89 protein-coding genes (2 of these 89 cut by a window edge) are annotated in these 115,343 nt (G+C 63.2%); 35 read left to right on the plus strand and 54 right to left on the minus strand.

Translation table 11 applies throughout. The features are described 5' to 3' along the window. Window positions 1–275: the start of a PepSY-associated TM helix domain-containing protein gene (locus BLT98_RS08595; protein WP_092606483.1), read on the minus strand. Its footprint begins 379 nt before the window's first position; the window shows 275 of its 654 coding nt (coding positions 1–275); the start codon lies at window positions 273–275; its stop codon lies beyond the left edge, outside the window. Between the two features lie 280 nt (window positions 276–555). Between BLT98_RS08595 and BLT98_RS08600 the strand changes: the two genes are divergently transcribed. Next, window positions 556–1,053, plus strand: coding sequence for a pyridoxamine 5'-phosphate oxidase family protein (locus tag BLT98_RS08600; RefSeq protein WP_092607082.1), 498 nt, complete (start codon window positions 556–558; stop codon window positions 1,051–1,053). Window positions 1,054–1,187: 134 nt separating this feature from the next. Here BLT98_RS08600 and BLT98_RS08605 read toward each other — a convergent pair whose 3' ends face one another. The 13 genes from BLT98_RS08605 to BLT98_RS08665 form a co-directional block, all read right to left on the minus strand. Further along, window positions 1,188–1,451 (minus strand): hypothetical protein, encoded by a 264-nt coding sequence (locus BLT98_RS08605; protein WP_034783412.1) that lies wholly within the window; start codon window positions 1,449–1,451, stop codon window positions 1,188–1,190. Between the two features lie 206 nt (window positions 1,452–1,657). After that, complete coding sequence (locus BLT98_RS08610) at window positions 1,658–2,020, minus strand: KGG domain-containing protein (RefSeq protein WP_092606486.1); 363 nt, start codon at window positions 2,018–2,020, stop codon at window positions 1,658–1,660. Window positions 2,021–2,213: 193 nt separating this feature from the next. After that, window positions 2,214–2,888 (minus strand): ligase-associated DNA damage response endonuclease PdeM, encoded by a 675-nt coding sequence (gene pdeM / locus BLT98_RS08615; protein WP_092606488.1) that lies wholly within the window; start codon window positions 2,886–2,888, stop codon window positions 2,214–2,216. After that, complete coding sequence (locus BLT98_RS08620) at window positions 2,885–5,344, minus strand: ligase-associated DNA damage response DEXH box helicase (RefSeq protein ID WP_092606490.1); 2,460 nt, start codon at window positions 5,342–5,344, stop codon at window positions 2,885–2,887. The genes pdeM and BLT98_RS08620 overlap by 4 nt, the downstream gene beginning before the upstream one ends. Before the next feature lie 7 nt (window positions 5,345–5,351). Then, window positions 5,352–6,995, minus strand: a complete 1,644-nt coding sequence (locus BLT98_RS08625; protein ID WP_092606492.1) for an ATP-dependent DNA ligase — start codon at window positions 6,993–6,995, stop codon at window positions 5,352–5,354. Beyond that, entirely contained in the window at window positions 6,988–8,028 is a 1,041-nt protein-coding gene (locus BLT98_RS08630) for a ligase-associated DNA damage response exonuclease (RefSeq protein WP_092606494.1), read from the minus strand. The genes BLT98_RS08625 and BLT98_RS08630 overlap by 8 nt, the downstream gene beginning before the upstream one ends. Before the next feature lie 89 nt (window positions 8,029–8,117). Continuing rightward, a complete protein-coding gene (locus BLT98_RS08635) occupies window positions 8,118–9,815 on the minus strand; it encodes a RecQ family ATP-dependent DNA helicase (protein ID WP_092607085.1) in 1,698 nt (565 codons plus the stop codon). A gap of 115 nt (window positions 9,816–9,930) precedes the next feature. Then, window positions 9,931–10,329, minus strand: a complete 399-nt coding sequence (locus BLT98_RS08640; protein WP_034783403.1) for an MAPEG family protein — start codon at window positions 10,327–10,329, stop codon at window positions 9,931–9,933. A 48-nt stretch (window positions 10,330–10,377) separates the two neighbouring features. Next, window positions 10,378–13,761, minus strand: coding sequence for a hybrid sensor histidine kinase/response regulator (locus tag BLT98_RS08645; protein WP_092606496.1), 3,384 nt, complete (start codon window positions 13,759–13,761; stop codon window positions 10,378–10,380). Next, entirely contained in the window at window positions 13,758–14,882 is a 1,125-nt protein-coding gene (locus BLT98_RS08650) for a hybrid sensor histidine kinase/response regulator (RefSeq protein WP_070281153.1), read from the minus strand. Before BLT98_RS08650 ends, BLT98_RS08645 begins: the two co-directional genes overlap by 4 nt. A gap of 108 nt (window positions 14,883–14,990) precedes the next feature. Then, window positions 14,991–15,599 (minus strand): chemotaxis protein CheB, encoded by a 609-nt coding sequence (locus BLT98_RS08655; RefSeq protein WP_092606498.1) that lies wholly within the window; start codon window positions 15,597–15,599, stop codon window positions 14,991–14,993. 1 nt (window position 15,600) lies between these two features. Beyond that, window positions 15,601–16,425, minus strand: coding sequence for a CheR family methyltransferase (locus BLT98_RS08660; RefSeq protein ID WP_200880276.1), 825 nt, complete (start codon window positions 16,423–16,425; stop codon window positions 15,601–15,603). A gap of 139 nt (window positions 16,426–16,564) precedes the next feature. Beyond that, window positions 16,565–17,557, minus strand: coding sequence for an aldo/keto reductase (locus BLT98_RS08665; protein ID WP_244517426.1), 993 nt, complete (start codon window positions 17,555–17,557; stop codon window positions 16,565–16,567). A gap of 88 nt (window positions 17,558–17,645) precedes the next feature. Between BLT98_RS08665 and BLT98_RS08670 the strand changes: the two genes are divergently transcribed. Continuing rightward, on the plus strand, window positions 17,646–18,536 hold the full coding sequence (locus BLT98_RS08670) for a LysR family transcriptional regulator (protein WP_244517427.1): 891 nt from the start codon (window positions 17,646–17,648) through the stop codon (window positions 18,534–18,536). A 128-nt stretch (window positions 18,537–18,664) separates the two neighbouring features. Beyond that, window positions 18,665–19,114, plus strand: a complete 450-nt coding sequence (locus BLT98_RS08675; protein ID WP_170846345.1) for a GAF domain-containing protein — start codon at window positions 18,665–18,667, stop codon at window positions 19,112–19,114. Between the two features lie 4 nt (window positions 19,115–19,118). On the opposite strand, the gene BLT98_RS08680 is transcribed toward BLT98_RS08675, so the two are convergent. Further along, complete coding sequence (locus BLT98_RS08680) at window positions 19,119–19,724, minus strand: O-methyltransferase (protein WP_092606504.1); 606 nt, start codon at window positions 19,722–19,724, stop codon at window positions 19,119–19,121. 38 nt (window positions 19,725–19,762) lie between these two features. Next, window positions 19,763–20,653, minus strand: coding sequence for a DMT family transporter (locus BLT98_RS08685; RefSeq protein ID WP_092606507.1), 891 nt, complete (start codon window positions 20,651–20,653; stop codon window positions 19,763–19,765). A 101-nt stretch (window positions 20,654–20,754) separates the two neighbouring features. Between BLT98_RS08685 and BLT98_RS08690 the strand changes: the two genes are divergently transcribed. Beyond that, window positions 20,755–21,534, plus strand: coding sequence for an AraC family transcriptional regulator (locus BLT98_RS08690; RefSeq protein WP_034783391.1), 780 nt, complete (start codon window positions 20,755–20,757; stop codon window positions 21,532–21,534). An 80-nt stretch (window positions 21,535–21,614) separates the two neighbouring features. Continuing rightward, window positions 21,615–24,077: a tetratricopeptide repeat protein gene (locus BLT98_RS08695; protein ID WP_092606510.1), complete on the plus strand. Its 2,463-nt coding sequence runs from the start codon at window positions 21,615–21,617 to the stop codon at window positions 24,075–24,077. A gap of 138 nt (window positions 24,078–24,215) precedes the next feature. Here BLT98_RS08695 and BLT98_RS08700 read toward each other — a convergent pair whose 3' ends face one another. The 4 genes from BLT98_RS08700 to BLT98_RS08715 form a co-directional block, all read right to left on the minus strand. Next, window positions 24,216–24,860 carry an FABP family protein gene (locus tag BLT98_RS08700; protein ID WP_070260323.1) on the minus strand — a complete coding sequence of 215 codons (645 nt, stop codon included), beginning with the start codon at window positions 24,858–24,860 and terminating at the stop codon, window positions 24,216–24,218. A gap of 78 nt (window positions 24,861–24,938) precedes the next feature. Further along, window positions 24,939–25,463, minus strand: a complete 525-nt coding sequence (locus BLT98_RS08705) for a hypothetical protein (protein WP_092606513.1) — start codon at window positions 25,461–25,463, stop codon at window positions 24,939–24,941. Between the two features lie 2 nt (window positions 25,464–25,465). Then, window positions 25,466–26,269 carry a type I methionyl aminopeptidase gene (gene map, locus BLT98_RS08710; RefSeq protein WP_052140206.1) on the minus strand — a complete coding sequence of 268 codons (804 nt, stop codon included), beginning with the start codon at window positions 26,267–26,269 and terminating at the stop codon, window positions 25,466–25,468. A gap of 14 nt (window positions 26,270–26,283) precedes the next feature. Further along, complete coding sequence (locus BLT98_RS08715; protein WP_034783384.1) at window positions 26,284–26,880, minus strand: TetR/AcrR family transcriptional regulator; 597 nt, start codon at window positions 26,878–26,880, stop codon at window positions 26,284–26,286. A gap of 122 nt (window positions 26,881–27,002) precedes the next feature. Here BLT98_RS08715 and BLT98_RS08720 point away from each other — a divergent pair, with 122 nt between their 5' ends. Next, window positions 27,003–28,517 (plus strand): AMP nucleosidase, encoded by a 1,515-nt coding sequence (locus tag BLT98_RS08720; RefSeq protein ID WP_034750639.1) that lies wholly within the window; start codon window positions 27,003–27,005, stop codon window positions 28,515–28,517. A 433-nt stretch (window positions 28,518–28,950) separates the two neighbouring features. Continuing rightward, on the plus strand, window positions 28,951–31,473 hold the full coding sequence (locus tag BLT98_RS08725; protein ID WP_070260328.1) for a TonB-dependent receptor: 2,523 nt from the start codon (window positions 28,951–28,953) through the stop codon (window positions 31,471–31,473). Window positions 31,474–31,609: 136 nt separating this feature from the next. Here the strand turns inward: BLT98_RS08725 and BLT98_RS08730 are convergent, their stop codons facing one another. Then, window positions 31,610–32,080, minus strand: a complete 471-nt coding sequence (locus BLT98_RS08730) for a cyanophycin metabolism-associated DUF1854 family protein (RefSeq protein ID WP_070260331.1) — start codon at window positions 32,078–32,080, stop codon at window positions 31,610–31,612. A gap of 2 nt (window positions 32,081–32,082) precedes the next feature. Continuing rightward, entirely contained in the window at window positions 32,083–34,353 is a 2,271-nt protein-coding gene (locus BLT98_RS08735; RefSeq protein ID WP_081345909.1) for a cyanophycin metabolism-associated ABC transporter, read from the minus strand. A 467-nt stretch (window positions 34,354–34,820) separates the two neighbouring features. Here BLT98_RS08735 and cphA (BLT98_RS08740) point away from each other — a divergent pair, with 467 nt between their 5' ends. The 11 genes from cphA (BLT98_RS08740) to BLT98_RS08790 all read left to right on the plus strand — a co-directional run bounded on the left by cphA (BLT98_RS08740) (window position 34,821) and on the right by BLT98_RS08790 (window position 55,922). Next, window positions 34,821–36,998, plus strand: coding sequence for a cyanophycin synthetase (gene cphA / locus BLT98_RS08740; protein ID WP_092606516.1), 2,178 nt, complete (start codon window positions 34,821–34,823; stop codon window positions 36,996–36,998). Window positions 36,999–37,075: 77 nt separating this feature from the next. Continuing rightward, complete coding sequence (gene cphA / locus BLT98_RS08745; RefSeq protein WP_070260335.1) at window positions 37,076–39,646, plus strand: cyanophycin synthetase; 2,571 nt, start codon at window positions 37,076–37,078, stop codon at window positions 39,644–39,646. 173 nt (window positions 39,647–39,819) lie between these two features. Then, window positions 39,820–42,987, plus strand: a complete 3,168-nt coding sequence (locus tag BLT98_RS08750; protein ID WP_092606519.1) for an EAL domain-containing protein — start codon at window positions 39,820–39,822, stop codon at window positions 42,985–42,987. Between the two features lie 226 nt (window positions 42,988–43,213). Then, window positions 43,214–45,877, plus strand: coding sequence for a TonB-dependent receptor (locus BLT98_RS08755; protein WP_244517428.1), 2,664 nt, complete (start codon window positions 43,214–43,216; stop codon window positions 45,875–45,877). Between the two features lie 330 nt (window positions 45,878–46,207). Continuing rightward, on the plus strand, window positions 46,208–46,492 hold the full coding sequence (locus BLT98_RS08760) for a hypothetical protein (RefSeq protein WP_070281185.1): 285 nt from the start codon (window positions 46,208–46,210) through the stop codon (window positions 46,490–46,492). 44 nt (window positions 46,493–46,536) lie between these two features. Beyond that, a complete protein-coding gene (locus BLT98_RS08765) occupies window positions 46,537–47,424 on the plus strand; it encodes a MurR/RpiR family transcriptional regulator (RefSeq protein WP_092606522.1) in 888 nt (295 codons plus the stop codon). An 80-nt stretch (window positions 47,425–47,504) separates the two neighbouring features. Next, the gene (locus tag BLT98_RS08770; protein WP_092606525.1) at window positions 47,505–48,827 is read left to right on the plus strand and encodes an aspartate aminotransferase family protein; all 1,323 of its coding nucleotides are present in this window, start codon (window positions 47,505–47,507) and stop codon (window positions 48,825–48,827) included. Window positions 48,828–49,026: 199 nt separating this feature from the next. Next, window positions 49,027–51,246 carry a serine/threonine-protein kinase gene (locus BLT98_RS08775; protein WP_092606528.1) on the plus strand — a complete coding sequence of 740 codons (2,220 nt, stop codon included), beginning with the start codon at window positions 49,027–49,029 and terminating at the stop codon, window positions 51,244–51,246. A gap of 29 nt (window positions 51,247–51,275) precedes the next feature. Further along, complete coding sequence (locus tag BLT98_RS08780; RefSeq protein WP_128142291.1) at window positions 51,276–51,800, plus strand: hypothetical protein; 525 nt, start codon at window positions 51,276–51,278, stop codon at window positions 51,798–51,800. A 397-nt stretch (window positions 51,801–52,197) separates the two neighbouring features. After that, the gene (mutS, locus tag BLT98_RS08785) at window positions 52,198–54,888 is read left to right on the plus strand and encodes a DNA mismatch repair protein MutS (protein ID WP_092606535.1); all 2,691 of its coding nucleotides are present in this window, start codon (window positions 52,198–52,200) and stop codon (window positions 54,886–54,888) included. Next, on the plus strand, window positions 54,885–55,922 hold the full coding sequence (locus BLT98_RS08790; protein ID WP_092606538.1) for a hypothetical protein: 1,038 nt from the start codon (window positions 54,885–54,887) through the stop codon (window positions 55,920–55,922). Before mutS ends, BLT98_RS08790 begins: the two co-directional genes overlap by 4 nt. Window positions 55,923–55,975: 53 nt before the next feature. On the opposite strand, the gene BLT98_RS08795 is transcribed toward BLT98_RS08790, so the two are convergent. Further along, window positions 55,976–56,521 carry an FKBP-type peptidyl-prolyl cis-trans isomerase gene (locus BLT98_RS08795; protein WP_092606541.1) on the minus strand — a complete coding sequence of 182 codons (546 nt, stop codon included), beginning with the start codon at window positions 56,519–56,521 and terminating at the stop codon, window positions 55,976–55,978. A gap of 93 nt (window positions 56,522–56,614) precedes the next feature. Between BLT98_RS08795 and BLT98_RS08800 the strand changes: the two genes are divergently transcribed. Together BLT98_RS08800 and BLT98_RS08805 are read left to right on the plus strand one after the other, a co-directional pair. Next, window positions 56,615–57,736 carry a cupin domain-containing protein gene (locus BLT98_RS08800; RefSeq protein ID WP_034783359.1) on the plus strand — a complete coding sequence of 374 codons (1,122 nt, stop codon included), beginning with the start codon at window positions 56,615–56,617 and terminating at the stop codon, window positions 57,734–57,736. Window positions 57,737–58,090: 354 nt separating this feature from the next. After that, window positions 58,091–58,345, plus strand: a complete 255-nt coding sequence (locus tag BLT98_RS08805; RefSeq protein ID WP_034783358.1) for a hypothetical protein — start codon at window positions 58,091–58,093, stop codon at window positions 58,343–58,345. Window positions 58,346–58,625: 280 nt separating this feature from the next. On the opposite strand, the gene bamC is transcribed toward BLT98_RS08805, so the two are convergent. The 8 genes from bamC to BLT98_RS08845 form a co-directional block, all read right to left on the minus strand. Beyond that, the gene (gene bamC, locus BLT98_RS08810; protein WP_070281198.1) at window positions 58,626–59,819 is read right to left on the minus strand and encodes an outer membrane protein assembly factor BamC; all 1,194 of its coding nucleotides are present in this window, start codon (window positions 59,817–59,819) and stop codon (window positions 58,626–58,628) included. Window positions 59,820–59,899: 80 nt separating this feature from the next. Next, window positions 59,900–60,778 carry a 4-hydroxy-tetrahydrodipicolinate synthase gene (dapA, locus tag BLT98_RS08815; RefSeq protein ID WP_034783351.1) on the minus strand — a complete coding sequence of 293 codons (879 nt, stop codon included), beginning with the start codon at window positions 60,776–60,778 and terminating at the stop codon, window positions 59,900–59,902. An 84-nt stretch (window positions 60,779–60,862) separates the two neighbouring features. Then, the gene (locus tag BLT98_RS08820) at window positions 60,863–61,435 is read right to left on the minus strand and encodes a class I SAM-dependent methyltransferase (protein ID WP_092607097.1); all 573 of its coding nucleotides are present in this window, start codon (window positions 61,433–61,435) and stop codon (window positions 60,863–60,865) included. Window positions 61,436–61,477: 42 nt separating this feature from the next. Further along, entirely contained in the window at window positions 61,478–62,155 is a 678-nt protein-coding gene (locus tag BLT98_RS08825; RefSeq protein WP_092606544.1) for a site-2 protease family protein, read from the minus strand. Between the two features lie 196 nt (window positions 62,156–62,351). Beyond that, window positions 62,352–62,975, minus strand: a complete 624-nt coding sequence (locus BLT98_RS08830) for an L-threonylcarbamoyladenylate synthase (protein ID WP_092606547.1) — start codon at window positions 62,973–62,975, stop codon at window positions 62,352–62,354. Window positions 62,976–63,013: 38 nt separating this feature from the next. Beyond that, window positions 63,014–63,898 (minus strand): protease HtpX, encoded by an 885-nt coding sequence (gene htpX, locus BLT98_RS08835; RefSeq protein ID WP_092606550.1) that lies wholly within the window; start codon window positions 63,896–63,898, stop codon window positions 63,014–63,016. A gap of 201 nt (window positions 63,899–64,099) precedes the next feature. Further along, the gene (locus BLT98_RS08840; protein WP_092606553.1) at window positions 64,100–64,933 is read right to left on the minus strand and encodes a 3',5'-nucleoside bisphosphate phosphatase; all 834 of its coding nucleotides are present in this window, start codon (window positions 64,931–64,933) and stop codon (window positions 64,100–64,102) included. Window positions 64,934–65,023: 90 nt separating this feature from the next. Then, window positions 65,024–65,899, minus strand: coding sequence for an alpha/beta fold hydrolase (locus BLT98_RS08845; RefSeq protein WP_092606556.1), 876 nt, complete (start codon window positions 65,897–65,899; stop codon window positions 65,024–65,026). Window positions 65,900–66,105: 206 nt separating this feature from the next. Here BLT98_RS08845 and BLT98_RS08850 point away from each other — a divergent pair, with 206 nt between their 5' ends. The 5 genes from BLT98_RS08850 to BLT98_RS08870 all read left to right on the plus strand — a co-directional run bounded on the left by BLT98_RS08850 (window position 66,106) and on the right by BLT98_RS08870 (window position 71,732). Continuing rightward, window positions 66,106–66,630, plus strand: a complete 525-nt coding sequence (locus tag BLT98_RS08850) for a gamma carbonic anhydrase family protein (RefSeq protein ID WP_092606559.1) — start codon at window positions 66,106–66,108, stop codon at window positions 66,628–66,630. A gap of 4 nt (window positions 66,631–66,634) precedes the next feature. Further along, window positions 66,635–67,615, plus strand: coding sequence for an Hsp33 family molecular chaperone HslO (gene hslO, locus BLT98_RS08855; RefSeq protein WP_070260365.1), 981 nt, complete (start codon window positions 66,635–66,637; stop codon window positions 67,613–67,615). A 138-nt stretch (window positions 67,616–67,753) separates the two neighbouring features. Continuing rightward, complete coding sequence (locus tag BLT98_RS08860) at window positions 67,754–70,168, plus strand: TonB-dependent receptor (protein WP_244517429.1); 2,415 nt, start codon at window positions 67,754–67,756, stop codon at window positions 70,166–70,168. Beyond that, complete coding sequence (locus BLT98_RS08865) at window positions 70,168–71,298, plus strand: glycerophosphodiester phosphodiesterase (RefSeq protein WP_092606562.1); 1,131 nt, start codon at window positions 70,168–70,170, stop codon at window positions 71,296–71,298. The genes BLT98_RS08860 and BLT98_RS08865 overlap by 1 nt, the downstream gene beginning before the upstream one ends. A gap of 152 nt (window positions 71,299–71,450) precedes the next feature. Further along, window positions 71,451–71,732 (plus strand): hypothetical protein, encoded by a 282-nt coding sequence (locus BLT98_RS08870; RefSeq protein WP_092606565.1) that lies wholly within the window; start codon window positions 71,451–71,453, stop codon window positions 71,730–71,732. Between the two features lie 339 nt (window positions 71,733–72,071). Here the strand turns inward: BLT98_RS08870 and ftsB are convergent, their stop codons facing one another. The 3 genes from ftsB to BLT98_RS08885 form a co-directional block, all read right to left on the minus strand. Further along, the gene (gene ftsB, locus BLT98_RS08875) at window positions 72,072–72,395 is read right to left on the minus strand and encodes a cell division protein FtsB (protein ID WP_010400534.1); all 324 of its coding nucleotides are present in this window, start codon (window positions 72,393–72,395) and stop codon (window positions 72,072–72,074) included. A gap of 62 nt (window positions 72,396–72,457) precedes the next feature. Further along, window positions 72,458–73,741, minus strand: a complete 1,284-nt coding sequence (gene eno, locus BLT98_RS08880) for a phosphopyruvate hydratase (protein WP_034750709.1) — start codon at window positions 73,739–73,741, stop codon at window positions 72,458–72,460. A 141-nt stretch (window positions 73,742–73,882) separates the two neighbouring features. Next, window positions 73,883–75,535: a CTP synthase gene (locus BLT98_RS08885; protein WP_092606568.1), complete on the minus strand. Its 1,653-nt coding sequence runs from the start codon at window positions 75,533–75,535 to the stop codon at window positions 73,883–73,885. 246 nt (window positions 75,536–75,781) lie between these two features. Between BLT98_RS08885 and BLT98_RS08890 the strand changes: the two genes are divergently transcribed. After that, entirely contained in the window at window positions 75,782–76,189 is a 408-nt protein-coding gene (locus tag BLT98_RS08890; protein ID WP_035821190.1) for a PRC-barrel domain-containing protein, read from the plus strand. Between the two features lie 68 nt (window positions 76,190–76,257). On the opposite strand, the gene BLT98_RS08895 is transcribed toward BLT98_RS08890, so the two are convergent. From BLT98_RS08895 to BLT98_RS08915, 5 genes are all read right to left on the minus strand, one after another. After that, on the minus strand, window positions 76,258–78,516 hold the full coding sequence (locus BLT98_RS08895; RefSeq protein WP_092606571.1) for a TonB-dependent receptor domain-containing protein: 2,259 nt from the start codon (window positions 78,514–78,516) through the stop codon (window positions 76,258–76,260). A gap of 51 nt (window positions 78,517–78,567) precedes the next feature. After that, window positions 78,568–79,341, minus strand: a complete 774-nt coding sequence (locus BLT98_RS08900) for an energy transducer TonB family protein (protein ID WP_092606574.1) — start codon at window positions 79,339–79,341, stop codon at window positions 78,568–78,570. After that, on the minus strand, window positions 79,338–79,763 hold the full coding sequence (gene exbD / locus BLT98_RS08905; protein WP_052140202.1) for a TonB system transport protein ExbD: 426 nt from the start codon (window positions 79,761–79,763) through the stop codon (window positions 79,338–79,340). Before exbD ends, BLT98_RS08900 begins: the two co-directional genes overlap by 4 nt. A gap of 3 nt (window positions 79,764–79,766) precedes the next feature. Next, window positions 79,767–80,516 (minus strand): tonB-system energizer ExbB, encoded by a 750-nt coding sequence (exbB, locus tag BLT98_RS08910; RefSeq protein WP_240317637.1) that lies wholly within the window; start codon window positions 80,514–80,516, stop codon window positions 79,767–79,769. Between the two features lie 154 nt (window positions 80,517–80,670). After that, window positions 80,671–81,588 (minus strand): ChaN family lipoprotein, encoded by a 918-nt coding sequence (locus BLT98_RS08915; RefSeq protein ID WP_034783320.1) that lies wholly within the window; start codon window positions 81,586–81,588, stop codon window positions 80,671–80,673. A 282-nt stretch (window positions 81,589–81,870) separates the two neighbouring features. Between BLT98_RS08915 and BLT98_RS08920 the strand changes: the two genes are divergently transcribed. Further along, on the plus strand, window positions 81,871–83,187 hold the full coding sequence (locus BLT98_RS08920; RefSeq protein ID WP_225317474.1) for an FAD-binding oxidoreductase: 1,317 nt from the start codon (window positions 81,871–81,873) through the stop codon (window positions 83,185–83,187). Here the strand turns inward: BLT98_RS08920 and BLT98_RS08925 are convergent, their stop codons facing one another. Continuing rightward, window positions 83,188–83,661 carry a GNAT family N-acetyltransferase gene (locus BLT98_RS08925; RefSeq protein ID WP_244517430.1) on the minus strand — a complete coding sequence of 158 codons (474 nt, stop codon included), beginning with the start codon at window positions 83,659–83,661 and terminating at the stop codon, window positions 83,188–83,190. A 39-nt stretch (window positions 83,662–83,700) separates the two neighbouring features. Then, window positions 83,701–86,847, minus strand: a complete 3,147-nt coding sequence (locus BLT98_RS08930) for an error-prone DNA polymerase (protein WP_092606580.1) — start codon at window positions 86,845–86,847, stop codon at window positions 83,701–83,703. 96 nt (window positions 86,848–86,943) lie between these two features. Here BLT98_RS08930 and BLT98_RS08935 point away from each other — a divergent pair, with 96 nt between their 5' ends. The 4 genes from BLT98_RS08935 (at window position 86,944) to BLT98_RS08950 (ending at window position 93,649) form a co-directional block, all read left to right on the plus strand. Next, window positions 86,944–87,729 (plus strand): PhzF family phenazine biosynthesis protein, encoded by a 786-nt coding sequence (locus tag BLT98_RS08935; protein ID WP_092606583.1) that lies wholly within the window; start codon window positions 86,944–86,946, stop codon window positions 87,727–87,729. Window positions 87,730–87,906: 177 nt separating this feature from the next. Further along, entirely contained in the window at window positions 87,907–90,309 is a 2,403-nt protein-coding gene (locus BLT98_RS08940; protein WP_092606586.1) for a TonB-dependent receptor plug domain-containing protein, read from the plus strand. 455 nt (window positions 90,310–90,764) lie between these two features. After that, complete coding sequence (locus BLT98_RS08945) at window positions 90,765–92,963, plus strand: OsmC domain/YcaO domain-containing protein (protein ID WP_092606588.1); 2,199 nt, start codon at window positions 90,765–90,767, stop codon at window positions 92,961–92,963. Between the two features lie 86 nt (window positions 92,964–93,049). After that, window positions 93,050–93,649: a 2-hydroxychromene-2-carboxylate isomerase gene (locus BLT98_RS08950; protein ID WP_092606591.1), complete on the plus strand. Its 600-nt coding sequence runs from the start codon at window positions 93,050–93,052 to the stop codon at window positions 93,647–93,649. On the opposite strand, the gene coaD is transcribed toward BLT98_RS08950, so the two are convergent. From coaD to BLT98_RS08975, 5 genes are all read right to left on the minus strand, one after another. After that, window positions 93,646–94,800, minus strand: coding sequence for a pantetheine-phosphate adenylyltransferase (coaD, locus tag BLT98_RS08955; RefSeq protein ID WP_092607105.1), 1,155 nt, complete (start codon window positions 94,798–94,800; stop codon window positions 93,646–93,648). The two genes, BLT98_RS08950 and coaD, sit on opposite strands and share 4 nt — an antisense overlap. Before the next feature lie 94 nt (window positions 94,801–94,894). After that, window positions 94,895–96,229 (minus strand): ATP-binding protein, encoded by a 1,335-nt coding sequence (locus BLT98_RS08960; protein ID WP_046685864.1) that lies wholly within the window; start codon window positions 96,227–96,229, stop codon window positions 94,895–94,897. A 2-nt stretch (window positions 96,230–96,231) separates the two neighbouring features. Next, window positions 96,232–96,891: a response regulator gene (locus BLT98_RS08965; protein ID WP_034783312.1), complete on the minus strand. Its 660-nt coding sequence runs from the start codon at window positions 96,889–96,891 to the stop codon at window positions 96,232–96,234. A 29-nt stretch (window positions 96,892–96,920) separates the two neighbouring features. Beyond that, on the minus strand, window positions 96,921–98,435 hold the full coding sequence (locus tag BLT98_RS08970) for a Do family serine endopeptidase (RefSeq protein WP_092607108.1): 1,515 nt from the start codon (window positions 98,433–98,435) through the stop codon (window positions 96,921–96,923). 259 nt (window positions 98,436–98,694) lie between these two features. Continuing rightward, a complete protein-coding gene (locus BLT98_RS08975) occupies window positions 98,695–99,156 on the minus strand; it encodes an Hsp20 family protein (protein ID WP_092606594.1) in 462 nt (153 codons plus the stop codon). Window positions 99,157–99,378: 222 nt separating this feature from the next. On the opposite strand from BLT98_RS08975, the gene BLT98_RS08980 reads away from it, so the two are divergent. Then, window positions 99,379–99,729 (plus strand): hypothetical protein, encoded by a 351-nt coding sequence (locus BLT98_RS08980; RefSeq protein ID WP_034783462.1) that lies wholly within the window; start codon window positions 99,379–99,381, stop codon window positions 99,727–99,729. A 198-nt stretch (window positions 99,730–99,927) separates the two neighbouring features. On the opposite strand, the gene BLT98_RS08985 is transcribed toward BLT98_RS08980, so the two are convergent. The 4 genes from BLT98_RS08985 to imuA form a co-directional block, all read right to left on the minus strand. After that, window positions 99,928–100,686 (minus strand): alpha/beta hydrolase family protein, encoded by a 759-nt coding sequence (locus BLT98_RS08985; protein WP_092606597.1) that lies wholly within the window; start codon window positions 100,684–100,686, stop codon window positions 99,928–99,930. A gap of 70 nt (window positions 100,687–100,756) precedes the next feature. Next, window positions 100,757–101,461: a glutathione S-transferase N-terminal domain-containing protein gene (locus BLT98_RS08990; protein ID WP_092606600.1), complete on the minus strand. Its 705-nt coding sequence runs from the start codon at window positions 101,459–101,461 to the stop codon at window positions 100,757–100,759. Window positions 101,462–101,542: 81 nt separating this feature from the next. Further along, on the minus strand, window positions 101,543–103,030 hold the full coding sequence (locus BLT98_RS08995) for a Y-family DNA polymerase (RefSeq protein ID WP_092606603.1): 1,488 nt from the start codon (window positions 103,028–103,030) through the stop codon (window positions 101,543–101,545). Then, the gene (imuA, locus tag BLT98_RS09000) at window positions 102,960–103,670 is read right to left on the minus strand and encodes a translesion DNA synthesis-associated protein ImuA (protein WP_092606606.1); all 711 of its coding nucleotides are present in this window, start codon (window positions 103,668–103,670) and stop codon (window positions 102,960–102,962) included. Before imuA ends, BLT98_RS08995 begins: the two co-directional genes overlap by 71 nt. Window positions 103,671–103,875: 205 nt before the next feature. Here imuA and BLT98_RS09005 point away from each other — a divergent pair, with 205 nt between their 5' ends. Continuing rightward, entirely contained in the window at window positions 103,876–105,141 is a 1,266-nt protein-coding gene (locus tag BLT98_RS09005) for a putative Na+/H+ antiporter (protein ID WP_092606610.1), read from the plus strand. 61 nt (window positions 105,142–105,202) lie between these two features. Here BLT98_RS09005 and BLT98_RS09010 read toward each other — a convergent pair whose 3' ends face one another. From BLT98_RS09010 to BLT98_RS09020, 3 genes are all read right to left on the minus strand, one after another. After that, window positions 105,203–107,236, minus strand: a complete 2,034-nt coding sequence (locus tag BLT98_RS09010; RefSeq protein ID WP_092606613.1) for a GNAT family N-acetyltransferase — start codon at window positions 107,234–107,236, stop codon at window positions 105,203–105,205. A gap of 83 nt (window positions 107,237–107,319) precedes the next feature. Continuing rightward, window positions 107,320–108,534 (minus strand): MFS transporter, encoded by a 1,215-nt coding sequence (locus BLT98_RS09015; protein ID WP_034783299.1) that lies wholly within the window; start codon window positions 108,532–108,534, stop codon window positions 107,320–107,322. A 308-nt stretch (window positions 108,535–108,842) separates the two neighbouring features. Beyond that, entirely contained in the window at window positions 108,843–110,042 is a 1,200-nt protein-coding gene (locus BLT98_RS09020) for an extracellular catalytic domain type 1 short-chain-length polyhydroxyalkanoate depolymerase (protein WP_092607111.1), read from the minus strand. Window positions 110,043–110,279: 237 nt separating this feature from the next. On the opposite strand from BLT98_RS09020, the gene BLT98_RS09025 reads away from it, so the two are divergent. After that, window positions 110,280–110,894, plus strand: a complete 615-nt coding sequence (locus BLT98_RS09025; protein WP_092606616.1) for a PRC-barrel domain-containing protein — start codon at window positions 110,280–110,282, stop codon at window positions 110,892–110,894. A gap of 116 nt (window positions 110,895–111,010) precedes the next feature. Here BLT98_RS09025 and hrpA read toward each other — a convergent pair whose 3' ends face one another. After that, window positions 111,011–115,234 carry an ATP-dependent RNA helicase HrpA gene (gene hrpA / locus BLT98_RS09030; protein WP_092606619.1) on the minus strand — a complete coding sequence of 1,408 codons (4,224 nt, stop codon included), beginning with the start codon at window positions 115,232–115,234 and terminating at the stop codon, window positions 111,011–111,013. A 56-nt stretch (window positions 115,235–115,290) separates the two neighbouring features. Here hrpA and argA point away from each other — a divergent pair, with 56 nt between their 5' ends. Further along, on the plus strand, window positions 115,291–115,343 hold the 5' end (the start) of the coding sequence (gene argA, locus BLT98_RS09035) for an amino-acid N-acetyltransferase (RefSeq protein ID WP_046685875.1). The gene runs 1,258 nt beyond the window's last position; only the first 53 of its 1,311 coding nucleotides appear in the window; it begins with the start codon at window positions 115,291–115,293; its stop codon lies off the right edge, out of view.

Consider the following 115,343-nt stretch of genomic DNA (forward strand, 5'->3'; position numbering starts at 1 on the left):
GCGGCCGGCATGGGCGCATTGGCGCCATCGTGCTTGGCGGCATACGCGGCCAGTTCCGTGACGAGGGGTGCCGGCAACGCCGCCTTCTGGCGCGTGATCGCCGGCTTGGATTCGATCTGGCCTGCGTGGTTCAGGGTGATGCCGGTGATGGCGAACAAAAACATGCCCAGCAGGCAAAGCGCTGAGCTGATCCAGTGCCATTGATGCAAGTTCTTCAGCCAGACGGCGCTGCTGGCGTTGTTCTTGGCCTTGTCCGCGGCGCCCGCATTACCCATAGCCCGCTCCCGGCAAGGAGCGGGCCAGGTGGCGCGACAAGTCAGTGTGCTTCATTCCCATCCTTCAATCAAAGTTCATGCCGACATTTTCAAACAAATGATAATGATTATCATTTATTAAGTCAATACATGGGGCGCCCCGCCGGGCCAGCGTTTTGTAACAGCTTTGAAACATGCACAACACGACAGGGCCATGCGCGCCGCTACGTAAGCTGCCGTACAGAGCCGCGAGCCATGCCCGCCTATGCTGTTGTTCAGGACAATCAAACAGGAGCACAACATGCAAGCGTATTCCAGCGAACAACTGGCCAGCATCGCGGCCAAGATCAAGGATGTCAAATTCGGCATGCTGACCACCAGCGACGACATGCGCACCCTCACCAGCCGGCCGCTGACGCAGCAGCAGGTCGACAAGGAAGGGCACATCTGGTTCTTTGTCTCGGACGAGGCCGCCTACACGCGCGACTTGTTGAACAATCCACAAGTCAATGTCAGCTTTGTCGACACGGGCGACAGCCTGTATGTATCCGTTTGCGGCCATGCGCAGCTGCTGAAGGACCGCGCCAAGGCGGAGGAATTGTGGAACCCGCTGGTCAAAGCCTGGTTCCCGGGCGGACTCGACGATCCGAAGCTGTCGCTGATCAAGGTGACGATCCAGTCGGCAGAATACTGGGATAGCAGCGCCAGCAAGATGATGCAATTCTATGAAATGGCCAAGGCCGCCATAACGGGCGAGCCGCCGAAGGACTTGGGCGAACACGGCAGGGTCGATCTGTAGCCGACTCGCCAATGTTACCCGCGCCGGCAAGCAGCCGGCGTTACTCCCCCGTATGGTGAAATGGCCAGCCGGCGTGCGCGAACACGTCCAACGGCTGGCCCTGCGGGGATTACCAGACAGTCAAGAAGGGAAGCTCAGACGCCGGTACTGCCCGTGGTGTCCGGCCCATCGTCGGCACTCTGCCTGCTCTGCCCGGCGGAACCGGACTGGTGATGGGGCAAGCGGTCGGCGCGCCGCACTTCGCCGATGGAAAACAGATCGTCGCCGATATCGAGGCCTTGCTCGCTATCGACCAGCACAAAGTTTTCAGCCGAGTCGGCCGTGCTTTGCTTGCTGCCCGCCGTGGATGGCGTGCCGCCCTGGCTATTGCCCGGTTGCGGCGTATTCGAGTTGCCCATTATCTTCTCCCTGATCATCGATGCGGTTGACTGCGAGGTGATTGCCAGGTGATCGCACATTGCCGGCGCAGCTCATTCATCATAGTCCATGCCTGCTGCATTGCATCAAAATTTTGCGGCTGCCGGACAGATGCGGCCATGGCCAGCGGCGTGCCTGCCTGCCGCTGGCCATGATCACTTGCTACTGCTCATGACTACTACTTGCACTACTGCTTGTTGCGCGACCCCGAGCTCGATCCCGAACTGCCGCTTTGCTTGTTGCCGCTGTCGCGGTTGCCTTCCTGGTTCATGCTGGCATTGTCGCGCGAGCCGCTGGAGCTGGTTGCGCTTTGCCGGCTGGCATCGTTCTTGTGACTTTGGCTGCCTGCGCGGCGGGCCTCTTCCGAGGTGAATTCATGCGCCGTGCCTTTTTCATGCGCGGCACGCCCCCCTTCGCTGGCGATTTCGCGCTGCTGGGCGGGGTCCATGGAAGCGAAGCCCCGTTTGCTGGTATCGCTTTGCTTGTTGCCGCCGCTGCTACTGCTACTGGTTTTACTACCTTGCTGTTTATTGTCGCTCGATGTGGCCATGATGATCTCCTTGATCGATGGAATCAGAAACAGTGCAAACCATGCAATTCTTCCCCCTCGCATGGCAAGGGAACAGTCATCTTAGTGCGCACATGGGGCACAAGAAATAGGAGGATGGCAAGAGCGTATGTAGGATGTGTCCCGCCTACGGTAACGCAGTTACTTTCAGTTTTCCACCAAAAGTACCAGACACTCAGCAGTTAGCGGGTAGTGCGAAAATCGCCGCGTCGGCCGTCACGTAGACGCGCTCGCCAGCGGCTGGCCGCACCGCATGGCCGCCCGTGAATGCCCCAAACGAGGGCAGGATGGCGCGATGCTGGCCCAGCAGGAAACACGGCAGGCGCAAGCCGCCCCTTTCAGCGCGCAAGTGAAACACGGGATGCACGTGGCCGGCCAGCACATAACCGGGCGCGGCGGTGTCCGGGTGATGGCAGAACGACAGATTGCCCACCTGATGCGGCTCATCGACCATGCTGATCCCCAGCGCGGCGGCCGGGTCGCCCGCATGCGCATCGTGGTTGCCGCGCACCACCGTCAATCGCACGTCCGGATGGCGCGCGCGCCAGGCCTGCATGGGGGCCACGGTGGCGGCCCCATGCGCGGCGCGCGCGTGCAAAAAATCGCCGAGAAAGACGATTTCCTCGCAAGCGTAACTGGCCAGCAGGGCGTCGAGGGCCAGCAGGTTTTGCGTGGTGGTGCCGCGCGGCACGGGCACGCCCAGCGCGCGAAACGCGGCCGCCTTGCCGAAATGGATGTCGGCGATGACCAGCATCCTGCGCGCGGGCCAATACACGGCCTTGTGCGCCAGCAACCACAGTATCTCGCCGGCCAGTTCCACCACGCAGTGCGCTTGCTGCGGGCCGCTCATGCGGCCGCCTTTTCCAGCGCGCTGACCAGGCGCGCCACCCGGTCCGACAGCTTTTCCGTCGTCAACTGTTCGCGGAAGCGCTCGACCATCAAGCCGAACGCAAAGGGCGATGCCCGCTCCAGCGTTTGCAGGGAAATCTGCCGGCCATGCAGCTCGCGCAAGGTGGCGCGCAAGCGCGTCAATTCCAGTTCCTGTTCCAGCACTTCGCGCTGCGCCTGCGTGAGCAGCAAATTGGCCGCGTCGTGTTTGCGGAACACTTCAAAGAAGAGCGAGGAAGACGCCTGCAGCTGGCGCGCGCTTTTCGGCTGGCCCGGATAGCCCTGGAACACGAGGCCGGCGATGCGGGCGATTTCGCGGAAGCGCCGCTGCGACAATTCCGTCGCGTTCAGGCTGGCCAGCACGTCTTCCAGCAGATTTTCCGTGCTGAACAGGGCAATATCGGCGCCGCTGGCGGCCGCCAACAGCGGCGCATAATCGATGTCGTCCGCGCCCAGCAATTCAAAGCCATAATCGTTGACGGCGATCGACAAGGTCGCCGGCTGCACGCGCGCGATGCGGTACGCCAGCAGCGACGCCAGGCCCAGGTGCACCGAGCGGCCCGCAAACGGATACACGAACAGGTGATGGCCTTCGCGGCTGGACAAGGTTTCAAGCAAGAGGCTGGCGCGCGTGGGCAGGCTCGACCATGCCTGCTGGATGGCCAGCAGCGGCGCCAGCGCGCGCATTTCCGGCCCGCTGGCCTTCCCTTCTTGCGCCAGCTGCAACTGGTCCAGCACGGCATGCGCGAGTTCCGACGACAGCGGCATCTTGCCGCCCTGCCAGCGCGGCACAGCGCCGCGGCTGCCTGTTGCGCGCCGCACGTAGGCCGTCATCTCGTGCACGCGCACGAATTCCAGGATGCGCCCGCCAAACAAAAAATGGTCGCCCTGCTTCAGGCGCGCGATGAACGATTCCTCGATGCTGCCGATGCGCGCGCCACCGAGAAACTTGACCTGGATCGCCGCCTCCGACACGATGGTGCCGATGCTCATGCGGTGGCGCCGCGCCAGGGCCACGTCCGGCACGCGGTACACGCCCTCATCGTCCGGCAGCACTCGCCGGTATTCCGGATACACGGTCAGGCTTTGCCCGCCGCGCGCAACGAAGTCGAGCGCCCATTGCCACTCGTCCAGGGTCAGGTGGCGATACGACCAGGCGGCGCGCACTTCCTCATACAATTGGGCCGACTGGAAGCCGCCACCCAGGGCGATCGTCACCAGGTGCTGCACCAGCACGTCGAGCGGCTTGTCCGGCACAGGGCGCGCTTCCAGGTGGCCCTGCGCCAGGGCAGCGCGGGCCGCCGCCGCTTCCAGCAATTCCAGGCTGTTGGTGGGCACCAAGGTGACGCGCGAGATGCGCCCCGGCGCGTGGCCGCTGCGCCCGGCCCGCTGTACCAGTCGCGCGATGCCCTTCGCGCTGCCCACCTGCAAGACCCGCTCGACGGGCAGGAAGTCGACGCCCAGGTCCAGGCTGGACGTGCACACGACGGCTTTCAGTTCGCCCGTTTTCAGGTGCTGTTCGACCCACTCGCGCACTTCACGGTCCAGCGAACCGTGGTGCAGGGCGATCACTCCCGCCCAGTCGGGCCGCGCATCGAGCAAATGCTGGTACCACAGCTCGGCCTGCGAACGCGTGTTGGTGAATACCAGGGTGGTGGCGCTGCCCTCGATCTCGGCGATCAGGGGCTGCAGCATCTGGATGCCCAGGTGGCCGCCCCAGGGAAAGCGCGTGGGGTTGACGGGGATCAGGCTGTCGACGAGGATGCGCTTTTTGACTTTACCTTCCACCAGCACGCCGGCGTTTTCCTCGCCCAGCAAGACGTCCTGCGCCTGCTGCAAGTTGCCCAGGGTAGCCGACAAGCCCCACGTCATCAGGTTTTCCTGCCAGCGGCGCAAACGGGCCAGGGCCAGCTGCACCTGCACGCCGCGCTTGCTGCCCATCAATTCGTGCCACTCGTCGACGATCACGGTTTCCAGCAGGCTGAAACGTTCCCGGGCGTCCGCCTGGCTCAGCATCAGGGACAGGCTTTCCGGCGTCGTGACGAGCACCTCGGGCCAGGCCTTCGCCTGCCGTGCCCGCTGCGCGGCGCTCGTGTCGCCCGTGCGCGCCTCGATGCGCCAGCCGGGAGCGAGCTCCGCACCCGAGGCTTGCAGCGCGCGCACGGTGTCGGCGGCCAGTGCCCGCATGGGCGTGATCCACAGCACGCGCAAGCCCTGCTTTCTCCCCTTGCGCGCCAGCCGCCCGGCGCGCAGCAAGGCGCCGAACCACACGGCATACGTCTTGCCGGAACCCGTGCTCGCATGCAGCAGGCCGGAGCGCCCCTGCGCGCCAGCACGCCAGACGGCGCGCTGGAACGGAAACACCGTCCAGCCGCGCGTGACAAACCACGCATCGATGCGCTGCGCCGGCGTGCTCATCGCTTGCTCATGTGGTCTGGGCCAGCATGGCCTTCAGGGTGGCCAGCGTGTCCGCGTCGGCGATGGCCTTGTCTTCGCGCCGGCGCACGATGCGGGGAAAGCGCACGGCGATGCCCGCCTTGTGGCGGCTCGACGCAGCGATGCCTTCGAAACCGATCTCGAACACCATCGTCGGCCGCACGCTGCGCACGGGGCCGAATTTTTCTATCGTCGTCTTGCGGATGGCGGCATCGACCTGGCCGATCTCCGCATCCGTGAGGCCGGAATACGCCTTGGCGAACGGCACCAGCTTGCGTTCTTCACCGCCCGCCTCATCCGTGTCACTGTCCCAGACGGCAAAGGTATAGTCCGTGTATAGCGACGCGCGCCGGCCATGGCCCGCCTGGGCGTAGATCAGCACGGCGTCGATGGCATACGGGTCGATCTTCCACTTCCACCAGGTGCCCACATCCTTCGTGCGGCCCACGCCATACGCGGCCGACACGGCCTTGAGCATCAAGCCTTCCACGCCGCGCGCCCGCGACTCAGCGCGGATGGCCGCCAGCGCCTCCCAGCTTGTGGCCTCGATGCGCGGCGACAGGCGCAGCGCGGAAGAGTGCACGCCGGCCACCACGGTTTCCAGCAGCGCGCGGCGCTCCAGCTGGGGTAGCTGGCGGACATCGACGCCATCGATTTCCAGCACATCGTAGGCCACCAGCACGGCGGGCAGCTCGGCCAGCAGCTTGGGCGACACAGTCTTGCGGCCCATGCGTTGTTGCAAGTCGGCAAATGGCGCAGGCACGTCGCCCGGCTGCCAGATGAGGATTTCGCCATCGAGCACGGTCCCCTCGGGCAAGGCCAGCTGCGCCAGTTCGGGAAAGCGCTCCGTGATCAATTCCTCGCCGCGCGACCACAGCCAGTTCACGCCCTCGCGGCGCAGCAACTGGGCGCGCATGCCGTCGTATTTCCATTCGGCCAGCCAGTCGCCGATGTCGCCCAGCGTCTCCGGCCCCGCCTGCAAGGGGTGCGCGAGGAAGAACGGGTAAGGCTGGCCGCCGCGCAGCGCATGTTCGCCCTCCGACTGCGCGGCGATCAGTTTGAGAAAGCCCGCGCCCGTGGGGCTGACCTTGCCATCGGTCCAGCCCATCAGGCGCTGGGCGATCAGCTTGCTGTCGACGGCCGCGATGGATGCCAGCGCGCGCGTCACCAGCAATTTTGACACGCCCACGCGAAAGCCGCCGCCGATCAGTTTGATCAGCAGGAAGCGTTCGCGCGTTTCCAGCTCGTCCCAGTAGGCCAGCAAGTCGGCGCGGATGGTGTCGGGCGCCGCGCCGCGCAACGGTGCGATGCGCTGCTCGACCCACTCGGCCAGGCCGATGTCGCTGCGCCTGGCGGGCGCGGGCAGGATCAGGGCGATGGTTTCGGCCAGGTCGCCCACGGCGTGATAGGCCTCGTCGAACAGCCAGGCATCGAGGCCCGCCCGCTCGGTCGCGTACTCGCGCAACAACCTGGTGGGCACGGCCTGGCGCGGCTTGCCGCCAGCCAGGAAATACACGGCCCAGGCCGCATTGTCGGGCGAGGCGCCGCGAAAATAGGCTTGCAGCGCCGCCAGCTTGCGGCTGGTGGAGGTGGTTTCGTCGAGTTCCGCGTACAGCCGGGCAAAGTCACGCATGGGTGACGTCCTCCGCTGCCGTGGACGCACCGGGCGCATTGTCATCGGCCTCGTCGTCGCCATATTCCGTCTCGAAGCCGCCCGCCTGCCAGCCGTTCTGCTGTAGCCAACGCACCATCACGGGAATCGAGCCATGCGTGACGATGATGCGTTCAGCCTGCGTGGCCTGGATGGCTTGCATCAGGCCGGGCCAGTCGGCATGGTCGGACAGGACAAAACCCCGGTCCACGCCGCGCCGCCGGCGCGCGCCGCGCAGCAGCATCCAGCCGCTGGCAAACGCATCGCTGTAGTCGCCGAAACGCTTCATCCACGGCGAGCCGGCGGCCGACGGCGGCGCGATCACCAGCGCCGTCTTCAGGGCCGCCTTGTCCGTGACCTCATCGACCATGACGGTGGCGGGCAAGGCCACGCCGCACTCGCGGTAAACCTGCGTCAATGCCTGCGCCGCGCCATGGCAGATGATGGGACCGATGGTCGCGTCCAGTCCCGCCAGGATGCGCTGCGCCTTGCCGAAGGCATAGCAGAACAGCACGCTGGTGCGTCCCTCGGCCGCATTCCTGCGCCACCACTGGTTGATATCGTCATAAATCTCTTGCGGCGCCTGCCAGCGGTAGATGGGCAGGCCGAAGGTCGATTCCGTGATGAATGTATCGCAGCGCACGGGCTCGAACGGTGCGCAGGTGGGGTCGGGCTGCAGCTTGTAGTCGCCGGACGCCACCCACACTTCACCGCCGTACTGCATGCGCACCTGGGCCGAGCCCAGCACGTGGCCGGCCGGATGCAGCGACACTTGCACGCCGTGGTGTTCGATCGTGTCGCCATACGCGAGTGCCTGGATGGAAACGGCGCCCATGCGCGCGCGCAGCACCTGCTCGCCGGGAGCGGCGCACAGGTAATGCCGGTGTCCGACTCTCGCATGGTCGGCGTGCGCATGCGTGATGATGGCGCGCTCGACGGGGCGCCACGGGTCGATGTAGAACTGACCCGGCACACAATACAAGCCTTCCTTGCGCACCACCACCATGTCTGCCATGCCCTGCTCCCTGCGTTAAAAAAGCGCGTTGGAATGGGCTGATTCTAGCGCGCTTGCGCCAGATCACTGTTCGGCAGCGCACCATGGCTTCATGCGGGGACAACGAATTCCGCCATGAAGGTACGCGTGGTGTTTTCTGGAAAGGCAATGGTGACCTGGTCGCCCGCCACGGACAGCACGGTGCCGATCTGGTAGCGGGGCACGCGCACGCGGCTGCCGACGGCGATCTGGGGCGCCGGTGCCGGCGTAGGTACCTGGACAGGCGCCGGCGGCAACTCGTCCAGGGTGATGGGCGCGGCCAGCGCGGGCGGCGACTGGCAATTATCGCAAGTGCAGCAGCGCTCGAAATCGCCGGCATCGCCAAAGTAATCGAGCAGCAGTTTCCAGCGGCACAGGCCACTTTGCGCATACGCCACCATCTGCTCGAGCGCCTGTTTGTCGCGCTCCTGCTTGTCGACATAGACTTGCGCCAGCTGCGCAAACGAGGGCGTGGCGGCCGAGGGGGCTTTCAAGCGGTAGCCCAGCTTGCGGTCCTGGCGCAGCAGCTTGCCGTCTTTCAACAGTTTCAGGCACACCTTCAAGTGGCCATCAGAAAACTCGGGCAGGCTGGACGCCAGCGCAGCGAAAGCAAACGTGGCTGGCAGCTCTTGCGCCACCGCCACGATGGCCGCCAATTCCCCTTCCGTTGGGTAATGCTTCGCCAGAAAGAATTGCTGCACCCGCTTGTCTTCCTGGAAAAACAGCAAGGTGCAATCGGCGGGCAAGCCGTCGCGCCCAGCCCGGCCCGACTCCTGGTAGTACGCTTCCAGGTTGGCCGGCACCTGCAAGTGGATGACGAAGCGCGTGTCGGGCTTGTCGATGCCCATGCCAAAGGCGTTGGTGGCCACCATGATGCGGCGTTCGCCATTCATGAACAAATCCTGGTTGTGCTTGCGCTCGCGCGCCGCCAGCTTGCCGTGGTAGCACGTAACGCTCTCGCCCAGTTCCGCCAGCCGCGCCGCCAGGTCCTCGACGGCCTTGACGGTGGCCGCATACACGATGCCCACGCCCGCCGTCTCGCGCAGCAGGCGCAAGACTTCGTCCTGTTTCTCTCCCGCATTTGTGACCTGGATCACGCGGTAGCGCAAATTGGCGCGGTAGATGCCGGTATTGATGACTTGCAACTTGCGCGCTTCCAGTTGCGCGTCGATATCGTCTACCACTTCGCCGGTGGCCGTGGCCGTCAGCGCCAGCACGGGCGGACGGCCCAGCGCGCGCAGGGCGGCCGCGATTTCCAGGTAGGCGGGACGGAAATCATGGCCCCACTGGGAAATGCAATGGGCTTCATCGATGACGACCAGGCTGGGCGGCGAGGCTCCCAGCAGGGACAGGAAGGCGGCACTGGTCAGGCGTTCCGGTGTGCAAAAGATGATGATCCTGCCGCCCTGGCCGATGCGGGCGATGGCCTCGTCCTCTTCCGCGCGCGACAGGCTGCTGTTGAGCTGCACGGCCGTGATGCCCAGTTCTTGCAGCTTTTCCAGCTGGTCTTTCATCAGCGAAATCAGCGGCGACACGACCAGGGTCGCACCGGGCAACAGGGCGGCGGGCAGCTGGTAGCACAGGGACTTGCCGCTGCCGGTGGGCATGATGGCCAGGGTGTCGCGCCCGGCCAGCACGCTGTCGATGACTTCCTGCTGGCCCGTGCGCAGCCGCGCCACGCCAAAGACCGAGCGCAGCAGGCGCTGGATATGCTTGCCGGGCTTGCCGGGCTTGCCGGGCTGGCCCGATTGGTTCGCTGCACTGCTCATCATTGTCGTCCCGAAAGTAACACTGCATGCCGGCGCCCCAGCGCCCAGGTGCAGCTACTTTACGGCCGGGCCTGATGCACCGCCATAGGACGGGCGCCACAGCCGGCGTAGGAATTCAGGAAGCAAACAGGATGGCCCAGAACAGCATCAGCAGACCGGCAATCGACACGCACCAGACGAGCGTGCGCACGACAGGCACGCCAAACGCGTACAGGGGCAAATACAGCACGCGCGCGGCCAGGTACAGGGCGGCGCCGTACAGGGTCAGCGCGCTTTCCTGCGCCGTCACGTGGGCGATCAGCACGGCGGCGGCGAACAGGGGCAGGGTTTCGAACAGGTTCGCCTGGGCCCGCCGCAAGCGGCCCGTGATCTTGCCCACGGGCGGCCCGTCGCCATCGCGCGCGCTCACGTTATAGGCCGTGCCTGTCTCGCGCGTGCGAAACAGCGCGGGCAGCAGGATTTGCAGCAGCGCCAGCACCAAAGTACAGGCCAGCATCGTCAATTCAGGGGTCATCTTTTACCTCTGCGGGTGAGACGGGCAAGCCGTGCCGGCGCATGCCTGTCAGGGTTGGTCGAGTGCCGCTTGCAACTCCATCAAATCATAAGGCTTGCGCAAGACGCTGGCGGAAAAGCCCAGCTCATCCATCGATTCCTTGCCATAGCCCGTGGAAAAGATGATGCGCATGTCCGGTTTATCGCGCAGCACCATGCGTGCCAATGCGATGCCGGACATGCCGGGCAGGCTGACATCCGTAAACAGGATATCGAAGTCTTGCTCGTTGAGCAGATCCCACGCCGCCTCGCCATCGGACACGCCGCTGACCGTGTGGCCCAGCATACCCACCAGTTCGCACACCATCAGCTGCGAATCGAGATTGTCTTCCACCACGAGTATTTTCATCGATGTCGGCATGTCACCCTGCGGTGTTGGCGCATGGCCCGTCAAGTCCAGCCCCGGCGTGCCGCTTCCCCGCACGCTGGCCGAGGTGCCGCCGGCCACCGGCGCGCCGGACCGTTCAAACTGGCGCGCGCGCATTTGCTGCTGACGGTTGGCCAGCACATGGCGCAGCTTGCGTGCCAGCTCTTCGCGCCGGTACGGTTTGCTGAGCAATTCCACCCCCGCGTCGAGACGCCCTTCGTGCACGATGACATCCTGCGCGTAGCCCGAGGTAAACAGCACGGCGATATCGGGCTGCAACTCGCGCGCCTGGCGCGCCATCTCCGTGCTGCTGACGGGACCGGGCATGATCACGTCCGTAAACAGCAAGTCGATCTGCGCGCCGCTGTGCAGCACGGCCAGCGCGCTTTCGCCATCCTCGGCCTTGAGCACCTTGTAGCCGAGCGCTCCGAGCATGTCGACCACGGTGGTGCGCACGCCCACGTCGTCTTCCACCACCAGCACCGTTTCCGTGCCGCCCGTGACGACGCCGCTCAGCTCCAGTTCCTCGTCCGCTTCCGCCATCAGCGAGCGGGGCAAATAGATTTTGACTCCCGTACCCACGCCAGGTTCACTGTAGATGCGGATATGGCCGCGGCTTTGCGTGACAAAACCATACGCCATCGACAGGCCCAGGCCCGTGCCCGCGCCTTCCGGCTTGGTCGTGAAGAACGGCTCGAACGCGCGCTGCAGCACGGGGCCGCTCATGCCGCGGCCCGTATCGGTCACCGACAGCATCACGTACTGGCCTGCCGGCACGTCGACCAGGTTGTGCACATACTGTTCGTCAAGCACGACGTTGCCCAGCTCGATGGTCAGCTTGCCCACGCCATCCATGGCGTCGCGCGCATTGATGGCCAGGTTGAGGATGACGTTCTCGATCTGGCTGCGGTCGATCAGGGTATTCCACAGTCCGCCGCCGCCCACGAGCACGATGTCGATCGCTTCGCCCAGGGCGCGCCGCAGCAGCGCATCCATGTTGCGCACCACGCGCGCCAGATCGGCCACCACGGGTTGCAAGGGCTGGCGCCGCGCAAATGCCAGCAAATGCGACGACAGCTTGGCGCCCCGCTCGACGGCGGCAATCGCCGTGTCCAGGCGCTGGCGCATCAAGCCATCCGTGCCCGCCAGGTGATGCAGCAAATGCAAATTGCCGGAAATGATTTGCAGCACATTGTTGAAATCGTGCGCGATCCCCCCCGTCAGCTGGCCCACGGCTTCCATCTTTTGTGCCTGGCGCAAGGCGTCTTCGGCCTTGGTGCGCTCACCCACTTCCTGTTCGACCCGGTGTTCCAGCGTTTCGTTCAATTCATGCAGCGCTTTTTCCACGCGGCGCCGGTCCGTGATATCCGTCTTGACGGCGATCAGGGAACGCGTATGACCCTGCTCATCGACCAGGCGGCTGACATTGCTCGACACCCACACTTGCGAGCCATCGGGCTTCAGGTAGCGCTTTTCCAGCGAGAACGACTCGCCCGTTTCCACCAGGCGCTGGAACAGCACGCCGTTGCCAGGCACGTCTGCCGGATGCATGATGTCGTTCATGTTCAAGCTCAGCAGTTCTTCGGCGGAACGCCCCAGCATACGGCACAGGGCGCCGTTGACGCGCTGGAAGCGGCCATCGAGGCCCAGCTCGGACAAGCCCACCGAGGCCTGGCCGAAAATGGCCGCCATGCGCTCCTGGCTGGCGTTCAGTTCATCTTCGATGTGGCGCCGCTCCGTCACGTCGAACGACACGCCCACGTAGCGGCGCTGGCCCGGCACGCGGCCGGCCACCACCTCGCCCTGGCGCGCGATCCAGCGCAGCGCGCCATCGGCGGGACGGCGGATCCGGTATTCCACATATTCGAGGGGATTGGGCGCCAGATCCAGCTTGCTGGGTCCGACTTTTTGCTGGTCGCGCGCATCGACCAGACTCACCAGCAGGCGTTCCGTCACCACTTCCTCGTCGGCAATGCCCCACAGGCGGCGGAAGGTAGGCGATACCACCATCGCGCCCGTATCGGGGAACCATTCGAAGGTGCCGATGCCGCCCGCCTGCTGGGCCAGGCGCAGCCGCTCCTCGCCTTCCATGCGCTCGGTGACGTCGATGCCTTCGACGAGGATGCCCGTGACCACACCCTCGTCATCCTTGATGGGCTGGTAGACGAAGTCGATATGGCGCTGGCCCGTCAGCCCGTCAGCCGTCTGCAAATCCACCTTCACCTGGCGCCCTTCGAAGGGCACGCCCGTGCGGTAGACCTGGTCGAGCAGTTCGATGAAACCTTGCGCCTTGACTTCGGGCAAGGCCATTTCGACTGTCTTGCCGAGCAAATCGCGGTGCCCCACCAGGCGCAGATAATGTTCGTTCGCCAGCTCGAACACGTGCTGCGGCCCGCGCAGCATGGCCATGAAGCTGGGCGCCTGCTGGAACAGGGCGCGCAGCAGCGCGCGCTCCTCGCCCAGGCGGCGGTTGGCCTCGCGCACGGCCTCGCCCTCGGCCTGCAAGGTGGTGTTGAGTTCGCCCAGCTCGGCCGTGGCCAGCTTCAGCTGGCGCCCCTCCTCCATGCGCGCCGTCAATTCCAGCGCCGTGCACAGTACGCCATCCACCTGGCCGTCGGCGCCATGCACGGGCGTGTAATACAGGTCGAAACAGACATCCGTGCGCTGCCCGTCACGCAACAGCGGCAGGCAGCACTCGCGGTGCACCTGCGTCTCGCCGCGCAGCCCCGCTTCGAGGATGCGCGCGTTCCAGTCCCATATCTCGGGCCAGACGGCCGGCACCGTGCCGCCCAGCGCAGCCGGATGGCGCTCCCCGGCGATCTGGATGTAGTCGTCGTTGTAAATCATCACGTGCTGCGGCCCCCACATCAGCACCATCGCCATCGGCGAATGGAGCACGATGTCGACGCTGGTGCGCAAATTCGCGGGCCAGCCATCGAGGGCGCCCAGGCTGGTGGCGGACCAGTCGCGCTGGCGCAGCAGCTCGCCCATGCTGCCGCCGCCGCGCGGCCAGGCTGGCGCGCTCATGTGGACAGTCCCGCTTGCACGCGCACCTGGCACTGGCGCGGGATGCGCACCGTCGCCACCGTGCCCTGCGTCGCCGTCGAACTGAGCTCGACCGTGCCACCGTGGGCCTTGACGAACATATTCACCGTGTACAGGCCCAGCCCCAGACCCTGCCCCGTCCTGCGCTTCTCGCCCGCCTGCTGGAACGGTTCGAACAGGGTCGGCAGCAAGGCGGCCGGGATGACACCACGATTGGCGATGCGCAATTCAATGCTGTCGGCATCGCGTCCATCCAGGGCCAGTTGCACCGGCGTGCCCGCCTCGCCATGCGTGATGGCATTGCATAACAGATTCGAGATAACTTGCGACAACAAGCCCGCATCACATTGCCCGTGCAGCTCGCCCACGCTGCTGATCTCGACCAGCGGGGCCTGGCCCGCCGTCTCGAACTCGTCGACGATGGCGCGCGCCAGCGCCAGGTAGTCGTGCGTGCTGCTGCGCAACTCCATCGTGCCCGAGCGGATGCGCGCCAGGTCCAGCAACTGGTCGACCATGCGGCCCATGCGCTTGGCGCTGCTTTCGATGCGCTGCGCCGTGACGACCACTTTCGGGTGGTCGCTCATCATCGGCAACAGCATGGCGCCGTTCATCACCACCGACAGGGGCGTGCGCAAGTCGTGGCCCAGCACGGCCGTGAACAGTTCATTGAGGTGCAGCGCATGCTTGAGCTCGTCGAGCTGGGCCGACAACTCGCGTTTCTGCTGGTACAACTGGACCAGCACGGCCACCTTGCTTTGCAAGGCTTTCACGTCGATGGGCTTGTACAGGAAATCGACGGCGCCCGCCTCGTAGCCGCGGAAGCTGTAGCTCGGTTCGCGCGACGCGGCCGTGAGGAAAATCAGGGGAATGCTGCGCGTGCGCTCGCTGCCGCGTATCAGTTCGGCCAGCTCGAAACCATCCATCTGCGGCATTTGCACGTCGATCAGGGCCAGCGCCACTTCATGCGTCAACAGCAATTCCAGCGCTTGCGCGCCCGAGCTGGCCTTCAGGATGATAATACCGGGCCGTGCCAGCACGGCTTCGGCGGCGACCAGGTTTTGCGCGATGTCATCAACGACGAGGATATGGATAGGAGCGGTCACGGATCGGTCTTCAGGCATCGTCACGGCAAAATGCCATAATGTTTTGATATGGAAATTAATATTGTTTCAGTCTTTGCATATATATTACACGCACTGTCATGCCGCCATTCACTTGTCCTCCCCGTTATCCAGCAGAGCCAGGCTGGCGGCCATCTGCGGCAAATCGAGCACACGGTCGGCGCCGGCCCGCTTGAGCGCGGCGGCCGGCATGATGCCATAGCTGGCCCGCTGCGGGTCTTGCACCCAGGCACTGCCGCCCAGCTGCCGCACGCGCGCCAGGCCCGCCGCGCCATCAGCTGAGGCACCCGTCAGGATGATGGCCAGCATGGCGCGCCGGTAGGCGTACGCGGCTGTTTCCAGCAGAACATCGATGGACGGGCGCGAAAAATACACGGGTGCTTCCTGCGACAGGGAAAAGCTGCCATCGGGTTCGACTTGCAGGTGGTAATCGGGTGGGGCGAAATACACGACCCCCGTCTCCAGAGGTTCCTTGTCCTGCGCCTCGCGCAAGGGCAAGTGGCAACGTTCCGCATACAGATGCGGCAACTGGCTCGAGCGGCCCGGCGCCAGGTGCAGCACCACCACCACGCTTGCGCGGCAGGTGGCGGGCAAGGCGCGCAGCACGATGCCCAGCGCTTCCACGCCGCCGGCCGAGGCGCCGATGGCGATCAGGCGCAGGCCGGCGGGCGGTGGCGCAACGTCGCTGGTCGGCAACATGTCAGGCACGCTGGAAGATGCGTTCAGCCGGGCTCAGCTCGTTGAAGCTGGCCGCATGGCGGCTGAAGTGCAGGCTTTCCTTCATGCCCAGGCCCAGGAAGCCCCGGTTCACCAGCGCTTCGTGGAATAGGCCCAGGCTGCGGTCTTGCAAGTCTTTATTGAAGTAAATCATGACGTTACGGCAGGAAACCATGTGCACCTCCGAAAACACGCTGTCCGTCGCCAGGCTGTGGTCGGCGAAAACGAACTGGCGCCGCAAGCGCCGCTCAAAGATGGCGCCCTTGTAGGCGGCCGTGTAATAGTCGGACAGCGAGCGCTTGCCGCCCGCCAGCTGGTAATTCTCGCTGAACTGGGCGATGCGCTCGATCGGATAGATGCCCGCTTCGGCCGCAGCCAGCGCTTCGACATTGATATCGGTCGCGTAAATCATGCTGCGCTCAAGCAAGCCCTCTTCTTCCAGCAAGATGGCCAGCGACCACACCTCTTCCCCGCTGCTGCAGCCGGCCACCCAGATCTTGATGGAGGGATAGGTGTGCAGGATGGGCACGACTTTTTCGCGCAAGGCGCGGAAATATGCGGGATCGCGGAACATCTCGCTCACTTGCACCGTGAAAAACTGCAGCATCTGCGCGAACATGGCCGGCTCGTGCAAGATGCGGTCCTGCAATTGCGACAGGCTGGCGCAGCCGAAGCGCTCCATGGCCTGGCGCATGCGTCGGCGCAGCGATGCGACGGAATAGTCGCGGAAATCGTGTTGATACCGCAGCAGTATTCCCTCAAGCAATAACTTCAGTTCTATATCAAAAATATCGTCATCTAACAACATCCACCTCATCGGATACCTGACCGTTGAACGCCGTGCAACGTGCACTGCGCAGCCACTGCCAAATGCTAGCAGATCGCCGGCAATTATCCCGCAGGGAAAATATCAGTTAGGTACGCTGGCGTACACTGCGCCATCTTTTTCAGGCATCTACGCCCTTCATCCCTTCCTCGGTGTAGCGCGCGCCCGCTGCCATGCCCAAGGGAAAGGCGGCGTTCATCGCCGCCAGTTCGGCCCCGTCCAGATGCACGGCCAGCGCGCCGAGGTTGTCGTGCAGGTAGGCGATGCGCTTGGTGCCGGGAATGGGAATGATGTCGTCGCCTTGCGCCAGCAGCCAGGCCAGCGCCAGCTGGGCCGGCGTGCAGCCTTTTGCGCGCGCGATGCCCTTGACTTGCGCGACGATGGCCTGGTTGCGCGCCAGGTTTCCGGCCGCGAAACGGGGATTGAACTGGCGAAAGTCGCCCGCGTCGAGGCTGGCCGCATCGGCAATGGCACCCGTCAGGAAACCGCGCCCCAGCGGGCTGTAGGCAAAGAAACTGGCGCCCACTTCGCGGCAGGCGGCCAGCACGCCCTGCTCCGGTTCGCGCGTCCACAGCGAATATTCGCTCTGCACGGCCGCCACGGGGCAGAGCGCCGCCGCGCGCAACAGGGTGGCGGCACTTACTTCGCACAGGCCCACGGCGCGAATCTTGCCCTCTTGCAGCAGCTGCGCCAGCGCCCCCATCGATTCCTCCAGTGGCGTCTCCAGGTTCAGGCGGTGCAGGTAGAACAGGTCGATGCTCTCCACGCCCAGGCGCGCCAGCGACGCTACACATGCCTGGCGGATGTAGGCGGGGGAATTGTCGACGCGGCGCGCATAACTGCCCGCCTCGCGCGCCAGGCCGCACTTGGTGGCGACCAGGGCCTGTCCGCGATGGGCTGCCAGAAAGCGCCCCAGCAATTGCTCGTTGTGGCCGAAACCGTAGGCGTCGGCCGTGTCGAACAGGGTCACGCCCGCCGCCAGCGCCGCTTCCAGGGTGGCCAGCGATTGCGCCTCGTCCGTCGCGCCATAGAATTCCGACATGCCCATGCAGCCCAGGCCCAATGCCGAGCTGGTCAAGCCGCTATGGCCAATGTGTCGTTGTTGCAGTTGCATGTAGATCTCCCTTACGTTGACTCAATGCAGCCAGTCTAGGCCGCACCGGCTGGCGGGGGAATGCGCGATTTCGTGATACCTTTCTGGTATGAGAGCCCTCGATACCCATGCCTTGACCCTGTTTTGCGCCGTCGCCCGCTGCCTGAACTTCCGCCAGGCGGCGGAACAGTTGCACATGACCCAGCCGCCCTTGTCGCGCGCCATCAAGGGGCTGGAAGAGCGGCTGGGCGCGCGCCTGTTCGAGCGCGACACGCAGGGCGTGGCCTTGACGCAGGCGGGCCGCACCCTGCTGCCGCAGGCGCTGCACATTCTCGATTTGCTGGAGACGGCGCAAGCATCGCTGCAGCGTGACAGCGCGCCCGCGCGCCTGCGCCTGGGCCTGACGAGTGCCGTGGCGGCCGGCCTGTTCCGCCCGCTGCTGGCGGCGCTGGAGGCGCAACTGGGCAATATACGCCTGGAACTGACGGCCGCACCGTCGCCGCGCCTGGTCGCGGCCGTGCGCAAGGGCCAGCTGGACGCGGCCCTGCTTGCCTTGCCCAGCGCCACGTTCGAGCTGGCCGTGCAGCCGCTGGCGCGCCAGCCCATGATGCTGGCCCTGCCCGCCGGGCACCAGCTGACGAAAAAGCGCAAGCTCAGCCTGGCCGACATCGCGGCAGAATCGATTTACTGGTTCGAACGGGCGCGCCAGCCCGCCTTCTTCGACCATTGCCAGGTAGTTTTCCGCCGGCATGGTTTCGCGCCGATATTCCTGCGCGAAGCGCCCGACCACCATGTGCTGCTCGGCGATGTGGCGGCCGGCAAGGGCATGGCCCTGCTGGCCGATTCCTTCCGCGCGCTGCGCCTGGCCGGCGTGGTCTACCGGCCATTGCTGGAAGGCGAGGAATTGGCTGCCGGCATCGGCCTGGCCTGGCGGGAAGAGCACGGCCATGCGGCCCTGCCCCTGCTGCGCCAACTGGTACAAGAGCATCTGAAAAAATGAGGGCCGGGCACGGATGCGCCAGACGCGCTACCATGGCGCCTTCCCCATTTTCGAGCGCCACCACGACCATGACGTTTACCATCAGCGACGCCGCCTACGGCACCGATACTCCCGCAGCCAAGCAAGCCATGTATGCGGACCTGCGCTCCCAGCTGCAAGGCTTGCTGTCGGGCGAGAGCGATTTCATCGCCAATACGGCCAACTTCAGTTCGCTGGTCTTCAATACGATGCCGGGCCTCAACTGGGCCGGCTTTTACTTCCTGAAAGGCGAGGAACTGGTGCTGGGACCGTTCCAGGGCAAGCCGGCCTGCATCCGCATCAAGAAGGGCCGCGGCGTGTGCGGCACCACTGTGGTCGAAGGCAAGTCCATCGTCGTGCAGGATGTGCACGCGTTTCCCGGCCACATCGCCTGCGACGTCAATTCCCGTTCTGAACTGGTGGTGCCCGTGTTTGCGCAGGGTCAAATCATCGGCGTGTTCGACCTCGACAGCCCCTTGCCCGGCCGCTTCGACGATGTCGACGCGCAGGGCGTCGAATCGCTGGTGCGCGTGCTGGAAGCGGCTATCGTCGCCGAATAATTAACTAGTTGCCCGCCTTGACGGCGATGAATTCGCCCTTGCCGACCGTCGCCAGGCACGTCGTGTAGCGGCTGTCGGCGCGGATGGCCTCGATAAAACCGGCCATGTCCGCGTAGTGCGAACTGGCGTTGTCGACCACCAGCACGCCGCCTGCCGCCAGCACGCGGTCCAGCTGCGGCCACCAGGACTCATATTGCTGGCGCGCGGAATCGAGGAAGATGAAATCGTAGGCGCCGTCCGCCGCATCGCGCAGCACGTCGCCCGCGTCCGCCAGCAATTGCCCGATCACGCCCTGCAATTGTGCGCGCACAAAGTTGGCATGCGCCATGTCGAACTTGTCCTGCGCCTTTTCCACCGTCACCACGCTGCCGCCCAGCGCCTGTACCGCGCGCGCCAGCCACAGGGTGGAATAACCGTTCGAGGTGCCGATTTCCAGCACCCGCCGCGCACCGCGCGCGTGCACCATCACGGCCAGCAATTCGCCCGTGTCGCGCGTGATGTTGAGCATGCGGCTGGCCCGCTCCACATGCGCCGCGTCATTGGCGTTGCCGAATGCTTCCAGTTCGCTTAATAGGGTATCGAGGGTATCGAGGGTATCGATGCTGTGCATGCCGCCTCCTTGTGCAAAGCATCAGCATAGCAAGAAAACTAGGCTTTGGCACGGCGCAGGGGGCGCTTCAGATATTGCACCATCACCACGCCCAGCAGGGTCACGCCGCCGCCGATCACATCGTAGCTGTGCAAGGTTTCACCGAGGAACAGCATGGCGATAATGACCGTAAACACGGGCAGCAGATTCATCAGCGTCGTGGCGCGGCTCGGTCCCAGCTTGGCCAGGCCGTGCATCCACAAGAACGGCGCGATGATGGACGCGGGGATGCCGGCAAACAGCACCAGCGGCAAGCCGGCGCCGGTCACGGGCGGCGCGGACTGGCTCAGGTAATACACGAACAGCACGGGCACGGCGCACCACACCTGGATCAGCAGCGAGTGCCAGTTATTCAGGGGAATCTTCCAGCGCTTGAGCAGCACGCCATAGCCCGCATACGACAGACACGCCAGCAGCATCAGGGCGTCGCCCACGGCCGCGCCATGGGAGATCAGGGCGGCCGGATCGCCATGGCTGAGCAGATAGCCGAGTCCCAGCAGCGACACGAGGCCGCCAAACACGCCGCCCACGGTGGGCGCCTCCTTCAACAACAGCACGGACAGGCCCACGGCCAGCAGCGGCATCAGGGAAGCGAGGATGCCCATATTCGTCGCCGTCGTCGTTTGCGCGGCAATGTAGGCGAGGCACTGGTACATGACCATGCCCAGCATCCCCAGCACAAACAGTTTTCCCAGATACGGTTTTACGATGGCCCGCTGCTTCCACACGGCGCGGCTGAAGACCAGCGCCAGCAGCACACCGGCCAGCAGCCAGCGGTAGAACGAGATGGCGGCCGGATCGATCACGCCCACGGCCATCTTGCTGACGATGGTATTGATGGCCCAGATCAGCACGGCGATCACGGGAAACAGGTAATGCCTGGTTTGCATGCAAAGAACTCCAATATTCAAGACCGCCATTTTCGCATGGTCTGATTCCATGGATATAATGAATACCGGACAAATGATGCGAAGAACAGGACAAAGACACCATGGCCAGCAACCAGCATTTCCCCGCCGTTTCCGACGCCCTTCCCTATCCCGTGTATTTCCGTCTCGACGACTATCACGCGCACCAGCAATTCGATTACCAGAGCCATCCGTGGGGCCAACTCACGTATTGCTCCACGGGCGTGATGGAAATCATGGTGGCGGGCCAGCGCTATCTGTCGCCGCCCCAGTACGCCGTGTGGATACCGCCCGAGACCTTGCACGACGGCTATATCCGCCAGGATGTCGTGTTTCACTCGGCCTATATCGATGCCAGCCTGTGCGCGCAGTTGCCGGCGCAGCCGTGCGCGCTGGTATTGAGTCCCTTGCTCAAAGCCATACTCGGCGACTTTGCCGAACGCGGCGTCACCACGCCCGCCACCCTGGCCGACCAGCGCCTGGCGCAAGTGCTGGTCGACCAGTTGCAGCTGGCGCCGTGCAGCCGCAACTACCTGCCGGGTAGCGACGAGCCCGTCATCGCGGCGCTGCTGGCGGCCCTGCAGGCGGAGCCGGGCAGTAACCGCTCACTGGCAGAGTGGGCCGCGCAACTGCATGTCACGGAGCGCACTCTGGCGCGCCGCTGCCAGCGCGAACTGGGCATGCCGTTCGGCGAATGGCGCCAGCGCCAGCGTTTCCTGGCCGCCCTGCCCCTGCTGGAACAGGGAGACACCGTGCAAGCGATCGCGCTGGAACTGGGCTACAGCACGGCTTCCGCTTTCATCGCCATGTTCCGGCGCCAGAGCGGCGGCACGCCCGACCAGTTCCGCCGCGGCCTGCGCTGAAAAAGCGGACCAGGGCTGTCGGCTTTGTCATATGGGGATGCTAAAATTCAAACATCTTTCCAGAGAGCAAAAGGACGCGCATGAACCCCAGCACCGACACGGCCACCGATACCCAAGGCAGCGAGGACATGCCCCAGGCATCAGCAACGGCCGTAACGGCGCCAGCGCCCATCAAGCTCGACAAGGAAGAGATACCCACCGTCCTGGGCAAGCTGCGCACCCTGGTGCAGGACAAGACGCGTTTCGAGCCGCACGACATTACGCCGCTGGGCGAAGAAGACGTGCTGCAGGCTTTTTCCCTGCAAGCCAATTACGCACTGGAAGCGCGCTTCGAGCAGCGCGTCATCAATGGCTATTTCGCGCCAGCGGGCAATGACTGCCACTGTGGCTCCCACGAGGTGGGAGCACTCGCTCACGCGCAGGAAAAGGAACGGCTGCGCCGCGCGGCGGGCAAGCTCGATAATGCCTTGCGCCAGGCGGGCCAGGCCTACAACGGCGTCGAAGCGGGCGTCTACCTGCCGCACGCCGTCAAGTACTGGCACCTGGACACTTGCAGCAACTGTTCCGGCAAAGGCCGCATCGGCTGCCACACCTGCCACGGCGCGACGACGGAAACCTGCTGGAGCTGCCACGGCGGGCGCACCGTCAGCTGCGACGCCTATGGCTGCTACGGCAGCGGCAAGGTGTCGTGCTCGTATTGCAGCGGCAGCGGCACGGTGTCCGAGCAGGTCACCGACTACATCACGGTGCAAGTGCCCACTACCACCTACAGCAACGGCAGCTCGCACACCAGCTACCACAGCGAAACGCGGCCCCAGTACCGCACCGAATACCGCTCTTGCTACCATTGCAGCTACGGCAAGGTCAGTTGCAGCACCTGCCACGGATCCGGCAACATCAATTGCGGCACCTGCCGCGCCAGCGGCAGCGTTACCTGCCGCACCTGCAGCGGCGTGGGCGACTTGCGCTGCAACCCCTGCGACGGCTCCGGCAAGGTGGGCAAGGCGGCCTGGGTCGACGTGCACGTGGCGCCCGGCTACAGCGTCAGCCTGCCCAAGCAGGCGCCCGACGACGCGCGCCGCATCCGCGACAAGGAAAGCGTGCACTCACTGGCCGCCATCGCCAGCAGCCTGGCCCTGGCGAAAGTGAGCATTTACAATGAAGACCAGCCGCAGGAAGTCGACGCCCTGTATGCGGCCAAGCTGCGCATCGTGCGCCTGGATGCATCGTGCAACGCAGAAAAGCACCACCTGGTGGCGTATGGCACGGACTTGCGCTGGCTGACCCTGGACGACATCGTGGAAAAGCTGCTGCGCGGCGACCTCAAGGCGCTCAGCGATGCGCTGGCCGGCAGCGCCGACGACGGCCTGTTCTCGGCCCACGTGCAGGGTTTATTGACGCCGCTGCGCGACGTGGCCGCATCGGAACTGAACGCGGACGTGATCGAATCGGTCCTCAGCGGCGACGCGGACCACGCGCACGTCGATGTCGTCTCCGCCGACTATGCGCAGAATGTGCGCACTTGCGTGCTCGGCGCCCTGCGCCAGGTCTACACGCGGCTGGCCAAGCAATTCTGGTGGAAAAGCGCGCTGGCCGCCCTGGCCGCCGCCATCGCCACCTGGTTCTTCGCCGGTCGCGGTGCGGCCGCCGTCGCCGGCTTGCTCGTCACGGGCGCCGGCTACTGGCTGTTCAACCGCAAGGTGAAGGCCGTGCTCAGCGAGGCGCTGGGCGGCGAGCAGCAAGCCGAGCGCGCCATGGGCATCGCCGGCAAGGGCCGCCGCAACCAGCTGGCGCAAGTGCTGATCCTCGTTCCCGCCAGCCTGGCCGTGCTGGCCGCCAGCTATGGCTTGCCTGTGCGCGTGCGCCCGGTTTCCGCGCCGCCACAGGCGGCCATGGCGTCCGTGCCTGTCGCGCCCCATGCGCCGGCCGCCGTGCCGCCGGACGCCAGTAGCGCCAAAGCCGTCAAGCTGTACGAAAATGGCGACAAGGCGCAGGCGCTGGCCATGCTGGAAAGCCTGGTCGGCAAGGGCGACGCCGGCGCGTATGGCCTGTATGGCTGGATGCTGCTGATGGGCGAAGGCAAGCCCGGCCCCGTCACGGCACCGACGGCGCAGCAGCGCGAAGCGCGCCAGCTGGCCGCCAAGCCCCTGATCGGCAAGGGCCTCGTGAAGAACGACAGCTATGCGCTGACGGCGAAAGGCGTGATGCTGGCCGAAGGCTGGCAGGAACCGCGCAACATGGCGCGCGGACTCGACCTGCTGAAACAGGCCGCGAACAAGGGCAATGCGCAAGCCATGCACTTATTGGGGCTGTACCATGTGCGCGGCTACCAGATCCCCGTCAACCACAAGGAAGCGCGCAAATGGTTCACCTTGGCAGCCGACAAGGGCAGCGCGGGCGACATCTACAACCTGGGACTGATGGACTGGGAAGGCGCGGGCTTGAAACGCCCCGACCGCGCCAGCGCCATGCAGCGCTGGAAGATCGCCGCCGCCATGGGCGAGGAGCGCGCGATCAAGGCTGTGGCCCAGGGACAGCCTTAAGGAGCACCTGAGAAAAAGCCCATGGCGTTGTTGCGTTGCCTGGCCGTACGTTCGTACTGCTTGCGGCAACGCGCCTAGCCCTGAGCATTTTTCAGGCGCTCCAGCAGAGCGGCGGAAAAAGTCGCCGCTTTTTGATTTTTACACCGCCGCCAGCGCCTGCAGGGCCATCGGGTTCGGCGTCGGCTCGCCGACTTTGGTCAGCAGGTTGCGGTCCGTATGGTGGAACGGTTCATCCTTGCCACGGATCAGCATGACCGTGTCTTCGTCGTAGCCCCAGGTGCCGTCGGCGTGGATATCGACCTTGATGCGGTATTCGACGGTGGTGAACGCATGTTCGAGGAAAGGGTTCGAGCAGATGCCGTACGCCGTCGAATCGCGCTTGGCCACCAGTTCGAAACTGGTGGCGTCCGCCGTCGTCGTGCCGGACGCCATGGCGATCTGGCCGCGCGGGATGGCCAGGGTCTGGATCACGGCGCCCGTGGCCGGCTCCCACAGCCAGTAGCCCACCTGTTCATGATACGTTTTGACCTGATCCGGCTTGGTGATGTGGATGTAGTAGCGCAAGCCGTAGAACAGTTGCGGGCCGTTGGTGACGGGGTCGATCGGTTGCAGTTCGATGCGCTCGACGAAAGCCTGCTTGCGCGGGCCGTCGGCCTTCGGCTTGACGTCCAGACCGCGCGTGCCTGTCCAGATGCCGGCCATGCCGGTCAATGGGCCCAGGTTGTTCAGAGTGTGCACGTCGGCGGACGGCTCGGTATAGATATCTTCGGGAAAATCGCTCATGCGGAAATCTTCAAAATGGGGCAACAGTGCTTGCCGCCATTGTAAGATGCGCGCCGCCCGGCGGCAAAGCGCCAGCCGTCAGGGAAACTGCGTAGTGTGGCGCTCGATAAACAGCAGGGCTGCGGCAGCCAGCGCGGGGCGCTGCGTTTCAAACACGGCTGCATCGCGCGTTTGCAGCAGGTTGGCGGCCACCTCGGGCAGGCCCAATGCACCGGCGATGATCGCCGCCACCGCGTCGATATTCGCGTACAGGGCGCTGTCGAAGCCTTCCCAGTCCACATAGGCCAGCCACTCGGCCAGCGTGAGCACGCATGCCACTTCCGGCGCCAGGGCCGCGATACGTTCGGCACGCAGCACGCTGTCGCTGCGGACGCCTTCGTGCTGCAGCACGGCCAGCGCCACGTGCTGCAGCGCGTCTTCCGGATCGCGCCGGTACTTGTTCAGCAGACGCTGCGTCAGCGTGTAGCGTTCCACGTCGATGCCGCGCAGGGCGGCCGCCACGTCGCCATCATGCAGCGCCAGGTGGCGCGCCGCGCAAGCGACATCCACGCCGGCTTTCGCGGCGATGATATCGGTGAGCTGCTGCCGGCGCGCGTCATCCATGCTTACACCAGCGGCGCGGTCGAACCGGTCAGGGTGAAGATTTCAAAGCCCGTTTCCGTCACGGCCAGCGAGTGTTCGAACTGCGCCGACAGCGAACGGTCTTTCGTCACCGTCGTCCATTTGTCCGGCAAGACCTTGACCTGGTAGCTGCCCACGTTGAGCATCGGTTCAATGGTAAAGATCATGCCCGGTTCCAGCACGATGCCCGTGCCGGCGCGGCCATAGTGCAGCACTTGCGGCGTGTCGTGGAAGACCTGGCCCACGCCATGGCCGCAGAAATCGCGCACGGAAGAAAAGCCCTGCGCCTTGGCCACCGCTTCAATGGCGGCGCCCACGTCGCCCAAGGTAGCCCCGGGACGCACGGTGTGGATGCCGGCCATCATGGCTTCATACGCCGTGTTGACGAGGCGGTTGGCCAGGATGGAGACGGCGCCCACCTTGAAGGTGCGGCTGGTGTCGCCAAACCAGCCGTTGAACTTCGGCGTCACGTCGATATTGAGGATGTCGCCCACTTTCAGGATCTTGGTTTCGGACGGGATGCCGTGCGTGACCACGTGATTGACGGAGATGCAGCTGGCGTGCTTGTAGCCGTGGTAGTCGATGGTGCCGGGGATGGCGCCGGCGGCGCGCATGAACTCTTCGCACAGGGCGTCGAGTTTGGCCGTCGACACGCCAGGCTTGACGAAAGGCGCGATGTAGTCGAGCGTGTCGGCGGCGATGCGGCCGGCCGCGCGCATGCCGATGAAACCTTCTTCGTCGTGCAGGGGGATTTTCTTGCCGTGTTCAAGCTGGGTGGAATAGCGCATGGTTTTCTTCTTGGTTAGTGTGTGGTGTGGGCGGCCCAGCCGCGCACGGCATCGTGCGAGGCGCGCAGCATGGCGTCGACGCTGGCAGGTATCGGCCGCTCCTGGGTCAGGTAAGGCTTGACGACGGCCACGGGGGCGTCGATCAGGACAAATTTGAGCAGCATGTGATCGAGGTCCAGTTCCGTGGTGGCGGGCATGGCTTCGGCGCAGCGGACAAAGCAGGCGTCGAGCGCGGCCTGCTCTTCTTCGACGGCGGCCAGCAACTCCTCGCTGAGGCCACTGCTGAAATCGGGGCTGTCCGCGCATTGCAGCAGGAAGCGCGCATACACGGGCTTGCGCCGGCACCAGTCCAGCAAGCCGTGCACGCCGGCCCAGGTGTCGCCACCGAGCCAGCGGCTGGCCACTTCCTCGCGGAAGTCGCTCTTCACGCGCAGCCAGGCGCGCGCCAGGATGGCGTTGCGCGAATCGAAGCGGTGATACACGGAGCCGATGGGCGCACCGGCCTTGACGGCGATGGCGGCCATCGAGACGGCACCCACGCCGCACTGGGCGGCGACGGCAATCGCGCTGTCGATGAAGTTGTTTTCGTTGAATTTGGCTAGTCTGACCATTCAAATAGAATACAGATTCTATTTGAATCCGTCAAGCGCTCCCGTTCGGCGAAGACGGGACAAACAAGAGTTGCCTCGCTGCCTTACAATGGTATGCACGAACCGCCACAAGGAGAATCCGCTTGCTTACGCCCCCCTTCATCGCCTCCTCCCGCTTCGACGATCCACGCCTGGCGCTGGAACAAGTGCAAGCCATCTACCGCAGCAGCATCGAACACTTGCGCGATGCGCTGCAGCGTTTTGTCGCCGGCGAAGACATGCACGAAAGAGTCCGCGCCTGCTACCCCTTCGTGCGCATCCAGACGGACACCGTGGCGCGCGCCGACTCGCCGCTGGCCTACGGTTTTGTCGCCGGCCCCGGCGTATTTGAAACCACCCTGACGCGCCCCGACCTGTTCGGCGATTATTACCTCGACCAATTCACCCTGCTGCTGAAAAACCATAACAGCGGCCAGAAGGTGCACCTGGAAGTGGGCGTGAGCGCCCAGCCCATTCCCGTGCACTTCTCGTTCGCCGAGCATGACCATATCGAAGGCAATATGGACGCGGGCCGCCGCCTGGCCATGCGCGACCTGTTCGACCTGCCCGACCTGTCGGCCATGGACGACGGCATCGCCAACGGCACGCACGAACCGGCGCATGGCGAAGCGCAGCCGCTGTCGCTGTTCACGGGGCCGCGCGTGGATTACTCGCTGCAGCGCCTGCGCCACTACAGCGGCACGTCGCCGCAGCATTTCCAGAACTTCGTCCTGTTTACCAATTACCAGTTCTACATCGATGAATTCATCCGCCTGGGCCACGCCATGATGGACCGTGCACCCGATGCGGCCGCGCCATCGGACGACGATGGCTATATCGCCTTTGTCGAACCGGGCAACGTCGTCACGCGCCGGGTCGGCCAGACGGTCGAAAGCGAGGATGCGCTGGGCGCCGCGCCGCCGCGCCTGCCGCAGATGCCCGCCTACCACCTGCTGCGCGCGGACGGCAGCGGCATCACCATGGTCAATATCGGTGTCGGTCCCGCCAATGCCAAGACCATCACCGACCATATCGCCGTGCTGCGCCCGCACGCCTGGCTGATGCTCGGTCATTGCGCGGGCTTGCGCACCACGCAAAGCCTGGGCGACTACGTGCTGGCGCATGCGTATGTGCGCGAAGACCATGTGCTCGACGAAGACTTGCCGCTGTGGGTGCCGATCCCGCCGCTGGCGGAAATCCAGCAGGCGCTGCAGACGGCCGTGGCGGAAATCACCCAGCTGACGGGGCACGATCTGAAACACATCATGCGCACGGGGACCGTGGCCAGCACGGACAACCGCAACTGGGAACTGCTGCCGCAGCGCACGCCGGAGCGCCGTTTCAGCCAGAGCCGCGCCATCGCGCTGGACATGGAAAGCGCGACGATCGCCGCCAACGGCTTCCGCTTCCGCGTCCCCTACGGCACCCTGCTGTGCGTGAGCGACAAGCCGCTGCACGGCGAAATCAAGCTGCCCGGCATGGCCAATCACTTCTACCGCGAGCGGGTCGACCAGCATCTGCGCATCGGCATCCGCGCTGTGGAACTGCTGCGCCGCCAGGGCGTGGACCGGTTGCACAGCCGGAAATTGCGCAGTTTTGCCGAGGTCGCGTTCCAGTAACACCCGCCATGCGCCACGTCAGCCGCCCTCGCCGGGCGGCTTTTTTTTGCCACGCCCCCAGTCACGGCAATGCCGGCCCCCTGCCTTATACGACGAAAATATCGTCACAAAAAAACAACAGCTGTCTAGACAGGCAGCAGGCAAACACCGAACTTTCAACGATCATTTTTACTAATGGCAAATTTAATTTATTTAACAATTAGAATTTAATACTTTCCTGCTCATCACAAATTAAATTCATGTCTCGTCATTCTGGTGTGCGCCATGCGCATGCACAAATACCCGGCAGTTCTTGACAGTCAAGATCAAAAAATGGTCTGATGAATTGCAAATTTAAAATACTAAATTTGTAAACATGGTAACTTTGAAAATAATTTCAAATAGCTAAATAAAACCCTAAGGAAACTAAAGTTTCCTAGTTGGAGGACAGACAATGATTGAAAAGAAATTAAGCAAATCCTTGCGCATGATGTTTGCCGGCACTTTGGTCATGAGCGCAGGTTTCATGCACCAGGCCGCCCAAGCGCAGGAAGCCAAGGCTGACGAGAAATTGCAGCGCGTGGTCGTCACCGGTTCCGCCATCAAGCGCGTGGACGCGGAAACCGCCGCGCCAGTGGAAATTTACAGCAAGAAAGATATCGAGCGCACGGGCGCCACCAGCGTCGCCGAGCTGGTACGCAACCTGGCCTCCATCGACATCAATGACCAGGGCGAACTGAGCGCCAGCTCGCCTTCCGGCTCCGGCACTACCAACATCAAGATGCGCGGCTTGAGCGAGCGCAACGTGCTGATCCTGTTGAACGGCCGCCGCCTGCCGACCAATGCGCTGGCTGACGGTTCGGGCGCGGGCGCCGCAGTTGACGTCAACGCCATCCCGCTGAGCGCGCTGGAACGCATTGAAATCCTGAAAGACGGCGGTTCGGCCATTTATGGCGCCGATGCGGTGGCCGGCGTGATGAACTTCATCACCAAAAAGAACTACCAGGGCCTGGAAGCGAAAACCAGCTACGGCCAAAGCTCGCGTTCTGACGCCAAGGAAAAGACGGCTAACCTCGTCTACGGTTTTGGCGACTATGACACCCAGGGCTTCAACGTGCTGGCCACGGTCGACGTGTTCAAGCGCGATCCGATCTACCGCAAGGACCGCGACCTGACCCGTTCGGCGGACTTCCGCCGTTTTGGCGGCCCCGATGGCCGCAGCGGCTTCCATCCTAGCGGCAATATCGCCGGCGGCGGCACCCTGGTGCCATGCCCACCGGGTGATCTGAGCGCCGGCTCCTGCCGTTTCGACGTCAACAAGACGTTGCTGACCTCGACCAATGGCGCCGACCGCGCCAGCGGCATGCTGATCGGCAGCCTGAAAATCAGCGACAGCATCCGCGCGTTTGCGGAATTTACGTATTCCGAAAGCAAGGATGACTTCGAATCCCAGGCCGCACCTGGCAATTTCCAGGTCAACGGCAAGACTGTTGCCGGCCGCTTCATGCAAATGGGTCCGCGCAAGACCAACCGCAAGGGCACAATGACCCAGTTCTCGACGGGCCTGGAAGGCACGACGCGCGGCATCGACTGGGATGTAGCCATCGGCAAGGGCGTGAGCAAGGCTACCAACCGCGATTCGAACTACGCGCACTACGATCTGTTCAACGAAGCGATCGAGAATGGCTCGATCGACCCGACCCGCACCGACAACGCGCAGGCAGCCGTCGACAAGATCCGCCTGACGCCTACGCGCGCCGGCAAGTCGGAACTGACCTTCTTCAATGCCAAGGCTTCCGCGCCGATCATGGACCTGGCAGGCGGCGCGATGGCTTACGCCGTCGGCGTGTCGTACAACAAGGAAACGCTGAGCGACCAGCCCGACCAGAACCAGATCGATGGCGTGGTCTTCGGCAGCATCCAGCAGGCTGCCGTCAAGGCGGACCGCAATTCCAAGGGCATCTTCGGCGAACTGTCGATTCCATTCCTGAAAAACGTCGAAGCACAGGTCGCCGTGCGCTATGACGACATCTCGAATGTCGGCAGCAAAACCAGCCCTAAACTGGCCTTGCGCTATCAGCCGCTGAACAACCTGATGTTCCGCGGCTCGTATGCGGGCAGCTACCTGGCGCCATCGCTGAAACAGATGTTCGGCGGCGTCGATGCTGGCGCCTACACGACGAACGACAAGGAAGTCTGCAATGCCTTCCCTTCGATCTCGGGTAACTGTACCAACTTCTCCTACTACCAGGTCTCCGGCTCCAACAAGGACTTGAAACCGGAAACGGGCAAGACCTACAACCTGGGCATGGTGTTCTCGCCAGTGAACTCGCTGACGGTCAGCATCGATTACTTCAAGATCGACAAAAAGAACGAAATCGGCACCCTGTCGGAACTGAAGGCCATCGAGCGCGGCAACGTCGAAATCAAGAATGGCGACGCCCGCATCCTGCTGAACAACCAGAACCTGGCCACCACCGAAGTGCGCGGTTTCGATACGGACCTGCGCTACACCTCGCCGCAAACGATGTTCGGCAAATTCACGATCCGCAATGCGTCCACCATCTACACCCGCATGGAAACGCAGGATACGGAAACCGATCCGGTGCAAAGCACGCTGAAGACGTTCATGAATCCGAAGTACCGCAACACGTTCACGGCCAGCCTGGAAAAGGACAATATGTCCGGCTCCCTGGTCATCCGCACGACAGGCGACATGATCGACTCGGACTTGCGCCGCGACGAAATCAAGCCTGGCACCCGCACGATTCCTTCGCACACCGAAGTGGATCTGACGGGCCAGTACGTGGCGATGAAAAACCTGACCTTCACGGCCGGCGTCAAGAACCTGTTCGACAAGATGCCGCCGTTTAGCATCATGGGCGCAGGCAACCAGTACGGCACCCTGGGCTTTGCCCAGCTGTACAACGTGCGTGGCCGTTACTTCTACATCGGCGCAGGCTACAAGTTCATGTAATGTAGCGCAATCCCCGGCGGCCTGAAACGGGCTGCCGGCACGCCCCCCGAAAGCCGCATTCTTATGCGGCTTTTTTCATGTCCGGCAGGCGAAAAAAAAGCCGCTGCAGGCAGCGGCTTTCGGACAGCTCTGGCGCCTACAGGAAGCGGTCGAGTATCTTCCGTGTCGTCTTGTCGATATTAAACATGTCGCGAATCAAAAAGTGGATGCCGTGGTTATCTGCGATCAGCAGCGAAGTGGCGCCGATGCGGCGGATGTCTTCCTCGCCCTTCAGCACGAATTGCGTCTCGCCCCGGTCCGTATCGACATGCCAGGTGCACGGCGTGGCGAAGCTGCTGACGCTTTTCACGCGCGCGATCTCGGGCATGAATTCGCGCCCTTCCAGCTCTTCCTGCAGCAGGCTGCGCGCCGGCTCCGGCAAGGCGTCGATGCGGTCGATCCACGCCACTTCCTTGCCATTGCCCAGCACCAGCGAAATGCCTTCGTCGGGCGACTGGATGGGGAAGGCGCGCACGGGCGCCACACCCTCAAAGACCTGGCCGTCCGCGTCCGTCATCACCAGCTTGCCGAAGGTGTCGCGGCTTAATGTAAAAGTTGTACTGGCCATGCTTATTCCTTGTCATCCAGGGCGAGTTCGTTGTTGCGCGCCTGTGCTTCATAGAGGCGGAAATAGGCGCCCTCTTTCGCCATCAGTTCATCGTGACTGCCCACTTCGACGACCTGGCCGCGATCCAGCACCACCAGGCGGTCGGCCCGGTGCAGGGTCGACAGCCTGTGCGCGATGGCGATCGTCGTGCGGCCCTGCACCAGGTTGTCCAGCGCCTTCTGGATCTCTTTTTCCGTTTCCGAGTCGACCGACGATGTTGCTTCATCCATGATCAGGATGCGCGGGTCGATCAGCAGGGCGCGGGCGATCGAGATGCGCTGGCGTTCGCCGCCGGACAAGCCCTGGCCACGCTCGCCCACCATCGAATCGTAGCCTTGCGGCAAGCGCAGGATGAATTCGTGCGCATGCGCGGCGCGCGCGGCGGCGATGATCTCCTGGCGCGTCGCGTGCGGCTTGCCATAGGCGATATTTTCCGCGATGGTGCCGAAGAACAGGAACGGCTCCTGCAGCACCAGGCCGATGTTGCGGCGGTAGTCGGACACGGCAAACGAGCGGATGTCGACGCCATCGAGCAGGATCGCGCCTTCCGACACGTCATAGAAACGGCAAATCAGGTTGACCAGCGTGCTCTTGCCGGAACCACTGTGGCCCACCAGGCCGATCATCTCTCCCGCCTTGATGTTCAGGGTGATGCCGCGGTTGACGGCCCGGTTGCCATAACGGAAACCGACTTCGCGCAAATCGATGCGTCCTTCGATCTTGTCCAGTTTGACGGGCTGCGCCGGTTCCGGCACGCTCGACACGTGGTCGAGGATGTCGAAGATGCGCTTGGCGGCCGATGCCGATTTCTGCGTCACGGAGACGATGCGGCTCATGGAATCGAGTCGGCCATAGAAACGCGTGCTGTAGGCGATGAAGGCGGTCAGCACGCCGACGGTGATTTCGCCGCGCGACAATTGCCAGATGCCGAAGCACCAGATGACCAGCAAGCCCATCTCCGTCAGGAAGGAAACCGTAGGCGAGAACAGCGACCAAACCTTGTTCAGCTTGTCGTTGACGGCAAGGTTGTGCGCGTTGGCGTCGCGGAAGCGGGCCGCTTCGCGTTTTTCCTGCGCAAACGCCTTCACGACGCGGATACCGGGGATGGTATCGGCCAGCACGTTGGTCACTTCGCTCCACACGCGGTCGATCTTTTCAAAGCCCGTGCGCAAACGGTCGCGCACCAGGTGGATCATCCAGGCGATGAACGGCAATGGCGCCAGGGTCATGATGGCCAGCCACGGATTCATCGACCACAGGATCACGCCCGTCATGATGATCATCAGCACGTCGGAAGCGAAATCGAGCAAATGCAGCGACAGGAAGACGCAGATGCGGTCGCTGCCGCTGCCGATGCGCGCCATCAGGTCGCCCGTGCGCTTGCCGCCGAAAAATTCCAGCGACAGCTTCATCAGGTGTTCATAGGTGGCCGAGCGCAAGTCGGCGCCCATGCGTTCGGACACCAGGGCCAGCACATAGGTCTTGCCCCAGCCCAGCAGCCAGGCCAGCAGGGCCGAACCGAGCAATCCGCTCATGTAGTACACCACCAGCCAGGGATCGATATGCTTGCCGTTCTGATACGGGATCAGCACATTGTCCATCAGCGGCGCCGTCAGATAGGGCGGAATCATGTGCGCGGCCGTACTCAGCAGCATCAGCATGAAGCCCAGGGCCAGCTGGCCACGGTAGGGGTGGGCGAAGCGCCACAGGCGGAACAGGGTCCAGGTCGATGGCGGCGTGTGCAGTACCTTGGCGCAGATCGGGCATTCTTCCTGCTCCGGTTCCAAGGGCGCCTTGCAGCTGGGGCACACTTCCTGCTCCGCTTCCAGCACGGGCTGGCCCGTCAGGTGGCTGTCGAGGCGCTCGACGAACTGTTCCAGCACGCGGATCGCATGCAGGTTCTGGCCCAAAGTGAAGCGCCACGACGCCAGGCGACCGTGGTCGTCGAACAGTTCCAGGTGGCCGACACCGGCGTGGTCATGGTGTGTCAGGCGCAGTCCGGGGCGGAAAGACCAGCTTTTCCAGACGGTATCGCCCGGGGAACGGGCCAGTAAACGCTTCTCTGTGACAACAATTATGCCTTTTGTGAAACGTAATCGCGCATCGAGGTCAACCTCAACGCTACTTAAAACGTTCTCCCCTGGAGAAAGGTTGCTTTCCACTTCCGCCAGCCAGTGTTCCGGCAGCGAAGTGAGGGGAATAGTTGTTGCAGGAACACTCAGTTCAGTTGTCATCGTAAAGCATACTCCGGCTCGAGGCCAAGCCCTTCAGGGCGGGATTTGGGGGATGGGGCAGACGCCCGATCAATGTTTGTGTACTGCGCGATGGCGAGGCAGATGCACCAGTGGCAATTTCCTGTATTGTATCGAATGGATGCCTGCCGGTAAGGAATGATGGCAAAACGGAGCAAAAAAATGAGCGGCCATCGACCAGCGGCAAGTATACAACAGCCCGCTGTTGCGCAAATGCTCCAGCTTAGCCCAGAGTCGGTATCTTTATAACAAGTATGGCAACAATTAGTAACAATTAGAATGACAACACCAGCAGAATACGAGAAGCAAACGCGACAAGAGGCCGCTAAAAGTGGCACACTGCGCATACCCGGGATAAAGAACCAAGCACGAGCCTGAAAAGACTCTGTAGAGCCAACATAAAGTATCTGGCGCCCAGACGCCTGGCTTGTTATCAAGAAACCACTTACATGATCAAGAAGAAGAACATCGAATTTGCCCGCGTCACCCACTTGCGCGGCCCCAACATCTGGACTTACCGCCCGGTGATTGAAGCCTGGGTCGACATCGGCGAACTGGAAGACTATCCATCGAATACCCTGCCCGGCCTGTACGAGCGCCTGGTGGCGTGGCTGCCCGGCATGATCGAGCACCGCTGCGGCGTGGGCGAACGGGGCGGCTTTTTCGAGCGCCTGCGCGAAGGCACGTGGTCGGCCCACATCCTCGAACACGTCGTATTGGAACTGCAAAACCTGGCAGGCATGCGCACGGGCTTCGGCCAGACGCGCTCGACCAGCCAGCGCGGCGTCTACAAGATGGCCTTCCGCACACGCGAAGAGCATGTGGGCCGCGCCGCCCTGGCCGCCGCGCGCGAACTGCTGATGGCTGCCATCAACGATGAAGCCTACGACCTGGAAGCGGCCCTGGCGCCCCTGCGCGACATGGTCGACGCGCGCTGCCTGGGCCCGAGCACGGCCAGCATCGTCGATGCGGCCACCGAACGCGGCATCCCTTCGCTGCGCCTGAACGACGGCAACCTGGTGCAACTGGGCCACGGCGCCGCGCAGCGCCGCATCTGGACGGCCGAAACGGACCGCACCAGCGCGATCGCCGAAGGCATCGCCAGCGACAAGGACCTCACCAAATTCCTGCTCAAATCGTGCGGCGTGCGCGTCCCCGAAGGCAGCCTGGTACGCAGCGCCGAAGCGGCCTGGGAAGAAGCGCAGGACATCGGCGTGCCCGTCGTCGTTAAACCGTATGACGGCAACCATGGCCGCGGCGTATCGCTGAACCTGATGACGGAAGCGGACGTGAAGGCAGCCTACGAACTGGCCGCGCGCAAGGGCGACAGCTCGGCCGTGCTGGTGGAAAGCTTCATCACGGGCGACGAACACCGTCTGCTCGTGGTCGGCAACAAGCTGATCGCGGCCGCCAAGGGCGAATCCCTGTGGGTCGACGGCGACGGCGTCTCCACCGTGCTGGAACTGGTCAACACGCAGATCAATACCGACCCGCGCCGCGGCGAAGGCGAAGATTTCCCGCTGGGTACCGTCAAGCCGCATGAATCGGGCGAAATCGTGCTGGAACTGCAGCGCCAGGGCATGACCGCCCTGTCCGTGCCGCAGGCGGGCCAGAAAGTGCTGATCCAGCCGAACGGCAACGTGGCCATCGACGTCACGGACGACGTGCATCCGTCCGTCGTGCATGCGGCCCTGCTGGCCGCGCGCGTGGTTGGCCTGGATATCGCCGGCATCGACCTGGTCACCACCGACATCACGCGTCCGCTGGAAGAGCAGCGCGGCGCCATCATCGAAGTCAATGCCAGCCCTGGCCTGCTGGCGCACATCAAGCCGGGCGTGGGCCAGCCCCGCCCTGTCGGCGCGGCCATCGTCGACCACCTGTTCGCGCCCGAGGAAACGGGCCGCATTCCGCTGATCGGCGTGACGGGCACGCGCGGCGCCAGCCTGATCGTGCGCATGCTGTGCAAGCTGCTCAACCTGTCGGGCCTGCACACGGGCGCCGTCTGCAGCGAAGGAATGTATCTGGACCAGCGCAGAGTCGTCAGCAGCGATTGCGTGAACTGGGACGCAGGCCAGCGCCTGCTGCTCAACCGCACCGTGCAGACGGCCCTGTTCGAGAGCAATCCGCGCATGATCCTGGCCGAAGGCCTGGCTTACGACAAGTGCCAGATCGGCGTCGTCACGGACATGGGCAGCCTCGATAGCGTCAAGGATTTCGACGTGCTGGACGAAGCGGGCCTGTACAAGGCCGTGCGCAGCCAGGTCGATGTGGTGGTGCCGACGGGCGTGGCCGTGCTCAATGCCGCCAACGCGCACGTGCTGGAACTGGCCGAGCTGTGCGACGGCACGGTGACCCTGTATGCGCAGGATGGCAGCCTGGCCGCCATCGCGGCGCAACTGGCCGCCGGCCAGCGCGCCGTATTCGTGCGCGGCAACCACATCGTGCTGGCCGAAGGCGGCATCGAAACGGTCTTGCTGTGCCTGGACCTGCTGAAACCGGCCACGGCCGGCAATGTCGACAGCGTGCTGGCCGTCGCGGCGGCCGCCTGGGCCCTGAACCTGCCCGTCGATCTGATTTGCGCCGGACTGCGCACCTTCGACGCGGCCCCCGGCTGCATCGGCAACTGACAGCACAGGCAAAGCAGCACTCAAGCCCGGCCATGAAGGCCGGGCCCACAAGAACACAACAGGATTACGGTTTAATTATGGAAGTATCTCGCGTACGGGCCTTGCGGGGCCCTAACCTCTGGAGCCACGACACCGCCGTGGAAGCCATTGTTTCCTGCACCACGCAGGAACTCGACATCGCCCAGCTGCCCGGCTTCGAAGCCCGCCTGCGCGCGCGCTTTCCGCAACTGAGCCCGCTGCAACCGCTGGGCAATTACAACGCCGCGCCGATGGCGCAGGTGCTGGAACTGGCGGCGCTGGGCCTGCAGGCGCAAGCCGGCTGCCCCGTCACCTTCAGCCGCACCACGCCGACCCTGGAAACGGGCATCTTCCAGGTCGTCGTCGAATACTCGGAAGAAGCCGTCGGCCGCCTGGCGCTGGAACTGGCGCAGCAGCTGTGCCAGGCCGCGCTCGACGATGCGCCGTTCGACCTGGCCGGCGCGCTGCACCAGTTGCAGGAACTCGATGAAGACGTGCGCCTGGGCCCATCGACGGGCGCCATCGTCAACGCCGCCGTGGCCCGCAACATCCCGTTCCGCCGCCTGACCGAAGGCAGCCTGGTGACGTTCGGCTGGGGCAGCAAGCAACGCAAGATCCAGGCCGCCGAAATGGACGGCACCAGCGCGATTGCCGAAGCCATCGCGCAGGACAAGGAACTGACGAAAAAACTGCTGGATTCTGCCGGCGTGCCGGTGCCGCACGGGCGTGTCGCCGTCGACGCGGACGATGCCTGGGCCGCCGCCTGCGAGATCGGCCTGCCTGTCGTCGTCAAGCCGAAGGACGGCAACCAGGGCAAGGGCGTGACCGTCAATGTCACCACGCGCGAACAACTGACGGCCGGCTTCCTCGCGGCGCAGGAATTCCGCGACGATATCCTCGTCGAGCGCTATCTGCCGGGCCACGATTTCCGTTTGCTCGTCATCGGCAACAAGATGGTGGCAGCCGCCCGCCGCGACCCGCCGCAAGTGGTGGGCGACGGCCAGCACACGGTGCGCGAACTGGTCGACCAGGTCAACCTGGATCCGCGCCGCGGCAGCGGCCACGCCACCTCGCTGACGAAAATCCGCTTCGACGACATCGCCCTGGCCAGCCTGGCCAAGCAGGGCTATGTGGCCGAATCCGTGCCGCCCGTGGGCCAGCGCGTGATCTTGCGCAATAACGCCAACCTGTCGACGGGCGGCTCGGCCACCGATGTCACCGTCGACGTGCATCCGGAAGTGGCGGCGCGCGCCGTCGCGGCCGCGCACATGGTGGGCCTGGACATCTGCGGCGTGGACGTCGTCTCCGAAAGCATCTTGAAACCGCTGGAAGAGCAGAACGCCGGCATCGTGGAAGTGAACGCCGCACCGGGCCTGCGCATGCACCTGGCGCCGTCGTTCGGCAAGCCGCGTCCCGTGGGCGAAGCCATCATCGCCGCCATGTTCGCCGAAGGCGACGATGGCCGCATCCCCGTCGTCGCCGTCACGGGCACCAACGGCAAGACCACCACCGTGCGCCTGATCGCCCACCTGCTGACGGCTTCCGGCCTGCGCACGGGCATGACCAACACGGATGGCGTGTATATCGAAGGACGCCAGATCGACAGCGGCGACTGCAGCGGACCGCGCAGCGCGCGCAACGTGCTGCTGCACCCGGACGTGGATGCGGCCGTGTTCGAAACGGCTCGCGGCGGCATGCTGCGCGAAGGCCTGGCCTTCGACCGCTGCCAGGTCGCCGTGGTGACCAACATCGGCGCCGGCGACCACCTGGGCCTGAACTACATCACCACCGTGGAAGACCTGGCGGTCCTGAAGCGCGTGATCGTGCAGAACGTGGCCGACAGCGGCGTGGCAGTCTTGAACGCCACCGACCCCGCCGTGGCGCGCATGGCCAAGAATTGCAGCGGCACGGTGACCTTCTTCGCCGCCGACAAGACGCATCCGGTGATGGCCACGCACCGCGCACAGGGCAACCGCGTGGTGTACGTGGAAGACGGCAAGCTGGTCGCGGCGCAGGGCAAGGAACGCCACGAAATCGCCCTGTCGCAGGTGCCGATCACGCGCAACGGCGCCATCGGCTTCCAGGTCGACAACGTCATGGCGTCGCTGGCCGCCGCCTGGGCCGTGGGCCTGGACTGGAAAACCATCGCGCTGGGCCTGAAAACCTTTGCCAATGAAGCCGACAATGCGCCGGGCCGCTTCAACGTCTTCGATTATCGTGGAGCCACGCTGATCGCCGACTACGGCCACAATCCGGACGCCATCCTGGCGCTGGTGCAAGCCGTGGAAAGCATGCCGGCCAAGCGCCGCTCGGTGGTCATCAGCGGCGCCGGCGACCGCCGCGACGAAGACATCCGCCAGCAGACGGAAATCCTCGGCGCCGCCTTCGACGATGTGCTGCTGTACCAGGATCAATGCCAGCGCGGCCGCGCCGACGGCGAAGTCGTGGCGCTGCTGCGCCAGGGTTTGAACGGCGCCAAGCGCACCAGCCATATCGATGAAATCAACGGCGAATTCGTCGCCATCGACAAGGCCCTGGCGCGCTTGAACGAAGGCGATCTGTGCCTGATCCTGATCGACCAGGTGGAAGAAGCGCTGGCGCACATCGCCAAGCGCGTCGCCGAAGCATAAGCGCAGTATCATCGCGCACAAGGGCGGCCTGCGGGCCGCCCTTTTTTATGCGCGCGCGCCGCCTCCCTGCGCGCACCCGCATGGTGCAAAAGCCCCCTTGCAAGCTTGTAAATTCAGGCATGGAAATTGCTCATAAGAAAACATAAATGGGCTGACAAGAAGGTGGGGCACGCATGGTGGGCAGAATCTCGCGCATGATCGGGAAATTGACGGTGGGGCGCAAACTGGCGCTGATCTATTTGCTCGACCTGTCCGCCGTCATCTTCATTTCCGGCATCCTCATCAACGAAAAATACATCGCCATCGATTTCTCGCGCAAGGAGATGGCGGGCAACGACTACATCGCCGCGATCCGCGATGCGCTGCTGCCCCTGGCACGCGCGCAAGACGATGCAGCCGGATCGGCAGCTGCCATCGAACTGGCCGAGCGCCAGTTCGGCAGCGATATGCGCAGCGCGGAATTGAGCAGGGAATTTTCCGCCCTGCTGCGCCAGTCCGGCAGCACGCCCGTTGCGCCGGACGACGGCATCGCGCCCTCGCCCGCCTTCGTTGCCGGACGCGCACTGCTCACGCGCGTGGGCAACCAGTCGAACCTGATCCTCGACCCGGACCTGGACAGCTACTACACCATGTCGCTGGTGATCCTGCGCTTTCCGGAACTGCTGGAAGTGATCAACAGCACGCGCGCCCTGGCCCTGCAACTGGCGACGGCCGAAGGCGCGCAGCGCCAGCGCCTGCAAACCCAGTTCCTGATCCTGGAAGGGCGCATGGACGCCACCATGGGCGGCATCGGCAGCGACTACACGGAGGCGTTCGCGGCCAGCACGCCGCTGCTGCGCCAGCACCTGGACGGCTCGCGCGCGGCCCTGCAGCAAGCCGTGGCGCAGTTTCGCGCCAGCACCCAGGCGCTGGCCGGCGCGCCGTCCCTTGCCGCTGGCAGCGCCGCGCTGCTGCGCCACGATGCAGCCGCCTCTGCGGCCCTGCTGCATGCCTGGCGCGAAGCGGAAGCCGAATTGCACCGCCTGATCCAGCTGCGCGTGGACGGCTTCTTTACGCGCATGTGGCTGCACCTGGGCACGGCCGTGCTGCTGCTGGTAATGATATTGGGCCTGGTGTTTTTCGTCGCGCGCCAGATCGCCCTGCCCATCCGCCGCCTGGCGCGCGTGGCGCAGGAAGTGCGCGAAACGGGCGACCATAGCCTGCGCGCCATCTGGGACAGCGAAGACGAAACGGGGCGCCTGGTCAGCGCCTTCAATACCATGCTGCAGCAGCTCGATTTCCAGCGCATGGCGCAGCAGGAACTGGTGGCCAGCGCCAGCGCGGCCGATGCGCAGCGCCAGCTGGTCGACGCCATTCCCATCCCGCTGATGGTCACCTCGATCCCCCATCACCAGGTGCTGCACGCGAACCAGGCCGCGCACGCGTGGCAGGGCGGCCTGGAATTGGACCCGTGGGTGGGCGGCATGAGTCCGCAAGCCCGTTCGCGCTTCTTCCAGCGCTTGAGCGACCTGGGCGCCGTCGATGAATTCGAAGTGTGCTGGAGCGGCAGCGGCACGCCAACGTGGGCCCTGATTTCCGCGCGACTGATCGACTACCAGGGCCAGCGCGCCGTGCTGTCGACCTTCACGCCGATCAACAAGATGAAGCTGATGGAGTCGCGCCTGGAACTGTGGGCCAAGGTCTTCGAGGCGTCCGCCGAAAGCCTGATCGTGATGGACGCCGGCATGCGCATCATCACCGTCAACCAGGCCTTCCGCCGCCATTCGCTGTACGACATGGTGGAGCTGATCGGCAAGCGCCCGGCCTTTTTGCTCGCCCCCGACAACAGTCCCGAGCAGCTCGACAGCCTGCGCCGGACCCTGGCGCGGCGCGGCTACTGGCAGGGCGAGATCCGGGTGCAGCGCAAGTCGCTGGAAAGCTATCCCGCCTGGCTGGTGATGAACGCCGTGCGCGACCTCGATGGCGTCACCACGCATTTCATCGCCAGTTCGCTCGACATCAGCGAACGCAAGGCCAGCGAGCGGCAGATCGAGCACATGGCCCACCACGACGCGCTGACGGGACTGGCGAACCGCCACGTGTCGAACCTGCGCCTGGCGGCAGCCATCGCGCAGGCGCGCCGCAGCGGCGAAAAGGTGGGCGTGCTGTTCGTCGACCTGGACCGCTTCAAGCACGTCAACGATGCGCTGGGCCACCACGTGGGCGACGCGCTGCTGCAATCGGTGTCGGCGCGCCTGCTGCAGCTGGTGCGCGAAGGCGATACCGTCAGCCGCCTGGGCGGCGATGAATTCGTCGTCATCCTCAATGGCATCGGCGACGCCGCATCCATCGCCGCCCTGCTTGACACGCGGCTGATACCGGCCATGCGCCAGCCGCACCAGGTGGAAGGCAACGAGCTGTATGTCTCGTGCAGCGTGGGCGTGGCCATCTACCCGGACCACGGCGGCGACATGGATACCCTGATGCGCCACGCCGATGCGGCCATGTACCAGGCCAAGAGCGGCGGACGCGATCACGCGCGCATGTTCACGCCGCAGATGCAGGAGCAGCAGTTGCAGCAGCTGCACCTGGAAAGCGATCTGCGTCACGCCATCGAACGGCAGGAACTGGTGCTGTACTACCAGCCGCGCATCGATGCGAAAAGCAGCCGCCTGAATGGCGTGGAAAGCCTGATCCGCTGGCAGCATCCGCAGCACGGCCTGATCGCGCCCGACAGCTTCATCCCCGCCGCCGAGGAATCGGGCCTGATCGTCTCCATCGGCGCGTGGGTCATCCGCGAGGCGTGCCGCCAGCAAGTGGCCTGGCGCGAAGCGGGCGCGGGCGACATCGCCGTGTCGATCAACCTGTCGGCCATCCAGCTGAAGAGCGGCGGCCTGGTGGCCACCTTGCGCGAAGTGCTGCGCGAATTTCCCGTCACGCCGGGACAGATAGAATTCGAGCTGACCGAGTCCATCCTGATGGACAACGTGGACGACACCATCGCCACCCTGCACGCCATCAAGGCGCTGGGGTTTGCCCTGTCGATCGACGATTTCGGCACCGGCTATTCGAGCCTGAACTATCTGTGCCGCTTCCCGCTCGACAAGCTGAAAATCGACATGAGCTTCGTGCAGGACATCCACGGTTCGCCGCAGAATCTGGCGGTGACGAAAACCATCATCGGCCTTGGCCATACCCTGGGTCTGACGGTCACTGCCGAAGGCGTGGAAAGCGCGGCCGATGCCGACGTGCTGCGTCATGCCGGCTGCGATGAATTGCAAGGGTATTACTTTGCCCGCCCCATGCCGCAGGCGCACTTCATGGCCTGGCTGGCGCAAACCACCGCGCCCTGCGCCGCCTGACACTTCCTGTGGAGCGCCCGCAACGCGCAGGCGCCAGGTTCGACAACGCGCGGCGGCCGCCAGGGCGCATGAATGCAGCAGGGATACCGGAATCGGTATTGACATCGCAAAAGAAGTCATTTGTGGGGCAAAGTCATTCCCACCTACCATGTTTCTGAGCAAGTTCCAGCTCTGGCGGCGACTGCCGCAGCGTTCTCAACATAACTAAAATACAGGTGGAGACAAGATGAAGCAATTGATGGCAACGGGCACCCGCACGTCCCGACAAAACACACGATTGACCTTGAAGGCCACGGTGGCCGCCCTGGCCGGCGCCGGCCTGCTGAGCAGCGCTTCCGTCTGGGCGCAACAGGCGCCCGCCGTGGACACGCCAGTGGAAGAAACGGCACCGGCAGCAGCACCGGCGGCCGACAATGCCGGCATCGCCGTCGTCGCCGTCACCGGCGTGCGTCGCGCGGCGCAAAGCGCACAGACGATCAAGAAAAACAACGACCAGGTGGTCGATTCCATCGTCGCCGATGAAATTGGCAAATTCCCCGACAAGAACGTGGCCGAAATCCTCGGCCGCGTGACGGGCGTGCAGATCCGCCGCGAAGGCGGCGAAGCGGGTACCGTCATCATCCGCGGCTTGCCCGGCGTGGTGACCTTGCTCAACGGGCGCGAAATGTTCACCTCCGTGGGCCGCAGCCTGTACCTGGCCGACATCCCGACGGCCATGCTGCAGCGCGTGGACGTGTACAAATCGCAGGGCGCCGACATGGTCGAAGGCGGCACGGCCGGCGTGATCGACGTGCGCACCAACCGCCCCTTCGACTTCAAGGGCTTTACGGCATCGGGCAACGTGCGCGCCGAGCACCGCGACAAATCCGGTTCGACGGACCCGAACGTCAGCGGCATGGTCTCGAACCGCTGGAAGACCCCATACGGCGAATTCGGCGCCCTGCTCGGCCTGTCCTACCAGCGCGGCAAATACTATGACGAGACGATCTGGAATGCCGAACCCGTCAAGCGCCCCGAAGCGGGCAATATCACGGGTCCCGATTCCGTCGGCATGATCCCGACCGTGGGCGACCGCAAGCGCTATGCGGCGAATGCCGCCTTCCAGTGGCGCCCGAACTCGCAGGTGGAAGTGTATGCGGAAGGCATGTCGACCCTGATCAAGCACGCGTTCGACAGCCAGTTCTTCGTCGGTTCCCTGCCGTGGGGCCAGAACCCGGACATCACCCTGATCCCCGGCACCAATCAGGCGGCCACGGTGGGCAAGATCGACGGCCCATGGTCGCCGTTCACGCTGGGCTCGACCCAGGCGCGGCGCGACCGCTCGATCGGTTCGCAAGGCGCCATCGGCGCGCGCTGGGACATCACGCCGCAGCTGCGCGCCACCACGGAACTGGCGCGCACCGTCAGCAACTTCGAGCGCGAATTTCCCATCCTCGACTTCCTCGCCCATCCGACCAGCGTGATCGGCAGCACCAACGTCAACGGCGGCGCGCAGATCAGCTACCCCGGCTACAACATGACGGATCCGAAGAACTACACGCTGCTCGGCTTCTACGACAATCACAGCCACGATGAAGGCAGCTCGACCGACTGGCGCGGCGACGTTACCTACGACATGGACAGCACGGGCTTCTTCCGCGAATTCTCGGGCGGCGTGCGCCTGGCCAAGCGCAAGGCGGAATCGATACGCGAAAAGAACGTGCAAGGCGGACTGACGTCGGTCATGACTGCCGACGCCCTGCCCGGCCTGGCCTGCACTTCGCACAAGAACACGGGCAATTTCGGCCTGCAAAGCTGGCTCACGCCATGCCGCGACTTCATGCTCAACAACACGGATACCTTGCGCCAGCTGTTTACGGGCAGCAGCGAGCGCAGCCCGGACGATCCGATGACCCACTTCAAGGATGTGGAAAAAACCAATGCCGTCTACGGCAAGGCGCGCATCGGCTTTGACCTGGCGCAAGTACCGGTCGATGGCACCCTGGGCGTGCGCGTGGTGCAGACCAAGCAGGACTTGCAAGGCAATTCCTCGCAAAACGGCATCATCACGCCCGTACGCGTGAAGACTTCGGATACGGACGTGCTGCCCAGCATGACCCTGAAAGCCATGCTGCGCCAGGACCTGATCGCCCGCATGACGGCAGGCAAGGCCGTGCAGCGCCCGAACTTCGCCGACTTCAACCCCGGCGTGACCCTGGGCCAGAGCCTGGAAATGGTGCGCCCGACGGGCAACGGCGGCAATCCCGACCTCAAACCCGTGGAAGGCAAGAACCTCGACGTGGCACTGGAATGGTATTTCGCGCAAACGGGTTCCGTCACGGCCACAGTGTTCCGCCACAACTTCAAGAATTACATCCTGTCCGGTTCGGCCAAGGAAACGTATGGCGGCATCGAGTACGACATCACGCGTCCGCGCAACACCTCGAAGGGCCATCTGCAAGGCGTGGAAATGGCTTACCAGCAGTTCTACGACAAACTGCCAGGCTGGATGAGCGGCCTCGGCCTGCAAGCGAACGCCACCTACATGACGGGCGAGCTGGAAGAATTGAATGGCAGCGCGCATCCGTTCACGGGCATGTCGAAATGGTCGGCCAATATCGTCGGCCTGTACGAACAGGGACCGTGGTCGGCGCGCCTGGCCTACAGCTGGCGCGACAAGTACGTCGACGACTACAACTACCGCGGCAAGGGTATCCACCTGACCGTCGCGCCAACCAAGACCCTGGACGCGTCGGTCTCGTACAAGCTCAACCCTAACACCACGGTGACGCTGGACGCGAACAACCTGCTCGACTCGACCTACCGCGACTACCACGACACGCCGGAGTATGTGCGCGACGTGCGGCGCTATGACAAGGTCGTCGGATTGTCGGTCCGCTGGAGCTACTAAAAACGCCCAGGGCGTTGTTGCCGCGCCTCGCCGTACTGTGCGTACTGTCTTCGGCGCGGCGCCTAGCCCTGGACGTTTTTAGGACCGGCAGCAACACCTGACCAAACCGGCCGCGCGGCGCGCTTTGTGGCCGGCGATGGTTTTGTCAGGCGTCGAAACGTCATTGCAATACATATTCTTTCTTCCTTGAGGGTTTTCAGCGCCAGCCGGCAACGGTTGGCGTTTTTTTCTTTGCGGAATTTATCCGACAGTGGAATTGATTTAACGCAAAATGGCGCCGCCGGGGGCTTTTATGCTGGCAGCTTGACTAGCGAACCCGGCGGGGACAGCATGCGCAATGCACGGCACGTCGACACACAGTTATTTCAACCCGACATCCCGGTGCGGCTCGACATGCGCACGGCGGCGCTGGTCGAGCATGCGCTGGCCTTGCAGGAAATGGCCGGCACGGGCGCCGCCGCCCTGTTTTTGCACTGCCACGACGTGCCGCTGCCCACCGCCCTGCGCGTGCTGACGACGGGACCGCGCCGCAAACCGGCCGGGCCGCACCTGTTTGCCCGCCTGCGCCCGCGCACGGCCGCACTGGCGCAAGGCTTGCCGCTACCGGCGCGCTGACGAATCCTGTACCATCGCCGCAACCGATCAAATGAGGCACGGCGATGCAGGCAGCGACACCCCACGACTCCTATGCGGCACTGATGGACCTGATCAAGGCGCGCCATGCGGAACTGAGCCCGCAATTCCAGGCCGGCGCCCGCTACCTGGCCGACCATCCGGACGAAGTGGCCGTCTCATCGATGCGCAGCATCGCCGCGCGCGCGCAGGTGCAGTCGGCCGCCCTCGTGCGCCTGGCGCAACAGCTGGGCTTTGCCGGCTGGCCGGAACTGAAAGCCATCTTCGTCGAGCGCCTGCGCACCGCACCGGCCGGCTATGCGGCAAAGGCAGATGCGCTGGCCGGCAAGGACGGGAACCTGGTCACCGAAGTGTTCACGGTGCAGCAGCGCAACCTGGCCGCCACGGAAAGTGCCAACCACGCCGCCCTGGATGCGGCCGCCAACCTGCTGCAGGCGGCGCCCCGCGTGCATGTGGCCGGCTTTCGCGCCGCCCACCCCATCGCCTACACCCTGCACTACCTGTACCGCTTGCTGCGCCCCAGCGTGCAGCTGCTGAGCGGCCAGGGCGGCACCCTGGAAATGGACTTGCGCGCCCTGCAGGCAAACGAAGCCGTCGTCGTCGTCAGCTTCGCGCCCTATTCCAGCGAAGCGCTGCTGGTGGCGCAGACGGCGCGCCGGGCCGGTTGCCAGGTGGTCGCCATCAGCGACAGCCCCCTGTCGCCGCTGGCCCTGCAAGCCGATGCCAGCATCGTCATCGCCGTCGACAGCCCCTCGTTCTTCCCCTCCATCGTGGCCGGCGTCGCGGCCGTCGAAAGCCTGGTGGAACTGCTGGTGGCGCGCGCGGGGCCCGATGCCGTCACCGCCATCGGCGCGGCGGAAAGCCAGCTGCGGGCGCTGGGCGCCTACGCAAAAACATCAAATGATGTAAACTAAAAACAAATACATCAAACGTTGCCAGGCAGCGCAACGCCTTCTATAATCGGTCTTCCCCTTGCCGATAAGAAAGCGATGCCATGAGCCATGTCTTCCACCGCAGCTTGACCGCCAGCTATCCCGTCGCCACGGGCGGCGATGGTCCCTACCTGATCGACGCCGACGGCAAGCGCTACCTGGACGCCTGCGGCGGCGCGGCCGTCTCCTGCCTCGGCCATGCGGATGCGGCCGTGATCGCGGCAGTACAGCAGCAGGTTGCCAGCATGGCGTACGCGCACAGCTCGTTTTTCACCACCGAGCCGATGGAGCAGCTGGCCGATTTCCTCGTCGCCCGTGCGCCGGACGGCATCGACAGCGTGTATTTCGTCTCGGGCGGTTCGGAAGCGGTGGAAAGCGCGCTCAAGATGGCGCGCCAGTATTTCGTGGAACGGGGCCAGCCGCAGCGCCGCCACGTCATCGCGCGCCGCCAGAGTTACCACGGCAACACACTGGGCGCACTGGCCACGGGCGGCAACGCCTGGCGCCGCCAGCAATTCGAACCGCTGCTGATTGGCGTGAGCCATGTCTCTCCCTGCTACGCCTGGCGCGACCAGCCAGCCGATGAAACGGATGGCGACTACGTGGCGCGCCTGGGCCAGGAACTGGAAGACACTATCGCCGAGCTGGGCGCGGACAAGGTCATGGCATTCATCGCCGAACCCGTCGTCGGCGCCACAGCCGGCGCCCTGCCCGCCGTCGCTGGCTACTTCCAGCGCATGCGCGACATTTGCCAGCGCCATGGCATCCTGCTGATCCTCGACGAAGTCATGTGCGGCATAGGCCGCACGGGCAGCCTGTTCGCCTGCGAGCAGGAAGGCATCACGGCAGACCTGATCTGCATCGCCAAGGGCCTGGGCGCCGGCTACCAGCCCATCGGCGCCGTGATGGTCTCCAAGGACATCCGCGACACCATCCGCGCCGGCACGGGATTCTTCCAGCATGGCCACACGTATATCGGCCACGCCACGGCCTGCGCCGCCGCCCTGGCCGTGCAGCGGCAGATCGAGGAACGCGATTTGCTGGTCAACGTGCGCGCCATGGGCGGCTTGCTGAAAGAGCGGCTGCTTGCGCGTTTCGATGGCCATGCGCACGTGGGCGACATCCGCGGCCGCGGCCTGTTCCTGGGCCTGGAACTGGTGCAGGACCGTGCCAGCAAACAGCCTTTCGACCCTGCCCGCCGCCTGCATGCGCGCATCAAGGCGCAAGCCATGCAGAACGGACTGATGTGCTACCCCATGGGCGGCACCATCGATGGCCTGCACGGCGACCACATCCTGCTGGCGCCGCCCTATATCATCGACGCCAGCCACGTCGATGAAATCGTCGACAAGCTGGGCGCGGCCATCGATGCTTGCGTCGCGTAGCCGCGCAAGCCGCGGCAGAAATGCGCAAGGGCCTCGACCAGCAACTTTTGTTCACTCCTTGCCAATATTAATTGACTTATTTTAAACAATCGTTTTAAATCAGGAAGTTACTCAAAATCAATCATCTTGAGCATTCAAACATCGCATTGCCCTTTTCGATGCTGAACGCCCACGTTGATGCACTCTGAAGCCAAGGTATATGGAACTGCTCGACTCCCTGCGTCAGCCCCCACTGCAAGACGACACGATCAGCGGGCACTATGAAGTGCGCCGCTTGCTGGGCGAAGGCGGTTTCGGCCATGTATTCGAAGCCTGGGATGCCAAGCTGTGCCGCAGCGTGGCGCTGAAACGTCTGAAACCGCAAGCCGACGTGCTGCATCCGGAAAAACTCATCAATGAAGCGCGCCTGGCCGCCTCGCTCAAGCATGCCGCCTTCGTGCGCATTTTCGCCATCGAGGGCCAGGGCACGAGCCAGTCCATCGTCATGGAACTGGTCGAAGGCCAGACCTTGGGCCAGTTCATGCACAGCGGCAAGGCTGGCCTGCAAGCCGCGCTCGACATCACCTACCAGATCGCCGACGCCATGGACGAGGCGCACGCCATGGACCTCGTGCACGGCGATCTGAAACCGTCGAACCTGATGCTGGAGGCAAACGGCAAGGTGCGCATCCTCGACTTCGGCCTGGCCCGCCACATCGACCCGCAAGCAACGCAAACTACCACCCTGTGCGACTTGCAGGGCACGATTGCCTACATGGCGCCCGAGCGCCTGATGGGCCGCCTGCCCGACACGCGCGGCGACGTATATGCCTTGGGCGCCATGCTGTACGAAATGCTGGCCGGCCAGCGCCACTTCGCCCACCTGAACGGCCTGGCCCTGGCCGCCGCCCACATGCAGGCAACGGAAGCCTGGCCCGACCTGCCGGAAACCGTCCCGCCCGCCATCAACGCCCTCGTGCGCGCGATGACGGCGCACGACCCGGCGGAACGGCCACGCACCATGCGCGATGTGCGCGACGTCATACAGGCGCGGCAAAACGGACCGGTAACACAGGCAGTACCGGTAGCCGATGCGCCGACGGTCAAACCACCGGCTTCGATTGCCATCCGCCTACAACTACCGCTCAAGCGCAGCCTGCTGGCGGCTGGCGCCATCCTTGTACTGGGCCTTACCGCATGGCAAGGCCCCGAGCTGATAATGTCCTGGCGTGACCACCATGGCACCTTGCCGTACTCCGAAGTGGGATCCATGAAGGCTGGCATGGACGCCATGCGCACGTTTGACCAGGACAATAGCCAGAAACAGGCTGTCACGCATTTCTCGACTGTGTTACAGCACAACCCCAATAATGCCGCGGCGGCCGCAGGGCTGTCTCTCGCATCGAGCCTGCGCTATATAGGAGAGGGCCGCGACGATACCTGGCTACATCGGGCTGAAATCAATGCTAGGCAGGCTCTGGAAGCAGACAATCAACTGGCACTGGCGCATGTCGCGCAAGCATGGGTATATGAAATACAGGGCAAGAGCGACGAAGCGCTGCATGCGACGACGAACGCCCTGAATCTCGAACCGAACAGTTTCCTCGGCTTGTATTGCAAGGCACGCGTACTGATCGCCACCAATAAATTCGATCTGGCCAAGTCCATACTGGACCAAGCCATGACGGCCTATCCCGGCGAGCATGTGTTTGTAACCTTGCTTAGCGTCATGCAGTATAGGCAGGGAGACTACCCCCGTGCCGAACAAGGCTTCCGGAAAAGTATTTCCATGTCGCCCCACTCCCCCAGCACCTATGCCTTCCTCAACGCCACGCTGTTAAGGCTGAATCGCGATGTGGAAGCGCTGCAGGTCTTGCAGCAAGGCTTACAGATCGCTCCATACTGGGAGCTTTACACCAACCTAGGAACAACGCTGTTTGCCAAGGGCGACTATCTCGGTGCCGTGCAGGCGTTTGAGAATGCCGTATCCGAAACCAAGGGCAGTCCCGGCATCTACTTGCTGTGGGCCAATCTGGCCGATGCACAACGCTGGGTTCCGGCACAAATGCAGGCGTCCAAACAATCCTATGCGCGCGCCATCGCCCTGCTACGGCCCATCGTCGAACGCAAACCCAACGATGTCACCGTCATTTCGCGCCTGGCGCTTTACCAGGCCTACACGGAAGAAAAGCAAGCCGCGCTACTGGGCGTGCAGCACGCACTTAGTCTCGCCCCAGAAATGGCTGACGTGCAGTTTCGCGCCGCCCTCACGTATGAACTTACGGATATGCGCGGAGAAGCGCTGGCTGCGCTGCAACAAGCCAGCACGCTTGGCTATCCCCTCAATCTGATCGAGTCAGCCCCCGATCTGTTGAACCTGCGACGAGATGCTCGCTACCAGCAGTTTATTATTAACCTGAAAAGAGATCGTAAAACATGACGCCTGTAAGCCCTTGGATGAAGTTATCCGTGCATTTTGATGCAGATCAAATTACCAACCAGCTCGACTACAGCTTCACCTCGTGCGACGGCACGGCCGATCCACGCCATGGCCCCTATATGGGCGGGGTACACTTCCAGAAGGGACAACATGTCTATCTCGACGTGACTTGCTGCGGCTCCAAGGAGAGCGGCTTCAGCTCGTTCCAGATCATCGATTGTTGCATCATCAGCGTGCCGCAACTGACGCAGATCGGTCCGAAAGTCCCTACCATCTACTCACCGCCATCGCCCTTCCTGCAAGCCGTAGGCGCCACTTATAGCTTGCCACTGGACTTCGAAATCCAGCAACTACTGGGCGATACCGTACCGCCAACGCTGCATCATATCCGCCAGGAATGGAAACATACGCTGGACGTGGGCTATGCAAGCGGCCGCTGGGAATTGTCTTTCGTCATCACCGTACGCATCATGCGCGGCGAAGACTCGCCGCCAGAATTGCGCGTATTTTCCTTTGACCCGGAAAGTTCAGTCGGCGGGAATGTCCTGATGTAATGCCCCGCACCTGATCCCGCCCATCGGCATGGCGTGAGGGATCAGGTGCGGCAAGCGACACGGACTCCGGCCAGCCATGCGGGTACACCCTGCAATCCGTGCGCGACAGGGCCGATGTCTGCGGCTAGCGGCCAGGGAAATCCTGCCGGCACCACAGCGGCGTCCCGCGCCCGCAGTCAAGCGTACCTCTTTGACAAAAATTCATCCCTCCCCTCACAAGTCGTCGCAGCCCTCGCCACCCGGTGATGGTAAAGTGTGGCCTGCTGCGGAAAATTTGATCACGCGTATATTCAATGAACATCCCCGCCGTGCAAGGCGAGGGGCGACGACGATGCGCGCAGGCTCCGCCAGGCACACGAACACCACACAGAACAACGCTTAAAATCAAAGACTTACAATGAATATGCAGTCAAATACCGAACTGGCAAACATCGCCAAGAGCAAACTCACGCCCATGATGCAGCAATATTTAGGCATCAAGGAAAACCACCCGACGATGTTGGTTTTCTACCGCATGGGCGATTTCTACGAGCTGTTTTTCGAGGATGCGGAGAAAGCGTCGCGCCTGCTGGGCATTACCCTGACGGCGCGCGGCGTGGCCAGTGGCAACCCCATCAAGATGTGCGGCGTGCCGTTTCACTCGCTGGACGGCTACCTGGCCAAGCTGGTCAAGCTGGGCGAGTCGGTGGCCATTTGCGAGCAGATCGGCGACCCGGCCACCAGCAAGGGTCCCGTCGAGCGCAAGGTCATGCGCGTCGTCACGCCCGGTACCCTGACGGATGCGGACTTGCTGCCAGAGAAGGCCGAGCGCCCGCTGCTGGCCATGTGCAGCATCACGCAACGCAAGACGGTCACCACTGGCCTGGCCTGGCTGTCGCTGGCCAGCGGCGCTTTGAAGCTGATGGAGTTTTCCGGCGACAGCGGCACCGTGGCCGTGCGATTGCAGCAGGAACTGGAACGCATCGTGCCGGCTGAAATTCTCAGCGGCGACAATGGCAACCTGTTCGACGACTACGCGGGCACGCACATCAACCGCGTGCCGGACTGGCATTTCGACGTGGTGGGCGGCCACAAGGCCCTGCTCGATCAACTTGGCGTGGCGACCTTGACGGGCTTTGGCGCCGATGGCCTCGGCGCCGCATTTGGCGCGGCCGGCGCGCTGCTGCGCTATGCGCAGTCGACGCAGGGACGCGGTCTGCAGCACGTGCGCTCCCTGACGACGGAAACGGAAAGCGAATTCATCGGACTGGACGCGGCCACGCGCCGCAACCTGGAACTGACGGAGACCATCCGCGGCCAGGAATCGCCGACCTTGTTCTCGCTGCTGGATCATTGCCGCACGGCCATGGGTTCGCGCATGCTGCGCCACTGGCTGCACCATGCGCGGCGCGACCAGAACGTGGCCCGCGCGCGCCATGAAGCCATCGCCGCGCTGGCGCAAAGCGAAGCGGCCGGTCCGCTCGCTGCCACCCTGGCGCAAGTGCCCGACATCGAACGCATCACCACGCGCATCGCGCTGCTGTCGGCCCGTCCGCGCGACCTGGCCGCCCTGCGCGACGGCTTGCTGCAACTGCCGGCCCTGCGCGGCGACGTGGTCCGTTGCTATAGGGGTGAACAATGCGGCCAGGGCGGCGAAACCGGTTTGCTGGCCGCCATCCATACGGCCTTGGCCACGCCAACCGCCTGCCTGGATTTGCTGGTGCGCGCCGTGGCGCAGGAGCCGGCCGCCATGGTGCGCGACGGCGGCGTGTTTGCCACCGGTTTCGACGCCGAACTCGACGAATTGCGCGCACTGTCGGAAAACGCGGGCCAGTTCCTGCTCGACCTGGAAACGCGCGAACGGGCGCGCACGGGCATCGCCAACCTGCGCGTGGAATACAACAAGGTGCACGGCTTCTACATCGAAGTCACGCACGGCCAGACGGACAAGGTGCCGGACGACTACCGCCGCCGCCAGACCCTGAAAAACGCCGAGCGCTACATCACGCCGGAACTCAAGGTGTTCGAAGACAAGGCCCTGTCGGCGCAAGACAAGGCCCTGGTGCGCGAAAAGCTGCTGTACGACCTGCTGCTGGCCGACCTGGCGCCGCACATCGGCACCCTGCAGACCATCTCGCAAGGCCTGGCCCAGCTCGACACCCTGAATGCGCTGACGGAACATGCGCAGCAGCACAACTGGGCCGCGCCGCAACTGGTCGAGGAACCGTGCATCAACATCGTCGAAGGGCGCCACCCCGTGGTGGAAAAGCAGATCGAACGCTTCATCGCCAACGATTGCCGCTTCGTCAACGAGCGCCGCTTGCTGCTGATTACCGGCCCGAACATGGGCGGTAAATCGACCTTCATGCGCCAGGTGGCCCTGATCACCCTGCTGGCCTACGTGGGCAGCTACGTGCCGGCCGCTTCCGCCACCATCGGCCCTATCGACCGCATCTTCACGCGTATCGGCGCCACCGACGACCTGGCGGGCGGACGCTCGACCTTCATGGTGGAAATGACGGAATCGGCGGCGATCTTGAACGGCGCCACCGAGCACTCGCTGGTGCTGATGGATGAAGTGGGCCGCGGCACCTCGACCTTCGACGGCCTGGCCCTGGCCTGGGCCATCGCGCGCCATCTGATCGATACGAGCCGCAGCTTCACCCTGTTCGCGACGCATTACTTTGAGTTGACGCAACTGCCGGACAGCCACCCGAGCGCCGCCAACGTGCATCTGTCCGCCGTCGAGCACAAGGACAGCATCGTCTTCCTGCACGCCGTGCAAGCCGGTCCCGCCTCGCAAAGCTACGGCTTGCAGGTGGCGCAACTGGCTGGCGTGCCGCAGCCCGTGATCAAGGCGGCGCGCAAGCACCTGGCGCGCCTGGAAGCGCAGGCGCTCGACGCCACGCCGCAGCGCGACCTGTTCGCCGCACCGGCAGCCGATCCGTATGCACAGGAGGAAGAAGAGGAAGCGGCGGCGCCGCTGGCCGCGCTGAACGCGGCGCAGCAAGCCTTGCTCGATGCCATCGCCGACCTCGATCCCGATGCGCTCACGCCGCGCGACGCGCTGGAACAGCTGTACCAGCTGAAACGGCTGGCCGCCGCATGACCTGCCGGCGCAGCTCGATACGCCTGCTGGCCGCCGGCTTGCTGGCTGCCAGCCTGCCATGGCAAGCGGCGCTGGCCGCCCCGGGCGACCAGGCCGGCTTCGAGTTTGCCGTACTGGGCCATTCCTTCAACGCGGGGCCGGACGACGGCCCCCTGAAAAAAGCCATCGCCGACACCAGCGCCTTCAATGCCTCGTTCGTCGTGGCCACCGGCATCAAGGCCGCCAGCGAATCGTGCAGCGACAAGCTGTATGGCCAGCGCAAGGATTTGCTGGACGCAAGCGGGCCGCCATTGATCGTCTCGCTGTCGGCCAGCGACTGGGCCAACTGCCGCAATTCGCGCGGCAGGGTCAACGCCATCGAACGCCTGAACCGCCTGCGCGACGTGTATTTTGCCGATGACCAGAGCCTGGGCCAGCGCAAGCTGACCCTGTCGCGGCTGTCATCGACGGCGAAGTTCCGCAGCTATGCGGAAAACGCCCACTGGGAATACGGCGGCGTGCTGTTTGCTACCGTCAACCTGCCCGCGAACAACAACCATTTCTTGCCAGAAGCGGGACGCAACAGCGAATTCGAAGACCGCCTGGTCGCCAACCGCTCCTGGCTGCAGCGCCTGTTCGCCATGGCGCAGCGCAAGCAGCTCGACGGCATCGTGCTGTTTTCCGATGGCGACGCGGGCGTGCTCGATGAAGACGACAATTCGCTGCTGCCCAGCTTTAGTTCGAAACAGGACGGCTTTGCCGGTCCGCGCAAGCAGATCCGCACCCTGGCGAAAAAGTTCAGCGGCAAGGTGTTATTGGTCGATACGCAGCGCGATGGCGACACGGATGGCAAGGAGGGGAAAACCAAAAAAGCCGCAGCCAAAACAGGCGGGCCGAAGATCAGCTGGAAAGGCAACCTGGGCCACGTCAGCATCAACAACGACTGGGCCGCCATCGCCGTACGGCCAGGCAAGACGCCCTTCTTTGAGGTGCGTCAACGCGCTACGCGCCCATCGGCGCAGGCGCGCGCCAAGGCGTCGACTGTGCGCCGTTAATAACAGCGCACAAACGAACAGGCCGGCATAGAGCCGGCCTGGAACAAGCAGTATTAATGAATCGGATGCGTACGGAAGTGATCGCCTTCGTCGCCTTCATCTTCATCATCGCCATGGTCATGGCCGTGTGCGCCATGCACGTGGCCATGGGCGATTTCTTCGTCGGTGGCTGCGCGCACGTCAGCGACGGTCAGCGAGAAGCGCAGCGCGATGCCGGCCAGAGGATGGTTACCGTCCAGCACGACCTTGTCGTCGGCGATATCGGTGACCGTGAAGATCATCGCTTCTTCATCCGGCGAATCGCTTTCCGGCATGCCTTCGAACTGCATGCCCACTTCCAGCGGCTCAGGCAGGCGATTGCGCGGCTCGACCTTCACCAGGGCTGGATCGTATTCACCGAAAGCATCATCCGGTTCGATCTGGATCGTGTTGGAATAGCCAACTTCCTTGCCGTCGAGCTCTTCTTCGATCTTCGGCAGGGTGTTTTCATAATCACCGTGCAGGTAGACCATAGGCTGACGGCCGTCTTCGATCAGATTGTCTTGCGCGTCTGACAGTTTGTAGTTGACAGTCACGACCGTATTTTTGGCAATCTTCATTATGCTTCCTTTCATTGTATAAGCTGGCAAATTATACCTTCACGCCGCCAACGGCAGGCGCATTCCTGCATTTCCGGTTGTTATAATGGGCGCATGAAAAAATTAACTCTCCTCGGCGATATCACGCCGGCGCAATTCCTGCGCGACTACTGGCATAAAAAACCCTTGTTGATCCGTCAAGCTGTGCCTGGTTTCAAGGCATTGTTCGATTTCAAGGCCCTGGCCGAGCTGGCTACCCTGGACCACGTCGAATCGCGCCTGGTCAGCCATGCGGATGGCCACTGGAACATGCAGCAAGGTCCATTGACCAGCCTGCCCTCGCTGAAACAGAAGGAATGGACCTTGCTGGTACAGGGCGCTAACTTGCACAGCGCCAAGGCCGACGCCCTGCTGCGCCAGTTCCGTTTCCTGCCGGACGCGCGCCTGGACGACCTGATGGTCAGCTTCGCCACCGATGGCGGCGGCGTGGGCCCGCATTTCGATTCGTATGACGTGTTCCTGCTGCAAGGCCAGGGCAAGCGCCATTGGCGCATCGGCGCGCAGAAAGACCTGAGCCTGATCGACGGCTTGCCGCTGAAAATCCTCAGCAACTTCACGCCCGACGAAGAATTCACGCTGGAACCGGGCGACATGCTGTACCTGCCGCCCCACTACGCGCACGACGGCGTGGCCATCGGCGACTGCCAGACGTATTCGATCGGATTCCGCTCGCCATCGTTCCAGGAACTGGGCGAAGCTTTCCTGCAATTCATGGCCGACTCGATCGACTTGCCGGGCATCTATAGCGATCCGGACCTGAAGGCGTCGGGCAAGCCGGCGGAAATCCCCCGTGAAATGCTCAGCACCATCACGGAAGAAATGAACAAGGTGCGCTTCACGGAAGAAGATGTGACCATTTTCCTCGGTGAACACCTGTCGGAACCGAAGCACAATGTGTTTTTCACGCCGCTGTCCAAGCCGCTGACGGTGGGCCGCTTCGCGGACGCCGCACAGAAAAAGGGTGTCGTGTTGTCGCGCAAGACGCTGATGCTGTATCGTGGCAAGAATGTCTTCATCAATGGCGAATCGTTTGCCATTGGCAAGGCCGATAAAACGGCCCTGGAAACCCTGGCCAACGAACGCGCCCTCGATGGCACAGCCGTAGCCCAGGCTTCCGATGACGTGATGGATGCCTTATATACCTGGTATCAGGATGGCTGGATCGAACTGGCTTGAATGGGTGCAGCGTAGTAAAAGTGGTATTACAGCAGGGGGAATATCGGCATCTGCGCTAGCGCAATAAAACATATTATTTTTATATCGTTTTGTCGCGCTTTCGCAAATCGCTTACACTTGCTTGCAATTTGCTTCGGCAAATATTGCGATATCACAAAATAGTTGCGAATTTGCCTCTTGCTCCTATTGCGACGCACCAAAAATCGCTATAATATTCGGTTAGGAAGTTTCCGTTGTCTGGCAGGCACCACCTGGTACGAAAAGCCTTCGAAGACGACCTAACGAGCGATAATTACCGGTAATTATTCATCGCAACAATATTGATTTATTTTTTGAAATAATTAAGGAAAACAAATGAAAAAATCCCTGCTGATCGCCTCCCTGATGGTTGTTGCTCTGGCTGCTTGCAGCAAAAAAGAAGAAGCTCCTGCACCAGCACCAGTAGTTGAAACCCCAGCACCAGCACCAGCAGTTGAAGCTGCTCCAGCTGCTGCTGCTGACGCTGCTGCTTCGGCCGCTACCGACGCTGCTGCTGCTGCTTCGGCTGCCGCTTCGGCCGCTACCGACGCTGCTTCGGCTGCTTCGGCTGCTGCATCGGCTGCTAAGTAATTTAGCACCCTGCACTAAAGAAAGCCGGCCTTCGGGCCGGCTTTTTTATTGGGCAAACGCCCAAGCAAACCTGCTGCGCGCCGCGCTTTGCGGTCTGCGATGTTCACCGTACTCAAGTACGGTTACGCTTCTTGGCACCAATCACTGTCGCTCGCTACGGTTTTGCTGGACGCCGCAAGCACCTATTGCACACCCAAAATAAAAAGGCTGACCCGGTTTGCACCGGACCAGCCTTTTTTATGATGTGTGACAGCTTTTGATAACCGCCACTCAGCGAACCTTATTTCAACTGGTCGTTCAGCAGACCCAGGATCTTCTCTGCCACTGGCGAGACATCCGGCTGGCCTTCGTTGCTGAGGATGCTGACCAGGCTGGTCGAGCCATTGCCGGCCTTGACCAGAACGCGATAGCGCTGCGCGCCCTTGTCCTTGTCGGACGACGAGCCCCAGCTGAACAGTTTCGAGAAGAAGCCATCTTTCTTGACAGCATCCGGGTCGACGTAACGCACGAAATACGTGCCTTGCGTGCGGTCGCGGTCTTCCACGGTAAAGCCAACGCGGTCCAGTGCCAGGCCGACGCGGCGCCAGGCGCGGTCGAAACTTTCATCGACTTCGATGGCGCGCGCCGGCGTGGCGGCGTCGCCCACCAGCTTGGCGTGCTGCGGCTGCACGATGGCGGCATCGACAGCCGTCTTCGCCTGCGCATCGTCGCTGGCCGCGCCCAGGCGCGTCATCAGCTTGGCGAGGAATTGCGCTTCCAGGCCCGGATCGTTGGGACGCGCGGTCCAGGTGGTGGTTTCCTTGTCGCGGCCCGTGATAACCTCTTCCACGCCACGGTGGCTGATGTAGATCTCGGTCGAACCATCGGCCAGGCGCTCCACGCGGGTACGGTATTTGTCTTTTTCACCGCTAGAATACAGGCCGTCGAAAGCCTTGCCGATGGTGCTGCGGATAAAGTCCTGCGGGATCTTGGCGCGGTTTTCGTTCCACTCTGTTTCCATGATGCCAGCCGTCGGCTGGTCGATGGCGATGGTAAAGCCTGAATCTTCCCAGAATTGCTTGAGCTGCGGCCACAGCACTTCAGGCGACTGCTTGACGACCAGCCAGCGCTGGTTGCCCGCGCGCTCGACCTTCACGCCGCCTGCCGTGACAGGCACGACGCCCACCACGCCGTCGGCGCCCACGACGACGGGCGTACCGGCCGTGGCGTTGCGCTGCGCGTTGTAGCCGGAAGCCGTGGCCACGCCATTTTTCGAATCCGGCAAGGAATAACGGTTGTCCTGCTGCAATTGCGTCAGGTCAGGCGGCACGTCCAGGGTGCCGGCTTTCTTGACCGACTTGTAGTCGACCTTGTCGCCGCCGACTACCGAACTGATCATGCCACAGCCCGCGAGGCTGGCTGCGACGGCGCCGATGACGATGCCGCGGACGGCGATGGTGGCAGGCGCCGATTTGGTTTTCTTGCAATTAGTCATGTCGTAACTGGATAAGAAGCTAAGTAGCAGCTGGAATCAGGGAAGGTCCGGACTGGTCGAGTCCGGGCTTGAAGTTCGGCTTAAGACAGGATGCCAGCGTCGCGCAAGGCATCGCGCACGGTGGCATGGCAATTCTCAGCCAGCGGCACCAGTGGCAAGCGTATGCCGGCTGGCATCAGGCCCATTTCGGCCAGCGCCCATTTGACGGGCACCGGATTGGGCTCGACAAACAGTTTCTGGTGCAAAGGAAAAACTTTGTTATTGATGGCAATCGCCGTGGCGCGCTCGCCCGCCATGGCCGCGACGCACATGTCGTGCATGGCGCGCGGCGCGACGTTGGCCGTCACGGAGATATTGCCGTGGCCGCCGCAGAACATCAGCGCCATGGCGGTCGGATCATCGCCCGAGTACACTGCGAAGTCGGCCGGCACGAGGCGCAGCAGGTCGATGCCGCGGCCGATATTGCCGGTCGCATCTTTCACGCCAACGATATTCGGGATGGCGGACAGGCGCACGATGGTTTCGTTGCTCATGTCGGCAACCGTGCGGCCAGGCACGTTGTACAGGATGACGGGGATGTCGACGGCTTCGGCGATGGCCTTGAAGTGCTGGTACATGCCTTCCTGGGTAGGACGGTTGTAGTACGGCACCACTTGCAAGACAGCATCGGCGCCCGCTTCTTTCGCGTAGCGCGTCAGTTTGATGGCCTCGGCCGTGGAGTTGCCTCCGGCGCCGGCGATGATAGGAATGCGTCCCTTGGCATGTTCGACGGTCAACTGGATCAGTTCGCAGTGTTCTTCCACGCTGACTGTTGCCGATTCGCCCGTCGTGCCAACGATGACGATGCCGTCCGTACCCTCGGCGATATGCCAGTCGATCAGCTTGCGCAGGCCTGGAAAGTCCAGACTGCCGTCTGCGTGCATCGGGGTGACGATTGCTACAATGCTGCCCTTGATCATAGTAAGTTTATAGCGCCGATAAATAAAACAACGATTGTAGCGGATAGCCCGCGCCTGTGGTGCATTCTGACATAGTATGGCCGCTCAAAACGTCGGCAGCAGGGCTGCCAACCGTGGAAAATCCGGCCGGACGGCACAAATTCGTTGCACCAGAGCAGCTTTTGGCTGTTCCACGCGCCCATCCTCATACGCTACCACACGCAAGCCGTGCTGGACCGCCCAGGTCAGCATTTCGCCTTCCTTCAGCAGGAACTTCGGATTCGACGGCTTGCCGAACTGCTCATTGCCTTCAGCAAACGTTTCATACAGCAGCACGCCATCGGGCGCCAGGCTGGCAATCATGGCTTCCAGCAGGGGCCGGTGCAGGTAATTGGTGACGACGATGCCGGCAAAACGGCCGGGAGCGAAAGGCCACACGGCGCCCTGCGCTTCCAGGTCCACCAGGGAAGTGGTGATGCCCGCGCCGGCCGCCTTTTCCAGCATTTCCGGATCATGGTCGAGCGCGATCACGGGGTGGCCCAGGCTTACCAGGTGGCGCGCGTGGCGGCCCGCGCCGCAGGCCAGGTCCAGCACTTCGCCGCCGGGGATCAGAGGCGCCCAGCGGCGCAGCCAGCCGGAAATCGCTTCGGTTTCTAATATTGGTTCAGTTACTTGCATCGGTACTTCCATCAATTATGTGCGTCCATCCAGTTGCTTGCATCAAGTCAACAGGGCCGTCAGGGGCGTGACCAGGGTGACAAAAATGCCAATGACAAATTCGATCGCCGCCAGCAAGGCGCGGTTCAATACGCCCGTGTACATCAGCAGCACCAGGGCGCCGAAGACATACAGGCTGTAGCGCTCGATACTGGCGTAAGGACGCGCCAACTGCATCGGCAGCAAGCCCGTCATGATGCGTCCGCCATCGAGGGGCGGCACGGGAATCAGGTTAAAGACAAACATGGCCGCATTCACGCTGACGCCGGCGCCCGCCATCTTGCGGAAAAACATGCCCATTTCCGTCGGCGGCATCACGCTGAGCACGACAAAGGCGATCATCCAGCTCAGGCCCATGACGAAATTGGCGCCAGGACCGGCAAACGCCACCCAGGCCATCTGCTTCTTCGGATTGCGCAGGCGGCTGAAATCGACGGGCACCGGCTTGGCATAGCCGAACGGCACCTGGATCGTGAAATACAGCATCAGGGGCAGCAAGATCGTGCCGAAAGGGTCGATATGCCGGATGGGATTGAGGCTCAGCCGGCCTTCGTTCGAGGCCGTGGGATCACCGAAATAACGGGCGGCATAGCCATGCGCCGCCTCATGCAGGGAAATGGCAAACAGCACCGGCACCAGGTACACCGCAACGGTCTGGACTATCGTATTGAAATCGCTCATGACCGCGATTCTACCAGAGCAGTCCCGAGCCCTTTCTTACGTTGTCATTAAGAACACCTGCCAAAACCTACTGCGCGTCGCGATTTGCGGCCTGCGATGCTCACTGTGCTAAAGCACAGCTGCGCTTCTTAGCCACAACTCCCTTCCGCTCGCTACGGTTTTGTCAGGTGTTGTAAAGATAGGTAAATGCAATCTCCTACAAACCCAGCACGGCCGGGTCGCCGCGTCCCACGCGCACCACTTCCGGCTCCGCTCCCGTCAGGTCGATCACGGTGCTGGGGCCATGCGCGCAGACGCCGCCATCGATGATCAGGTCGACCAGTTTTTCCAGTCGCTCGCGGATCGTGTCGGCGTCCGTCAGGCTGTCTTCATCGCCAGGCAGGGTCAATGTCGCGCCCAGCAGCGGCTGGCCCAGCTCTTCCAGCAGGCATTGCACGATGCGGTGCTGCGGCACGCGCAGGCCGATGGTCTTGCGCGAAGGATGGCTGAGGCGGCGCGGCACTTCCTTCGTCGCTTCCAGGATGAAAGTGTAGGCGCCCGGCGTGGCCGCCTTGAGCAGGCGGAACTGGCGGTTGTCCACGCGGGCATACACGCCCAGCTCGCTCAAGTCGCGGCACAGCAAGGTTAAATGGTGCTTTTCATCCACGCCCCGGATGCGGCGCAGGCGCTCGACGGCGCCCTTGTCGTCGAGCTGGCACACCAGCGCGTAGCAGGAATCCGTGGGCAAGGCCATGACGCCGCCGGACTGGATGATCTGCGCCGCCTGCTTGATCAGGCGCATTTGCGGATTGTCAGGGTGAATCTGGAAAAATTGACTCATGTGTAAGCGTTCTGGCGAACCAGCTTGTTAAGTTAGCATTATTGTACGCCGCGCAGCGCGGCGATGCGTTGTTCGAGGGGCGGATGGGTGGCGAACAGCGCGCCCCAGCCGCCATTGCCGCCGCTGATGCCCAGCGCCTGCATCGATTGCGGCAGCTCGCCCGGCGGCACGCCGCCCAGGCGAGCCAGCGCATGCATCATCGGCGTGGGGCTGCCCAGCAGCTTGGCGGAACCGGCGTCGGCGCGGAATTCGCGCTGGCGCGAAAACCAGGCCACGATGATGGAAGCGAGCAAGCCGAAGATCACTTCGCACACCATCACGGTGACGAAATAGCCGATGCCGCGCCCGCCGCCTTCGCGGTTGTTATTTTTCAACAGCACGTTATCGACAAAAAAACCCACCACGCGGGCCATGAAGACGACGAAGGTATTCACCACGCCCTGGATCAAGGTCAGGGTCACCATGTCGCCATTCGCGACGTGGGCGATTTCATGGCCCAGCACGGCTTCGACTTCATCGCGGTTCATACTTTGCAGCAGGCCGGTGGAGACGGCCACCAGCGCGGAATTCTTGAAGGCGCCCGTGGCGAACGCATTCGCGTCGCCCTCGTACACGGCCACTTCCGGCATGCCGATGCCGGCCCGCTCGGACAAGGCGCGCACGGTATTGACCAGCCACAATTCCGTCGACGAAGTCGGGTTGTCGATGACGCGCGCGCCCGTGCTCCACTTGGCCATCGGCTTGCTGATCAACAGCGAAAATATCGAGCCCGTGAAGCCCACCACCAGCGAAAACACCAGCAGGCTGCCCAGGCTCAAGGTGCTGCCGCGCGCCGGATTGCCCACGCCCAGCAAGCTGAGCACGAGCGACAGCACCAGCATCACGGCCAGGTTGGTTGCGATAAAAAGGACGATACGTTTCATGGGCGATGGCTCCGAAAAACAACAATAACTAAAAGATAAGTATGCGGTCGTGACTTTTCAAGCCCCGCACACATCCTGTACTGAATGCCTAAGAAAATCGTCGCGAGCGGATGTGAATTGGGGCCGAGAAGCGGAGCTGTGCTAAAGCACAGTGAGCATCGCAGGCCGCAAGTCGCGCCGCGCAGCAGATTTTCGACGGCATTAAAACCAGTCGTGCCAGATCGGGGTAACGTTGGCTGGCAAAGGCGGCAGCATGGCAAAATCCACGCGCGACTCGCCCGGCGCATGGAAATCCGTGCCGCGCGAGGCGAGGAAGCCGTAAGCGTTGGCCAGTTGCGCGTATTCCGGATACTGGTCCGGACTGTGGCTGCCCGTGACGACTTCGATGGCCACGCCGCCGAGTTGTTTGAATTCATCGAACAGCACGCCTTGCGCCATGTCGCTGAAGCGGTAGCGGCCCGGATGGGCGATGACGGCCACGCCGCCCGCGCCGCGTATCCAGCCCACCGCTTCGGCTAGGGTGGCCCAGCGGTGCTCGACGTAGCCCGGCTTGCCTTCCGACAGGTATTTCTTGAACACGTCGGGAATGTTCGCGCATTTGCCCGTTTTCACGATGTAGCGGGCAAAGTGCGTGCGCGACATCAGGTCTGGGTTGCCAACGAACTTCAAGGCCCCTTCATAGGCATCGGGGATGCCGGCCAGGTCCAACTGGCGGGCGATTTCGCGGCCGCGCGCGTCGCGCCCGGAACGCGTCTGGTGCAAGCCCTGCACCAGACCCGGATTGTTTTCATCGACTTGCAAGCCGACGATGTGCACGGTTTCGCCGGCCCACGTAATGGAAATTTCCACGCCGGCCACGAAGCGCATGCCCAGGTCCAGCGCGGCCGTGCGCGCGGCGGCGACGCCGGACACTTCATCGTGGTCCGTCAGCGCCCACACGTCGACGCCCGCCTTGCGTGCGTGCGCGGCCACGGCGGCGGGGGACAGCACGCCGTCGGAGATATTCGAATGACAATGCAGGTCGACTTTAAGCATGTGAAAACAATACCCTGCACGGGCTCAGCATGGAAGAAGTTTTCATTGTACGCTGCTTGTCAAATAGCGCTGCAGCGTTCCCGACACACATCAGGCCAAAAAGGCTTCCACCAGCCTTGCCAGTGCCTGCGGCTGGTCATGATGCAGCATGTGGCCCGCATCGAGCATCATCTCGCAGCGCACATCCTTGATACAGGCCAAACGCCGGTCGATCTCAACGCGCGCCTGCTCCTTGGGCCCCATCCATTGCCACATATTCGTGTCATCGGCCTCCACCCACAGCACGGGCGCCGTGATGCGGCGCCAGCAGGCCATCACCTCTTCCACCTGGTACAGGATGGGATTGACGCGCTTGTGCTGCGGGTCGCCCATGATGTCCCACTCGCCCGCCTCGTTCTGCGCCGACCAATGTTCGGCGAGAAAAGCCGCGCGCTCGTCCGGCAGGCGCGGATTGGTCTTTTGCAGGCGCCCGGCCACGGCCTGTTGCGTGGGATAGCTGCGCATGGCGGGCGGCTCGCGCAATTCGTCGAGCCACTTGGCGTAGCGGCCCGGCGCCTGCTCCGGCTTGGTTGCCATCATGCCGAAGCCTTCCAGGTTGATGAAGCGGCTGATGCGCTCGGGCCGCACGCCCGCGTACAGGCCGGCCACGTTGGCGCCCATGCTGTGGCCCAGCAGGTTGACGGGGGCGTCCGGCGAATAGTGCAGCAGCATGGCGTCCAGGTCGGCCAGGTAGTCGGGGAACCAGTAGGTATCCGATTGCGTGTAGTCGCTGAGGCCAAAGCCGCGCCAGTCGGGCGCGATCACGTGCCAGTCGCCTTGCAACTCGTCGACGACGAATTGGAACGAGGCTGCCACGTCCATCCAGCCATGCACCATGAACAGGATGGGTGCGCCTTCGCGGCCCCAGTGGCGCACATGCGTGCGGGCGCCGCGGATGTTGATGAATTCGGAACGGGAAAGTTTCATGGGTTTCATCGGATGCCTGCCTTGAAAGTGGCGCAGACGGCGCCACATGCTGTGTCTGTAGATAGGGCGCGCATAAAAGTACGACCGTTCGATAATTATACCGGATTAATGCCCGGCGCTCGGACTTGCCCTGCAACAGCGTAAAATAGCGCAAAACTTCCGCGTCCGGCCGTGCCCGGCGCTTCCACCACCGCCACAGGCTAACGATGACACTCTACCAATTGGGCGCCGATGCGCCGCTGATTGATGCTTCCGCTTTTGTTGCCGACACGGCCAATGTAATCGGCAAGGTGACCCTGGAAGCGAATACGTCCGTATGGTTCGGCGCCACGATTCGCGGCGACAACGAACGCATTACCGTGGGCGCCAACAGCAATGTGCAGGAAGGCGCCGTGCTGCATACGGATCCGGGCTACCCGCTCGACATCGGCCGGAACGTCACCATCGGCCACCAGGCAATGTTGCATGGCTGCACGATCGGCGATGGCGCCCTGATCGGCATCCAGGCCGTGATCCTGAATGGCGCGAAGATCGGCAAGAACTGCCTGGTCGGCGCGGGCGCGCTGGTCACGGAAGGCAAGGAATTTCCCGACAATATGCTGATCATCGGCTCACCGGCGAAAGCCGTGCGGGCCCTGACGGCAGACGATATCACCAGGCTACAAGGCAACGCCGTGAACTATGTGCAACGCGGCCAGCTATTTAATACGCAACTCAAGAAGATTGGATAAAAGAATGACGACTGAAACCACGGGCGCAGTCAGCGCAGCCCTTACCGGCCAGGATACCCTGCAAAAATTTATTTTCGACAACGCCGCCGTGCGCGGCCAGTTCATCGACGTTTCCGGCACCTGGCAGGAAGTGGTCTCGCGCCACGCCTACCCGACGGCCGTGAAAAAAGTGCTGGGCGAAATGGTGGCCGCCGCCGCCCTGCTGTCGGCCAACCTGAAATTCAACGGCTCCATCATCATGCAGATCCACGGTGACGGTCCCGTGCGCCTGATGGTGGTCGAGTGCGATTCCGACCTGCGCCTGCGCGCCACGGCCAAGCTGGACCCGGACGCCGCCATTCCCGACGTGGCCACCGTGCCGCAGCTGCTCAACGCCACGGGCAAGGGCCGCTTCATCATCACGCTGGACCCGGCCGACAAGGTGCCGGGCCAGCAACCGTACCAGGGCATCGTGCCGCTGGACGGCGACGACATGGCGACCGTGATCGAAAACTACATGTTGCGCTCGGAACAGCTCGATACGCGCCTGTGGCTGGCCACGGACGACACCGTCTCGCGCGGCCTGCTGCTGCAAAAGCTGCCACACCATGGCGGCAAGGCCGAAGCGACGCCTGTGTCGGAAGAAGACGCGCTGGACACGTGGAACCGCGCCGTGATGCTGGCGTCGACCCTAAAAGAGGCGGAAATCCTGTCGACGGACATCGATACCCTGATGCAGCGTTTGTTCTGGGAAGAAACGATCCGCGTCTTCGATCCGCTGCACCCGAGCTTCCATTGCACTTGCACGCGCGAAAAAGTGGGCAATATGCTCAAGATGCTGGGCGAGGAAGAAGTCAACAGCACCCTGGAAGAAGTGGGCCAGGTGGGCGTGAACTGCGATTTCTGCGGCCAGCACTACGAGTTCGACAAGGTCGATTGCGCACAGCTGTTCATCACGGATGCGCCGGCCGAAGTGCTCATCCCGCCAGCCGCCAGCATTAACTAATTGTAATAATCTCCGCGCCGCCCCTCAGGCGGCGCAATTGTTTCTACTGTCATCTTCCCGTCATCAGTTCGTCATCAGCCCGTCACGCGCCGCCGTTACGCTGCGCAGCTTGTATTACTTCCCACTTTCCACAGGCTGATGATGACCACCCACTTGACGCTGGCCCTGCGCCGCCATTCCTTTCACGTGTTGCTGGGCGCTTGCGCCGCGGGCTTGAGCCTGCCGGCCCTGGCGCAAACGGCCGTCGCCGCCGCCGTGGCGTCCGCCGCCACCGACATGGCCGCCGCTGCTGCCCCGGCTGCCGAAGACAATGCCCCGATCACCACCGTGGAGATTTCCTCGCGCAAGACGCGTTCTTCCGTCGCCCTGAGCAAGAGTGAAATCCAGAAAATCCTGCCCGGCACGAATCCCCTGAAAGCATTGCAAACCTTGCCCGGCGTCAGCTTCCAGACGGCCGATCCATGGGGCAACAACGAGCAGAACCTGTCGCTGTTCGTGCATGGCTTTTCCGGCCAACAACTAGGTTACACCATGGATGGCGTGCCGCTGGGCGACCAGCAATACGGCAACTACAACGGCCTGTCGCCGCAGCGCGCCGTGATCAGCGAAAACGTGCGCAGCGTCGTGCTGTCCTCGGGCGCGGGCGACCTGGCCACGGCGTCGACCAGCAACCTGGGCGGCACCATCGAAACCTATTCCAGCGACCCGCTGGCCACGCAGGGCGCCAGCGTGCAGCAAACCGTGGGCAGCCACCGTACCTCGCGCACGTTTGCCCGCTACGACACGGGCGCCTTCGGCGACGGCAGCAGCGCCTATTTTTCCATCCTGCACCACGAAGCGCGCGCCTGGGACTTCGATGCGCGCCAGGGCGGCGACCAGTTCAACGCCAAGTACGTCAACCGCAGCGAGGCGGGCAAGCTGACCCTGTTCTTCAATTACTCGGACAAGATCGAACCGAACGAGGACAGCACCGTGCATGTGGCCGGCGAAACGAGCTCGCCGTACACGCGTCCCTTCCTGTATCCGGATTTCAAGGCTGCCCTCAACTACCTGTCGCCGACGGGCGCGACGCCTGCCGCCGATGGCAACAATTACCGCAATTACTACAGCGATGCGCAGCGGACCGATTACCTGGCCTACGCCAAGTTCGACGCCAATTTGTCCGAAGGCATGACATGGTCGAACCAGGTGTATTACCACAAGGATGACGGCGCGGGCGTGGTGGCCGGCCCCATCGGCGTGGCCGGCTTGCCGGGCCTGTTCAGCGTGTACTACCCGAAGCAGAACCTGAAGGAAGTCTTCGGCAACTCGGGCTACGCCGTGCGCACGACGGAATACGACATCAAGCGCGGCGGCTTCATTTCCACCCTGCGCAAGGAAATCGGCGAGCATCAGCTGGAAGCGGGCTTGTGGCTGGAACAGAATCGCTCGTCCGCCTACCGCCGCTGGTATGCGCTGGACGTCAACAAGCCCACGTCGCCGTACGACCGCCCCAGCAATCCCTTGATCACGCAATACGGCAGCGAGATCGACAACAAGGTGGTGCAGCTGCACTTGCAGGATGAATGGCGCATCCGCCCCGATATCGCCCTGCAGGCCGGCTTCAAGTCCAGCCTGCAGTTTGCCGACGGCCAGTTCCCCGTGCAACCGGCCAAGGGTGCCATTTCCGGCGGCTCGACGGCCTTGCCGGTCGGCACCATCAACACGAAAAAATGGTTCCTGCCGCAAGTGGGCGCGCGCTGGGATTTCACGCCGCAAGACCAGCTGTACTTCAATATCCAGAAAAACATGCGCCAGTTCGTCACCTACGGCGGCGGCGGCGCCTCGCCGTGGAGCCTGTCGAGCCAGGCCGCGTTTGATTTGTTCAAGCGCGATGCCAAGCCGGAAACGGCCCTCACCTATGAAGTGGGCGTGCGCGGCAGCCACGCCTTGAACCTGGGGGCCATCACGGCCATCGATGGCCAGGTCAACGTCTACCACGTCGATTTCAGCAACCGCTTGCTGCAGATCAGCCCGACGCCCGTGATTTCCTCCATCATCGGTGGCAACCCCGTGCTGGCCAACGTGGGCAGCGTGCGCACGGACGGCATCGATATCGCGGGCACCGTCCACTTTGGCAACAATTTCTCGTTCTACAATGCCCTCTCGTACAACCGCTCGCAGTACGCGGACAATTACAACAATGGCGCCGCGCTGGTGCTGACGGCGGGCAAGAACGTGCCAGGCTCGCCGGAATGGCTGAACAAGTTCGTCGCTTCCGCCACGGTTGGCGATATCGAAGTGCAACTGACGGGAGACTATGTGGGCAAGCGCTACGCGACGTACACCAACGATCTGTCCGTGCCCAGCTATTTCCTGATGGGCCTGGGCGTGTCGGGCAAGCTGCCGGCCATGGCCGGCTGGCTGAAAAATCCGCGCTGGAGAGTGAACGTCAGCAACCTGGCCAACCGCGAAGGTGCCTTGAACGTGGTGGTGGGCGCGGCCGACAAGACGTACAACACCTTCCCGATCGCCCCGCGCCAGGGCTTCCTCACCTTGACGGCGGATTTCTGATGCGCGCGCCCGCTCTGCCCCAGCGTCACTTTTCGCGCCGCAGCTTTGTCCAGGCGGCCGTCGGCGGCCTGGCCATGGCGGCCGCGCCCGGCTTTGCGGCCGGCCTGCTGGAAACAAAACCAAGCCGTCCGCTGGTGTTCGCCCACCGCGGCGCAAGCGCCCTGCGTCCCGAGCATACCTTGGCGTCCTACGCCAAGGCCATCCTCGATGGCGCCGACTACGTGGAGCCGGACCTGGTGGCCACGCGCGACGGCATCCTCGTGGCGCGCCATGAAAGCAATCTGATCGATACCAGCGATGTGGCGCGCCGTCCCGAGTTCGCCAGCCGGCGCGGCAAGAAGCTGGTCGATGGAGAATGGCACGAAGGCTGGTTTGTCGACGACTTCACCCTGGCCGAACTGAAAACCCTGCGCGCCATCGAACGGCTGCCGAAAGTACGCACCGGCAACACCTTATACGATGGACAATTCCAGATCCCGACGTGGGAAGAAATCATCGATTTTGTTGCAGCGCAATCGGCCGCCAGCGGGCGCATCATCGGCCTGGTGCCGGAACTGAAAAGCTCGACCTACTTCCGCGATGCGGGCCTGGCGCTGGAAGACCGTTTCCTGTCGACCATGCTGGCGCACGAGTACACGCGCCGCGCACCGATCGAAATCCAGTCCTTCGAAGTGGCGAATCTGAAATACTTGCGCGAGAAGCTGGGACGGCGCGCCAACGTGCGCCTGATGCAGCTGGTGGTGGGCGGCGATGTGCGCCCGATGGACGTGGCCAAGGCGGGCGGCAAGCTGACCTTCGGGCAAATGATCACGCCGGCCGGCCTGCGCGACATCGCCGCCTACGCGGACGTGGTGGCGCCGCCCACGCGGGGCGTCATCCCATTGGGCGCCGACCAGCGCCTGGCCAAGCCCTCTTCCATCGTCGACGATGCGCACCAGGCGGGCCTGCTGCTGCACACGTGGACCTTCCGTCCGGAAAACCGTTTCCTGGCGGCCGACTTCCGCGACGGCAATGGCGAGAATGCGCGCAACGAGGCCGGTTCCGTGGCGGAAATGCGGCGCTATATCGAGACGGGACTGGACGGCTTTTTCAGCGACGATCCGGGTCTGGGACGCATCGCCGTCGGATAAACATTTCGTAACAAATTCATTTTCAGGGCGTGGCCGATGGCTACGCCCTTATTATGCGTTTCTTGAATTTCTGAAATTGGAATTTGAAATTGGACGCATATCGCAAACTCCATTATTGTGCAATGCAACAACAGACCATTTATGGAGGGCATATGTCCACTTTTACCAACACCTACAGCAACGACAACGATAACTACTTCAGCAACCTGGGCCGCGCCACGCGCGCCTTCCTGGGCGCCCTGCTCGCTTCCAAGCCATACAGCGAACTGGCGCAGAAGGAAGTCATCGCCACCACGACGACCAGCGCCGATGACGAGCGCTATGTGCGCCCAAGCAAGCGCGATTTCGCCCTGCTAAACTCGGAAGCGAACCGCTACGAAAAGCTGATGCCGAATCTGGCTTCGGAACTGCGCTTCCTGGCGTCGCGCGGTTAAAAAACGTTCATGGCGGCGTTGCCTGCGCCTCGCCGTACTGACGTACTGTCTGCGGCTTGACGCCTGGCCCTGGACGTTTTTTAAGCTCACTAAATATTAACAAGGAATTTTTATGATGTTTCTCGAAACCGCATTGATCGCCGTGGCCGTCGTGGTCACCGGCATCCACTTTTACCTGATCACGACCGGCAAGGCCCGTTTCTGATCAGCAAGCAGCAAGGCAGTAGCAGCACGCCGCGCCATGCGTGTGCAGCAGTACAAGGTAATAAGTACAAGGTAGTCATGTGATATGTCAGCCTGGCAATCGGTCCAGGCTGGCAAGTGGGAAGTAGTACTGTCTTAATGTGGCGCAGCAGCGTCCACCGGCGTTTCCAGCAGTGGCGGGGTCTGGCCCTTGCGCACGATCTGCACGAAAATCTCATTCTGTTTGACCATGCCCAGCTCATAGCGGGCACGCTCCTCGACGGCGCCCGTGCCATCTTTCAGGTCGCGCACTTCGGATTCGAGCTTGGCGTTTCGCGCCTTCAATTCCACGTTCTTCTTGTTGGCCACCGCCACTTGGGCTTCCATGTCGGCAACACGCAGCCAGCCGCCTTTACCCAGCCAGAGGGGAAATTGTATCAACAGCAGCAGGGCTGCCAGGGCGAGCGTAATCAGGCGCATGGGGCATTCAGTTAAAAAACCGGCCGGAACATCTCCGGCCGGCCAGTGGGTTTTACATCAGCTTACTTCAGATTATAGAACGCATCGCGGCCAGGGTAGCTGGCGATGTCGCCCAGGTCTTCCTCGATACGCAGCAGCTGGTTGTACTTGGCCATGCGGTCCGAACGCGACATCGAGCCGGTCTTGATCTGCAGGGCGTTGGTGGCAACGGCGATATCGGCGATGGTCGAGTCTTCCGTTTCGCCCGAGCGGTGCGAAATGACGGCCGTGTAACCGGCGCGCTTGGCCATTTCGATGGCGGCGAAGGTTTCCGTCAGGGTGCCGATCTGGTTGATCTTGATCAGGATCGAGTTGGCGATACCTTTCGAGATGCCTTCTTTCAGGATCTTGGTGTTGGTGACATACAGGTCGTCGCCGACCAGTTGCACTTTCTTGCCCAGTTCCGCCGTCAGGATCGCCCAGCCGTCCCAGTCGCCTTCATGCATCGCGTCTTCGATCGAGATGATCGGGTACTTGTCGCACCAGGTCGCCAGCAGGTTGGTGAATTCGGTGGCCGTCAGGCTCAGACCTTCGCCTTCCATTTCGTACTTGCCGTTCTTGTAGAACTCGGACGCGGCACAATCGAGGCCGATGGCGATCTGCGTGCCTGGCTCGTAGCCCGCTTCTTCGATGGCCTGGATGATCAGCTTGATGGCTTCTTCATGGTTGGCCAGCGATGGCGCGAAACCGCCTTCGTCGCCCACGTTGGTGTTCAGGCCCTTCTTGTGCAGGATCTTTTTCAGCGTGTGGAATACTTCCGCGCCGTAGCGGACAGCTTCCTTGAACGACGGGGCGCCCACGGGAATGATCATGAATTCCTGGATGTCCAGGTTGTTGTCGGCGTGCGCGCCGCCGTTGATGACGTTCATCATCGGCACTGGCATCTGCATGGCGCCCGAACCGCCGAAATAGCGGTACAGCGGCAAGCCCGCTTCTTCAGCGGCAGCCTTGGCGACAGCCATCGAGACGGCCAGGATGGCGTTGGCGCCCAGGCGCGATTTGTTTTCCGTGCCGTCCAGGTCGATCAGGGTACGGTCCAGGAAAGCCTGCTCATTGGCGTCCAGGCCCATGATGGCTTCGGAGATTTCGGTATTGATGTTTTCGCATGCTTGCAGCACGCCCTTGCCGAAGTAGCGCTTGGCGTCGCCATCGCGCAATTCCACGGCTTCGCGCGAACCGGTCGAGGCACCCGACGGCACGGCCGCACGGCCCATCACGCCCGATTCCAGCAACACATCGCATTCGACGGTCGGGTTACCGCGCGAGTCCAGGATTTCGCGACCGATAATATCAACAATAGCACTCATGTCATTCTCCAAAGTTAAGCGAAACAGGGGCTGCACACTGCGTTCTGATGCGCAATTGCACAAAGTGGGCAAAGAAACTCCCGGCGGAGACTATCAGGCCGGGAGCTGTCTTACAGGTAATACTGTCGCTATCGACCGGCGTTATTCAGCGACGGCGTTGGCGTCCTTGTGCGCCAGCGCTGCCTTGATGAACGAGGTAAACAACGGATGGCCGGTGCGTGGCGTCGACTTGAACTCAGGATGGTATTGCACGCCCATATACCATGGGTGGGCATTCTCACCCGTGCGTGGCAATTCCATGATTTCGCACAAATCTTCGCTCGGCGTACGGGCCGACACGATCAGGCCAGCCGCTTCGACACGGGCCAGGTAGTGATTATTGGCTTCGTAGCGATGGCGGTGACGCTCGGTCACCACGCTGCCGTAGATCTCGGCGGCGAGGGTGCCCGGATTGACGGCGCAGGTCTGCGCGCCCAGGCGCATGGTACCGCCCAGGTCCGAGTTTTCATCGCGCAACTCGACTTTACCATCGTGGTTTTGCCACTCATTGATCAGTGCAACGACAGGTTGATCCGTATCAAGGTCGAACTCGGTCGAATTCGCGTTCGGCATGCCTGCCTTGTTGCGCGCGTATTCGATCAGGGCCACTTGCATGCCCAGGCAGATGCCCAGGTAAGGGATCTTGTTTTCACGGGCGAACTGGGCCGCCTTGATCTTGCCTTCCACGCCGCGCTTGCCGAAGCCGCCCGGTACCAGGATGGCATCGTACTTGCCCAGGTTGTCGCAACCGGTCGTTTCGATTTCTTCCGAATCGATGTATTCGATGTTGACGCGGCTTTCCGTGTGGATGCCGGCGTGGCGCAGCGCTTCGATCAGCGACTTGTACGACTCGGTCAGTTCCACATACTTGCCGACCATGCCGACGGTGATTTCCGCCTTCGGGTGCTCCATCGTGTAGATCAGCTTGCTCCAGATCGACAGGTCGGCCGGTGCCGGATCGAGGTCCAGCGCGTCGCAGATGATCTTGTCGAGACCCTGATCGTGCAGCATTTGCGGCACTTTGTAGATGGTGTCGACATCCCACACGGAAATGACGGCGTCTTCCTCGATGTTCGAGAACAGCGAGATTTTCGCGCGTTCATCTTCCGGGATGGCGCGGTCGGCGCGGCACAGCAGCGCGTTTGGCAAGATGCCGATTTCGCGCAGCTTTTGCACCGAGTGCTGGGTCGGCTTGGTTTTCAGTTCACCGGCCGAGGCGATGTAAGGCACCAGGGTCAGGTGGACGAAAGCCGTGTTCTTGCGGCCGGCGCGCAGGCTCAGCTGACGCGCCGCTTCCAGGAATGGCAGCGATTCGATATCGCCGACGGTGCCGCCGATTTCGCACAGGGCCACGTCGTAGCCTTCGGCGCCACGGCGGATGTAATCCTGGATTTCATTGGTGATATGCGGAATCACCTGCACGGTCTTGCCCAGATATTCGCCCCGGCGTTCCTTGCGGATCACCGATTCATAGATCTGGCCAGTGGTGAAGTTATTCACCTTTTTCATGCGGGTGGAGATGAAGCGCTCGTAGTGACCGAGGTCGAGGTCGGTTTCGGCCCCGTCATCGGTGACGAATACTTCACCGTGCTGCATAGGGCTCATCGTGCCAGGATCGACGTTGATATACGGGTCGAGCTTGAGCATGGTGACTTTAAGGCCGCGCGATTCGAGGATCGCGGCGAGGGAGGCGGCGGCAATCCCTTTTCCAAGGGAAGACACAACGCCACCAGTGACGAAGACAAATTTGGTCATTGCAGATGGTGCCGAACGGCACGTGCGGGAAATTGAAATTATACACTAAAGCCCGCCTGCGTCGCTCCCCACGCGCGGAAATTTGCGCCAAATGACGACTATCCCTCCCCCTCCTGCTGTCTACGCGCAACAAAATTACCCGATAACAATAATTGAAATATTTCCAATTCCATATTTTGTGTGGGAGACCGAACAGACCCTGCCATGGCATACGTCCAGACTGGAATTTTTCAACGGAGGTACATCATGAGCTACGAAGAACGCGACGCCTACGGCATGTATGTCAACCGCGGCCACAAAGGCCCCGGCCCTGAACTGATGGGTGCAGACACCCTGATCGGCGACCATGTGCACAACGCCAAGGATGAACACCTGGGCGAAATCAAGGAAATCATGATCGACATGCGCAGTGGCAAAATCGCCTACGCCGTCATGTCGCACGGCGGCGTCTTCACCATCGGCGAAAAGCTGTTCGCCGTGCCGTGGGAAGCGCTGCTGCTCGACACCGTCAACAAGCGCTTCACCCTCAACGTCGACAAGGAACGCATCGAAAACGCGCCCGGCTTCGATACGGATAACTGGCCGAACATGGCCGATACCACATGGGTGAACTCGATTCACAGCTACTACGGCACCACGCCGCGCGAGTATTAATTAACCCGAAGCGGAGGGCCGGGGTCGTACCCTGAGGGTACGACCCCAGTATTTGCACTTGGGTTTGGTTAAAAACGGTATTCCAACCCCGCCACATACGTCCTGCCCCGCGCCGTACTCATCGGCGTATTGTCGTTCGACTGCGACGGCATCGAGTTCAAGCGGTTCAGCGCTTCCGAGTAATTCTTGTCCATGGCGTTTTGCACGGACAGGCGCAGGAACAGGTTCTTGCTGACCTGGTAACTCGCATACAGGTCGATCACGGCCGGGATCTTCGGATTGTCGGCCTTGAGCACTTCGCCCGTCGCTTCATCGGCTTCATTATCCGGCGACAGGCGGCGATTCGATCCCGTGTGCTTGATGATGGCGCCCACTTCCAGCTTGTTGTCCAGCAAGCGCGTGCCCACGTCGAGGTTGTAATACGTGCTGGGCAGCTCGCTGATGTCGGCCGCACCAAACCACGCGCTGGCGATCGAGGTGGGCTGGCTGGTCTTTTCACGCGTGTACGACAGGCGCGCATAGGCCGGCCCCAGCTGGTACTGCGCTTCCAGTTCCCAGCCGCGCGTATGCACGGGTGTGGCCGAGTTAATGTAGATATACATATTCGTCACGTACGCATCGACGGTCTCCCAATCCGTGGCGATCACTTCCGATATATTGCACTTGCGCCCGTTATCGCACACAAGGAAGGATTGGCTGGTGATATAGCCATCGATCTTGCTCTTGAAATACAGGGCCTTGAAGTTCAGCGCATCGTTCTTGCTCAGCAAACCATGCAGGCTGGAATTAAAACCCAGTTGATAGGTCGTCGCTTTCTCTCCCTTCAGAAAGGGGTTCATCGACGCCCCGCCGTCATTCGAGAAAAACACTTCCTGCGGATTCGGCCCGCGCATGGTGCGCTCGGCGCTGGCAAACGGCTGGAACCAGGGCGTGAGCTGGGCCGACAGCAACAGCGACGGATTGATGCCGTGTTCGTTCAGCGCGATATGCGCCGCCCCTTGCGGGAAACATTTCACGCGCTCGTCGCAGGCCGGCTTGTAGCCCGTCAATTCGAAACGCGTGTAGTTCAGCCCCGCATTGAGCTGAACAATGCCGCGGTTGTATTGCAGGCCCGCATACAGGCTGTTGATCTTTTGCACGCCCTCGGGACCGAACGTATTGTTTTCAATCGATTGCTGGTTCGCATCCGGGTTGTCCGGATCGTCGACCAGGCTTTCCACGTGCTTGCTGTATTTATTACGCATCAGCTTGCCGCCAATGGTCACCAACGCATCGCCGCCGGCCAGTCTGAAGCTGCTGGTGTTGTTGATGTCGAAGGCGTCGGCGCGGTTGGCCGCATTCGTGTTGATGAAATTGGTCAGCGCCTCGGGCATGTATTTCTGGTTGCCGCGGCTGCTGCTGGCGACCACATTGAGGTCGATCAATTCCGAAAACGGCGTGTAGTGATATTTCACATAGTAATCATCGCTCCGGATATCGCGGCGCGTGAACGTATTGCGGTAATCGCGCGCCGACAGTTCCAGCGCATGGAAGTCGCTCAAAGTGAGGTCCAGCTTGAGCAATTGCGACTTCGGCTTCTGCTTATAAAAACGGTTGTAGCCGAAGCCGAACTCCTCGCTATCCGTGCCATTGCCATTCTTGTAGTTGTTGCCGATCACGCTCGCGCTGGTGGCGGCAATGAAACCCACGCTGCCGCCATCGAAGGCAGGGTTTTTCATGCCCACGGCCAGCATGGCGCTGCGGCCCACGCCGTTATTGCCGGTCCACATCTTCGTGCGCGCCCCCGTTTTTTCCCCGGCGAAGACGACGTCATCGACGCCGATGGTGCGGAAATTGGCGCTGCCGGCCAGCGCATTGACGCCGTCGCCGCCGACGACATTGCCACGCGACACATCCACGCCGATGATGAAGTTCGGGTCGATCAGGGCGCCGAACTGGCTGCTGGGCACGCTACCATGCGCCACTTCCGATGGCGCGCTGCCATAGTAATTTTGCGTCACGCCATCGACCATGGTGTTGACCCGGCCAAAGCCGGACAGGCCGCGGATGTTCACGCTGACGGCACCCTGCGCCGGATCGATCTGGGTAAACGTGCCCGGCATGCCGCGCAGGATCTGGTCGACGGGCTGCAAGCGCGTGTCCGGCCCGCGCGCACTGACGGCGCCCGGTTTTTCCAGCGCCTGCTGTTCCGCAGGCACCGTTTCACCCGATACATTCAATGGTGGAAATTCCACCTTGCCACTGCCTTGGACTTGTTGTGCCCATGCCTGCTGCGCGAGCAAGGCCATGCAGATGCCCACGGCCTGCGTCATTGTCTTGATATGCATACACCCTTGATTTGTTATGGATAGATTTTTGAATGAAAAGCGATGGCATCCTCATGCCTTGTCCTGTCCTGGCTCCAGCTTGAACGAGACGGGCAAGGTGACGGTCACCGTGCCCTGGTGCAGGACGTTGTCGGGCGGCGCCGGCAACGGTTGCGCGCGCTCAAGCACTTGCAGCGCTTCGCGGTCGAGCAGCACCGTGCCCGATGAAGTGACCAGTTCGCTGGCCAGCAGCTTGCCGTCGCGGTCCACCTGGAAGCGCACCCAGGCGGCGCCAGCCCGCTTGCGCTGGCGCGCATCGCCCGGATAGCGCTTGAAGTGGGCCAGATGGCCGAGCACGCGGCTTTGCCAGCTGGCCGGCGCCGCGCTGCTTGACGGCGTGTCGCTGTTGAACGGCGCCGCCTGCGGACCGCGCACGGCAGCCGGTGCCGGCGTGGCGCTGCTGCTGGCCTGTGCGGGCACGGCAGCTTCCTTGGCGACATCCTTGCCCGGCTCCGTCGATGGGCTGGCAGCCGCCTTTTCCTCTTTTTCCGCCGCGACGATCTCCGGCGCGGCGGCGCGCGCCAGCACGGGCAACGCCTCTTGCCGGATGGCGCTCCTTGGCGGCCGGGCCGAGCTGGAGGCAGCCGACTGGCGCGCGCCCACGGCATGCGCGACCTGTGTTTCCGGCGACATCGCTTGTGCGGCAAATACCACCATCACGCTGGCCGCCGGGTTGGCGGGCGCCACGGCGACGGGCTGCCAGCTGGCCCACAGCAGCAACGCCAGCATGCCCGCTACCATCAGCGCCGTGGCGATGCCCCAGTTCAATACAGGGCGCGGATTCACCCACCCTCCCGGCCGACCAGGCCCACTTTCAGATAACCGGCCTGGCGCAGGGCATCCATCACGCCCAGCACGTCTTCATACGCCGCTTGCTTGTCGGCCTGGAAAAACAGGGTGCGCTGGCGGTCGCCGCCCGTCTGGGCGTCAAGCAAACCGCCCAGCTGCTCGCGCGCCACGGGCGACTCGCCCAGGTACAGGCTGTGGTCCGCTTTCAGGGAAACGAACAGGGGCTTTTCGGGGCGCGGTTCCGGCTTGGCTGTGGCGGCCGGCAAGTCGATTTTCAGGTCGACCGTGGCCAGCGGCGAGACCACCATGAAGATGATCAACAGCACCAGCATCACATCGATGAAGGGCGTGACATTGATCTCGCTCAACTCTGGCATGTCGGCCGTGTCGTCGTCCGGGGAAGGAAAGAGGCTGGCCATGGCTCAGGCCTGCTTGCGCGTGTCGAGGTCGCGGCTCAGCATCAGCAGCACTTGCGCGGAAGCGGCCCGCAGCTGCGCCTTGTACTGGTTGATGCCACGGCTGAGCACGTTATAGATGACGACGGCGGGAATCGCCGCCACCAGGCCCAGCGCCGTCGCCAGCAAGGCTTCCGCGATGCCGGGCGCGACGGTGGCCAGATTCGTGCTCTGGCTGACGGCGATGCCGATGAAGCTGTTCATGATGCCCCACACGGTGCCGAACAGGCCGACGAACGGTGCCACGGCGCCGATGCTGGCGAGCAGGCCGATGCCTTGCGTCATGGCGCGTACCTGCTGCGCAATGAACTGTTCCTGGCGAAAGCCGGCCCGCTCTTTCAGGGCCGCCGCCGGCGCGCTGGCGTGCGACAGATTCAGTTCCTGCTGCACATCGTCGAGCAACTGCTGCGCCAGCGAAGTGCTGCCTGCGCCCTCCACCTTGGCGGCCGCGTCGGGCAGCGAGGTGGCCGTCTTCAGCATGGCGACGGCTTGCGCCGCCGCACGCCGGGCTTGCAGCAAACTGGCGCCCTTCACCAGCAAGACCACCCAGGTGGCCAGCGCGGCGACCAGCAAGCCGATGAGCACGCTTTTGACAACCTGGTCGGCGGCGAAAAACATGCCCAGCGGCGACATATCGTGCGGCAAGGCGGACGCTTGCGCGGTGGCGTGGAACAGGGAAAGAAACATGCCGCCAGCGGCGGCTTTGATACGGGACAAGGGGATACGCATGGGAGTTTCAACAGGTAACAGGCATGGCTGCGCCAACGGCGCGCACGCGCATGCAAAAAAAATCGGACGGACTACCTGGCTGCTGCGGGGAAGCTTGCTGGGAGAGAATGCCGGGCTGACCGCCCGGCGGAGGTGAAACGGCTTACTTGGCGCTGGCGATGGCGGATGCGGCAACCGGCGTGAACCAGACGAAATCCGCCTGCGGCGCCAGCACCGTGGCGCCCTTCTGCGCCAGGACCAGCACCAGCGGCGCAGGGCCGCCCGTCAAGTCCTGCACGTGCAGCGGCACGCCCAGGTCCTTGTGCGCATGGTAGGCGCCGGCGATCAGCACGGCCGGCGCGGGCGCGGCCAGCAGGCGCTCGGCCATGCGGCGGTCGCGCTGCTGTTGCACCGACAGCATGGCGGCCAGGCGCGGTTCGTCGATCTGGTTGTCATGCATGACGCGGATGATGTCTTTCAGCTTGGCATGCACCTTGCCATCGTTGGCCAGGTTCGAGTGCTTGCCCTGCACGGCCGGCTTGTCGACAAACATTTGCTTGATCTCGCTGCGGTCCAGGTTGGCCGACCAGACGGGATACGGCGCGCGCATCACGGTCATGACCAGGTCGCCATACTGCTCCCACTTCCAGCTGGGCTGCCAGGCCAGCAGCTCGGCCACGTGCTCGGGGCGCACGACGGGATCCGTCTGCAGCCACGGCTTGACCTTGTCCACCTTGGCTTGCTGGTCCGGGTTCAGCATTTCCAGCAGCACGCTGCCTTGCGGGCGCCGGCCCTGCAGTTGCTGCAGCAGCCATTGCTCGATCTGATGATGGCTGAGCTGGTCATGCTGTTCGCCCACGATGATCCTCGGCGCAGCGGCCAGCTGGGCCAGCAGTTGCTCGGCAGTCACCCGCTGGCCGCTGCGCAAGTCGACGATCTCGCCCAACTGGCGCACATCCTGCGCGGCGGACGTCGCGGCGGCGCCGGTGGCCGCGCCAGTTACGGGGGCGACACTGCTGCAGGCGCTCAGGGCCAGCACGCAGGCGGGCAGGACGGCAGCGATGGACAGGGAGAATTTCATGGGCATGGCCTTTCGGGTCTAAGCACGCATTGCAAAATAACTACTGGCGGGCATTTTAATAGAAATGATTCTCATTTACAACCAATGCATGGCGAACCATACAGATTTTTTTACTACTGGCAAAAACCAATATGCTGCTTCGGTGAAATCCCCGGGCGCGGAGTAGAATAAAAAAAACGGAGGACTCGCGTGAATCAAACTGACCAGTTGGCGGTACTGAAAAAACCGCTGCCCGTATCCCTTGCTGCCGTACTTTCCCTGATCTTTGCCGACCGCTTTTCCATGACGCAAGCCATGCGCGAACACCATGGCCGCGACGAGTCGAGCTATCCTCCCATGCTGCCGGACGCCGTCATCTTCGCCCATTCCACCGAGGAAGTGGCGGCCGCCGTCAAGCTGTGCAGCGCGCACGACGTGCCCATCATCGCCTACGGCAGCGGCACTTCGCTCGAAGGCCATGTGCTGGCCCTGCATGGCGGCGTGACGATTGATCTGTCGCAAATGCACCAGATGGTGGCGGTGCATGGCGAAGACTTGACGGCCACCGTGCAGGCGGGCGTGACGCGCAAACAGCTGAACGAGGAAATCCGCGACACGGGCCTGTTCTTCCCCATCGACCCGGGCGCCAATGCGTCGCTGGGCGGCATGGCCGCCACGCGCGCCTCGGGCACGAACGCCGTGCGCTACGGCACCATGCGCGAAAACGTGCTGGCCCTGACCGTGGTGACGGCCGATGGGCGCATCATCAAGACGGGTACCAGGGCGAAAAAATCCTCAGCCGGCTACGACCTGACGCGCCTGTTCGTCGGCAGCGAAGGGACCCTGGGCATCATCACGGAAGTGACCGTAAAACTGTATCCGCTGCCGGAAGCCATCTCGGCCGCCGTGTGCTCGTTCCCCGGCACGGGCGAAGCCGTCAGCGCCGTGATCCAGACCATCCAGATGGGTATTCCTGTGGCGCGGGTCGAGTTTCTCGATGAAAATGGCGTGAAAGCCATCAATGCCTACGACAAGATGGCGCTGCCGGAAAAGCCATTATTGCTGTTTGAATTTCACGGTACGCCGGCCAGCGTGGCCGAGCAGGCGCAGCTGGTGCAAGCCATTACGGCGGAGCATGGCGCCAGCGATTTCGAGTGGGCCAGCCGTCCCGAAGACCGCTCGCGCCTGTGGGCCGCGCGCCACAATGCGTATTTCGCCCTGCTGCAACTGCGCCCCGGCAGCCGCGCCATCTCCACCGATTGCTGCGTGCCGATTTCGCGCCTGGCCGAATGCATCCTGGCCACCAAGGCCGATTGCGAAGCGCAGGGGCTCGTCTATGCCATCATCGGCCACGTGGGCGACGGTAATTTCCACGTGCAGATGCTGGTCGATCCCGATGACCCGGCCGATATCGCGCGCGCGGAAAAGGTCAACAGCGACATGGTCACGCGCGCCATCGGCATGGATGGCACCTGCACGGGCGAGCACGGCGTGGGCATGCACAAGATGGCCTTCCTGGTGGAAGAACATGGTGCAGGCGCGATCGACACCATGCGCGCCCTCAAGCACGCGCTGGATCCGAAGAACATCATGAATCCGGGGAAGATCGTACGCTGGTAACTATAATGCCATGCGCATCGGCACGAAAGCGATACCGCCCTCCTCCACCTTCGGCCCCGTGGCGACAAAGCCCAGGCTTGTGTACAGGGGCAAGGCGTACAGGGAGGAATTGACGGTAAACGCCGTCACATCGCCTTTGGCCAGCGACGCATCGCGGGCTGCCTGCCACAGGCGGCGCGCCATGCCGCGCCGGTGCCAGGCGCGCGGCACGAACATGTGGAACAGATGCGTGTTGTCGCGCATGGCCACCACACCGGCCAGTTCGCCGTCGATATGCGCGAGCTGGTAGGCATAGCGAGTCTGCGACAGATAGCCTTCGATGGCCGGCTGGCGGCAATGTTCGATGAATTTTTCCGCCCCCGCGCCATCCGGGTGCAGGGTCAAAAAGGGCATCAGGTCGTCGATCAGGGCGACGATGGCGGGCGCGTCGGCGACCAGGGCGGGACGCAGTGTCGGTTCGGGCAAGGTTGTCATCTTCAAATAATGCCATGGCCTCCTCCCCGCCGGCAACTCTCAACAGAAATCGCGGCTGCTGGTCCGCAAGCGTCCCAGCAAATGCGACATGTCGACCAGGCGCTTGGCCACCAGGTTGCGCACGATGCCTTCACGCTGCCACACGCCGTACACGCCCAGCAGCGGCGCACTCAGCACTTCGCGCCGCTGGCTTTCCACCAGGTCGGGCCAGACGATGACGTTCACCGTGCCCGTCTCGTCTTCCAGGGTCATGAAGATGACGCCCTTGGCCGTGCCCGGCCGCTGGCGCACGGTGACGATGCCGCAGGCGCGCGCCAGCTGTCCGCTCGTGTAAGTCATCAAGGTGGACGCGGGCAGGAAACGCTGTTCCAGCAATTGCTTGCGCAGCAGCGCCAGCGGGTGGCGGCCCAGGGTCAGGCCTTGCGCGCGGTAGTCGCTGACGATGCTCTCGCCTTCCGTCGGCGCGGCCAGCACGGGCAAGTCTTCCTCTTGTGAGGTGGCGCGCAGCAAATCCCTGTCGGGCACGGCGCCGGCCGCCTGCCACAGCGCCGCGCGCCGGTGCCCGGCCAGCGCGTGCAGGGCATTGCCGGCGGCGAGCACCTGCAAATCATGACGGTCCAGGCCGCCACGGAGGGCCAGGTCGGCCACGTCGGCGAAAGCAGCGATGGCGCGCGCATCCTCGATGCGCCGGGCCGCTTCCGCGCGCATGCCGAACAGGCTGTTCAAGCCCAGGCGCACGGCGGGTGCGACACCCCGCCCCCCCTGCTCTTCCAGCTCCGCCTCCCAGCCGCTGATCGCCACGTCGACGGGCAGCACTTGCACGCCATGCCGGCGCGCATCCTGCACCAGTTGCGAGGGACTGTAAAAGCCCATGGGCTGGCTGTTGAGCAAGGCGCACAGAAAGGCAGCCGGTTCGTGGCATTTCAGCCAGGAACTGGCGTACGTCAGCAGCGCGAAACTGGCCGCGTGCGACTCGGGAAAACCGTATTCGCCAAAGCCCTCGATCTGGCTGAAGATGGCCTCGGCAAATACTTTCTCATAGCCATTGTCCACCATGGCATCGACGATGCGGTCATGGTAATTGTTCATGCCGCCCTTGCGTTTCCAGGCCGCCATGGCGCGCCGCAACTGGTCCGCTTCGCCGGGTGTGAAATCGGCCGCGATGATGGCCACCTGCATTACCTGCTCCTGGAAGATCGGGATGCCCAGGGTGCGTCCCAGCGCCTTTTCCAGGCCCTTCGGATAATCGATTGGCTCCTTTTTCTGGCGCCGCTGCAGATACGGATGCACCATGCCGCCCTGGATGGGGCCGGGGCGCACCAGCGCCACCTCGATGACGAGGTCGTAGAATTCACGGGGACGCAGGCGCGGCAGCATGCTCATCTGGGCGCGCGACTCGATCTGGAACACGCCGATGGTGTCCGCCTCGCACATCATGTCGTAGGTGACGGGGTCTTCCGCAGGAATATCCTGCAGGCGGAATTCCTCGCCGCGCCGCGCCCCCACCAGTTCCAGCGCACGGCGCAGGGCCGACAGCATGCCCAGCGCCAGCACGTCGACCTTCATCAAGCCCAGCTCCTCGAGGTCATTCTTGTCCCACTCGATGACGCTGCGTTCGGCCATGGCCGCGTTTTCAATCGGCACCAGGCGCGACAACTTGCCCTGAGCAATGACAAAGCCGCCCGGATGCTGCGACAAATGACGGGGAAAGCCCAGCAACTGCTGCGCCAGGCCAGCCCACTGCTGCGACAATGCCGCTTCCGGGTCGAGTCCGCATTCGGCCAGGCGCTCGAGCAGATCGCGCTTGCCATCGAACCAGCGATGCGCCTTGGCCACTTTTTCCACGATGGCCAGGTCGATCCCCAGCGCCCGGCCGCTGTCGCGCAAGGCGCTCTTGGGCCGGTAGCTGATCACCACGGCCGCCAGCGCGGCCCGCTCGCGGCCATATTTGCCATAGATATATTGAATCACTTCTTCGCGCCGCTGGTGCTCGAAATCGACGTCGATATCGGGCGGCTCGTTGCGCTCGCGCGACATGAAACGCCCGACCAGCGAGTTGCCGCGCGCCGGGTCCACTTCCGTGATGTGCAAGCAATAGCAGACGGCCGAATTGGCGGCCGAGCCCCTCCCCTGGCACAGGATGTTTTGCGAGCGGGCAAAGCGCACGATGTCGTACACGGTCAAGAAGTACGCTTCATACGACAGTTCCGCGATCAGTTCCAGCTCCTGCTCGATCTGCTCCTGCACGTTCGCCGGAATGCCCAGCGGAAAGCGGATACGCGCGCCCGCATACGTTTCTTCGCGCAGATACGTCGCCGGCGTGTGGCCGTGCGGCACCAACTCGTCGGGATAGTCATAGCGCAAACTGTCGAGGGAGAATGTGCACAGCTCCGCGATGCGCAGGGTTTCCGCCAGCGCCTGCGGCGGATACACATTGGCCAGGCGCAAGCGCGCGCGCAGATGCTGCTCTGCGTTTTGCGCCAGTGCATAGCCGCACTCGCCCACGGGTTTGCCCACGCGGATCGCGCACAGCGTGTCGAGCAGGGGCTTGCGCGAACGCACGTGCATGCACACGTGGCCGACGGCCACCACGGACAAGCCCTGCGCTTGCGCCGCCTCCTGCACGCCGCTGCGGTGCGCGTCATCCTGCGCCCGCTGCAGCAGGTTCAAGCCTATCCAGCTGCGCTCGCTGCCAAAGGTTGCCGCCATCCATGCCCCCTGCGCGCGCAGCGCCTCGGGCTGGGCCGGATAGCTGGGCAGCAAGATCATCAGACAGCCGGGCAGCCCCCGCAAATGGGCAAACTCTGGCGATGGCGCGGCGAAATCATCGGGCGTCAGCAAATAGCGCCCCTTGGCCGCCCGCGTGCGCGCCATGGTGATCAGTTCCGACAAGTTGCCGTAACCGTCGATGTCTTGCACCAGCGCCAGCAAGGACAGGGCCGGACTGCCGTCGGACTGCGTCAAGTGAAAGTGCGCACCGATAATCAGGGGAAAATCGGCCCGCTTGGCCACCGCATGGGCACGCACGACGCCCGCCAGCGAGCACTCGTCGGTAATGGCCAGCCCCTTGTAACCGAGCTGAACGGCGCGCGCCACCAGCTCTTCCGCATGCGAGGCCCCATGCAGGAAGCTGAAATTACTCAGGCAGTACAACTCAGCATACTCGGGTAAGACTGCGCCCCACATGATCCACCTCAATACTGTATATAAACACAGTATATTATACTTATCTGGAATCGGGCTTATCGTTTATGCTGGTGTTTTACCTCCACATCGACCGCCATGATCGTCCATCTCTTGAAATGTTTCGGCGCCGCACCCGGTGGCGGCAATGCGGCACTGGTCGTGGAAAACGACCACGGCAGCGAAACGGCGCGCCAGCAATTCGCCCAGGAGCGGCAAGTGAGCGCCTGCGTCTTCCTCGACCCGCAAGCGGACGGCAGCATCGTGCTCGACTATTTTTATCCGCACACGCGCAGCCCCCTGTGCCTGCACGCCACCCTGGCGGCCGCGCATGTGCTGCTGACGGCGCCTGGCGCGCCGGCAACCCTGACGGTACGCACCGCCATGCGCGGGCAAGCCTTGCAGCTGGTGCGCCGCGCGGAGGGATTGTTCATCGGCCTGGCGCCGCAGCCGGCGCCTGCCGTCCTGGTGGAAAAGTATGTGCCGTCCGAGCTGATGGGCCAGCATATGCACTTGCTGTCGCCGCCCGTGGTCGCCTCCGTCGGCAGTCCGAAGCTGCTGCTGGAGGTGGCCGACCGCACCACCCTGCGCGCGCTGCGGCCGAACCTGGAACTGATCGCCGACTGGAGCGCCTTGCATCAGGTCAGCGGCTGCTATGCGTATTGCCGCACGGGCGAGCACGAGTATGAGGGGCGCAACTTCAACCACCTCGATCCGGCGCTGGAAGACAGTGCCACGGGCGTGGCGGCGGGCGCGCTGGCGGTGCATCTGCAACAGTCGCTGCGTCTGCACCAGGGCCACGTGACGCAGCAGCCCTGCTTGATCGAGGTGCAATACAGCGCGCAGGCCATCTGGGTGGGCGGCATGGTGCAACGCAGCACCTGAATGGGGCGCGCCGCACCAGCACAAGGCAAGCCAGGCAGCGGCCAAAAGATAATCAACCAGGAAACAACAGTTACCGCAAATTTGTAATAACAAAACAAAGTATCGCTGGTGAATGCTGAAATGATGGCACTAGAATCAAGTCACGAATCTTGCTCATCAGCCACTTGGAGATACTGCGTGCCGACCCTCACCACCTTGCGTAAAGCAGTCCTCATCAGCCTGTACGGCAGCGCCGCCCTGGCCGCCTTCAGTCCCGCCGCCATGGCCCAGAGCACGGAAGCGGCCGCCACGGACGGTCCCGTGCAAACGGTCAGCGTGGTCGGCTCGCGCCGGGTCGCCAGTTCCGCTACCGATACCATGGTGCCGGTCGATATCATTCCGATTTCCAAGGTGGCCGAGCAAGGCGGCCAGTTTGACCTGGCGCAATCGCTGCAATACATCTCGCCCTCGTTCAACTCCACGCGCCAGACAGGCGCCGATGGGGCCGACCTGATCGATTCGGCCGCCCTGCGCGGCCTCGGTTCCGACCAGACCCTCGTGCTGGTGAATGGCAAGCGGCGCCACACGACGGCCCTCGTCAACCTGTTCGGTGCGCGCAACCGCGGCAACACGGGTACGGACATGAATGCGATTCCTTTATTGGCGATCAAGAACGTGCAAGTGCTGCGCGACGGCGCCGCCGCCCAGTACGGCTCGGACGCCATTGCCGGCGTGATCGACATCGAACTCAAGAAAAGCCTGGGCTGCGAAGCCGTGGCCGGCTACAGCCAGTATTCCGAAGGCGACGGCAAGAATTACATGACCTCGGCCTACTGCGGCATCGCGCTGGGCGACAAGGGCACCCTGGCCATCACGGGCGAATACCTGGACCGGGGTCGCTCGAACCGCGCCGACTCCGACAGCATGCGCATCATCGGCGATACCAAGTCCAAGAACAAAACCCTGTATATCAATGGCGACTACGCCACCAGCGGCGCGGGCAAGCTGTACTTCACGGCCGGCGCGCAGACGCGCGACGCGTCCAGCGCCGCGTTCGGCCGGGGCGGCATCGGCAGCGACGACATCCCTGCGCGCAATTCGGCCGCCATGTACCCGGACGGGTTCGTGCCTTTTATCAATGGCAAGATCGACGACCAGTACGCCACCATCGGCCACCGCAGCCAGATCGGCGAATGGCATGCTGACTTTTCGCAAACGTATGGCTACAACAAGATGCGCTACGACATCAGCAACACGCTGAACGCATCGATCGCCAACCTCGACCTGATGAATGGCGGCAAGGGCGTCAGCCCCAGCAGTTTTGACGCGGGCGGCTTCTCGTTCCAGCAACTGACCAGCAATGCCGATTTCAGCCGCTATTACGATACGGTGATGCGCGGCATGAACGTGGCTTTCGGCGCCGAATACCGCAGCGAGGAATACAAGATCATGGCCGGCGAACCGGGCTCCTACATCGATGCCGACGGCGTGGGCACGGGCGGCAATGGACGCAGCCAGGGCTTTCCCGGCTTCCAGCCCAGCGACGTGACGAAAGCCAAACGCCACAGTATCGCCGCGTATGGCGACGTGGAACTGGACTGGACGGAACGCCTGAAAACCCAGGCGGCTTTACGCTATGAAAAATTCAGCGACTTCGGTTCCACCGTGACGGGCAAGCTGGCCGCCAGTTACAAAGTGGCACCGAATGTGCTGCTGCGCGGCTCGGCCAGCACGGGTTTCCGCGCGCCATCGCTGCAGCAAGTGTATTTCTCGTCCACCTTTACCGACTTCGTCAGCGGCGTGGCCACCGACGTGGTGCTGGCGCCGAATGGCGGCGCCGTCGCCAACGCGGCCGGCATTCCCAAGTTGAAAGAGGAAAAATCCACCAGCTTTACGCTGGGCACCACCTGGACGCCGACGCAAGCCATTTCCGTGACGGCCGACTTGTACAACATCAAGATCAAGGACCGCATCGTGCTGTCGGGCCGCTTCAATGCCGACAACTACCCGGACCTGGGCGCGCGCCTGGCCCTCCTGGGCGTGACGGAAGCGCAATTTTTCGTCAACTCCGTCGACACGCGCACGCGCGGACTCGACTTGACGGCCTCGCACAAGGGCGAGCTGGCTGGCAACCGCCTGAACACCTTCCTGGCCTTGAATTTGAGCAAAACGGAAGTGACGAAAGTCAAGACGCCCGCCTCGCTGACGGGCTTCGAGGATGTCCTGCTGTCCGAGCGAGAACGCCTGTTCATCGAACAGGGCGGCCCGCGCGCGAAAGCCACCCTGGGCTTCGACTACATCACGGGCAAGCTGGAATCGGACCTGCGCATCATCTACTTTGGCCCGCAAACCCTGGGCACCTTCAGCGGCACGGCCGAAGGCGTACCGAACGCCCGCTACAAGGCCAAGACGTCCGCCGACCTGAGCTTCACCTACAGCATCAGCAAGAACACCAAGCTGACCTTTGGCGGCAACAACATCTTCAACGTCAAGCCCACCACGCAGAACGCGGACGAAACGGATAACGGCTTCAAATACGACAGCGTGCAGTTCGGCCTGAACGGCGCTTCGTGCTTCGGGCGGCTGTGGGTGAAGTTCTGATCACCGTGTCCACATAAAACAGCGGCTGCGCCAGCTTGGGCAGCCGCTGTTTTTTTATGTCGGCATCAATGCATGGTCAGATGGCAGGAGCTTGATTGGATAATTGCATCAGCTCATCCTTGCATCAAGTTAGGCAAAGCGAAAGTGACGGAGTGGTAACGGGCAGGAGACTCAGGTGCTGTCAACCGTCCAGTAGTGGCTGCAGGCAGCCCCCATGGAGGATAGCCAATTATCAATCCGAAAAACTCATGCATTGTCACGAAAACACCGGTGACCGCCGATGGGCGATCACCCGCATGCACGGAGAAGGCATCAGCCCAATGTTTTTCGCACACATTCGCGTTTCCGGCCCCCGGCGGCTCCCCGCCAGCCCCGCCGCCGCGAACAATCTTTGCCCTGCGGCGGAAAGCACGGATAATAGCGGCTAACTCATAAGCACAGTATTGGATTACCTCATGGAAATTAAAGTCAACTTTCTCGACAAGCTGCGTCTCGAAGCCAAGTTCGACGATTTTACGGTCATCGCCGACCAGCCCATCCGCTACAAGGGCGATGGCTCGGCGCCAGGCCCGTTCGATTACTTTTTGGCATCATCGGCACTGTGCGCGGCCTACTTCGTGAAGTTGTATTGCGATACGCGCAATATTTCCACTGAAAATATCCGTTTGTCGCAAAACAATATTGTCGATCCTGAAAACCGCTATCAGCAGATTTTCAAGATCCAGGTCGAGTTGCCGGCCGATATCTCGGCCAAGGACCGCCAGGGCATCCTGCGCTCGATCGACCGTTGCACGGTAAAAAAAGTGGTGCAAACAGGCCCCGAATTCGTGATTGAAGAGGTGGAGAACCTGGACGCCGATGCCCAGGCCTTGCTGGCCCTGAATCCCGCCCCTGGGACGAATACCTATATCGTCGGCAAGGACTTGCCGCTGGAACAGACCATCGCCAATATGTCCAGCCTCCTGGCGGGCCTGGGCATCAAGATTGAAATCGCCTCGTGGCGCAACATCATTCCGAATGTATGGTCGCTGCATATCCGCGATGCGCATTCGCCCATGTGTTTCACCAATGGCAAGGGCGCGACCAAGGAAAGCGCGCTGGCGTCGGCCCTGGGCGAGTATATCGAGCGCCTCAGCAACAACCATTTCTACGCGGGATCGTTCTGGGGTAACGACATCGCCAACGCGGAGTTTGTCCATTACCCGAACGAGCGCTGGTTCAAGCCGGGCCGCAAGGATGCGCTGCCGAAGGAGATTCTCGATGCCTACTGCCGCGACATCTATGATGCCGATGGCGAGCTGCGCGGCTCGCACCTGATCGACACCAACTCCGGCAATGCCGAGCGCGGCATCTGCTCGTTGCCGTATGTGCGGCAGTCTGACGGCGAGGTCGTGTATTTCCCGTCCAACCTGATCGAAAACCTGTACGTCAGCAATGGCATGAGCGCCGGCAATACCCTCGTCGAAGCGCAGGTGCAATGTCTGTCGGAAATTTTTGAGCGGGCCGTCAAGCGCGAAATCCTCGAAGGCGAAATCGCCCTGCCCGACGTGCCGCAGGAAGTGCTGGCGAAGTATCCGGGCATCCTGGCCGGCATCGTCGGCCTGGAAGAACAGGGTTTCCCCGTGCTGGTCAAAGATGCGTCGCTGGGCGGCGTGTACCCGGTGATGTGCGTCACCCTGATGAACCCGCGCACGGGCGGCGTGTTTGCCTCGTTCGGCGCGCACCCGAGCCTGGAAGTGGCGCTCGAGCGCAGCCTGACGGAATTGCTGCAGGGCCGCAGTTTTGAAGGCTTGAACGACTTGCCGCAACCGACGTTTGCCAGCGAAGCCGTCACCGAGCCGAATAACTTCGTCGAACACTTCATCGATTCCAGCGGCATCGTCTCGTGGCGCTTCTTCAGCGCCAAGGCCGATTACGATTTTGTCGAGTGGGATTTTTCCGGCCACGGCGAGAACTCGAATGCCGAGGAAGCGGCGACCCTGTTCGGCATCCTCGCCGGCATGGGCAAGGAAGTGTACACGGCCGAGTATGACCAGCTGGGCGCCAAGGCCTGTCGTATCCTCGTGCCCGGTTATTCCGAGGTATATCCGGTCGAGGATTTGATCTGGGACAACACCAACAAGGCGCTGCTGTTCCGCGCCGACATCCTGAACCTGCATGGCCTGGACGATGCCAGCCTGGAAGACTTGCTCGACCGCCTGGAAAACAGCGAGCTCGACGAGTACGGCGACATCGCCACCCTGATCGGCATCGAGTTCGACGAAAATACGGTGTGGGGCCAGCTGACGACCCTGGAATTGAAGCTGCTGATTCATCTGGCCCTGCAGCAGTTCGAGGAAGCAAAGGAACTGGTGGAAACCTTCTTGCAGTACAACGACAACACGCTCGAGCGCAAACTGTTCTATCAAGCCTTGAACGTGGTGCTGGAAGTGGAACTGGACGACGAGCTGGAGCTGGACGATTACGTGGTCAATTTCCGCCGCATGTTTGGCGACGCCCGCATGGACGCGGTGCTGGGCTCGGTGAACGGCAGCGTGCGCTTCTTCGGCCTGACCCCGACCAGCATGCAACTGGAAGGCCTCGACCGGCACCAGCGCCTGATCGACAGCTTCAAGAAATTGCACGCGGCGCGCGCCAAGGCGGCGGCCCGCTAGGACGACAAGCGGGGGCCGGCGCGGCAGTCGCGCCTTCGCGCCCCGGCGCAGGAATCAACCCTGCGCGACCGCATGGAAAAGAGACCATGGCCACACTGGAATTCTGGTTCGATTTCGGCAGCAACTACAGCTACCTGAGCGCCATGCGCATCGACGCGCTGGCGCGTGAAAAGAAGGTGCATGTGATCTGGAAACCCTTCCTGCTGGGCGTCGTCTTCAAGGCGCTGGGCTGGGAGACATCGCCCTTCATCTTGCAAAAACTCAAGGGCGACTACACGTGGCGCGACATGGCGCGCCAGTGCGAAAAGTACGCATTGCCATGGCAGCAACCGAGTTCCTTCCCCCGCACAGCCCTGCTGCCCATGCGCGTGGCGCTGATCGGCGCGGACCAGGGCTGGATCGCCCCGTTTGCGCGCCGCATGATGACGATGAATTTCGCCGAAGACCGCAACATCGACAACCTCGAAGCCGTCAGCGAAGCCCTGGAGGGGCTGGGCCTCGATGCGCGCACCGTTCTGGCGATGGCTGTGACATCGGACAACAAGCTGCGGCTGCGCCGCCAGACCGAGCAGGCACAAGCGCTGAACCTGTTCGGCGCCCCCAGCTTCGTCAGCGCTGGGGAATTATTCTGGGGCAATGATCGGCTCGAGGATGCACTGCTGCATGCGGTAGCCAGCCGCTGTTAAACCCCACTCCCCGCCAGCGCCGCGATCTCTTTCTGCATGTTCTCGATTGCCCGCTCGTTGTACTGGTCGGCAAAGTACGCATCGCCAAACAGCTGGCCCGCCTGCGCCTTGCCGCACAAATGCTGCAGGGCCAGGCCCCGCTGCTCGTTGAAGCGCACCGGGTCCACGTGCGCGTATTCGCGGCCGATGGCTTGCGTGTAGGCCTGGTACACCTCGTCATCCTGGCCCAGGATGGCCAGGTCGGCGCTGAGCATGGCGTCCTTCAGCGCGTGGCTGATGCCGGGGCCCTGGAAATGGTCGGTGACGCGTATCAATTGCGCCACATCGAGGTTGTCGCCCGCATCGAGGCCGCTCGCCAGCCACAGCTGGGCGCTCGCCTCTTCGCTCGAATACAGGGCGTCGTCGTCGTGGCTGTAAACGGCGTCGTGGAACCAGAACGCCTTCTTGACCAGCGCGCTGTCGCGCTTGGGCGCAAAGGTATTGTCGGCCCACACGCGGATCTCGGACAAGCCGTGCACCAGGTGGTCGAGGTTGTGATAGTGGCGGTCCGCGCCGCCATACGCCTGCGGCCCCGTCAGGTGGGCGAACCAGTGATCCGCCAGCGCGATATCCGCTTGCGAGGCTGTCGCGTAATTCCACAGCGCTTCCCACTCCTTGCGCAGGCAGTCGAGTATCCACGCCTGGTACGCCGGGCCGGGGACGAATTTCTTCATGGTCCAGTTCCAGCCGACGGGACCTTCCAGCGCCTTGACGAAGCTGGAACTGACGGAACCGAGGTCGCGCGGCGGCATGACGAAAATCGTCTTGGCGCCCTGCAGCACGTCCACATTGGTTTGCTGGATCAGGTTTTCATAGTCGAAATCGGCCGTCGTGCGGATGCCGCGGATCAGGTAGTCGCAGCCATGCTTTTTCGCCGCGCGCGCCGTGTAGTCACCCTTGACGATGACCACCTGCACATTGTCCCAGCCGCACTCGCGCGCGCTCTGCTCGATGATGCGCTTGCGGTCTTCGGCGGGGAATTGCGGCTTCTTGGCGGGGTTTTGCGACAGGAACACGATCACCTCGTCGGCGAGCGAGCGCGCTTCGCCGATCACCCACATGTGGCCGTTGGTGATGGGGTCGAGGGTTCCTGAAAAGCCGATCTTCTGCATGCTGCGCTCCATTTGCTTGAATGCTTATTGCGCAGACAATATATGCCAGCGGCGCGCGCGTCAATGCAACATGCCAAAGATCATGATCAAAACGTTATTTTTTCACGGCTTGCGGGAATTCCACGCGCACGCACAGGCCGCCCAGGCGCTCGGACTTGTCCAGCACCAGGCGCGCGCCGTGGCGCTCGGCGATGGCCTTGATGATGGCCAGCCCCAGGCCGCTGCCGTTGGCATCCGTGCCGGGCACGCGGTAGAAGCGGCTGAAGACGCGCTCGCGCTCTTCGGGCGGGATGCCGGGGCCGCTGTCTTCCACGGACAAGGTCACGCCGACGGGGCTGGCGCGCAGGTCGATGTCGACCGTGCCGCCCTGCGGCGTGTACTTGATGGCGTTGTCGACCAGATTGCGCAGCATGATGTTGAGCGCATCGGCCTGCCCCGCCACCTTGGCCGCATCCATGTGGTGCAGGCCCAGGTCGATCTTGCGCGCCTGCGCGATGCCGGCCATGTCGCCCAGCGCCCGCTTGACGACATCGTTCAAGTCCACCGCCTGCAGCTGGTCGCCGCTGGCGGCACTGGCTTCCTGGCGCGCCAGCACCAGCAACTGCTCGACCAGGCGCGTTGCCCGCTCGATGCCGGCGCTCACGCGGCTGATCGCCAGGCTGCGCTTTTCTTCCGATTCGGCCCGCTCCAGGCTCAATACCTGCAGCTTCAGGGCCGCCAGCGGCGTGCGCAATTCATGCGCGGCGTCGGCAACGAAATGCTGCTGCGCGTCGAACGCCGTCTTCACGCGGCCGAACAGCAGATTCAGTTCATGCACCAGGGGCCGCACCTCATCGGGCAAGCCCGCTTCCGAGACGGGCGACAGATCGTCCGCCTGGCGCGCCGCCACCTGCTTGCGCACGCGCGAGACGGGCGCCAGCGAGCCGCTGACGACCCACCAGACCACCAGCATCAGAATCGGCGCCATCAGCGCGATCGGGCCCACCGTGCGCAGCGCCAGGCTGCCGGCCATGCGCTTGCGCACGGCCATGTCCTGGGCAATCTGCACGGTCTGGGAACTGGTTTGCACGGAGAAGATGCGGTAGGTCGTGCCGTTGGCCTTCACGTTGGAAAAGCCCAGCACGGCGCGCTGCGGCAATTCCGCGCGCGTGATCGAGCGGAACACCTGCACGCCGTCCGGCGTCCATACCTGCACCACCATGTCGTTGTTGACGGGGTCGGCAGGCAAGGCTTGCGCATGGTTGGCCAGCGGCGCACCGGAGCGCAGCGACAGGGCCATCTGCTGCATGTGATAGTCAAAAATCTGGTCGGCGTCGTACAGGGCGCTGCGGTAGGCGATCGACGCCTGCGCCAGGGCCGCCATGATGATGGCCGCCAGCAAAAACCACAGCAGGCGGCCGCGCAGCGAGTGCGTCACCGTGACCTTCATCCTCATGCCTTGGGCACCATGTAACCGAGGCCGCGCACGTTCTGGATCAGATCGCTGCCCAGCTTCTTGCGCAAGCCGTGGATATACACTTCCACGGCATTGCTGTTGACTTCATCCTTCCAGCTGTACAGCTTTTCTTCCAGCTGCGCGCGCGACAGCACGATGCCGGGACGCGCGATCAGCGCTTCCAGCACGGCCCATTCGCGCGCCGACAGGTTGACGGGATGGCCCTCGGCGATCACTTCGCGCGTCAGCGGATTGATACTCACGCCCTGGTGCTCGAAGATCGGTTCCGGCCGCCCCGAGGCGCGCCGCAGCAGGGCGCGTATGCGCGCCAGCAACTCGTCGAGGTCATACGGCTTGAGCACGTAATCGTCGGCGCCCGCGTCGAGGCCGGCGATGCGCTGCTCGATGGCGTCGCGCGCCGTGGCGACCAGCACGGGCGTGTCGAGCTTGCGCAAACGCATCGAGCGCAGCACGTCGAGGCCATCCTTGCGGGGCAGGCCCAGGTCCAGCAGCACCAGGTCGTAGGTCTGCGTCTGCAGGGCCGTATCGGCCATGTCGCCATCCTTGACCCAGTCCACCGCGTAATGCTCGGCGCGCAGCAAGTCGAGCACCACCTCGCCGATCATCGTATCGTCTTCTACCAGCAATAAGCGCATGGCTTGCCTCTCTCTAGTTACTCTTGTTTTCAGCCCAAACGCACGGGAATGAATATCTTGTCCGGTCCCCGCTGTATCAGCAAGGCCACCGACTTGGCGGATTTTTCCACCACGTCGCGCACCTGCTCGACCGTGTTGACGGGACGGCCATTCACCGACAATAGCACGTCGCCCGGCTGCACTCCGGCATTCGCGGCGGCGCCGCCCGCGTCTTCCACCAGCAGGCCGGCGCTGATGCCCGCCTCGCGTTTTTCATCCGATTGTAACGGACGCAGGGCCAGGCCCAGCTTTACCTTGCCGGCGGCGCTGTCGCTCTTCGCCACTTCGGCCACCTTGTCGGCCGCATTGCCCAGGGTCGCCGTCAGGCTGACGATCTTGCCGTCACGCCAGACATCCATGCTGATCTTGTCGCCTGGCAAAGAGGTGCCCACCAGCGCCGGCAGGTCGGCAGAACCGATGATGCGCTGGCCATTCACCTTGCGCACCACGTCGCCCGATTTCAGGCCCGCCTTGTCGGCCGGGCTGCCCCGCTCCACGTTGGCCACCAGCGCGCCTTCCGGCGTGGCCAGCTTGAACGAGTCGGCAAAGCCCTGATTGACTTCCTGCACCGTCACGCCCAGCTTGGCATGGCTGGCCTTGCCCGTGGCGACGATCTGGTCCTTGATGCGGCCGGCCAGGTCGATGGGGATGGCGAACGACAGGCCCTGGAAGCCGCCCGTCTGGCTGTAGATCTGCGAATTGATACCGACCACTTCGCCGCGCGTGTTGAACAGCGGGCCGCCCGAGTTGCCGGGGTTCACCGCCACGTCAGTCTGGATGAACGGCACATTGCTGTCGTCCGGCAAGGAACGGCCCTTGGCGCTGACGACGCCGGCCGTCACCGTGCTGTCGAAGCCGTATGGCGAACCGATGGCCAGCACCCACTCGCCCACTTTCAGGTCGCTGGAATGGCCGAGCGGCACGATGGGCAGGTTGTTGGCGTCGATCTTCAGCACGGCGATATCGGTCTTCGGATCCGTGCCGAGCACCTTGGCGCGGAATTCGCGGCGGTCGTTCAGCTTGACGGTCACTTCGCGCGCATCGCGCACCACGTGGGCATTCGTCATGATGATGCCGTCCGGACTGACGATGAAGCCGGAACCGAGGCCATGCGTGGGCACGTCGCGGCCACCGCGCTGCCCGCCTTGCGGTCCCTGGAAGCGGCGGAAGAACTCGAAGAAGGGGTCGTTGCCGAAATCGTCGTTGCCGGCCTGGGCCGACGGGTCATAGGCCACCTTGGTGCTGCCCGTGACGCTGATGTTGACGACGGCCGGGCTGTTGCGCGCGGCGATCTGGCTAAAGTCGGGCAAGGCCACCAGCGGCGCGGCGGCGGTGGCGGGCGCGACTGCCGCTGCCACGGGGGCGGCCGCAGCCGCTGCGGCATTCGCGCCGGCATTGTTCTGATGCACCACCATGGCGCCACCGGCGCCCAGCACACCGATCGCGGCCAGCGCGGCTACGGTGCGTTTGATTTTCAGGGATGCGGTATTCGTTTGCTGTTCCATGAATTGCTCCTCATTCAATGAGATTTTGATGTATGCAATATTGGGCCACGAGTCTTAGGCGGTGCTTAACATTTTTCTATTTGGAAACAGGCATTTGCGCCTTTAAGCATGGTTTAATCTTGCGTGCCGCGCGCACCGCGCATGGCGGGCGATGAAGGGCCCGAACGGGCTCCGGACGTGACACTGGCCGGATCAACCGGCCAGTATTTTACTGCATGAAAGGAACCTGCCCGGGCGCCCGGAGGGCGCCACGATCAGATCAGGCCGCCTGACGCTGTTCCAGCGCGCTGACGGTGGCGCCGCTGCCGGAGCCGATCTCGATCTTGCGCGGTTTCAGCGCTTCTGGCACTTCGCGCACCAGGTCGATGGTCAGCATGCCGTTTTCAAACGTGGCGCCCGTGACTTTCACGTGGTTGGCTAGCTGGAAACGCTGTTCGAAATCGCGGGCAGCGATGCCACGGTGCAAGAAGGTGCGCTCGACGCCATCTTTCTGCTTGCGGCCCGTGACGTGCAGGGAATCGCGTTCGGTGATGATGTCGATCTCTTCACGCGAGAAGCCGGCCAATGCCATCACGATGCGGTATTTATCTTCCGACACCAGTTCGATGTTGTACGGCGGATAGCTCGGTTGCGCATCGGCGCGCTGTTCATTGAGCAGCTGTGCCAGGCGGTCAAAGCCAATGGCAGAACGGTACAGGGGAGCAAGGTCAAAAGTACGCATAATAAATATCCTTTTCAAATGAAGCGATAAGAGGGGCGGACCTCACCATGAGCATCCGCTTGTTACCGATATACGGCCTCTCCAGCCCCTTTCAAGGCCTTGAAATTGGCGAAAAGCGCCCCAGACGCCGCCAAATTTGTAAGAAATTTTTACATGGCCAGCCCAAGGGGATTTTGCATGGCGTCCCCCATGCGGCACCGGCTTTTGGTGTATGCTGGCGGCATGAACAATGACACCGACATCCAGCTCAGCGGCCCCTTCAAGGCCACCGACGGCTCCGGCCGTGCCCACGACATCAAGGCCATCCGCATCTTCGACGAAGGCTACGGCATCATCGACGTCTACGTCGATTTCGCCGCCCCGCTCGAAGCGGGTGCCTATAAGGACAAGACCCTGGTCGGCCACATCCTAGCGCGCTTGCGCAGCCTCGGCTACGTAGGCCCCGACTTCGGCCACGGCGACCTTGGCTTGCAAGACAAGAAACTGATCGTTCTGGAAGCGCCCGAGGAATTTTCGGCCTTTGCCGTAAGCAAGGGCTGGAAGGATCTATCCGCCGAATTTGACGAAGACTGAGAACACCTGACCAAATCTACTGCGCGTCGCGCTTTGCGGCCGGCGATGCTCACCGTGCTTTAGCACGGCTGCGCTTCTCGGCCACAAATCACTGCCGCTCGCTACGATTTTGTCAGGTGTTGTAAAGTACCAATAGTATCCGCGCCGCGCCAGCTTCTGCTACCGCGGCGTTTTTCATGGGCGACAGATTAGTTCAGCTTAGTTCAAATAACGCGCGCTCCAGGCGGCGATCACGTTGGCAACGTAGGCCGCGTCATCGCGCCCCGTCAACAGATGGTCGGCATCGTCGAGCGAAACGAAGCTTTTCGGGTGCTTGGCGGCCGTAAAGATATCCATCGCGTTCGACAGGCTCACCGTCGTGTCGTTCGGCGCGTGCATCACCAGCAGGGCGCGGCGCAGGCCGGTGATGTGGGTCTTGAGGCTGTGGCTGCCCGCGTCGTCGACGAATTGCTGGCGGATGCGGAAAGGCCGCCCCTCCAGCTGCACCAGCGCTTCGCCTTCGGCGGCGATTTGCTCCAGGTGCTCGCTGAACATGCGCGTCACGTAGGCGGGCGTGCTGGGTGCGGCCAGGGTGGCGATGGCGGTCGCTTCCGGCACTTGCGCGGCAGCGGCCAGCACGGCCGCGCCGCCCAGGCTATGGCCGATCAGCAATTGCGGCGCGGCATGTTTTGCCCGCATGAAATCAGCGGCGGCGACCAGGTCGTCGACGTTCGACGAGAAATTGGTGGCGGCAAACTCGCCCTCGCTGGCCCCCAGTCCCGTGAAGTCGAAGCGCAGCACGGCGATGCCGTGTTCCGTGAGACCTTGCGCGATGCGCCGCGCGGCCAGCACGTCCTTGCCGCAGGTAAAACAGTGGGCGAACAGCGCATATGCGCGGATGGCGCCATCGGGCGCATCGAGGCGCGCCGCCAGCACATGGCCGTGCGCGCCGGGAAAATCTTGCCGGGTGGATTTCATTGTCTCAGATCAAAGCTGCCGCGCAGGGCGGCCGATGGCGCATTGTAGCGCCGCCCGGCCACTTCCTGCTTTAATCCCGCTTGGGAATATTGACTCCTTTGGCAACGGCTGGCCTGGCCAGAAACGCGTCCAGCGCGCGCTGCACATGCGGGAAATTGCCAAAGCCGACGAGGTCGCCCGCACCATAGAAACCCACCAGGCAGCGCACCCACGGGAAGATGGCGATGTCGGCAATCGTGTACTGGCTACCCATGATCCAGTCGCGGCCCTGCAGGCGCTGCTCGAGCACGCCCAGCAGGCGCTTGGCCTCGCCGATATAGCGTTCCAGCGGCCGCTTGTCCTCGTAATCCTTGCCGGCGAATTTATGGAAGAAGCCCACCTGGCCGAACATGGGGCCGATGCCGCCCATCTGGAACATCAGCCACTGTATCGTTTCATAGCGCAGGCCTGCGTCCTGGGGGATGAACTTGCGCGTCTTTTCGGCCAGGTACAGCAGGATGGCGCCCGACTCGAACAGGGCCAGCGGCTTGCCATCGGGACCGTCCGGGTCGAGGATGGCGGGAATCTTGTTGTTCGGATTGAGGGACAGGAAGGCGGGCGACAGCTGGTCATTCTGCTCGAAGCTGACCAGGTGCGGCTCGTACGCCAGGCCCAGCTCTTCCAGCAGGATCGAGACCTTGATGCCGTTCGGCGTCGGCAGCGAGTACAGTTGCAGGCGCTCGGGATGCCGGGCAGGCCATTTTTGGGTGATGGGGAAGTCGGAAAGCTGTGTCATGGATATCCTTCATTTCAATTAAAGATGCGGCGCCGGGAAGCCAGTATAGCCAAGCATGGCAGTTTCAGCAGGACAGCGCATTCAGCCAAACAAGCCATGCAAGAACCAGCGCGGCGCGGCATCTTCTCCGCTGCCGGCGATGCGTTCACGATAGACCCAGTAGTGCGCATGGTCGAGGCCTTCGGCGATGAAGTAATCGCGCGCCTGCGACTGGCCCCACCAGCCCGCTTCGATGCGCTCGGCGACAGACACCATTTTCAGGGGCGAGCCATAGAATGGCCGGTGTTCGCGCATCAGGAGGGCGATGGGCTGGGCCAGCAGCCAGCCGGGACGGGGCATGCCGGGCAAGCCGGGCGGCAAGTCCGGCACCGCGTTTCTGCCGCCGGCCTTGGCAGGCAGCGGCAGCCACTGATTGGCTGCCTCGGGACGGTAATCGGCGCGCGGCGCGGCCTGCAAGACATTGTCCGTGCCCAGGCGCGCCACCAGCAATTCCATCAAGCGCTGGCGCTCTTGCGGCGTGCCGCCCGGTTCGGGAAACAGGGTGTCGCTGGGCGGCGCCATCGGCTGCACCTGCAGCGCTTCCAGCGTGAGGCCGATCACGGGTGCGTCCAGCGCCAGCTGCGCCAGGCGTTCCTTGAGCAGGCGCACCAGGTGCTCGTCGCGCCAGACGGCCTCGCCCAGCGCCAGGTCGATGACGGTGGGCGCACGCGCCACCCGGCCCCGCTCGTGCGCCAGCAACAATTGAATGCGCTCGACGGCAAATTGCCGCGCGCACAGCCAGCCCGTCATTTGCTGCAGCAGCCGGCGCGCGCCGAACAGCAGCGCGTCGGCGTGCTCCACGCGGTCGAACAATTCCAGGCTGGCGCGGAACGTGGGTGGCGCTTCGAGCCACAGGTACAGTTCCGTGCCGTGGCCATGCGCATCGTCGAGCATGTCCAGCAAGGCCCCGCCGCAGCGGCGCTGCAAGCCGGGCCGGGGCAAGTGGCGCAGCTGCCCCAGGGTGCGGCAGCCGATGCCGTCCAGCCATTCCAGGTAGGGGCGCGCCGGCGGCAGCAAGGCGCACGGCAGGCGGTCGAGGCGGCGTACCAGGCTGGCCATGCTCAATGTCCGGCCCCGGCGCGTCCCGGCGCGCGCCAGCAGCCAGGCGCCGCGCGCCGTGGGGGCGCAGGACAGCTGGGCCGTGTAGCCCAGCGCGCGCAAGCTGGCCGCGATTTGCCGGCACAGGGCGCGCACGCCGCCGAACAGGCGCAGGCTGGCGCCCGCATCGACGAGCAGGGTCGCTTCCTCGCCCTGCGCCACCAGCGGCGAATATTGCAGCAGCGCCAGCGCCACCGCTTGCAGGGCCTGCGCCTCCAGTTCGGGAGAGCGTTCGTGCAGGCGTGCCTGCGGCGCCAGCATCAGCGCACCGGCGCGGCGCATGCCCGGCCGGATGCCGGCCGCCCGCGCCAGCGGCGACACGGCCATCACTTGCTCCTGTTCCAGCACCACGCCGAGGCTGTCAACCGACCAGCGCGGGCAAAACACTTCGAGCGGGAGCCGGGGCAGGCACAGGCCGATCCAGAGTCGCATGGCGTAGCAGTAATGAAGGAGGTTGCAGGGGCAGGAACAGGGGCGCGTCGCGCTGCGGTCCCCGGCGCTTGATGAAGCCGATCTCGATGCCGCCGGCGGCCGGGCGCACGGACAGCCGCAGCGGCGCCGGCGACGCATCCTGCGCGCCGTGCAGCGGGCGCAGCATGCAAAACAGGGTGTTGCCGGACTGCGCGGCCAGGTGCAGCCGGCGCAGGCTGTCGGCGCGCACATGCGGCTGCCAGAACAGCAAGGCGCCGCAACTACCGCTGCGCAAGATATTTTCCGCCGCCCACAAGGCATCCTTGCTGCTGGCGCTCTTTAACCACAGCAATTGCGACGGCGCCAGCCCCTGCGCGGCCAAGGCAAGCGCCTGCGGCGGATGGGGCGGCTGCAGCAGCACGATGGGCAAGCCCGGCAGTTGCGCCAGCGCGGGCGCCAGCAGCCGCAATTCGCCGCTGCCCGGCTGCTGCACCAGCAGATCGATGAGGTTGCCGCTGGGCCAGCCGCCGCCGGGCAACTGCGCGGACAGGGCGGCAAAGCCCGTATCCAGGCAGCGCGTGGCGCCCTGCCCCAGCTGCGATGCGCGCCACAGGGACGGGTGCAAGGCTTCCGGCGAGGCCATCAATTCGGAATGTTGCATAATTGAATATGAAGATAAATACTGTATGTATATACAGTACTATCCAGTCCCGCTTTTGGCAAGGCTTATCTGCGCCGCAGCTCCCCGGGGGACGTCCCGCCACGTCCGAAAAACACCGTTTTTCACATCGATTGCTGTACCATAAGCACTCTCCTTACCGCTCGGCAATGCACCGGGCGGCTTCCTCCGTCCAAAGGAAACGCATTTGACCACCATCCAAATCATCAGCGCCATCGTCTTCGGGCTTGCGCTCATCCACACCTTTGCCGCCAAGTCGTTTGAAACCTTGTCGCGGCGCCACCCCCGCCATGCGGGCCTGCTGCACTTGCTGGGCGAAGTGGAAGTCGTGTTCGGCTTCTGGGCCTTCATCTTGATCATCATCATGGCCTTTGTCTCGGGCGGCGATGCTGCCATCGAGTATGCCGAGTCGCGCCATTACACGGAGCCGCTGTTCGTCTTTGTCGTCATGGTCGTGGCTGCCTCGCGCCCCGTGCTCGACGCCGTGCAGCGCCTGTTGAAAGGCGTGGCGCGCGTGATGCCGCTGCGCACGGAACTGGCCCTAGTCTGGCTGGGCCTGGCGCTTGTGCCCCTGACGGGTTCGTTGATCACGGAACCGGCCGCCATGACCCTGGCCGCGCTGATGCTGGCACCGCAAATCTTCCGCCCGGGCATCCCTGAATGGCTGAAATACGGCGCGCTGGGCGTGCTGTTCGTCAACGTTTCCATCGGCGGCACGCTCACCTCGTACGCGGCGCCGCCCGTGCTGATGGTGGCCACCACGTGGAACTGGGATAGCGCCTACATGGCCACCCACTTCGGCTGGAAGGCGGCCATCGCCGTCCTCGTCAACGCGACGGGCGTGAGCATTTTGCTGCGCAAATACCTGCACAGCAACACCTCCGACATCAAGCCGAAGGCCGGTGAAGTGGAAGCGCCAAAAGTGCCGCTGGCCGTCAGCCTGGTGCACATGATCGTGCTGGCCGGCGTCGTCGCCCTGGCGCACCATCCCGTGCTGTTCATCGGCCTGTTCCTGTTCTTCCTCGGCTTCGTGCAGGCGTATGAGCGCTATCAAAGCCCGCTGATCCTGAAAGAGGGTTTATTGGTCGGCTTCTTCCTCGGCGGCCTGGTGGTACTGGGCGGCATGCAGCAATGGTGGCTGCAGCCCATCGTTTCCAGCCTGAAACCGCTGGCCCTGTTCTTCGGCGCCCTGGGCTTGACGGCCATTACCGACAATGCGGCCCTCACTTACCTCGGTTCGCTGATCGTCGGCATGACGGACGAAGCGAAATACATGCTGATGGCCGGCGCCGTGGCCGGCGGCGGCCTGACCGTCATCGCCAATGCGCCGAACCCGGCCGGCGTGGCCCTGCTGCGCCGAGGCTTCAAGGATGAATCGATCGGCGCCATCGGCCTGCTGGCCGGCGCCCTGCTGCCGACGGCCGTGGCGGGCCTGGCCTTCCTGGCGCTGTAAGTTGCATCACGGGGCGGCTGCTTGCCGCCCCCGCTTCCCCAATCCCTCCCAGTTACCTTCCTCAGTTTCCCTCATACACGAGGAAATGCAGCCGGTCATAGAACAGGCTGTAGGCATAGTCGAACGTGCCCACGCTGCGAAAACCCTTGTGCAGATACACTTGCAGCGCTTCGCTCTTTTCCCATACCGTCAGGGTGATGCGCGCACAGTCCTTGCGGCTGGCCAGGTCGCGGATTTCATGGAACATCTGCCGGAACAGGCCCTGCCCCCGGTATTTCTCGTCGATCGCCAGGCTGCTGACGAAACAGTCGTCGGCGCGCGCATGCGCGAGCACGAAGGCGTCATACGCATCGTCGAGCGCCTTCATGTCATCGCGGTAATACGAGACGGCGCCGCAGGCCTGGAACTCGGCCATCGTCGCGGCCGTGAAAAAGCCGATGAAACGCCCTTCCTCGTCATGCAGGCCATGGATGTGCGCCAGGTACGGGTCGATGTTTTGCCGCCGCTGCAATTCAACGAATTGCAGGTTGAGTTTATTGCCGAACGAACAGTATTCCAGGTAACTGGTGGCAAACAGCAATTTCGCCATGCGGTTCTTCGCCTCGTCACCCAGCAGCTCGCCCGACACCAGCGTGAGCGGCGCATGCGACAGCAGTCCCGCCTGCACCTCGTCACCTGGCGGGGCGGCATCGCCGGCGGCCGGCATGCGGCTGCCGTGGCGGCCCACGGTGGGACGCCAGAAGTTGCCTGAGGCAATATGCTGCGAACGGTGGGCCAGCAGGTAGCGGCAAAAGACGCCATTCACGCGGTCCAGCTGCGGGTCGTCCGACAGCACCGAGTAATAGTGAAAATGATCGATCTCCGCCCGTAGCTGGGCAGCATACGCCATGCGCGGCACTTCCTCGATGTCGAACACGTCGACGATATTGGGCAGGATCAAAGGATCGTCGAGTTGCCAGCCGATTTCGTCGAGCCTGGCGACGCAGCGCGCATACGCGCGCCGTTCTTCGTCACTGAGGGGAATGTGCACGTCGGTAATGATATCGTCCAGCAAGCGCATGCCCCGGATGCCGCCCGCCACCGCTTCCCGCGCACCGTCATACAGCACGCAATAGCGCTGGTAGAACTCGGCATGGCTGAGCAGGGTCACGCCCAGGTTTTTCTTCCATTCGGCATAGAACTGGCCAAACAGCTGCGCCTCGAATTGCGGGCAGGAACGAGGAATCCGCGCATCGATACCCGCATAGGCGATGTTCACATTGCGCTGGATCACACGCAGCGCGGCATCGTTCTTCTTGGCGATCAGCATGCCCGTTTCATCGAGAAACAGATTCATCCAGCTGACATGCTGGCGCTCTTCGCTGTCGCCATCCTTGCGCTGGAAATAATCGGGCACTTCCGGCTTCATCAGGAAAATCGTCGCCGGATTGTGCGGGATCGTATCGACATCCATATACATGCCGCCGTATTCGCACATGATGAGGATGCGGAAATAATCGGACAAGGTGGCGAAGTAGCGCTGCATATGCAGGGTATCGAGTACGCCGAAGCGGGCCGGCGCGAAATCCAGCGCCAGCGCGCGCAGAGAATTGATATGCAGGGTCGTGCCGCCGATGGCGTAGCGGCCTATCGTGTAGCGCCCGGCGCCGCCCGTGGGGCTGAAGCGCTCGTCATTGCGCAGCTGCTGCGCATCCCACACCCACAGGATGGAGACGTACGGCGCGCCGCCGTTGTGCCGCACCGCTTCCAGCGCCGCGCCCCACTGCTGGATCGCTTCGGCTGCGATGGCCGGCAACGGTCCGCCCATCCAGATGCGGTGCAGGTAGCGCTCATCGTCGCCGAGCGCGCGCGTGGGAATGCAGCTCAGCGACGAGCAGCTTGCTGCATTGAAATGGTTGAAATTCAGGGCGACGAAGCTGCGCAGGGCCGCGATGCCCGCCTGGTGCTCCACGGCCAGCTGTTCCAGGTCGCTGCCGGCCGGCCGGACATCGGCCAGGGTGATGTAATCGAGTTTCAGCCGGTTGATGCGGAACTCGTATTCCAGGTTGAAGATCTTTGCTTGATCGTGTTTCGAGGCCAGGTCATCTATTTTCATGGGCGCACCATTTTCCGCAGGAGAGTGTCAATAAACTTCGCAGGAGGTAAAACAAGGTCGACAACATGCGCATCGCTGCGCCATCAGTGCCGGGCGAGCAGCACCTCGCTTTCCCGGCGCCCCGCCATGCCCCGCGTAAACAGCAGCAGGCAGGCGGCGATGACCACGATGACGGGGATATTGAGCAGCGCATACGTTTCCAGCGCATAGCCGAAACGCTGGCACAGCACGTTATAGAGCTGCAGCCAGGCGGACAGATAAATGCAGTACAACAAGCTCATGGCAGCCGTCGTCAAGGTCACCGATTCCTTGCTGGCCGTGATCGCGCTGCGTATCAGGGCGCCATTGAACAGGCCGAAGCCGATGGAATAGACAAACATGCAGGCGGCGAACACGTCGACGTGATGGCGGCCCGCACCGGCGCCCAGCATGCCGGCGGCCGCGACCAGCCCGCCCAGGCGCAGCAGATGCACGAGGGGGAAATCCTGGCGCAGGCGCTGGATGGCGATGCTGCTGAGGACAAAGCCCGACAAAATCACGCATTGCAGGGCGATATACGTGGCGTAGGAGGCGCCCATTTCCTGCAGCACGAAGATGGGCGAAAAGCCGATCCAGGCCGTCAGGGGCACGGTGGCCAGCCCGGCCGTGAACATGCCGAACATGAAGCGCTTGTTGCTGAAAATGGCCGCGTAGCTGCGCACGATGGCGGCAAGGTCCAGGCGCGTGACCCTGGGGGCCGCGCGCGGCATGGTCTTGAACAGGCCCAGCAAGGACAGCAGCGCCAGCAGGCCGGAGAGGAAAAAGACGTAGCGCCAGTCCAGCCGGCTGATGATGGCGCTGCCGAGGATGGGGCCGGCAAGGGGCGCGAGGATGGTGGTGCTCGACAGGATGCTGCTCAGCTTGACGGCAGCCATGTCATCGAACAGTTCATGGATCATGGCATAGCCGACGAAGATGAAGCAGCAGCCCATGCCCTGGATGAAGCGCGCGGCGAGAAATTGCTCGATCGACGCGGCAAATGGCACGGCCAGCGTGGCCAGCAGGAACAAGGTATTGCCAGTCAGCACCAGCTTGCGCTTGCCGATGGTGTCGGCCAAAGGCCCCAGGAAAATCTGCAGGGAACTGCCGCCCAGCAGATACAGGCTCAGGGACAGGGGGACGAATTTTTCCTCCGCCTGGAACTCGCCGACGATGCCCAGCATGGCCGGCATGATCATGTCGTTCGACAAATAGATATTCAGTTCAAAGACGAGGAAAAACGCAAAAAACCACAGCAACTGCTTGGACTTGATGGACATGGCGCGTTCCGTAACGTGGGTGGCTGCCGTCAGTGCATATCTGCCGTCGGGGCATGGGACGGCAGACACGCTTCACACTGAAAACGTGTACCAATTGTATACCAGTTCGTATTTTTAGCGCCTGTTTTTGTGATTTTTAAATACCGCAGCAATACCAATTAGATAAACTCGATGGTACTGCGGCATGTGGAATCTGTGCTGAAATGGGCGCGGCCAGCGCCCCGCCGCGCGGCAACGGCCCTGAGGGGGAATGGAAGAACGATGCGTACCAGTGCCTGCGCGCCGTTGCGGCGCGCAGGCACGCTGGCTTACCGGCGGCGGTGGCTGGCGAAGAAATCGAGCAGCATCCTGCTGGCGTCGGGCTTGGCCTTGTCGTTGAACGGCAGGCTGGCATCGCCGCCGCTCCACGCGTGCTCGAGGTGCTCGACCTGCGCCACGCGCAGCAGCACATCCTTGCCCACCTGATAGTCGTGCAGCGCATACGCATGGGCCGGATTGCGTCCGCCCGCCGCGCCGCCAGGCAGACGCTGCGCCGTCACCACGGTATCAAACGGCAAGCGGTTCACGCGCACGCTCTGGCGGACCAGTTGCGTCTGGTTGATGGGCCGCACCACCTTGTCGGCCAACCCTTGCAGCAGGATGGTGGGCAGGCGGGGAAACGCGGGCTGGCGTGCCAGCACTTCATCGATGGCCGCGTCGGCACGGGCGGCAGCACCATGCTGCATCACGCCCAGCGCGCCAATCAGGTTATGCCCGGCGCCAAACACGGGCCCGGAATGCAGGCCCAGCGCGGCGAACAGATGGGGATGGTTCAAGGCCACGATATGCGCCATGCCGGCGCCGGCGGAAATGCCGCAGATATAGATGCGCGCGCGGTCGATCGCATAGCGGGCCGCCACCTGCTCGATGGCGCCGACGATCAGGCGCACGTCGCCGCCGCCCTCCTGCGTCAGCTTGTCGTACCACTTCCAGCAGCGGCGCGCATGCGAGCGCAGCGATTGCTGCGGATACAGCACGGCATAACCCTTGCGCTCGGCCAGGCGGTTCATGCGCGTGCCTTCGGCAAACTGCGTGGCGCTCTGTTCGCAGCCGTGCAGCATCACCAGCAGCGGCCGGCCACGGCTGCGCATGGCGGCGCTGGGCGCCTTCTCGGGCAGGTACAGGAAATAGGGCAGGCGCCGGCCCGGCAACTGTCCCAGTTCCGGCAATGGCGCATAGTGGGCGGCCAGCCACTTGCCTGGCGGGGGCGGCGTTCGCTTGCGCACGCGCGGGGGCGACAGGGGCGTGGCAAAGGGCGCCAGCGAGGGCACGGCGTCGCTGGCGGGCCTGGCGCGCGGCGTCGGCCTGGTCTTGGCCACGGGCTTGCTGCGGGGCTTAGGTTTAGATTTAGGCGTGGGCTTGGCCGGCACGGGCCCGAACAGCACCTTGGCCAGCTTGGTCGCCGTGCGCTGCTGCGCCTTACCGGCGCGCAATAACCCGCGCAGCCATTTGGTGGCGGGCTTTACCATGGCAAGCGGCGTCCATGTCGTGGTGGAGCGTACCGCAAGTTCATCCCACTGCATCGTTGCATCGTCAGCATGTGCGGCCTCCTCTTTAGAACGCATAGAGTACCGCAATTGGCTGACCACACCGTACGCTTGCACACCGATAAAAGTGCCGCTGGCACCATTGAGGCAGATCAAGCGCGACTTGGTGCGCATGCGTAATCTGGATGTTCGATCAGCACTTCACGAGGAGAGAACACCATGAGCTATCTGGACCGCGACATCCTGGGCATGTACCGCAACCACGACGGCCCGGGGCCGGCCCTGATGGGGGCTGACACCCTGCTCGGCGACGATGTCTACAATCACAGCGGCGAGGAACTGGGCGACATCAAGGAAATCATGCTCGACATGCGCACCGGCCAGATCGCCTATGCCGTGCTGTCCTTCGGCGGCATGCTGGGCATGGGCGACAAGCTGTTTGCCGTGCCCTGGGAACGCCTGACCCTGGACACCGTCAACAAGCGCTTCCTGCTCAACGTGGACAAAGACTTGCTGAAAGAGGCTCCCGGTTTCGACAAGAACAACTGGCCCGACATGGGCAGCGATGCCTGGAACCAGCAGATGGAAGCGTTCTATGGCAGCGGCATGCGCTACGGCAGCGGTGCCATGGCAGGCAGCCGCATGCCATCCGGCAGCGACCTGCGCAGCGGCGCCAGCCTGCAATCGGGCAGCGAAGGCAGCCTGACCGGCACCTCCATGAGCGGCAGCCGCGCTGGCACGGGCAGCAGCCAGGGCGACCTGGGCTCGCGTTCGGCGCTCGGCGACGATGAGTTCGATAAACATGGGTCGGGTAGGTCGGGTAGGTCGGATTAGCGGCTAGCCGCGTAATCCGACACCACCAGCGACACCGTTGACACCGTTGACACGGCACAACCGGTTGCGCCAACGATGTCGTCGGATTACGCGTGGCTTTGCCCCGCTAATCCGAGCTACCGCTGCATCGACTCCCACACTTTCTGCAAACGCTTGGCAGAAACAGGCATCGGCGTGCGCAATTCCTGCGCAAACAGCGACACGCGCAGCTCTTCCAGCATCCAGCGGAAGTCGACCAGTTTCGGGTCCGTATTCTTGCCAGCCTGGCGGTCCTTGGCCTGACGCAAGTACGGCGCGGCGGCCGATTGCCACTCGGCCATCAACTTGGTGTCGCGCGCGGGGTCGGCGCGCAGCTTTTCCAGGCGCACGTTGATCGCCTTCAGATAGCGGGGGAAATGCGCCAGCTGCGTGTACTCGTTTTCCGTCAGGAAGCGCTTATGCACGAGTCCCTGCAATTGCGACTGGATATCGGCGGCTGCCGCTGCGGGAATATTCTGCAGGCGCTTGGGCAAGCCGTGGAATTCCGTCAGCACTTGCGACAGCAAACGGGCGATTTCATTGACCAGCAAAACGAGGCGCGACTTGCCCTCCGCCTGGCGCTTGGCAAACGAGGCGGCGTCCAGCGGCAGCGGATCTTGCAGGCAAGCGATGTCGAGCGCCTTGTTGATGATTTGCTCGCGCAACTCTTCCTGCGAACCGAGGGCCATGAATTGCATGCCCATCTGCTGAAGACCGGGGATGCTTTTCTCGACGTACTTGATCTGTTCCTTCATTTGCAGCGCGAACAATCGGCGCAAACCCACCTTGTGCGTGCGGGCGGCTACGGTCGGATCATCGAACACTTCCAGGTCGCAATGCGTACCCTTGTCGACCAGGGCGGGGAAACCGATCAGGGTCAGCTTGCCTTGCACGATTTCGAGCAACTCCGGCAACTCGCCAAAGGTCCAGCCCGTCAAGCCCATGTGCTGCGAGACGGTGGCATTCGGGGACGCCGGCGCTGCAGCGGCAGCCACTCCCTTGACCGGCGCGCCGCCCTTGCCTGTTGCCGCGTTGGCGGCGGCGCCCTGGGCTTGCGCCTGCAGCCGCGATGCCACTTGCGCGCCCGCCACCTTGGCTCCCGGCGTGCCGGTGCCGGACACGCCCGACACTTCGGCCAGCTTCTGGAAACTCTGGCGCGCCTGGCCGCCGAATTCCGCCTGCAAAGTGGCCAGGTTGCGGCCCATGTCGAGCTGGCGGCCATGCTCGTCGATCACCTTGAAATTCATGAAGTGATGGGCAGGCAGGGTTTCCGGCTTGAAGTCCGTCGTCAGCACATTGATCGTGATCTGCGTGCGGATGTCGGCGATGATGGCGTCGATCAGGTCGCCGCGGCCAAACACGCCCGCCTCATGCACGCGCTCGCAGAACTTGGCCGCGTAATCGGGCAGCGGCACGCAGTGGCGGCGCAGCTTTTGCGGCAGGGATTTGAGCAGCAGATGCACTTTTTCCTTCAGCATGCCCGGCACCAGCCATTCGCAGCGCTCGCGCGGCAACTGGTTCAAGGCATACAGCGGCACGCTCAAGGTCACGCCATCGCGCACGCTGCCCGGTTCGAAGTGGTACGTCAGGCCCATTTCCAGGCCCGTCACGGACATGGTCTTCGGGAACAGATCCGTCGTCACGCCGGCCGCCTCGTGGCGCATCAGCTCTTCGCGGTTCAAATACAGCAGCTTCGGGTTTTCGCGCGTGGCTTCCTTGTGCCATTTCTCGAAACCGGCGCCATTGCACACGTCCGCCGGCAGCAGCTTGTCGTAGAAGGCGGCGATCAGTTCATCGTCGACCAGCACGTCCAGGCGGCGCGATTTGTGCTCGAGGTTTTCGATGTCCTTGATCAGTTTATGGTTGTGCGCAAAGAACGGCGCGCGCGTGTCGAAGTCGCCGCCCACGAGAGCATCGCGGATGAAGATTTCGCGCGCTTCCGGCAAGTTGAAATTGCCGTAATTGATGCGGCGCTGGCTGTACACCACCAGGCCATAAAGAGTAGCCCGTTCGGACGCCGTCACTTGCGCCGAGCGTTTTTCCCAGCGCGGTTCGCCCCAGGATTTCTTCAGCAAGTGTACGCCGACTTTTTCCAGCCATTCGGGCTGGATCTGCGCCACGCAGCGCGCGTACAAACGCGTCGTGTCGACCAGTTCGGCCGCCATGATCCACTTGCCCGGCTTTTTCAACAGCGAGGAACCGGGCCAGATGTGGAACTTGATCCCGCGCGCGCCCAGGTAGCCGGCGCCCGGCTCGTCCTCGCCCTTGAAACCGATATTGCCCAGCAAACCGGTCAGCAAGGCCATGTGCAGGTTGTCATAGGTGGCCGGCGCCTCATTCAATCGCCAGCCCTGTTCCTTGACGATGGTCAACAACTGCGAGTGCACGTCGCGCCATTCGCGCAAGCGCATCTGCGACAGGAAATTCGTGCGGCAATTGTCTTGCAGCTGGCGGTTGGTTTTCTTGTGCTCGATGGCGGACTCGAACCAGCGCCAGATTTTCAGATAGCTGAGGAATTCCGATTTTTCATCGGCGAATTTCTTGTGCGCCTCGTCGGCCGCCTGCTGGTGTTCCATCGGACGGTCGCGCGGGTCTTGCACGGACAGGGCCGAGGCGACGATCAGCACTTCCGTCAAACACGCGTTATCGAGCGCGGCCAGGATCATGCGGCCCACGCGCGGGTCCAGCGGCAGCTTGGCCAGCTTGTTGCCCAGCGGCGTGAGTTTATTGACTTCATCGACGGCGCCGAGTTCCTGCAGCAACTGATAACCGTCCGCGATCGCGCGCGCCAGCGGAGGTTCGATGAACGGAAAGGTTTCCACGTCCGTCAGGTGCAACGATTTCATGCGCAGGATGACGGCCGCCAAGGAGGAGCGCAGGATTTCCGGCTCCGTGAATTTGGGCCGCAGCAGATAATCCTGCTCTTCGTACAGGCGGATGCAGACGCCGTCGGCGACGCGGCCGCAACGCCCGGCGCGCTGGTTGGCGGCCGACTGGGCGATCGGCTCGACCTGCAGCTGCTCCACCTTGTTGCGATAGCTGTAGCGTTTCACGCGCGCCAGGCCCGCATCGACCACGTAGCGGATGCCGGGCACCGTCAGCGAGGTTTCCGCCACGTTGGTGGCCAGCACGATACGACGCGCATTGCTGGTTTTAAAGACGCGCTCCTGCTCTTCGGCCGACAAACGGGCGAACAGGGGCAAAATCTCCACGTGCGGCGGATGGTGCTTGCGCAGCGCTTCGGCGCAGTCGCGGATTTCGCGCTCGCCCGGCAAGAACACCAGCACGTCGCCCGAACCGATGCGGCACAGTTCTTCCACGCCATCGACGACGGCATCCATCAAGTCGCGCTTTTCGCGTGCGGCGGCCGTGCGCTGGCCCGGCTTGTCGGCGTTCGCGCCCGAACCAGGCATGGCTACCTGCTCGCGCTCCACAGGACGGTAGCGCACTTCGACCTGGTACAGACGGCCCGACACTTCGATCACGGGCGCCGGTTTTTCCGGCGTGCCGAAATGGCGAGAGAAGCGTTCCGCATCGATGGTGGCCGACGTGATGATGATTTTCAGGTCCGGCCTGCGCGGCAGCAGCTGTTTCAGATAACCGAGCAGGAAATCGATGTTCAGGCTGCGTTCGTGCGCCTCATCGATGATGATGGTGTCGTAATTTTTCAACAACGGATCGGTCTGCGTCTCGGCCAGCAAGATACCGTCCGTCATCAGCTTGACGGACGCGCCACGGCTCAGGGTATCGGTAAAGCGGACCTTGAAGCCCACCGTTTCGCCCAGCGGCGTACCGAGCTCCTGCGCGATGCGCTTGGCCGTCGAGGAAGCGGCGATACGCCGCGGCTGCGTGTGGCCGATCATGCCCTTCTGGCCGCGTCCCAGCTCCAGGCAAATCTTCGGCAACTGGGTCGTCTTGCCGGAACCCGTCTCGCCCGAAACGATGATCACCTGGTTTTCCATCAGGGCCTTGGCGATTTCCGCGCGCCGGCCCGAGACGGGTAAGTCTTCCGGATACGTAATCGGCGGCAGCGGATTGCGGAAAGCCTTTTCCGCCTCGCGCGCGGCGCGGGCCGCATCGCGGGCTTCGCGGCTTTCCTGCCCCTCGCGCGGCGCGCGCGCGGCCTGGGGCTTGCCCTCTCCCGATCGCTGCTGCTGTTGCTGTTTCTGCTGCTCCGCACGCGGCGGCTGCTGCCTTTGCTGGCTCACGGGCGGGCGCTGGCGGCCCTGCGCAGGCGTGGCGGCAGGCGCGGAAACATCCCCGCTGGCGGGCACATTTGCAACGTTGGAAGGAGGGGAAGACTTATTGCTGGCTGAAGACATTGTTTTTTACAGGTATTTTAAGCGCGCACATCGCGCAGCGAATTATAATGCGCTTAATGGAAAACCCTACCCAATTCGTCCAATGGCTGCGCTCAGTCGCGCCCTACAT

Origin of the sequence: Janthinobacterium sp. YR213, from assembly GCF_900099875.1 — a bacterium.
In the GTDB taxonomy this organism is placed as follows: Bacteria; Pseudomonadota; Gammaproteobacteria; order Burkholderiales; family Burkholderiaceae_D; genus Janthinobacterium; species Janthinobacterium lividum.

Bases quoted from the DNA above. Each gene is read 5' to 3' on its own strand.
- BLT98_RS08600 (WP_092607082.1), top strand. From the start codon at position 556: ATGCAAGCGTATTCCAGCGAACAACTGGCCAGCATCGCGGCCAAGATC.
- BLT98_RS08605 (WP_034783412.1), bottom strand. From the start codon at position 1,451: ATGGGCAACTCGAATACGCCGCAACCGGGCAATAGCCAGGGCGGCACG.
- BLT98_RS08610 (WP_092606486.1), bottom strand. From the start codon at position 2,020: ATGGCCACATCGAGCGACAATAAACAGCAAGGTAGTAAAACCAGTAGC.
- pdeM (WP_092606488.1), bottom strand. From the start codon at position 2,888: ATGAGCGGCCCGCAGCAAGCGCACTGCGTGGTGGAACTGGCCGGCGAG.
- BLT98_RS08620 (WP_092606490.1), bottom strand. From the start codon at position 5,344: ATGAGCACGCCGGCGCAGCGCATCGATGCGTGGTTTGTCACGCGCGGC.
- BLT98_RS08625 (WP_092606492.1), bottom strand. From the start codon at position 6,995: ATGCGTGACTTTGCCCGGCTGTACGCGGAACTCGACGAAACCACCTCC.
- BLT98_RS08630 (WP_092606494.1), bottom strand. From the start codon at position 8,028: ATGGCAGACATGGTGGTGGTGCGCAAGGAAGGCTTGTATTGTGTGCCG.
- BLT98_RS08635 (WP_092607085.1), bottom strand. From the start codon at position 9,815: ATGAGCAGTGCAGCGAACCAATCGGGCCAGCCCGGCAAGCCCGGCAAG.
- BLT98_RS08640 (WP_034783403.1), bottom strand. From the start codon at position 10,329: ATGACCCCTGAATTGACGATGCTGGCCTGTACTTTGGTGCTGGCGCTG.
- BLT98_RS08645 (WP_092606496.1), bottom strand. From the start codon at position 13,761: ATGAGCGCGCCAGCCTGGCCGCGCGGCGGCGGCAGCATGGGCGAGCTG.
- BLT98_RS08655 (WP_092606498.1), bottom strand. From the start codon at position 15,599: ATGTTGCCGACCAGCGACGTTGCGCCACCGCCCGCCGGCCTGCGCCTG.
- BLT98_RS08660 (WP_200880276.1), bottom strand. From the start codon at position 16,425: ATGTTGTTAGATGACGATATTTTTGATATAGAACTGAAGTTATTGCTT.
- BLT98_RS08665 (WP_244517426.1), bottom strand. From the start codon at position 17,557: ATGCAACTGCAACAACGACACATTGGCCATAGCGGCTTGACCAGCTCG.
- BLT98_RS08670 (WP_244517427.1), top strand. From the start codon at position 17,646: ATGAGAGCCCTCGATACCCATGCCTTGACCCTGTTTTGCGCCGTCGCC.
- BLT98_RS08675 (WP_170846345.1), top strand. From the start codon at position 18,665: ATGTATGCGGACCTGCGCTCCCAGCTGCAAGGCTTGCTGTCGGGCGAG.
- BLT98_RS08680 (WP_092606504.1), bottom strand. From the start codon at position 19,724: ATGCACAGCATCGATACCCTCGATACCCTCGATACCCTATTAAGCGAA.
- BLT98_RS08685 (WP_092606507.1), bottom strand. From the start codon at position 20,653: ATGCAAACCAGGCATTACCTGTTTCCCGTGATCGCCGTGCTGATCTGG.
- BLT98_RS08690 (WP_034783391.1), top strand. From the start codon at position 20,755: ATGGCCAGCAACCAGCATTTCCCCGCCGTTTCCGACGCCCTTCCCTAT.
- BLT98_RS08695 (WP_092606510.1), top strand. From the start codon at position 21,615: ATGAACCCCAGCACCGACACGGCCACCGATACCCAAGGCAGCGAGGAC.
- BLT98_RS08700 (WP_070260323.1), bottom strand. From the start codon at position 24,860: ATGAGCGATTTTCCCGAAGATATCTATACCGAGCCGTCCGCCGACGTG.
- BLT98_RS08705 (WP_092606513.1), bottom strand. From the start codon at position 25,463: ATGGATGACGCGCGCCGGCAGCAGCTCACCGATATCATCGCCGCGAAA.
- map (WP_052140206.1), bottom strand. From the start codon at position 26,269: ATGCGCTATTCCACCCAGCTTGAACACGGCAAGAAAATCCCCCTGCAC.
- BLT98_RS08715 (WP_034783384.1), bottom strand. From the start codon at position 26,880: ATGGTCAGACTAGCCAAATTCAACGAAAACAACTTCATCGACAGCGCG.
- BLT98_RS08725 (WP_070260328.1), top strand. From the start codon at position 28,951: ATGATTGAAAAGAAATTAAGCAAATCCTTGCGCATGATGTTTGCCGGC.
- BLT98_RS08730 (WP_070260331.1), bottom strand. From the start codon at position 32,080: ATGGCCAGTACAACTTTTACATTAAGCCGCGACACCTTCGGCAAGCTG.
- BLT98_RS08735 (WP_081345909.1), bottom strand. From the start codon at position 34,353: ATGACAACTGAACTGAGTGTTCCTGCAACAACTATTCCCCTCACTTCG.
- cphA (WP_092606516.1), top strand. From the start codon at position 34,821: ATGATCAAGAAGAAGAACATCGAATTTGCCCGCGTCACCCACTTGCGC.
- cphA (WP_070260335.1), top strand. From the start codon at position 37,076: ATGGAAGTATCTCGCGTACGGGCCTTGCGGGGCCCTAACCTCTGGAGC.
- BLT98_RS08750 (WP_092606519.1), top strand. From the start codon at position 39,820: ATGGTGGGCAGAATCTCGCGCATGATCGGGAAATTGACGGTGGGGCGC.
- BLT98_RS08755 (WP_244517428.1), top strand. From the start codon at position 43,214: ATGAAGCAATTGATGGCAACGGGCACCCGCACGTCCCGACAAAACACA.
- BLT98_RS08760 (WP_070281185.1), top strand. From the start codon at position 46,208: ATGCGCAATGCACGGCACGTCGACACACAGTTATTTCAACCCGACATC.
- BLT98_RS08765 (WP_092606522.1), top strand. From the start codon at position 46,537: ATGCAGGCAGCGACACCCCACGACTCCTATGCGGCACTGATGGACCTG.
- BLT98_RS08770 (WP_092606525.1), top strand. From the start codon at position 47,505: ATGAGCCATGTCTTCCACCGCAGCTTGACCGCCAGCTATCCCGTCGCC.
- BLT98_RS08775 (WP_092606528.1), top strand. From the start codon at position 49,027: ATGGAACTGCTCGACTCCCTGCGTCAGCCCCCACTGCAAGACGACACG.
- mutS (WP_092606535.1), top strand. From the start codon at position 52,198: ATGAATATGCAGTCAAATACCGAACTGGCAAACATCGCCAAGAGCAAA.
- BLT98_RS08790 (WP_092606538.1), top strand. From the start codon at position 54,885: ATGACCTGCCGGCGCAGCTCGATACGCCTGCTGGCCGCCGGCTTGCTG.
- BLT98_RS08795 (WP_092606541.1), bottom strand. From the start codon at position 56,521: ATGAAGATTGCCAAAAATACGGTCGTGACTGTCAACTACAAACTGTCA.
- BLT98_RS08800 (WP_034783359.1), top strand. From the start codon at position 56,615: ATGAAAAAATTAACTCTCCTCGGCGATATCACGCCGGCGCAATTCCTG.
- BLT98_RS08805 (WP_034783358.1), top strand. From the start codon at position 58,091: ATGAAAAAATCCCTGCTGATCGCCTCCCTGATGGTTGTTGCTCTGGCT.
- bamC (WP_070281198.1), bottom strand. From the start codon at position 59,819: ATGACTAATTGCAAGAAAACCAAATCGGCGCCTGCCACCATCGCCGTC.
- dapA (WP_034783351.1), bottom strand. From the start codon at position 60,778: ATGATCAAGGGCAGCATTGTAGCAATCGTCACCCCGATGCACGCAGAC.
- BLT98_RS08820 (WP_092607097.1), bottom strand. From the start codon at position 61,435: ATGCAAGTAACTGAACCAATATTAGAAACCGAAGCGATTTCCGGCTGG.
- BLT98_RS08825 (WP_092606544.1), bottom strand. From the start codon at position 62,155: ATGAGCGATTTCAATACGATAGTCCAGACCGTTGCGGTGTACCTGGTG.
- BLT98_RS08830 (WP_092606547.1), bottom strand. From the start codon at position 62,975: ATGAGTCAATTTTTCCAGATTCACCCTGACAATCCGCAAATGCGCCTG.
- htpX (WP_092606550.1), bottom strand. From the start codon at position 63,898: ATGAAACGTATCGTCCTTTTTATCGCAACCAACCTGGCCGTGATGCTG.
- BLT98_RS08840 (WP_092606553.1), bottom strand. From the start codon at position 64,933: ATGCTTAAAGTCGACCTGCATTGTCATTCGAATATCTCCGACGGCGTG.
- BLT98_RS08845 (WP_092606556.1), bottom strand. From the start codon at position 65,899: ATGAAACTTTCCCGTTCCGAATTCATCAACATCCGCGGCGCCCGCACG.
- BLT98_RS08850 (WP_092606559.1), top strand. From the start codon at position 66,106: ATGACACTCTACCAATTGGGCGCCGATGCGCCGCTGATTGATGCTTCC.
- hslO (WP_070260365.1), top strand. From the start codon at position 66,635: ATGACGACTGAAACCACGGGCGCAGTCAGCGCAGCCCTTACCGGCCAG.
- BLT98_RS08860 (WP_244517429.1), top strand. From the start codon at position 67,754: ATGATGACCACCCACTTGACGCTGGCCCTGCGCCGCCATTCCTTTCAC.
- BLT98_RS08865 (WP_092606562.1), top strand. From the start codon at position 70,168: ATGCGCGCGCCCGCTCTGCCCCAGCGTCACTTTTCGCGCCGCAGCTTT.
- BLT98_RS08870 (WP_092606565.1), top strand. From the start codon at position 71,451: ATGTCCACTTTTACCAACACCTACAGCAACGACAACGATAACTACTTC.
- ftsB (WP_010400534.1), bottom strand. From the start codon at position 72,395: ATGCGCCTGATTACGCTCGCCCTGGCAGCCCTGCTGCTGTTGATACAA.
- eno (WP_034750709.1), bottom strand. From the start codon at position 73,741: ATGAGTGCTATTGTTGATATTATCGGTCGCGAAATCCTGGACTCGCGC.
- BLT98_RS08885 (WP_092606568.1), bottom strand. From the start codon at position 75,535: ATGACCAAATTTGTCTTCGTCACTGGTGGCGTTGTGTCTTCCCTTGGA.
- BLT98_RS08890 (WP_035821190.1), top strand. From the start codon at position 75,782: ATGAGCTACGAAGAACGCGACGCCTACGGCATGTATGTCAACCGCGGC.
- BLT98_RS08895 (WP_092606571.1), bottom strand. From the start codon at position 78,516: ATGCATATCAAGACAATGACGCAGGCCGTGGGCATCTGCATGGCCTTG.
- exbD (WP_052140202.1), bottom strand. From the start codon at position 79,763: ATGGCCAGCCTCTTTCCTTCCCCGGACGACGACACGGCCGACATGCCA.
- BLT98_RS08915 (WP_034783320.1), bottom strand. From the start codon at position 81,588: ATGAAATTCTCCCTGTCCATCGCTGCCGTCCTGCCCGCCTGCGTGCTG.
- BLT98_RS08920 (WP_225317474.1), top strand. From the start codon at position 81,871: ATGACGCAAGCCATGCGCGAACACCATGGCCGCGACGAGTCGAGCTAT.
- BLT98_RS08925 (WP_244517430.1), bottom strand. From the start codon at position 83,661: ATGACAACCTTGCCCGAACCGACACTGCGTCCCGCCCTGGTCGCCGAC.
- BLT98_RS08930 (WP_092606580.1), bottom strand. From the start codon at position 86,847: ATGTGGGGCGCAGTCTTACCCGAGTATGCTGAGTTGTACTGCCTGAGT.
- BLT98_RS08935 (WP_092606583.1), top strand. From the start codon at position 86,944: ATGATCGTCCATCTCTTGAAATGTTTCGGCGCCGCACCCGGTGGCGGC.
- BLT98_RS08945 (WP_092606588.1), top strand. From the start codon at position 90,765: ATGGAAATTAAAGTCAACTTTCTCGACAAGCTGCGTCTCGAAGCCAAG.
- BLT98_RS08950 (WP_092606591.1), top strand. From the start codon at position 93,050: ATGGCCACACTGGAATTCTGGTTCGATTTCGGCAGCAACTACAGCTAC.
- coaD (WP_092607105.1), bottom strand. From the start codon at position 94,800: ATGCAGAAGATCGGCTTTTCAGGAACCCTCGACCCCATCACCAACGGC.
- BLT98_RS08960 (WP_046685864.1), bottom strand. From the start codon at position 96,229: ATGAAGGTCACGGTGACGCACTCGCTGCGCGGCCGCCTGCTGTGGTTT.
- BLT98_RS08965 (WP_034783312.1), bottom strand. From the start codon at position 96,891: ATGCGCTTATTGCTGGTAGAAGACGATACGATGATCGGCGAGGTGGTG.
- BLT98_RS08970 (WP_092607108.1), bottom strand. From the start codon at position 98,435: ATGGAACAGCAAACGAATACCGCATCCCTGAAAATCAAACGCACCGTA.
- BLT98_RS08975 (WP_092606594.1), bottom strand. From the start codon at position 99,156: ATGCGTACTTTTGACCTTGCTCCCCTGTACCGTTCTGCCATTGGCTTT.
- BLT98_RS08980 (WP_034783462.1), top strand. From the start codon at position 99,379: ATGAACAATGACACCGACATCCAGCTCAGCGGCCCCTTCAAGGCCACC.
- BLT98_RS08985 (WP_092606597.1), bottom strand. From the start codon at position 100,686: ATGAAATCCACCCGGCAAGATTTTCCCGGCGCGCACGGCCATGTGCTG.
- BLT98_RS08990 (WP_092606600.1), bottom strand. From the start codon at position 101,461: ATGACACAGCTTTCCGACTTCCCCATCACCCAAAAATGGCCTGCCCGG.
- BLT98_RS08995 (WP_092606603.1), bottom strand. From the start codon at position 103,030: ATGCGACTCTGGATCGGCCTGTGCCTGCCCCGGCTCCCGCTCGAAGTG.
- imuA (WP_092606606.1), bottom strand. From the start codon at position 103,670: ATGCAACATTCCGAATTGATGGCCTCGCCGGAAGCCTTGCACCCGTCC.
- BLT98_RS09010 (WP_092606613.1), bottom strand. From the start codon at position 107,236: ATGAAAATAGATGACCTGGCCTCGAAACACGATCAAGCAAAGATCTTC.
- BLT98_RS09015 (WP_034783299.1), bottom strand. From the start codon at position 108,534: ATGTCCATCAAGTCCAAGCAGTTGCTGTGGTTTTTTGCGTTTTTCCTC.
- BLT98_RS09020 (WP_092607111.1), bottom strand. From the start codon at position 110,042: ATGGTAAAGCCCGCCACCAAATGGCTGCGCGGGTTATTGCGCGCCGGT.
- BLT98_RS09025 (WP_092606616.1), top strand. From the start codon at position 110,280: ATGAGCTATCTGGACCGCGACATCCTGGGCATGTACCGCAACCACGAC.
- hrpA (WP_092606619.1), bottom strand. From the start codon at position 115,234: ATGTCTTCAGCCAGCAATAAGTCTTCCCCTCCTTCCAACGTTGCAAAT.